Origin of the sequence: Sphingomonas sp. BK069 (assembly GCF_014193405.1) — a bacterium.
In the GTDB taxonomy this organism is placed as follows: Bacteria; Pseudomonadota; Alphaproteobacteria; order Sphingomonadales; family Sphingomonadaceae; genus Sphingomonas.
Genome location: NZ_JACHZH010000001.1, coordinates 1401521 through 1514607, shown reverse-complemented (window position 1 = coordinate 1514607; position 113087 = coordinate 1401521). Strand labels below are relative to the sequence as shown.

Sequence of the window (113087 nt, the reverse complement as noted above, 5' to 3'; positions counted from 1 at the left end):
CGGGATAGCTCACCGGTGCGATGCCGTGCGCCTTGAGCCAGTGTCGGCACTGGCCGAGCGCCTGGGGATGGCTCATCGCGCTGGACACCGCCGCGCGCGGGCCGAGGCCGATCAGCGCGTGCCGGATCGGCAGGAAATGCTCGCCGATGATCACCAGACCGGACTCGGGAAGCAGGAAGTGGATGTCGGCGACGCGGCCGTGGAGCGAGTTCTCGATCGGGATCAGGGCGCGCGCGGCGCGGCCGTGCTTCACCGCGTCGAGCGCGTCGTCGAAGCTGAAGCAGGGCAGCGGCAGCGCCTCAGGGAAGGCCTCGCACACCGCGACATGGCTGTTGGCGCCGGGTGCACCCTGGAAGGCGACGGCGTTCTCGGGCGCGCGCGCGGCGGCCTCGGTCAGGCGCTTGACGATCGGCAAAGCGGGGGCGGCGTAGCTGTCCATCTCGGTCCCGGCGCGTAGAAGAGCGCGGGCCGCCGCTCAAGCGCTTGCGGTGCGGTGGCGGCTTTTCTATGGATCGACCTAATTAGAGAGGGGCACACGGGCGACATGGACGATCGTAGCAACACGATTTTCGGCTGGGTCTTGGCGGGTGCCGGAGTCGCGCTGGGGCTGTCGATCGTCGGCAGCCAGGTCTTTCACGGCGAGCGCCCGGAGAAGATGGGCTACGCGATCGAGGGCGTCGAGGAGGCCGGCGGCGGTGGTGCCGCGGCCGAGGTGCCGATCGCGTCGCTGCTCGCCAGCGCTGATCCGGCCAAGGGCGCCGAGGTCTTCAAGAAGTGCGCCGCCTGCCACACGATCAACCAGGGTGGCGCCAACGGCATCGGCCCGAACCTGTACGCGACGCTGGGCGAGGGGATCGCGCAGGGGAAGGGCGGCTTCGCTTTCTCCGACGCACTCAAGTCGGTCGGCGGCACCTGGGACTTCGACAAGATGAACGCGTGGCTCACCAGCCCGCGCAAGTTCGCCAACGGCACCAAGATGACCTTCGCCGGCCTGGGCAACCCGCAAGATCGCGCCAACGTCATCGCCTATCTCAACCAGCAGGGCTCGAACCTGCCGCTGCCCGCCGCACCCGCGGCCGGTGCCGCGCCGGCGGCTGGCGACCAGGCGGTCGCCAACGTCACCGAGAGCGCCAAGGGCGACACCGCCGATCTGTCGAACACCGGCACGCCGGCGTCTGGCGCGCCCTCGGTCGATCCCGCGGCCAAGGAGAACAAGGCGCTCGGCGCCGAGCCTCCGGCCAAGCCGTGAGCCGGCCGGCGCGGCGGGACCGTCCCCGCCGCGCCGTCGCGCTTACCCCAGCGCGCTCCATTTCACGTCCGACTGGGCGTTGCCGACCACCGCCTCGACGAAGGCCATGGTGCGCACGCCGTCCTCCACGCCGGGATACCACATGGCCGGCGCCGCTCCGCGGATCGCTCCCGCGAAGCCGCGGTAGATGTTGGCGAACGCCTCGATATAGCCCTCCGGGTGGCCCGCCGGCGTGCGCGTCCGCGCGATCGCGCCCTCGCTCAGCGCGGGGCCGCCGGTGCGCAGCACTTCCACCGGCTTGTCGAGCCAGCGCAGCGTCAGCGTGTTGGGCTCCATCTGCGCCCAGTCGAGCCCGCCGAGTTCGCCGTGGACGCGGAGCCGCAGCCCGTTCTCGTCGCCGGCCGCGACCTGGCTGGCCTTGAGCACGCCGCGCGCGCCGCCGGCGAAGCGCAGCAGCACGCTCACGTCGTCGTCGAGGCGACGGCCCGGCACGTGCGTGGTGAGCTCGGCGCAGAGCGACTCGACCTTCAGCCCGGAAACGTGCTCGGCGAGCTGGAAGGCGTGGGTGCCGATGTCGCCGAGGCAGCCGCCCAGGCCGGCACGCGCCGGATCGGTGCGCCACTCGGCTTGCTTGTTGCCGTCGCGGTCGATCGCGCGCGCCAGCCAGCCCTGCGAATATTCCACCTGCACCAGCCGGATCGTGCCGAAGTCGCCGCGCTCGACACGCGCGCGTGCCTCCTCGACGAGAGGGTAGCCGCTGTAGGTGAAGGCGAGCGCGTAGTGGCGACCGCTGCGCTCCACCGCGGCGGCGATCGCCTTCGCTTCCTCAAGGTTGAGCGACATCGGCTTCTCGCAGATAACGTGGAAGCCGGCGTCGAGCGCGGCGATCGACATCGGCGCGTGGAGATGGTTCGGCGTCACGATCGCCACCGCCTCGACGCGCTCGGTCTCGGGCAGCGCTCGCTCGGCGGCGAGCAGGTCCTCGAAGGTGGCATAGACCCGCGTCGGATCGAGCCCGAGCGACTCGCCGCTGCGCGTGTTGCGCGCGGCGTCGCTGCTGAAGGCGCCCGCGACCAGCCGCCAGTCGCCGTCAACGCCGGCCGCCATACGATGGACAGCGCCGATGAAGGCGCCTTCGCCGCCGCCCAGCATCGCGAGCCGAAGTGCTTGTCGTTGCGCCATCGTTCATCTCTCCCGTCGCATTGTCCCGCGGTGACGCAGCGTCACCAAGCGGGTTGATCCCCGCTTGTTTAGCGCTAAACATACGACAAACAACCAATTGGAGAGAGTCGCGATGAAGCTGATCGCCGGACTAGCCGCTCTTCCGGTCGTCGCCGCCGCGGCGATCGCCCTCATGCCCGCGCCGCTGGCGGCGCAGGCCACTACGCCGCCGGCCTTCGCGGCCTGCAAGGCCTGCCATACCGTCGAGAAGGGTGGCCCCAATCGCATCGGGCCGAACCTCTACGGCGTGGTCGGCCGCCCCGCCGGCACTGCGCCCGGCTTCAACTATTCGGCCGCGCTCAAGGCGTCCAAGCTGACGTGGGACGAGAAGTCGCTGAGCGAGTTCATCGCCGCGCCGAGCAAGAAGGTGCCGGGCACGCGCATGCCGATCGGCATGGCCGACCCGACGAAGCGCGCCGCCGTCATCGCCTATCTCAAGACGCTCAAGTGAGCGGCGCGCCGGCGATGCGCGGGCCGGGGGTCTTCCTCGCCCAGTTCATGGGCGAGGCGCCCTTCGACACGCTCGACAGCGCCGCGCGCTGGATGGCGGACGCGGGTTATGCCGGCGTGCAGATCCCGACCTGGGACGCGCGCTGCATCGATCTCGAGCGCGCCGCCGAGAGCCAGACCTATGCCGACGAGCTGATCGGCCGCTGCCGCGAGGCGGGGGTGGAGATCACCGAGCTATCGACCCACCTCCAGGGCCAGCTCGTCGCGGTACATCCCGCCTATGACGAACTGTTCGACGGCTTCGCCCCGCCCGAGCTGCGCGGCAAGCCCGCCGAGCGTCAGAAATGGGCGGTCGAGCGCCTCCGCCTCGCCGCCAAGGCGAGCCGCCGGCTCGGGCTGAGCGCGCACGCGACCTTCTCGGGCGCATTCGTCTGGGGCTTCGTCTATCCCTGGCCGCAGCGCCCCGCGGGGCTGGTGGAAGAGGCCTTCGCCGAGCTGGGTCGGCGCTGGACCCCGATCCTCGACGCGTTCGAGGAGGAGGGCATCGATCTCTGCTTCGAGCTGCATCCCGGCGAGGACCTGCACGATGGCGTGACCTTCGAGCGCTTCCTCGACCAGGTCGGCGGCCACAAGCGCGCCAACATCCTCTACGATCCCAGCCACATGGTGCTGCAGGCGATGGACTATCTCCAGTTCATCGACATCTATCACGAGCGGATCAAGATGTTCCACGTCAAGGACGCGGAGCTCAACCCGACCGGCCGCGCGGGCGTGTACGGCAGCTATTCGGACTGGGTCGATCGTCCCGGTCGGTTCCGCTCGCTGGGCGACGGGCAGGTCGACTTCGGCGGCATCTTTTCCAAGCTGACCCAGTACGACTATTCAGGCTGGGCGGTGCTGGAGTGGGAATGCGCGCTCAAGCACCCGCAGGATGGCGCACGCGAGGGAGCGCCGTTCATCGAGGCGCACATGATCCGGCGTCCGGAACATGCCTTCGACGATTTCGCCGGCGGCAGCGATCCCAGCGCCAATCGCCGCCTGCTCGGCCTCGGCTGATCCCGCACAGCCACGATAACGACAGAGAGATAAGGGAGAGGACCGAGTGGATCAGGCAGGAGTGAACCGCAGCCGATTGTTCTGGCTCGGCGTGCTGGCACTGGCCACCGCCGCGATCAGCGCCTCGTTGCGCGCCGCGGTCGCCAGCAGCCTCAAGGCGGAGTGGATCGACCCCATCGCTCCTGTTCAGGCGGGTGAACTGATCGGTGCGGCCCTGGGTTCCGCGTTTCTCGGCTTCGCGATCACGGTGTTCGTCGTCAGCGCGCTGCTCGACAAGATCGGCGCCAAGCGCGTGCTGATCGGCTGCGGCATCTGCTTCCTGCTCGGCACCGGGCTGATCGTCGGCGCGGGACATCTCGCCACCGGCATGGCGGTCTACAACCTCGTCTGGTTCGGCATGCTGTTGAGCGGGATCGGCTGGGGCCTCGCTGAGGCCTCGATCAATCCGCTCACCGCGCGGCTCTACCCGGACGAGACGACGCACCGCCTGAACGTGCTTCACGCCTGGTATCCGGGCGGGCTGATCATCGGCGGCCTGGCCGGGGTGTTCCTCGCCAATGTGCTGCCGTGGCAGGCGATCATGGGCTCGGTGCTGATCCCCGCGGTCGGCGTGGTCGTGATCGCGGCCACCACCACCTTCCCGGCGCCCCCCGCGGAGGTGGAGGGCGCCGGTTTCGGCGAGATGATCGGCGAGGTGTTCCGCCGCCCTAGCTTCTTCGTGTGGTTCGGCGCGATGTTCCTCACTGCCTCGTCGGAGCTCGCTCCGGGCCAGTGGCTCGACGTCGCGCTCACCAACCGCGTCGGCATGCGCGGCATCCTGCTGCTGGTCTATGTCAGCGCGCTCATGTTCGTGTTCCGCCACTTCGCCGGGCGCTTGGCGAACCGCCTGTCGAACCCCGGTTTGCTGTGGATCTCTAGCCTGCTCGCGGGCATCGGCCTGTTCCTGCTGTCGCTGGCGCAGTCGCCGGTCGCGGCGATCCTGGCCTCGACCGTCTGGGGCCTCGGCGTCTGCGCAATGTGGCCGACGATGCTGGCCTCGGTCGCCGAGCGCTACCCGCGCGGCGGCGCCTGGGCGATCGGGCTGGTCGGCTCGGCCGGCGCGCTGGCGAGCTTCTTCGTGCTGCCGCTGCTGGGGGGCATGTTCGACGAGGCCAAGGTGGCGCTCGCCGGCGGGCCCGAGGCGTTCAAGCAGCTGACCGGCGCGGCGCTGCGTCAGGTCGAGGATGCGGCGGCGTCGCAGTCCTTCGCCAAGCTGGCCCTGTTCCCGGTGGTGCTGCTGTTCGTGTTCGGCGGCATCTGGCTGTCCGAGCGGCGCGCGCGCGGCGCCACGCTGGCGCGCGGCGACGCCGCGTGACGCCGACGCGCCGCTCGCTGATCGCCGCCGGGGCGGCGCTGCCGCTGGCGGCGTCCGCGGCGGCGGCGCAGCGCGGCGCGACCTCCAATGCGGCGCATTTCTCGCTCGGCTTCGCGCCGCACGAGGGCAGCTTCAAGAGCCGCGGCGGCCTGCTCGAGCAGATCGCCTTCGCCGCGGACCAGGGCTTCCGTGCCTGGGAGGACAATGAGGCGAGGGCCCGGCCGGTCGCGCAGCAGGAGGCGATGGCCAAGGCGCTGCAGCAGCGCGGCATGGCGATGGGCGTGTTCGTCGCGAGCATGCCGCGATGGTCGGAGTTCCGCCCGATCTTCGGCAGCGACGACGGCGCCGAGCGCGAGGCCTTCCTCGCCGACGTGCGCGCCTCGATCGAGATCGCGAAGCGCCTCAACACGCGGCGTGCCACCGTCGTCACCGGCTTCCTCGACCCGCGCGTGCCGGTGGAGATCCAGACCGCGCGCGTGATCGACCTGATGCGCCGCGCCGGCGACATCGTCGCGCCGCACGGGCTGGTCCTGGTGATGGAGCCGCTCAACACGCGGGTGAACCATCCCCACGTCTACATGCAGAGCTGGTCGGCCGGCTATGCCGTGGCGCGCGGCGTGAACAACTCAGGGATCAAGATCCTGGCGGACTGCTACCACGAGCAGATCCAGTCGGGGAACCTGATCAACTCGCTCGCCACCTGCTGGGACGAGATCGGGTACATCCAGTTCGGCGACAATCCCGGCCGCAACGAGCCGGGTACGGGCGAGATCAATTACGCCAACGTCGTCCGCTGGCTGCGTGACAAAAGCTACGCCGGCGTGATCGGCATGGAGCACGGCAATGCGCGCGAGGGGCGCGCGGGCGAGGAGCGGCTGATCGCCGCCTATCGCGCGATCGATCGGGTCGCAGGGGAGGAAGCATGACCAACACGAGCAGCGGCGCCCGCGCGGGCGCACGGAACGGAGAAACCAAGTGATCGACCGCAGAGACGCGCTCGCGGGCATCGTCGCGATGTTCGGCAGCCAACTCTTCGCCCCCATCGCACGCGCGGCCGGCGCTGCCTCGCAGCAGGCGTTCGGGGTGATCAACACCGGGCCGCCTACGGTGCAGGTGTTCACGCCGGCGCAGAAGGCGGTCATGACCGCGCTGAGCGATCGCGTGATCCCCGCCACCGACACGCCCGGCGCGATCGCCGCGGAGGTGCCGCAGTACATCGAGAAGCTGCTGGCCGATTGGTCCGAGCCGAGCGACCGCGTGCCGATCATCGCGGGTCTCGACGCGATCGAGGCGCGCAGCCGCGCCGACTATAAGAAGGGCGCCGCCGCGGTCACCCCGGCGCAGCAGGACGCGCTACTGACGCTGGCGATGAACGACACGATCTCGGGTGGGGCCGCCTTCTTCGAACCGTTCCGCCAGATGGTGATCGTGGGCTATTACACCTCCGAGATCGGCATCACGCAGGAGCGCGAGTACCTGCCGGTGCCCGGCCAGTATGACGGCGCCTTCCTCTACTCCAAGGTCAACAAGGTCTATTCCTCATGATGACGGATCGTCGCACGTTCCTGGCCGGCAGCGCCGGTCTCGCCGCCCTCGGTGTCGCGGGCGCGCTGCCCGCGTCGGCCGCGCAGCTCGGTAAGGTGGGTATCCAGCTCTACACCGTCCGCGAGCTGTTCCAAAAGGACCCGGTCGCCACCCTCGGGCAGATCGCCAAGATCGGCTATCGCGAGGTGGAGTACGGCGGCGGTGGCTATGACAGCATGGACCACGCCATGCTGCGCAAGACCATGGACCGGCTGGGCCTGACCTCGCCGTCGATCCACGTCGGCTACGACCTGCTGCTCAACAAATTCGACGACAGCGTGAAGATGGCCAAGACGCTGGGCGCCGACACGATCGTGCTGCCGTACATGACCGACGAGCATCGCACCGCCGCGGCCTGGGAAGCGGCGCTGCCGAACTTCAACAAGTTCGCGCGCGAGCTGGCGCAGAACGGGCTGGGCTTCGCCTATCACAACCACGATTTCGAATTCACCAACAAGCCCGACGGCGTCAGCCTGTACGACCGCTTCATCAAGGGCACCGATCCCAAGCTGGTGAAGGTCGAGATCGACCTCTACTGGGCCATCCACGCCGGCGAGGACGCGGCCGCGCTGATCAAGCGGATGGCGGGGCGGATCTACGCCTATCACGTCAAGGACCAGCGCCCCGACGGCAACATGACTTCGGTGGGGCTCGGCACGATCGACTTCGGCAAGCTGTTCAAGCTCAACACGATGGCCGGCGTGAAGCACTTCTACGTCGAGAACGACGAGTCGCCCGCGCCCTACATTCCCGACATCACCACCAGCTTCCAGACGCTGCGCAAGCTGCGCTTCTGACGACATTCATCCCGGGAGGGGATCATGGCAGCTACCAACAAATACGACGCGATCGTCATCGGCTCCGGTGTCAGCGGCGGCTTCGCCGCCAAGGAACTAACCGAGAAGGGCATGCGCGTCCTGATGCTCGACCGTGGGATCATGGTCGAGCATCAGACCGACTATACCTATGACGGCAAGCCCGCCTACGAGATCCCGGCGCGCGACATGATGCCGCCGGAGCTGGTGAAGAGCGATTATTTCATCACCACCCACGGCTATGTCTCGCCGAGCACGCAGAAATATTACAACAACGACCGGCTGAATCCCTACGCCTATGACGAGGGCAGCAAATTCTACTGGATTCGCCCCGCCGCGGTCGGCGGCAAGTCGCTGATCTGGGGCCGTTGGTGCTTCCGCTGGAGTCCGGCCGACTTCGAGGCGAACAAGAAGGAGAATGTCGGCGGCGACTGGCCGATCCGCTACGACGACGTGTCGCCGTGGTACGATTACGTCGAGAAGTATATCGGCGTCTCGGGCTCGCGCGAGAATCTGTCCTATCTGCCCGACAGCCAGTTCCAGCCGCCGATGCCGATGAACGTCGCGGAGAAGTGGTTCAAGCAGCGGCTCGAGGGTGCGTTCCCCGGGCGCAAGCTGATCAACACGCGCCTGTCGAACATGACCGAGGACAAGCCCGACCAGAACCGCAGCAAGTGCCAGGTCCGCAACCAGTGCGGTCGCGGCTGCTCGTTCGGCGCCTATTTCTCGACCCAGGCGGTGACGCTGCCGGCGGCGCGCGCCACCGGCCGCTTCACGCTGCGCTCGGACGCGGTGGTGACCAACCTCGAGTATGATCCGCAGCGCAAGCGCGTGACGGGCGTCCGCTTCGTCGACGCCAAGACCGGGCAGGCCGAGACGGTCAACGCCGACATCGTCTTCCTCTGCGCCTCGGCGATGGCCTCCACGCAGATCCTGATGAACTCGCGCGCACCGGGCAGCACCAAGAGCTACTTCGACAATAGTGGGACGCTCGGCCGCTACGTCATGGATCATATCTTCCGCGTCAACATCTCGGGCGAGATCCCGGGGATGCAGGAGTATATCGAGTTCGGCCGTCGCCCCGGCGGCGTCTACATCCCGCGCTTCCGCAACAACAACGGCGACGAGGGTCTCGGCTTCAAGCGCGGCTATGGCTACCAGGGCAGCGCGCGGCGCGACCCGGCCAAGCCGCAGGGCTTCGGCGCCGCGATGAAGCAGGGCATGCGCCAGTATGGCCCGTGGCAGTTCTCGATGGGCGCGTTCGGCGAGTGTCTGCCGTACGAGGACAACCACGTCTCGCTCCACGCCAGCAAGGTCGACCGCTTTGGCGTGCCGCTGATGCGCTTCGACGTGCGCTTCCGCGATAACGAGCTGAAGATGATGGCCGACGCGCGCGTGCAGGGCGAGGAGATGCTCAAGAAGGCGGGCCTCATGAACGTGCGCAGCAGCGAGGACGAGCACGTTCCCGGCGACGCCATCCACGAGATGGGCGGCGCGCGCATGGGTCGCGACCCGCGCGCGTCGGTGCTCAACGGCTTCAGCCAGGCACACGATGCGCCGAACCTGTTCGTCACCGACGGCGCGCAGATGGCATCGATCTCGTGCATCAACCCCTCGCTCACCTTCATGGCGCTGACCGCCCGCGCGGCGGATCACGCGGTGAGCGCCAAGAAGGCGGGGCTGATCTGACCACGAATCACCCCGCGCCCGGCGGCTGAGCCGATGCGGCGCCCGCCCGTGACCGGCCGCGCGCGATGAGCGAGCGGCGCGGCGAGCGCGGGGTCACGATGCGCGCCGTCGCGGCGCGTGCCGGCGTCTCGCCGATGACGGTGTCGAACGTCATCAACGGCGCCGGCCGCGCCGCCCCCGCGACGGTCGCCGCGGTGCGCGCCGCGATCGACGAGCTGGGCTACGTCCCCAACGTCAGCGCGCGGCTGCTCGCGCGCGCGCGCGCCACGACGGTGGGGCTGATCTACAGCGGCGCGCGCACGCCCTTCCTGGACGCGATCCTCACCGGCTCGCTGCGCGCCACCAACGCGCACGGGCTCCAGCTGCTGCTGCGTGAGGAGCAGCGGCTCACCCACGAGGCGGCGGAGGCGGCGGCGCGCGCGCTGGTGCGCGGCGGGGCGGACGCGCTGCTGCTGATCCCGCCTTTCGCCGAGCTGCTGAGCGAGGCGGGCGTCGTGGACGCGCTCGGCGTGCCCGCAGCCGCGATCGCGACCGGTGCGACGCTGCCAGGCACCGCCACCGTCAGGATCGACAATCGCGCGGCGATGCGGGCTTTGACGCGGCGCCTGATCGAGCGCGGCCATCGCCGCATCGCGCTCGTCTCGGGGCCGCCCAACCATTCCGACAGCGCCGACCGGATCCACGGTTATCACGACGCGCTCGCGGGCGCCGGGATCGCCGCGGACACGCGGCTATTGTTCGAGGGGCGCTTCGACCATGAGTCGGGCATCGCCGCGGGCTCTGCACTGCTGTCGCCCGCCGATCGTCCCAGCGCGATCATGTGCAGCAACGACGACATGGCAGCCGGGGTGATCGGCGAGGCGCACCGTCGCGGACTGCGGCTGCCGCGTGACCTGGCCGTGACCGGTTTCGACGACACGACGATGGCGTCGCTGATCTCGCCCGCGCTGACGACCGTGCGCCAGCCGATCCAACTGATGGCCTATCGCGCCGCCGAGATGCTGATTCGCACGGGCCGGCGCGGCGAGCTGGCCGAGGCTGAGGACGAGTTGGTCGACTATGAGCTGATCGAGCGCGAGTCGACCGCGGGCTGAGATGAGCGCCGGCGGCGCGACGCCCCGCCCCGAAGCGGCACTGTCGCGGCCGCTCCGAGGCGGGGAGAGGGCTCAGCCTTTCAGCTTGGCCGCGGTCTCGGCGATGCGCTTGCCCTGATAGCGCGCGCCGTCGAGATCGACCTGGCTCGGCTGGCGGCTGCCGTCGCCGTCGGCCAACGTCGAGGCGCCATAGGGGGTGCCGCCGTGCACTTCCTTGACGCCCATCTGACCCTGGTAGCCGTAGTCGAGACCGACGATCGTCATGCCGTGGTGGAGCAGGTTGGTAATGATCGAGAAGAGCGTGGTCTCCTGGCCGCCGTGCTGGCTAGCGGTCGAGGTGAAGGCGCCGCCGACCTTGCCGACCAGCGCGCCCTTCATCCACAGCCCGCCGGTGGTGTCCCAGAACGCCGCCATCTGGCTCGGCATGCGGCCGTAACGCGTCGGCGCGCCGACGATGATCGCGTCATAGCCGGCGAGCGCGTCGGAACCCTCGATCTCGGGGTGCGCAGTGTCGGTCTTGAAGCCGGCCGCGGCGACGATCTCGGCGGGGGCGGTCTCCGCCACGCGACGGATGTCGACCTCGGCGCCGCCCGCCCGCGCGCCTTCCGCGACCGCGTCGGCCATCTTCTCGATATGGCCGTAGGACGAATAATAAAGGACGAGGACCTTGGTCATGGCAGTGGCTCCTGGTGCGGATTAGGGCAGGGCGCGCGTCGGTAACGCGCTCGGGTACGATCAACCTAGGTAAGCGCAGGCCCCGACGGAACGCGCCCGATTGAAACGGATCGTTTCGGCCTCTACGCCGGTGACGATGCGGCTCCCCGATCTCGAGGCCTGGGCGATCTTCGCGGCGGTGGCCGAGCATCGCTCGTTCAGCGCGGCGGCGGACGCGATCGGGCTCAGCAAGGCGACGGTCTCCAAAGGCGTGTCGCGGCTGGAAGCGCAGCTGCAGGTGTCTCTGTTCCATCGCACCTCGCGCCGGCTCGCGCTGACCGAGGCCGGGCGCCCCCTAGCCGAGCATGCCGCACGGATCGTCGCGGAGGCGCATGCCGCCGAGGAGGCCGCGCGCGACGGCGCGCTCGCGCCGGCCGGACGCGTGCGGCTGGCGGCGCCGATGAGCTTCGGGCTCAAGCACGTCGCTCCTGCCGTGGCCGATTTCCTAGCGGCGCATCCCGCGATCGAGATCGAGCTCCACCTCGCCGACTCGCGCGTCGACATCGTCGCCGAGGGGTTCGACGTGGCGCTGCGGATCGCCGACCTGCCCGACAGTTCGCTGCGCGCGCGCCGGCTGTGCACGATCACGGCGCATGTCGTCGCGGCGCCTGGCTATCTCGCGACGCACGGCACGCCGACTCACCCGTCGCAGCTCGGCGAGCATCGGCTGCTGGGCTATACTAACCTGACCGGCCCGTGGCGCTTTCGCTCGCGCGACGGCGCCGAGGTGTCGGTGAAGGCGCAGGGACCGCTCGCGGCGAACAGCGGCGACGCGCTGGTGCCCGCACTGGAGGCGGGGCTGGGCATCGCGCGACTGCCGGGCTTCATCGTCGGCGCCGGGATCGCCGCGGGGCGGGTAGTGGAGATCATGCCGGACTGGGCGCCGGCGCCGATCGGCCTCCACCTTCTCACCCCGCCGAGCGCGCTTCGACCCGCGCGAGTCGAGGCGCTCATCGCCTTTCTCAGCGAACGGCTGCGCGACTGAGGGCGGCGACCGTCCGCCAGCCCCTCTTCCTTCCCCGGCGCAACTCGGCCATCGTGCCGGGAAACAAGGGGGAAACACGTATGAGACTGACCGTCCTGCCGCGCTTCGCCGCGGTCGCCATCGCGCTCGCCGGCGCGGGGCCGGCGAGCGCGGAGAGCGTCGTCGTCACCGCGGCGCGCATGCTCGACGTCGACAAGGGTGCGATCGTGTCCGACCCGGTGATCGTCGTCACCGACGGCCGCATCGCCGCGGTCGCCGCCGGCGGGGCGAGCCGCCCCGCGATCCCGGCGGACGCGCGCCGCGTCGATCTCGGCGACGTCACGCTCGTCCCCGGGCTGATCGACATGCATGTCCACCTCACCAGCCTGGCCGAGATCGGCGGGTATCAGACGCTCAAGTACACCGACAGCTTCTGGGGCGCGATCAGCGTCGCCAACGCCGCCAAGACGCTACGCGCGGGCTTCACCACCGTACGCAACGTCGGCGCGGGGGACTTTCAGGACATCGGCCTCAAGGAGGCGATCGACGGCGGTTGGGTGATCGGGCCGCGAATCGTGCCCGCGGGCTATGCCATCGGCGCGACCGGCGGGCATTGCGACGACAACGCGCTGCCGCCCTCCTACGACAAGAAGCTGCCCTCGGTGGTGAACTCGCCCGAGGAGGCACGCGCCAAGGTGCGGTGGCTGCACAAATATGGCGCCGAGGTGATCAAGATCTGCGCCACCGGCGGCGTCTTCTCGCTGGGCGACTCGGTCGGCGGGCAGCAGCTCAGCGAGGAGGAGATGCGCGCGATCGCGGACGAGGCGCACATGCTCCACCTCAAGGTGGCGGCGCACGCGCACGGCGACGATGGGATCAAGGCCGCGATCCGCGCCGGCATCGACACGATCGAGCACGTCAGCCTCGCCTCGGACGAGGCGATGAAGCTCGCGATCGAGCACAAGACCTGGTTCGACATGGATATCTACAACGACGATTATATCCTCGCTACCGGCACCAAGAACGGCACCGAGCAGGAAAGCCTCGACAAGGAGAAGGCGATCGGGCTCAAGCAGCGCCAGACCTTCCAGCGCGCCTTCCGCATGGGCGTGGCGATGACCTTCGGCACCGACGCGGGCGTCTATCCGCACGGCGACAATGCCAGGCAGTTCGCCAAGATGGTGCAATGGGGCATGACCCCGCTCGACGCGATCCGCGCGGCCACCACCAGCGCCGCACGCGCGCTCGGGCGCGAGGCCGACGTCGGGACGATCGCAGTCGGGCGTTTCGGCGACATGGTCGCGGTCCGCGGCGACCCGCTGCGCGACGTCACCGTGCTGGAGCACCCGGTCGCGGTGGTGAAGGGCGGCGTCGAGGTGAAGTGAAACCCTTCACTCTCCTCGCGCTTTCACCGCGCGAGGAGAGCGACATGGCCGAGCAGCACGACGATCACGATCGAATCGCCAAGGAGTTCAACGAGGCGGTCAATATGGCCCCGGCCGAGCTGGAGCGCTTCCTCGACAGCGACGACAGCAAGCGGGTCGGCTGGAAGGGCGACGACGGCAAAGGCGACGGCGAGAGCGTCGGGCATCGCTCCGGCCGACGCATCGTCGAACTCAAGCGCACCAAGAAGGCCGACCTCACCGACGATGATTACACGCACATGAAGACGGTGCTCGGCTACGTCCACCGCCACCTCGCGCAGGGCGGGCCGGCGAAGGACAAGGAGCACTCCGACTGGCGCTACTCGCTGATGAACTGGGGGCACGACCCGCTCAAGTGAGCGAGAGGGCGGGCGATTGACCGACGCGCCCGGCGCGCGTATAGGCGCCCCCGTCCGGGTGGAAGGCAACTTCTGCCCGGCAGCTTGAACATTGCTGGATGCATCAAGGGCCTGAGGCCGCCGTTACCGGCTGCCGCACGGTCCTTTTCGTATTCCAAGTCTTGTCAGGGCTCCAGCAAAGTAACCTCCAGATAAGGTGAAGGCTTCATGCCGACGATCAACCAGCTGGTCCGCAAGGGCCGCGAGCCGCAGAAGGCCAAGTCCAAGGTCCCTGCGATGGAGCAGAACCCGCAGAAGCGCGGCGTCTGCACCCGTGTCTATACCACGACCCCGAAGAAGCCGAACTCGGCGCTGCGCAAGGTGGCCAAGGTCCGCCTGACCAACCAGCGCGAGGTGATCAGCTACATTCCGGGCGAGGGCCACAACCTGCAGGAGCACTCGGTGGTGCTGATCCGCGGCGGCCGTGTGCGCGACCTTCCGGGCGTGCGCTACCACGTGCTGCGCGGCGTGCTCGACACACAGGGCGTCAAGGATCGCCGCCAGTCGCGCTCGAAGTACGGTGCGAAGCGGCCGAAGTAAGCCGCTCCCGTATTCTCACCAGCTGATTGAAAGGTAACATCACATGGCGCGTCGTCGTCGTCCCGAGAAGCGGGAAATCCTGCCTGATCCCGTGTACGGGGATGAGGTTCTCTCCAAGTTCATGAACTCGGTCATGCTCGACGGTAAGAAGTCGGTCGCCGAGGGCATCGTCTATTCGGCGCTCACCACCGTCGAGACCCGCGCCAAGCGCGAGCCGATCGGCGTGTTCCACGACGCGCTGAACAACATCAAGCCGGGCATCGAGGTCCGCAGCCGCCGCGTCGGCGGTGCGACCTACCAGGTTCCGGTCGAGGTGCGTCCCGAGCGCGCGCAGGCGCTGGCGATCCGCTGGCTGATCACCGCCGCGCGCGGCCGCAGCGAGAACACGATGTCGGCGCGCCTCTCGGGCGAGCTCCTCGACGCCTCGAACAACCGCGGCAACGCGGTGAAGAAGCGGGAGGACACGCACCGCATGGCCGAGGCCAACCGCGCCTTCTCGCACTATCGTTGGTAACACCGGCGGTGCGGACGCGGCCTGTCTTGGAAGCGTCTCAGAACTGACCTATATCGTGGGGAGCCGGCGGTACGCTGCGCTCCCCACATCGCTAAGGAAGCCCGATCATGGCCCGCAGCCATCCGCTCGAACTCTACCGCAACATCGGCATTATGGCGCACATCGACGCCGGCAAGACGACGACGACCGAGCGCATCCTCTATTACACCGGCAAGTCCTACAAGATCGGCGAGGTCCATGAGGGCACCGCGACGATGGACTGGATGGAGCAGGAGCAGGAGCGCGGGATCACGATCACGTCGGCGGCCACCACCTGCAAGTGGAAGGCCGAAGAGGGCAAGGGCCCCGAGCATCTGATCAACATCATCGACACCCCGGGCCACGTCGACTTCACTATCGAGGTGGAGCGCTCGCTTCGCGTGCTTGACGGCGCAGTCGCGTGCTTCGACGGCGTCGCCGGCGTGGAGCCGCAGTCGGAGACGGTGTGGCGCCAGGCCGACAAGTACGGTGTGCCGCGGATGTGCTTCGTCAACAAGCTCGACCGCACCGGCGCGGACTTCTATTTCTGCGTTCAGTCGATCATCGACCGTCTCGGCGCCAAGCCGGCGGTGCTGTACCTGCCGATCGGCATCGAGGGCGGCTTCAAGGGCCTCGTCGACCTAGTCGAGAATCGCGCGATCATCTGGCTCGAGGAGTCGCTCGGCGCGAAGTTCGAGTATCAGCCGATTCCTGACGACATGGCCGAGAAGGCAGCGAAGTATCGCAACGACCTGATCGAGCTTGCCGTCGAGCAGGACGACGACGCGATGGAGGCATATCTCGAGGGCAACGAGCCCGACGCCGCCACGCTCAAGAAGCTGATCCGCAAGGGCACGCTCAACATGGCGTTCGTGCCCGTGGTGTGCGGCTCGGCTTTCAAGAACAAGGGCGTCCAGCCGCTGCTCGACGCGGTGGTCGACTATCTTCCGAGCCCGCTCGACGTGCCGGCGATCAAGGGCGTCAAGCTGGACGGCGAGACTCCGGACGAGCGCCCCTCGTCGGACACCGCGCCCTTCTCGGCGCTGGCGTTCAAGATCATGAACGACCCGTTCGTCGGCTCGCTCACCTTCGCCCGCATCTACTCGGGCGTCCTCACCAAGGGCAGCTACCTGAACTCGGTGAAGGACAAGAAGGAGAAGATCGGTCGCATGCTCCTGATGCACGCGAACTCGCGTGAGGACATCGAGGAAGCGCGCGCGGGCGACATCGTCGCGCTGGCGGGCCTCAAGGAGACCACCACGGGCGACACGCTGTGCGATCCGGCCAATCCGATCATCCTGGAGCGCATGGAGTTCCCGGAGCCGGTGATCGAGCTGTCGGTGGAGCCGAAGACCAAGGCCGACCAGGAGAAGATGGGCGTCGCGCTCAACCGTCTGGCCGCCGAGGACCCCTCGTTCCGCGTCTCGACCGACCACGAGTCGGGCCAGACCATCATCAAGGGGATGGGCGAGCTTCACCTCGAGATCCTGGTCGACCGCATGAAGCGCGAGTTCAAGGTCGAGGCCAATGTCGGCGCGCCGCAGGTGGCATATCGCGAGTATCTCAAGAAGCCGGTCGACATCGACTACACGCACAAGAAGCAGTCGGGCGGCACCGGCCAGTTCGGTCGCGTGAAGGTGAAGCTGACGCCGGGCGAGCGCGGCGCGGGCATCATCTTCAAGGACGAGGTCAAGGGCGGTAACATTCCGAAGGAATATATCCCCGCGATCGAGAAGGGCTTCCGCGAGACCGCGGCGACCGGCTCGCTGGTCGGCTTCCCGATCATCGATTTCGAGATCACGCTGTACGACGGCGCGTATCACGACGTCGACTCGTCGGCGCTGGCGTTCGAGATCACTGCGCGCGGTGCGATGCGCGAGGCGGCGCAGAAGTCGGGCATCACGCTGCTCGAGCCGGTCATGAAGGTCGAGGTCGTCACCCCGGAGGATTATCTGGGCGACGTGATCGGCGACATGAACTCGCGGCGCGGCCAGATCCAGGGCACCGACACGCGTGGCAACGCGCAGGCGGTGACCGCGATGGTGCCGCTGGCGAACATGTTCGGCTACGTGAATTCGCTGCGCTCGTTCACCCAGGGGCGGGCGAGCTACTCGATGCAGTTCTCGCACTATGACGAGGTGCCGCAGAACGTCGCCGACGAGGTCAAGGCGAAGCTGGCCTAAGCCGGAAGCGGGAGGGTCAGGGTGACTTGGCCCACCTCGCCGAAGGGCCGGCCGGCGGGTCGGCGCCAGCCAAGCCCGTCCGACGCGCGATTTAGTCGCGCGTCGGCCCCGCCGGAAAACGGCCGGGATTTGCGCAACACGAATTGAGCCGCTATGGGGCCGCCTTCACGGCGAGTCCTGAGTGCGGCTCCAGTGGAAATCAGAAGGTAGGGAAACAATGGCTAAGGCTAAGTTTGAGCGGAACAAGCCGCACCTGAACATCGGCACCATCGGTCACGTCGACCATGGCAAGACCTCGCTGACCGCCGCCATCACCAAGGTGCTGGCGGAGAACGTCGCGGGCAACGCAGCGGTCGACTTCGCCAACATCGACAAGGCGCCGGAAGAGCGCGAGCGCGGCATCACCATCTCGACCGCGCACGTCGAGTATGAGACCGCCAACCGCCACTATGCGCACGTCGACTGCCCGGGTCACGCCGACTACGTCAAGAACATGATCACCGGCGCGGCCCAGATGGACGGCGCGATCCTGGTCGTGTCCGCCACCGACGGCCCGATGCCGCAGACCCGCGAGCACATCCTGCTCGCGCGCCAGGTCGGCGTGCCGGCGATGGTCGTGTTCATGAACAAGGTCGACCTGGTCGACGACGAGGAGATCCTCGAGCTCGTCGAGCTGGAAGTCCGCGAGCTGCTCAGCTCGTACGAGTTCCCGGGCGACGACATTCCGATCATCAAGGGCTCGGCCACCTGCGCGCTCTCGGGCTCGAACCAGAAGCTCGGGCCGGACGCGGTCATGGAGCTGATGAAGGCGGTCGACGAGTACATCCCGCAGCCGGAGCGTCCGCTCGACAAGCCGTTCATGATGCCGATCGAGGACGTGTTCTCGATCTCGGGTCGCGGCACCGTCGTGACCGGCCGCGTCGAGACCGGCATCATCAAGGTTGGTGAGGAAGTCGAGATCGTCGGCATCCATCCGGAGGTCCGCAAGACCACCGTCACCGGCGTCGAGATGTTCCGCAAGCTGCTCGACCAGGGTCAGGCCGGCGACAACGTCGGCGCGCTGATCCGCGGCGTCGCCCGCGACGAGGTCGAGCGCGGTCAGGTGCTCTGCAAGCCGGGCTCGATCAAGCCGCACACCGACTTCTCGTCGGAGGTGTACGTGCTGTCGAAGGACGAGGGTGGCCGTCACACGCCGTTCTTCGCGAACTACCGTCCGCAGTTCTACTTCCGCACCACGGACGTGACCGGCACCGTCGAGCTGCCCGAGGGCACCGAGATGGTCATGCCGGGCGACAACGTCGCGCTCGGCATCAAGCTGATCGCGCCGATCGCGATGGACGTCGGGCAGCGCTTCACCATCCGCGAGGGTGGCCGCACCGTGGGTGCGGGCGTGGTGAGCGCCATTTCGAAGTAAGCCGCATCGGGCCGGTCCGCCGGTCCGGTACGAGAGGTTCCGCCCGATGCGCCGAATGGTGCGTCGGGCGGTTGCCTTTTTATGGGAGCGCGGTTATGGCCGCGCCTTCGCTTTGGGTTCGAGAACAGCAAGAGGTGCTCTCGTCCCGTCAGCCCGGTCTCGGCCGGGATCTTGTGGCAGCGTAAAGCTAGCGTAGCAGGGCTTCGGTCTCGGCCGGAGTGACGGGGGAGAAAGTGCCCCGCTCTTTCGCATTGGTAGGGATCATGGACAGCAACATCCGCATTCGCCTCAAGGCGTTCGATCATCGCGTGCTCGATCAGGCGACCGGCGATATCGCCGACACCGCGCGCCGCACCGGCGCGCTCATCCGTGGCCCTATCCCGCTGCCGACGCGCATCGAGAAGTTCACGGTCAACCGCGGCCCGCACATCGACAAGAAGTCGCGCGAGCAGTTCGAGGTCCGCACCTACAAGCGCATGCTCGACATCGTGCAGCCGACGCCGCAGACGGTGGACGCGCTGATGAAGCTCGACCTCGCCGCCGGTGTCGACGTCGAGATCAAGCTGGCCTGATGCAGGCCGGCTTGCCTTTGGCCCCGGCGAAGGCCGGGGTCACTGTTGACTGCGTCAACAGGTTGGCGTAATTGGCCGGCTCCCGCGGTCGACGTGAGTCCCGCGGGTTTGTCGTTTCGTGGCGTATCGCGCGAGACGGACGAGCGCTCCGCCTTGGCGGACGCTCCGACGACCATGAGATACCGCTGGCCGCTCTCGGGTGGCCGGGTCAGCGTCTCCCGTCTGTTTCCCCTCGGGGAAGCGCCTAGCCCGGGACGGGGGCACGCTTCGCACATTCCGGGCTGACCGATCCGCGCCGCCAGGCGCGGGTCACAAGCACCGTGGGGATGGGCCTCGCGGTGCCTCTGTCAAGGAGCAAGGGATCATGCGTACTGGCGTGATCGCGAAGAAAATGGGGATGACCCGCCTGTTCCAGGACGACGGCCGCCACGTGCCGGTCACCGTCCTGCAGATCGAGGCGCTTCAGGTCGTCGCCCGTCGCGAGAAGGACCGTGACGGCTACACCGCCGTCCAGCTCGGCGCAGGTGTCGCCAAGAGCAAGAATGTCGCCAAGCCGCAGCGCGGCCACTTTGGCAAGGCCGAGGTGGAGCCCAAGGCGGTGGTGCACGAGTTCCGCGTGACTGAGGAGAACCTCCTCGACGTCGGCGCCGAGCTCGCGGCGGACCATTATGTCGCTGGCCAGCTGGTCGACATCCAGGGCCGTACCCAGGGCAAGGGGTTCGCCGGCGCGATGAAGCGCTGGAACTTCGGCGGTCTGCGCGCGACCCACGGCGTGTCGGTGTCGCACCGCTCGCACGGTTCGACCGGTAACCGCCAGGATCCCGGCCGCGTCTTCAAGAACAAGAAGATGGCGGGCCACATGGGTGACAAGAACCGCACCCAGCAGAACCTCGAGATCGTCGGCACCGACGTCGAGCGCGGCCTGATCTTCGTGAAGGGCTCGGTGCCCGGCTCGAAGGGCGGCTGGCTGTTCGTCAAGGACGCGGTCAAGCAGGATCGCCACGAGAGCGCGCCGTACCCGGCGTCGATCAAGTCGGCGGCCAACAACAACAGCGCGGCGAACACGCCGGCCGACACGTCGGCCGATGCCCCCGCGACCGACGGCCAGGAGGGCTGAACGTGAAGGTCAAGGTTTCCTCCTTCGCCGGCACCGACGCAGCGGACATCGAGCTCAACGACGAGGTCTTCGGCCTCGATCCGCGTGCCGACATCCTGCACCGCGTCGTGACCTGGCAGCTCGAGAAGCGTCGCGCCACCGCGCGTGGCACGCGCGAGCGCGCCGACGTCGCTCGCTCGGGCAAGAAGCTCGGTCGCCAGAAGGGCGGCGGTGTCGCCCGTCACGGTGATCGCCGCGCCCCGGTGTTCATCGGCGGCGGTAAGGCGCACGGCGCCCGCGTCCGCGACTTCAACCCCGGGCTCAACAAGAAGATTCGCGCGCTCGGTCTCAAGATGGCGCTCAGCAGCCATGCCAAGGCCGGCTCGCTGATCGTGCTGGACGCGTTCGAGGTGCAGAAGACGAAGGAGCTCAAGGGCCATTTCGCCACGCTCACCACGGGCAAGCGCACGCTGGTGATCGACGGCGAGGCGGGCGAGAGCTTCCGCGCCGGTCGCAACTTGCCGGGCGTGGACCTGCTCCCGGCGGTCGGCGCGAACGTCTACGACATCATCAAGGCAGACACGCTGGTGCTGACGCGCGCGGCGGTCGAGAAGCTGGAGGCGCGCTTCAATGGCTAAGCCGGCAGAGGCGATCGACAACCGTCACTACGACGTGATTGTCGCGCCGCACATCACCGAGAAGGCGACCCTGCTCTCCGAGCAGAACGCGGTGGTCTTCAAGGTCGCCAACAAGGCGACCAAGCCCCAGATCAAGGCGGCCGTGGAGGCGCTCTTCGGCGTCAGCGTCACGGGCGTGAACACGATCGTCCAGAAGGGCAAGACCAAGCGCTGGAAGGGTGCGCCCTACCGTCGCTCCGATGTCAAGAAGGCGATCGTCACGCTCCGCGAGGGCCAGTCGATCGACGTCACCGAGGGGGCCAAGTAAGATGGCACTCAAGCATTATAACCCGACGTCGCCGGCGCAGCGCGGCCTCGTCCTCGTCGACAAGTCGGCGCTGTACAAGGGCAAGCCCGTCAAGGCGCTGACCGAGGGCAAGCGCAAGACCGGCGGTCGCAACAACAAGGGCCATGTGACCTCGCGCGGCATCGCGGGCGGTCACAAACAGCGCTACCGCTACGTCGATTTCAAGCGGCGCAAGTGGGACGTCGAGGGCACGGTCGAGCGGCTCGAGTATGACCCGAACCGCACCGCCTTCATCGCGCTGGTCAAGTATCCCGACGAGGAGCTGGCCTATATCATCGCGCCGCAGCGGCTCGCGCCGGGCGACAAGGTGATCGCGGGCAAGAAGACCGACGTGAAGCCGGGCAATGCCATGGAGCTGGGCCAGATCCCGGTCGGCACCATCGTCCACAACGTGGAGATGAAGCCGGGCAAGGGCGGTCAGATCGCTCGTTCGGCCGGCACCTATGTGCAGGTCGTCGGTCGCGACCGCGGCATGGTCATCGTCCGCCTCAACTCGGGTGAGCAGCGCTACATCCATGGCGAGTGCATGGCGACGATCGGTGCGGTATCCAACCCCGACAACCAGAACCAGAACCTCGGCAAGGCTGGCCGCTCGCGCTGGATGGGCAAGCGCCCGCTGACGCGCGGCGTGGCCAAGAACCCGGTCGACCACCCGCACGGCGGTGGTGAAGGCCGGACCTCGGGCGGCCGTCACCCGGTCACGCCGTGGGGCAAGCCGACGAAGGGTGCGCGCACCCGCCACAACAAATCTACGGACAAGATGATCATCCGTAGCCGCCACGCGAGGAAGAAGTAATGGCTCGCTCTGTCTGGAAGGGCCCGTTCGTCGAACTGAGCCTGCTCAAGAAGGCCGAGGCCGCGCAGGACGCCGGCGGGCGCGCGCCGATCAAGACCTGGTCGCGCCGCTCCACCATCCTGCCGCAGTTCGTCGGTCTGACGTTCTCGGTCTACAACGGCCGCAAGTTCGTGCCCGTCTCGGTCAACGAGGACATGGTCGGCATGAAGCTCGGCGAGTTCGCGCCCACCCGGTTCTTCCCGGGTCACGCGGCTGACAAGAAGGGCAAGCGCTGATGAGCAAGCCTGCATCCCCCCGCAAGGTCGGCGAGAAGGAAGCCCTCTCGGTCGGCACGCAGATCCGCGGCTCGGCGCAGAAGCTGGGCCTGGTGGCGGCGCTGATCCGCGGCCGCTCGGCGGCCGACGCGATGAACATCCTTGCCTTTTCCAAGAAGTCGATGGCGGTCGACGCGCGCAAGGTGCTGGCCTCGGCCATCGCCAACGCCGAGAACAACCACAACCTCGACGTCGACGCGCTCGTCGTCGCCGAGGCGTCGGTCGGCAAGTCGATCACCATGAAGCGGTTCGCCACGCGCGGCCGCGGCAAGTCCACCCGCATCCTCAAGCCGTTCTCGCGGCTGCGGATCGTCGTGCGCGAGCAGGAAGAAGCCTAATGGGTCACAAGAGCAATCCCATCGGTCTGCGCCTGCAGATCAACCGTACCTGGGACAGCCGCTGGTACGCCGAGGGCGACGATTATCGTCGCCTGCTGCTGGAGGATCTCAAGATCCGTCAGTACATCATCAAGACGCTGCCGCAGGCGGCGATCTCGAAGGTGGTGATCGATCGTCCCGCCAAGCTGTGCCGCATCTCGGTCTTCGCCGCACGCCCCGGCGTGATCATCGGCAAGAAGGGCTCGGACATCGAGAAGCTGCGCAAGACGCTCGGCGCGATGACCAGCTCGGACGTGTCGCTGAACATCGTCGAGATCCGCAAGCCCGAGGTCGACGCCAAGCTCGTCGCGCAGGGCATCGCGGATCAGCTCGAGCGTCGTATCGCCTTCCGCCGCGCGATGAAGCGCGCGGTGCAGTCGGCGATGCGCCTCGGTGCGGACGGCATCAAGGTCTATTGCGGCGGCCGCCTTGGCGGCGCCGAGATCGCGCGCTCGGAGAGCTATCGCGAGGGCCGGGTGCCGCTGCACACGCTGCGCGCCAACATCGACTATGCCGAGGCCGAGGCGCACACCGCCTATGGCGTCTGCGGCGTCAAGGTATGGGTGTTCAAGGGCGAGATCCTCGGGCACGACCCGATGGCGACCGATCGCCTCATGATGGAGGCCCAGACCTCCGGCGTGCGCCCTGCGCGCGATGACCGCCGCTAAGGAATAAGGCAATGCTGCAACCGAAGCGCACCAAGTTCCGCAAGGCGTTCAAGGGCCGTATCCACGGCGACGCCAAGGGCGGCACCTCGCTGAACTTTGGCTCCTATGGCCTCAAGGCGATGGAGCCGGATCGTATCACCGCGCGTCAGATCGAGGCGGCCCGCCGCGCGATCACGCGCCACATCAAGCGCCAGGGGCGTCTGTGGATCCGCGTGTTCCCGGACGTGCCGGTGTCGAGCAAGCCCGCCGAAGTCCGCATGGGCTCAGGCAAGGGTTCGCCCGAGTTCTGGGCGGCGCGCGTCAAGCCGGGCCGGATCCTGTTCGAGCTCGACGGCGTCGAGGGGCCGCTCGCCGCGGAGGCGTTCGAGCGCGCCGCGATGAAGCTGCCGATCAAGACCAAGGTCGTGGCGCGTCTCGGCGACACCTCGCACCTGGGAGGCGAGTAAGATGGCAAATACCACCGACTTCACCGGCCAGAGCGACGACCAGCTCGCCGAGAGCCTGGGCAACCTGAAGCGCGAGCAGTTCAATCTGCGCTTCCAGGCGGCGACCAGCCAGCTCGAGAAGCCGAGCCGCGTGCGTGAGGTCCGCAAGGACATCGCCCGCATCAAGACCCTTCAGGCGCAGCGCAATGCTGCGGCTGCGGCCAAGTAAGAGGACGACGCACATGCCGAAGCGCGTGCTGACCGGAGTGATCGTCTCCGACAAGGGCGAGAAGACGGTGATCGTCAACGTGGAGCGCAAGGTGAAGCACCCGCTCTACGGCAAGATCATCCGCCGCTCGAAGAAGTACCACGCCCATGACGAGGCGAACGAGTATAAGCAGGGCGAGACCGTGCGCATCGAAGAGACCGCGCCGATCTCCAAGCTGAAGACCTGGAAGGTCGTCGACCGCGTGAACACGCATGTCGCGCCCGAGCGGGTCGACGTCGACGCGTAAGCGTCGCTGAGCGCGCCCGCCGGCGTTTCGGGAAGGGTCCGCGGCCTGGCCGCGGAGACCAGCCGAGCGTGGCGGGAAGACGTGGGGGCAGGGCACTTGCCTTTCGCCCGCGGAGCGGCTAACCGGCCGCTCCCCTCGGTACGGCCATGCGCCTGCCGGGGGTCGTTTTTTTAGGCGGGGCTGGGTCGGAATCCACCCCAAGGCGAGAAGGAAGCGGATCGATGATCCAGATGCAGTCCAATCTCGACGTCGCTGACAATAGCGGCGCGAAGCGGGTGCAGTGCATCAAGGTGCTTGGCGGGTCCAAGCGCCGCACGGCCGGCGTCGGCGACATCATCGTCGTCAGCGTCAAGGAAGCGCAGCCGCGTGGCCGCGTGAAGAAGGGTGACGTTCACCGCGCGGTGATCGTGCGTACCGCCAAGGACATTCGCCGCGCCGACGGCTCGGTGATCCGGTTCGACGGCAATGCCGCGGTGCTGGTCAACAAGAACGAGGAGCCGATCGGCACCCGTATCTTCGGCCCGGTCGTGCGCGAGCTACGCGGCAAGAAGCACATGAAGATTATCAGCCTCGCGCCGGAGGTGCTGTAATGGCCGCCGCGAAGATCAAGAAGGGCGATCAGGTCGTCGTCCTTTCCGGCAAGGACAAGGGCAAGACCGGCACGGTCACCCAGTCGATGCCGAAGGATAGCAAGGTGATCGTCGGCGGCGTCAACGTCGCTACCCGTCACCGCAAGCCGACGCAGGCGAACCCGCAGGGCGGGCTCGAGCGCATCGAGGCGCCGCTGCACGTGTCGAAGGTGGCGCACGTCACCGCCGACGGCAAGCCGACGCGCGTCCGTTTCGAGACGCAGGATGGCAAGAAGGTCCGCGTCGCGGTGAAGACCGGGGAGAAGATCGATGGCTGACGCCTACAAGCCCCGCATGAAGGCGATCTACGAGGATCGCATCGTCGCGGCGATGACCGAGAAGTTCGGCTACAAGAACGTCAACGAGATCCCGCGGATCGACAAGATCGTGCTCAACATGGGCGTCGGCGAGGCGACCCAGGACAAGAAGCGTGTCGACCAGGCCGCGTCGGAGATGGAGCTGATCGCCGGTCAGAAGCCGGTCGTCACCAAGGCGAAGAAGTCGATCGCGCAGTTCAAGCTGCGCGAGGGCATGCCGATCGGCGTGAAGGTCACCCTTCGCCGCGAGCGCATGTACGAGTTCCTCGACCGCTTCATCACCATCGCGCTACCGCGCGTCCGCGACTTCCGCGGGCTGAACCCGAAGAGCTTCGACGGCCGCGGCAACTACGCCTGCGGCATCAAGGAGCAGATCGTGTTCCCGGAGATCAACTATGACCGCATCGACAAGGTGCGCGGCATGGACGTGATCGTGACCACGACCGCGAAGACCGACGACGAGGCGCGCGAGCTGCTCCGCCTGTTCGGCTTCCCGTTCCCGATCGAGGACGAAACGACCGACGCGAAGAAGGCGGCATGACCGTCTCGCTGGTCTGATAAAGAGAGCTTAAGTCCATGGCGAAACTGAGTTCCGTGAACAAGAACGAGCGTCGCAAGAAGCTGGTGGCGCAATATGCGCCCAAGCTGGCGAAGCTGAAGGCAACCGCGAACGACCAGTCGCTCGACGAGACCGAGCGTCTCATCGCGCGGCTGAAGATGGCGGAGCTGCCCCGCAACGCCAATCCGACGCGTATCCGCAACCGCTGCGCGCTGACCGGTCGTCCGCGTGCTTACTACCGCAAGTTCGGGCTTGCCCGTGTGATGCTGCGCGATCTGGCCAACAAGGGCCTGATCCCGGGTCTCACCAAGTCGAGCTGGTAAGGACGTACGATGGCAGTGACCGATCCCCTGGGTGACCTGCTCACCCGCATCCGCAACGGCCAGCGCGCGCGCAAGGACAGCGTGCTGTCGCCCGCGTCGAAGCTGCGCGTCCGCGTGCTCGACGTGCTCCAGCGCGAGGGCTACATCCGCGGCTATTCCGAGGAGGAGCTCGCGCTCGGCAAGGGCGCGTCCACCAAGGGCGTCCGCATCGAGCTCAAGTATTTCGAGGGCCAGCCCGCGATCAAGCATGTCGCGCGCGTCTCGAAGCCGGGCCGTCGCATCTATTCCGGCGCCACCGAGCTGCCGCGCGTGATGAACGGCCTGGGCATCACCATCGTGTCAACGCCGAAGGGCGTTCTGTCGGACGCCGAGGCGCGCGAGCAGAACGTCGGCGGCGAAGTGCTGGCGGAGGTGTTCTGATGAGCCGCATCGGCAAGAAGGCGGTCCCGATCCCGTCGGGCGTCACCGCCACCCGCCACGGCAACGAGCTGTCGGTCAAGGGCCCCAAGGGCACCCTGACGATGCCGCTGTCGGACCTGATCAGCTACGACGTGCAGGGTGACTCGATCGGCGTGCAGCCGGCCAACGACACCAAGCGCGCGCGCGCCTTCTGGGGCATGCAGCGGACGCTGGTGCAGAACCTCGTCACCGGCGTGACCGAGGGCTTCACCAAGAAGCTGCTGATCACCGGCGTCGGCTACCGCGCCGCGGCGCAGGGCCGCAACCTGCGCCTGCAGCTCGGCTACAGCCATGACGTCAACATCGAGGTGCCCGAGGGCATCGAGGTGAAGACGCCGGACGCGACCACCGTCGAGATCAGCGGTGCGGACAAGCAGCGCGTCGGCCAGCTGGCCGCCGAGATCCGCCGCTGGCGTAAGCCCGAGCCGTACAAGGGCAAGGGCATCAAGTACGACGGCGAGTATATCTTCCGTAAGGAAGGGAAGAAGAAGTGACCAAGGGTCTTTCGCTTTTCGACAAGCGGCGTCGCCGCAACCGCACCGCGCTGCGCGCGCGGGCTGGCACGCGTCCGCGCCTGTCGGTGCATCGCTCGGGCAAGCACATCTACGCCCAGGTCATCGACGACGCCAACGGCCACACCGTGGCTTCGGCCTCGACGCTGGCCGGGCACGAGGGCAAGACCGCGACCGTCGCGGCCGCGACCGAGGTGGGCAAGCGCGTCGCCGAGGCGGCGAAGGCCGCCGGTGTCACGCAGGTCGTGTTCGACCGTGGTGGCTTCCTCTTTCACGGCCGGGTGAAGGCGCTGGCCGAGGCCGCGCGCGAAGCCGGACTGGAGTTCTAAGACATGGCTGACGAGAACCAGCAGACGCAGGCGCCCGAGGCCGAGGCCCAGGCGGCACCGGTGCAGTCCGCGCCGCAGGACAATGGCCCGCCGCGCGGCGCGCGCGGCGGCCGTGGCGGCGGCGGTGGTCGCGGCGGAAACGATCGTGGGGGGCGCGGAGGCCGTGACGGCAACCGTGGGCGTCGCGACGACCGTCGCAACAACGACGACGGCGGTGAGGAGCTGATCGAGAAGCTCGTCCACATCAATCGCGTCTCGAAGACGGTAAAGGGCGGCAAGCGCTTCGGCTTCGCGGCGCTGGTCGTGGTGGGCGACGGCAAGGGCCGCGTCGGCTTCGGCCACGGCAAGGCGCGCGAGGTCCCCGAGGCGATCTCCAAGGCAACCGCCGCGGCGAAGAAGAAGATGGTCCGCGTGCCGCTGAAGGAAGGCCGCACGCTGCACCACGACGGCAACGGCCACTTCGGCGCGGGTCGCGTGACGCTGCGCTCGGCGCCGCAGGGCACCGGCATCATCGCCGGCGGTCCGATGCGCGCGGTGTTCGAGAGCCTCGGCGTCGCCGACGTGGTGACCAAGTCGGTCGGGACCTCGAACCCGTACAACATGATCCGTGCGACCTTCGAGGCGCTGAACACGCAGACCTCGCCGAAGGCGGTGGCGCAGCGTCGCGGCAAGAAGATCGCCGACCTGCTCGGCCGCGCGCACGGCGCGGACGCGGCGACCGCCGAGGCGGATGCCGCGGCAGTGGTGGAGTGAGCGACATGGCGACCATCAAGGTGAAGCAGACCGGCTCGCCGATCCGGCGGACCAAGGACCAGCGCGCGACGCTCATCGGCCTGGGCCTCAACAAGATGCACCGCGTCGCGGAGCTGCAGGACAGCCCCGAGGTGCGCGGCATGATCCGCAAGGTGCAGCACATGGTCGAGGTGGTGGAGGGCTGAGCCTTTCTCACCTGACTAGTGACAAGACGAGGGAAGGGGGCTAACCGGCCCCCTTCCTGTTTTTCAGCGCGACAGAAGCGAAAGCGAGTGCAAATCATGAAGCTCAACGAACTCAGCGACAACCAGGGCGCCCGCCACCGCAAGATCCGCGTCGGCCGCGGTATCGGCTCGGGTAAGGGCAAGACCGGTGGCCGCGGCGTCAAGGGACAGAAGAGCCGCGAGGGTGTCAGCATCGCGGGCTTCGAGGGCGGCCAGATGCCGCTCCACATGCGGCTGCCGAAGCGCGGCTTCAACAACATCTTCGCCAAGGACTATGCCACGGTGAACCTCGGCGAGATCCAGAAGGCGATCGAGTCGGGCAAGCTGACCGGCACCGACCTGGACCATGCCGCGCTCAAGGCGGCCGGCCTCGCGCGCGGCGGTAAGGACGGCGTGCGGCTGCTCGGCAAGGGCGAGCTGACCACGAAGCTCAATTTCACGGTCGCTGGCGTGTCGGCGTCGGCGCGCGAGGCGGTCGAGAAGCTCGGCGGCTCGGTTACTGTGCCCGAGATCGTCCCCGCTGCGGACAAGCACAAGGCCAAGCACCGCACCGCGCAGGCCGCGCGCAAGCAGGCGCAGACGCAGGCGTAAGCCGCTCCCGACGCTCTCCCGGCGCCTCGGGCTTGACCCGGGATCCATGTCGCCGCACGCGCAACGCTTGTTGTGGCGCGCGGCACCATGATCCCCGGAGCGGGCCCGGGGTGACGAATTGAGCGAGCGTCGCAGATGCTCGCGCCGCGCGTGATCCGGTCAGACCGGGTTAGACATGGCGCCTGATGCGCCTATATGAGCGGCGGGGCGGTACAAACGCATCCCGCCGTTCTTCGTTTCCAGGATACACCGATACGATGGCATCCGCAGCCGACCAGATGGCGCAGAGCATCAGCCTCGCGAAATTCGCGCAGGCGACCGACCTTAAGAAAAGGCTGTGGTTCACGATCGGTGCGCTGATCGTCTTCCGGCTGCTGAGCTACGTGCCGCTGCCCGGGATCGACCCCACCCAGCTCGGCGTACTCGCCGAGCGGATGAAGGGCGGCGTGCTCGACTTCTTCAACACCTTCTCGGGCGGATCGCTGTCGCGCGCGTCGCTGATCGCGCTGGGCGTGATGCCGTACATCACCGCCTCGATCGTGGTGCAGCTCGCCACCTCGCTGAGCCCGCAGCTCGCCGCGATCAAGAAGGAAGGCGAGTCCGGGCGGAAGAAGCTCAATCAATACACCCGCTACGGCACCGTCGCGCTGACCGCGGTGCAGGGCTATTTCATCGCGCGCGGGCTCGAGGCCGGCGGGGCGGTGATCGAGCCAGGCATGGTGTTCCGCGTCGGCGCGGTGATCTCGCTGATTGGCGGCACGATGTTCCTGATGTGGCTGGGCGAGCAGATCACCAGCCGCGGCATCGGCAACGGCGTCTCGCTGATCATCATGGCGGGCATCGTCGCGCACCTGCCGACCACCCTGGTCAACCTGCTCGAGGGCGGGCGCTCGGGGTCGATGAACCCGATCTCGGTGGTGCTGATCATCGCCGTGGTGGCGGGCCTGATCCTGCTGATCTGCTTCATGGAGCGTGCGCAGCGCCGCATCCTGATCCAATATCCCAAGCGCCAGACGCAGCGCGGCATGCAGGCTGATCGCAGCCACCTGCCGCTCAAGATCAACACCGCGGGCGTGATCCCACCGATCTTCGCCTCGTCGCTGCTGCTGCTGCCGCTGACAATTACGCAGTTCGCGGGCAACCGGGTCTCGGGCGAAAGCCGTTTCGGCGACATCCTGATCGGCCTGAACCAGTATCTCCAGCACGGCTCGCCGGTGTACATGGCGCTCTACGCCGCCGGCATCATCTTCTTCTCGTTCTTCTACACCGCGGTGGTCTTCAACCCGGAGGAGACGGCGGAGAACCTCAAGCGCTACGGCGGCTTCATCCCGGGCATCCGTCCGGGCAAGAACACCGAGAGCTATTTCGATTATGTGCTGACCCGCATCACGGTGATCGGCGCTGCCTATCTGACGTTCATCTGCGTCGTCCCCGAGTATCTGGTGTCGGCGCTGTCGATCCCCTTCTATCTCGGCGGCACCAGCCTGCTGATCGTGGTCAACGTGACGATGGACACCGTCACCCAGATCCAGTCGCACCTGCTGGCGCATCAGTATGGCGACCTGATCAAGAAGGCGAAACTGAAGGGCGCGCGCCGCCGCTGATCGCGGGGCGCGGGACGACGCGACAGGGAGGCGTTATCTCGTGAACATCATTCTGCTGGGGCCGCCGGGGGCGGGCAAGGGCACCCAGGCGCAGCGGCTGGTCGAGGAGCGCGACATGGTCCAGCTCTCCACCGGCGACATGCTGCGCGCCGCGGTCAAGGCGGGCACGCCGGTAGGGCTCCAGGCCAAGGCGGTGATGGAGGCGGGCGAGCTCGTCTCGGACGCGATCGTCTCGGCGCTGATCGGCGAGCGGATGGACGCTGGCACCGGCAGCGGCGCGATCTTCGACGGCTACCCGCGCACTGCGGCACAGGCCGACGCGCTCGACCTGCTGCTGACCGAGCGCGGCCAGACCCTCGACCATGTCATCGAGCTCGAAGTGGACGAGGATGCGCTGGTCGAGCGGATCGTCGGCCGCTTTACCTGCGCGGTGTGCGGCACCGGCTATCATGACACGTTCAAGCGCCCGAAGGTCGAGGACGTATGCGACGTCTGCGGCGCGAGCGAGTTCAAGCGCCGCCCCGACGACAATGAGCAGACGGTGCGGACTCGCATGGCCGAGTATCGCGCCAAGACCGCGCCGATCATCCCGATCTACGAGTCGCGCGGGCTGGTGCGCCGCGTCGACGGCATGGCCGAGATCGGCCAGGTCACCGCCGCGATCGAGTCGATCCTCGGCGATCGCTGAGCGGTCGCGGCGGGGCGGCGGGACGACGCACGGCGAGAACGATCGCCGCGCTGCCCGCCAGGATCGCTGCCACCATGCCGCCAAGTGCAAGCAGCCCCGCCGGGGTCACCTCCACCGCGGCGCGCGCGCGCAGATGCGACGTCTCGAACGAGGCGTAGGCGCGTTGTAGGTCCTCCATGTCGGGCGAACGCGCGGGGGCGGCGCTAGATGCGTCCGCGGCCGCGGGTCGGGCTCGGCGCGGGGATCGCGACCGATACGGGCGCAGTTTCACAGACATGACGGAAAGTTCATGCGCCTGCCACGCTGCGGAAGCGGTGCGCGGGGTAGAGCAGGGGCACGGGCGGCGGTGGTCGCCGTCCGATCGCCGAAGACAATACGGAACTCGTCACCTTCTCTCCCGGTGGTGACGAGGCCGGCGGAGGGTTCCCTGTCCTCCGCCGGCTCTTCGCGCGCTCGGGATCAGTTCGGTCGCTTCCTCACCGACGGTCGCTCGCCCGCGATCGGCGCCTTCTAGTCAGATGCCCTCCTAGTGCGCTGTCGGTCTTCGTCATTCCCGCGAAGGCGGGGATCCATAAACGCTGACGGTCCGGCCCTCTCTCGAAGGTTGGCGCGTCTGGATCCCCGCCTTCGCGGGGATGACGGAAGAGGGTGCGGGCGTACGACCTAAGTGGTGGTAGCGCGGGCGTGGAGAGCGCGCGGGAAGCCACCATAGCGTGCCCCCCGCTCTGAGCCTATGGCTCTGGCCCTCTCCTCCGCGATGCGCCACACCGGGCGCATGGACGCCCTGACCCTCTTCGGCCTGTTCGCCGTTTCCTTCATGCTTCTGTGCTATATAATGGAGGAGCGCGCGCCGTACTGGACTTTGCTGTTCGCCTTGGGATGCCTGATGGGCTCCGCGTACGGCTTCCTCCAGGGCGCGTGGCCGTTCGGGCTGGTCGAGCTCGCCTGGTTCGTTGTGGCGCTGCGAAAATGGGTCGCGCTGCGGCGATCGGCGTGCCGCGACTCGGAACCGCTTGCTTGACAGTGCGTTCCCGCGCGCTTATCCGCCCTTCCTTCCAACCTCTCACTCGTCGGCGTCGCACTCGTGCGCACGTCGCGTTTCCTGCGTTCGGCGGGGAGCGACTCGGGCCAGCGGGGGCGCGGAAGGCAATGCGTTGAGATGGGATGCGTGCAGCCATGCCGCGCCCCGTGGAGCACAGGAGACATATAGCACATGGCACGTATCGCGGGTGTTAACATCCCGACCAACAAGCGCGTGGTGATCGCGCTGACCTACATCCACGGCATCGGACCGGCCAAGGCCAAGGAGCTGACCGAGAAGCTGAACATCACGCCGGAGCGGCGCGTGCAGGACCTGACCGATCAGGAAGTGCTGCAGATCCGCGAGGCGATCGATGCCGGCTACACGGTCGAGGGTGATCTTCGTCGCGAGACCGCGATGAACATCAAGCGCCTGATGGATCTCGCCTGCTACCGCGGCCTGCGCCACCGCAAGGGCCTGCCGGTCCGCGGCCAGCGCACGCACACCAACGCGCGCACCCGCAAGGGCAAGGCGAAGCCGATCGCGGGTAAGAAGAAGTAAGAAAATCGTCCGGGGACGATTTTCACTTCTTCTCCGCCGGAGGCAGGCGCGAGGCGGACAGCCTCCCGGCTTCCGTATTGGAATCTAAGGTCAGGAACACCACATGGCTCAGGCACCGCAGCGCATTCGCCGGCGCGAACGCAAGAACATCACCGCGGGCGTCGCTCACGTGAACGCCAGCTTCAACAACACCATGATCACCATCACCGACGCGCAGGGCAACGCCATCAGCTGGTCGTCCGCGGGCATGATGGGGTTCAAGGGCAGCCGCAAGTCGACCCCGTACGCGGCGCAGGTCGCAGCCGAGGACGCGGGCAAGAAGGCCGCCGAGCACGGCGTCCGCACGCTCGAGGTCGAGGTCAAGGGGCCGGGTTCGGGCCGCGAGTCGGCGCTGCGTGCGCTGCAGGCGGTCGGTTTCCAGATCACGTCGATCCGCGACGTGACCTCGATCCCGCACAATGGCGTGCGTCCGTCGAAGCGGCGTCGCGTCTGATCTGATGTTCTTCGCGTGGCCGCTGACGAGCGGCTGCGTCCATTACCCGGTCGGCGCCCGCCAGCGCCGGCCCAACCCCAGGGGACGAGAGCTTGTCTGTCAACGCAAAGAACTGGCAAGAACTGAAGAAGCCCAACCAGCTCGAGAAGAAGAGCGGTGACGGCAAGCGCAAGGCGACCTTCGTCGCCGAGCCGCTGGAGCGTGGCTTCGGGCTGACGCTGGGCAACGCGCTGCGGCGCGTGCTGCTCTCCTCGCTGCAGGGTGCCGCGGTGACCTCGATCAAGATCGAGAACGTGCTGCACGAGTTCAGCTCGCTCGCGGGCGTGCGCGAGGACGTCACCGACATCGTCCTCAACGTCAAGCAGATCGCGATCCGCATGCAGGGTGAGGGGCCGAAGCGCCTCCAGCTCTCCGCGACCGGCCCGTCCGAGGTCAAGGCGGGCGACATCGCGGTGTCGGGCGACATCGAGGTGATGAACCCCGAGCTGGTGATCTGCCACCTCGACGAGGGCGCGACGCTCAACATGGAGCTCACCGCCGACGTCGGAAAGGGCTATGTCGCCGCCGTCAACAATCGGCCGGCCGATGCGCCGATCGGTCTTATCCCGGTCGACGCGCTCTACTCGCCGGTGCGCCAGGTGTCGTACAAGGTCGACCCGACCCGCGTCGGGCAGGACCTCGATTATGACAAGCTGACGCTGACGATCGAGACCGACGGCACCGTCACTCCCGAGGACGCGGTGGGCTATGCCGGCCGCATCCTGCAGGACCAGCTGGCGCTGTTCGTTCACTTCGACGATTCCTCGGTCACGCGCTCGGCCCCGGTCGGCGTCGCGGCGCCGGCGGCGTCGGGCGGCGAGGTCGCGAGCGACACCGCGCAGATCAACCGCTACCTGCTCAAGAAGGTCGACGAGCTCGAACTCTCGGTCCGCTCGGCCAACTGCCTCAAGAACGACAATATCATCTATATCGGTGATCTCGTCGGGAAGACCGAGGCGGAGATGCTGCGGACCCCGAACTTCGGGCGCAAGTCGCTCAACGAGATCAAGGAAGTGCTCTCCTCGATGGGGCTGCGGCTGGGCATGGAAATCCCCGGCTGGCCGCCCGAGAACATCGAGGAAGTCGCCAAGAAGCTCGAGCAGGAGATCATGGGCTGATCCGCACGCGCGTAGCGTAAGCTATGCGCGAGACGGACAGTCCCGGCCGGCGGGTGCCGCGTCCGGCACCCGACCGACGCCGCGGCTGAGCCGCGGCGCCATCCGGTCTCCTATACTATAGAGGCTCCCGCGGGAGCGACGTGACGACGGTGGGCTCAAACGTCCCCACCAGGCCCGGGGTACCTGAGGGCACCCATCGAAGCGCTACTTCGATGGGACCCGTTCACGGCCCCCTGACGAACGAAAGGAAAGACCCATGCGTCATAGAGTTGGCGGTCGTAAGCTGCAGCGGACCTCGGCCCATCGCCAGGCACTGTTCCGCAACATGTCGGCCGCGCTGATCAAGCACGAGCAGATCACCACCACGGTCGCCAAGGCGAAGGAGCTGCGCCCGTACATCGAGAAGCTGATCACGCTCGGCAAGAAGGGTGGTCTCAGCAACCGTCGTCTCGCCCACGCGCGGCTGCTCGACGACGCCCAGCTGGTGAAGCTGTTCGACGTGCTCGCGCCGCGCTACGCGTCGCGCAACGGCGGCTACACCCGCATCATCAAGGCGGGCATCCGCGCCTCGGACGCGTCGCCGATGGCGATCATCGAGTTCGTCGACCGCGACGTCGCCGCCAAGGGCCAGGACTCGGGCCCGGTGACGACCGACGAGGACTTCGACGTCGCCGCCTGATCCAGGCGCGCCGCGAGGCTGACAGCAGGGCCGTCCCGGGATGCCGGGGCGGCCCTTCTGCTATGCGGCGGCGACGCGGTCTTCCCTTTTGGCGCGACGCGGGATAGCCGCCGGGCCATGACCGAGCTCGCCAAGACCTTCGACCCCGCCGCGATCGAGCGCCGCTGGTACACGCACTGGGAAGACAAGGGCCTGTTCCGCCCCGAGCGCCCCAACGCCGAGCCCTGGACGATCGTCAACCCGCCGCCCAACGTGACGGGCTCACTCCACATCGGCCACGCGCTCGACAACACGCTGCAGGACATCCTGACGCGCCATGCCCGGCTCAAGGGCAAGGACGCGCTCTGGGTGGTCGGCACCGACCATGCCGGCATCGCCACGCAGATGGTGGTCGAGCGCCAGATGGGTGCCAAGGGCGAGAAGCGCACCGACCTGTCGCGCGAGGCATTCGTCGCGCGCGTGTGGGAGTGGAAGGCGGAGAGCGGCGGCGAGATCACGCGCCAGCTGCGCCGGCTCGGCTGCTCGATGGACTGGGCGAACGAGCGCTTCACCATGGACGAGGGCTTCTCGCGCGCGGTGCTCAAGGTGTTCGTCGAGCTGCACCGCCAGGGGCTGCTCTACCGCGACAAGCGGCTGGTCAACTGGGACCCCGGCCTCGGCACCGCGATCAGCGACCTCGAGGTCGAGACGCGCGAGGTGCGCGGCAGCTTCTGGCGGCTGCGCTACCCGCTCGCCGACGGGTCGGGATCGATCGAGGTGGCGACGACGCGGCCCGAGACGATGCTCGCCGACATGGCGGTGGCGGTGCATCCCGAGGACGCGCGCTACACCGCCTTGGTGGGCAAGCAGGTGCGGCTGCCGATCACCGGGCGGCTGATCCCGATCGTCGCCGACGAGCACGCCGACCCGGCGCTCGGCTCGGGCGCGGTGAAGATCACCCCAGGGCACGACTTCAACGACTTCGAGGTCGGCCGCCGCGCCGGGATTGAGGCGCGCGACATGCTCAACATGCTCGATGCCACGGCGCGCGTGGTGCAGACCGCGGACGGGCTGATCCCGGCTGAGTTCCTCGGCCTGCCCGGCAACGACGCCAAGGCCGAGCAGGACGCGCGCCGGCTGGTCGTCGCGCAGCTCAAGGAGGCGGGCGTGCTGATCCCGCACGTCGACAAGGAAGGGGTCGCGCACGACGCCGAGCCGCGCGTGATCCAGACGCCGTTCGGCGATCGCTCGGGCGCGGTGATCGAGCCGTGGCTGACCGACCAATGGTATGTCGACGCCGCCACCTTGGCCAAGCCGGCGATCGAGGCGGTGCGCTCGGGCGCGATCAAGCTGGTGCCGAAGTCGTGGGAGAAGACCTTCTTCAACTGGATGGAGAACATCCAGCCGTGGTGCGTGTCGCGCCAGCTCTGGTGGGGGCACCGGATCCCGGCGTGGTTCGACGCCGACGGCCGCGCCTATGTCGCCGAGACCGAGGAGGAGGCACGGGCCGAGGCGGGCGCGGACGTGGCGCTGACGCGCGACCCCGACGTGCTCGACACTTGGTTCTCCAGCGCGCTCTGGCCGTTCGCGACGATGGGCTGGCCCGACGCCGCGGACCGCACGCTCGGCGGCCGCTACCCCAATGACGTGCTCGTCTCGGGCTTCGACATCCTGTTCTTCTGGGACGCGCGGATGATGATGCAGGGCATGCACTTCATGGGCGAGGTGCCGTTCCGCACGCTCTACCTGCACGGCCTGGTGCGCGCCGCCGACGGCGCCAAGATGTCCAAGTCCAAGGGCAACACGGTCGACCCGCTCGGGCTGATCGACCGCTACGGCGCCGACGCGCTGCGCTTCTTCATGGCCGCGATGGAGAGCCAGGGGCGCGACATCAAGATGGATGAGAAGCGCGTCGAGGGCTATCGCAACTTCGCGACCAAGCTGTGGAACGCAAGCCGCTTCGCCCAGGCCAACGGGATCGGCGGCTCGACCACGCTGGAGCCCCCGCTCGCGAGCCTTTCGGTGAACAAGTGGATCCTCGCCGAGACAGTGGCGACGGTGCAGGCGGTCGACCTCGCGCTCGCCGACTATCGCTTCGACGCCGCCGCCAACGCGATCTACCAGTTCGTGTGGAGCCGCTTCTGCGACTGGTATCTGGAGCTGATCAAAGGACAGATCGACGAGGAGACCAAGGCGGTCGCGGGCTGGGTGCTCGACCAGATCCTGGTGCTGCTCCACCCGTTCATGCCCTTCATCACCGAGGAGCTGTGGCACGCGCTGGCACCGCGCGAGCACGAGCTGATCGTCGCGCGCTGGCCGATGGCCGACGCGCGCGCGCTCGACCCGGCCGCGACACAAGAGGTCGAGCGACTGATCGAGCTGGTCGAGGGGGTGCGCGGCGCGCGCGCCGAGCTCAACGTGCCGCCGGGCACGCGCATCGCGCTCCACACCGGGGCGGGCAGCGTGCCGGCGACGATCGCCCCGTACGTCGAGCGGCTCGCGCGCGTCACGCTGACGCCGGGCGAGGCGAGCGGCGCGCGCGCGCCGATCCTCTGGGGGGCGGAGACGTTCGCGTTGGCGCTGGAGGGCGTGATCGACCTCGAGGCGGAGCGCCAGCGGCTCCAGAAGTCGCTGGCGGCGGCCGAGAAGGAGCGCGACTCGCTGGCGGGGCGGCTCGGCAACGCGAGCTTCGTCGAGCGCGCCAAGCCCGAGGCGGTGGAGAAGGCGCGCGCCGACCACGCCGAGAAAGCGGCGGACGCAGAGCGCTTCGCCGCGGCGCTGGCGCGGCTGGGGTGAGGGGCGGGGCAGTCCGCTCCTACCCCTTCCCACTGTCATCCCCTCGGCCGCCCCTACTACCGTCATCCCCGCCACCGCCCCTACCGCCGTCATCCCCGCGGAGACGGGGATCCAGACGCTCTGACCTCGCGACCTCATCACGAGCGTTGGCGTGTATGGATCCCTGCCTTCGCAGGGATGACGGGGAGGCGGAGACGTCTGCTTTCCCAACAATCTACCGTCATCCCGGCCTTGAGCGGGGATTCATGATCCCGCGTGAGCAACGCTCCGAGCGTGCGCGGCGACGTGGATCCCGGATCAAGTCCGGGATGACGGTGTGAATGGCCGCAGTCGGCCACCCGCCCCCGCGCGCCTTGCATTCCACGCCTACTTCCTCTAACAGCCGCCGCACGTTCCACCGTTGAACGCGATCGACATGCGCCCATGTGGTGCCCGCTGGCCGGCGAGGTTTCGCCCGCCGGCGCTTTTGCGTTTGGCGGCGGATGGGAAGGAAACACGATGTTCGATAGCCTCAGCGATCGTCTCGGCGGCGTCTTCGACCGGTTGCGTGGCCGCGGCGCGCTGACCGAGGCCGACGTGCGCGCCGCGATGCGCGAGGTGCGCGTCGCGCTGCTCGAGGCCGACGTCGCGCTGCCGGTGGCGCGCGCCTTCGTCGACGAGGTCACCGAGGAAGCGGTCGGCCAGAACGTGCTGCGCTCGGTCACGCCGGGGCAGCAGGTCGTCAAGATCGTCAACGACGCGCTGGTGCGGATGCTCGGCGGCGACGATCCCGCCGCGGCCGAGCTCCAGCTCAACGTCGCCCCGCCCGCGGTGGTGATGATGGTCGGCCTGCAGGGCTCGGGCAAGACCACGACCACCGCCAAGATCGCCAAGCGCCTGTCGAGCAGCTCGATGACCGGGCGCTCGGCCAAGAAGGTGTTGATGGCGTCGCTCGACGTCAATCGCCCCGCCGCGCAGGAGCAGCTCGCCACGCTCGGCACGCAGGTCGAGGTGGCGACGCTGCCGATCGTCGCGGGCCAGCAGCCGGTCGAGATCGCGCGGCGCGCGCTCCAGGCCGCCAAGCTGCAGGGCTTCGACGTGCTGATGCTCGACACCGCCGGCCGACTCCACGTCGACCAGGCGCTGATGGACGAGATGAAGGCGGTCGCGGAGGTGGCGGCGCCGCAGGAGATCCTGCTCGTCGTCGACTCGCTGACCGGTCAGGACGCGGTCAACGTCGCGCAGAACTTCTCCGAGCAGGTGCCGCTCACCGGCGTGGTGCTCACCCGCATGGACGGCGACGCGCGCGGCGGCGCCGCACTGTCGATGCGCGCGGTCACGGGCAAGCCGATCAAGTTCGCCGGCGTCGGCGAGAAGCTCGACGCGCTCGAGGCGTTCCACGCGTCGCGCGTCGCAGGCCGCATCCTCGGCATGGGCGACGTGGTCAGCCTGGTCGAGCGTGCCGCCGAGTCGATCCAGCAGGAAGACGCCGAGCGCATGGCGAGCCGGCTCGCCAAGGGTCAGTTCGACATGAACGATCTGCGCGGCCAGCTCGCGCAGATGAAGCGCATGGGCGGATTGGGCGCGCTCGCTGGCATGCTGCCGGGCATGAAGAAGGCGCAGGCAGCGATGGACTCGGTGCCGGGCAGCGACAAGATGCTGGTGCACCTCGACGCGATGATCGGCTCGATGACCGCCAAGGAGCGCGCCAAGCCCGAGCTGATCAACGCCAAGCGCAAGATCCGCATCGCCAAGGGCTCGGGGACGACCGTGCAGGAGGTCAACAAGCTCCTCAAGATGCATCTCGAGATGTCGACCGCCATGAAGAAGATCAAGAAGATGGGCGGGCTCAAGGGCATGATGGCGATGCTCGGCAAGGGCGGCCTCGGCGGCCTCGGCAATGCGATCGGCGGCGCCGACATGGGCGACATGATGGGCAAGCTTGGCGGGCCGGGCGGTGGTCCGGGGCTTCCCGGGCTGCCCGGCGGCGGTCTGCCCGGCAACATCCCCGGCGGCCTGCCGCCCGGGTTCCGGTTCAAGAAGTAACGATGCGCGTCGCCGCGGCGGCGCGGACGTGACGACATTTACCTAGACGATCCCGGCGCAGGCCGGGGCACAGACACACAGAAGGAAGACGAACACCATGGCACTCAGCATTCGCCTGTCGCGCGGCGGCTCGAAGAAGCGTCCTTACTACCGCATCGTCGTCGCCGACGCGCGCAGCCCGCGCGATGGCAAGTTCATCGAGAAGATCGGCAACTACAACCCGCTGCTCGGCAAGGACGACGAGAAGCGCATCGTGCTCGACGCCGAGCGCGCCAAGCACTGGCTGGGCGTCGGCGCGCAGCCGACCGACCGCGTTGCCCGCTTCCTCGACACCGCTGGCGTGAAGGAGCGCGCCGCGCGCAGCAACCCCAAGAAGGGCGAGCCGGGCGAGAAGGCCAAGGAGCGCGCCGAGGAGCGTGCCGAGAAGCTGAAGGCGCAGCAGGAGGCCGCCGCGGCCCCGGCCGAGGCCGAGGCGGCGAGCGCCGAGTAAGCCGGCCGGGAAATCGATCGTCCGCTCGTGCGTTACTTGCCGCTCCATCGAGAGCCGAGAGGAATGCACGATGACGATCGACCCCGACCCGCGCACCGCGCCCGACGACAATGACGATTCGACCACCCCGGACGCCACCAACCAGGGCGTCTCGAGCCAGCAGCCCGCCGAAGGGGACGACGACGCCCCCGCCGGCGGCGCCGGCTCGCCCGACCAAGCCTGACCCGGTGCCGGTCGACCCCGACGCGGTGGTGCTCGCCGCCGTGGCGGGGGCGCACGGCATCGCCGGCGAGGTGCGCCTGAAGGTGTTCGCCGAGGCACTCGAGGCGCATCGCACGTTCAACGGCGGTGCGCTCACGCTGGTGAAGCTGCGCGACGGCACGATCGCGCGCTTCGCCGAGGTGACCGACCGCACCGCCGCGGAGCAGCTTCGCGGCACCTTGCTCACCGTCGCGCGCGCGGACCTGCCGCCGCTCGGCGAGGGCGAATATTACCACGCCGACCTGCTCGGTCTCGCCGCGGTGTCGACCGCGGGCGAGCCGGTCGGGCGCGTTGTCGCCGTGGAGAATTTCGGGGCGGGCGACGTGATCGAGATCGAGCGCGACGGCGGCAAGCGCTTCATGGTGCCGATCAACGCGGTGCCCGAGTGGGACCGCGAGCGGCTGGTGGTGGAGGCCGGCTTCGTGGAGTGAGGGGGACGCGCTGTCTTCCTGCCTTCTCTCAACCGTCATCCTGAACTTGTTTCAGGATCCACCGTCCCCCGAGCGCCTCGGCGGCTAAGTATGCCACACGGTGGATCCCGAAACGAGTTCGGGATGACGGAAGGTTGCAGGCCGGATCGCTCCTGATCGCGCGGTGCTCCTGCGCAAGCAGGAGCCCAGAGCCACGGACGCTGCGCCTACCCACCTGGGTTCCTGCGTGCGCAGGAACACCGCTCACCGCCGCAGCGGGCGCTGCTCCGCCAGCAGGTTGCGGATCGTCGTCGCCGCGACGCCGGCCTCGCCCATGGCATGGCTGATCTGGTCGAGCCCCTTGACCACATCTCCCGCCGCGAACAGCCCCGGCACGCTGGTGCGCTGGTGATCGTCGACCTCGAGACAGCCGTCCTCGCTCGCGCGCGCGCCCGCCTCGATCGCGAGATGCGAGCGGATGCGTGAGCCCAGCGCTGGGTAGACGCTGTCGAACGCCATCCGCCCGCGCGCGGTGTCCAGCGCGAGTTGGTCACCCTCGATCGCATAGCCGCCGCACGGGCCGTCGACGCGTACCACCCCCGCGTCGTCGAGCGCGTCCGCACAGGCCGAGTCGAGCAGATGTTCCGCCTCGGGCGCGATGAGTGTGATGTCGCGGGTGAAGCCGCGCAGGAACAGCGCCTCGCGCATGCCGCGATCGCCGGTGCCGATCACCGCGACCCGCTTGTCGGTGATCTCATAGCCGTCGCACACCGGGCAATAGCGCAGCAGCCCGCGCGCCAGCGCCGGGTCGTGCACTTCGGGGAGCAGCCCGTGCGGGCGGTGGTTCACCACCCCGGTTGCCAGCAGCACGGTGCGTGCGCGATGCGTGCCGTGATCGGTGGTGGCGACGAAGCCGTCGCCGTCTTGCGCCAGCCCGGTGACCTTCACCGGCTCGCGCCGCGCGCCGTATTTCTCTGCCTGTGTGAGCATCAGTCGCAGCAACTCGGTGCCCGCGATGCCGTCGGGATAGCCGGCGTGGTTGTGCGTGCACGGGATCATCGCGGCACGGCTCGACCCCGAGTCGAACAGTCGGATCGAGAGATGATAGCGCGCCAGGTAGATCGCCGCGGTGAGCCCGGCGGGTCCGGCGCCGATGATGAGGCAGTCGTCCATCTTGCTGTCGTTCCCGCGTGTATATACATCCCGTGCATACGGGAGATCGGCGATGGTTAACGAATATCGCGCCAAGGTGTTCAAGTCCGGCAATTCGGTCGCCTTGCGCCTGCCCAAGGCGCTGGGGCTGAAGGAGGGCGACGACGTCACGCTGGTGCCGCATCGCGACGGCTCGTGCAGCGTATGGCGCGACGATCAGGCGGCGGCGGTGCTGGATGGCCTTTACGGCGCCTTCTCGCCCGGCTTCATGGCGGAGGGGCGCGGCGAGACCGAGCAGGACGAGCGTGACTGGCGCGCGCCCGCACGCGACACCGCCGCCTGACGCATGTACCTTCTGGACACTAACGTCTGCATCGACTTCGCGCTCGCCCGGAGCGCGCAGCTGCGCGCCCGGATTCGCGCGCAGAACGGCCGCAACCTCGGCCTATCGGCGATCACGCTGGCGGAACTCCGCTACGGCGCCAGCCGTCCCAGCGTGGATGCCGCGGACGAGGCGCGGCTCGACATCTTCGTCGGGGTGCTCGGCGTGCACGATTTCGACCGCGCCGCGGCGGAGCGCTACGGTGGCCTTGCGGCGTCGACGCCGCCGCGCCGCCACAGCTTCGACCTGCTGATCGCGGCGCACGCGCTGTCGCTCAACGCGACCCTCGTCACCAACAACGAGCGCGACTTCGCCGGCATCCCCGGCCTCGCCGTCGAGAACTGGACCCGATGACCTTCCGCGCCACCATCCTGACGCTCTACCCCGAGATGTTCCCCGGCCCGCTCGGCACGTCGCTCGCGGGCCGCGCGCTGCGCGAGGGGCGGTGGAGCTGCGACCCGGTCAACATCCGCGACTTCACCGAGGACCGCCACCGCACCGTCGACGACACGCCGGCCGGGGGCGGGGCGGGCATGGTGCTGCGCGCCGACATCGTCGCTCGCGCCGTCGACGCGCACGCCGACGGTCGCCCGCTGGTCGCGCTCACGCCGCGCGGTGCACCGCTGACGCAGCGGCGCGTCCGCGACCTCGCCGCGGGATCGGGGGCGGTGCTGCTGTGCGGTCGATTTGAGGGCTTCGACGAGCGCTTGTTCGAAGCGCGCGCGATCGAGCAGCTGTCGATCGGCGACTATATCCTCTCGGGCGGTGAGATGGCCGCGCTGGTGCTGCTGGACGCTTGCGTTCGGCTGCTCCCGGGGGTAATGGGCGCGGCTTCGAGCGGGGACGAGGAGAGCTTCGAGAGGGGCCTCCTCGAGTATCCGCATTATACCCGACCTGTCGAATGGGAAGGGCGCACGATCCCCGAGGTGCTGCGATCGGGGGATCATGCGAGGATCGCGGCGTGGCGTCAGTCACAGGCCGAGATCGACACACGGCTACGGCGGCCGGACCTGTGGGAGCGTCACGAGGGCGCTCGGGTCGGCTCGCCCTCTGGCGCGCGGCACGGAAGTAAGGATTGACGCGATGAACCTGATCCAGACGCTCGAGGCCGAGCAGATCGCCAAGTTCCACGAGAGCAAGAAGCTCCCCGAATTCCGCCCCGGCGACACGCTGAAGGTCGGCGTGAAGGTGGTCGAGGGCGAGCGCACCCGCGTCCAGAACTTCGAGGGCGTGTGCATCGCGCGCTCGAACAAGGGCATGGGCTCGTCGTTCACCGTCCGCAAGATCAGCTTCGGCGAGGGCGTGGAGCGTGTTTTCCCGCTTTACTCGCCCAACGTCGATTCGATCGAGGTGGTGCGCAAGGGCGCGGTGCGTCGCGCCAAGCTCTATTATCTGCGTGGCCGCACCGGTAAGTCCGCGCGTATCGCCGAGCGCCGCGACAACCGCCCGCAGGCGCAGGCCGCCGAGTAAGCGACACCCGATCCCCTACCGGAATGCGAGGGGCGCGGTGGGAGACCACCGCGCCCCTTTTGTCGTTTGGGTGGGTGCGGCGGGCGTCGCACTGCCGGTTTGCCATAGCCGCCGTCATCCTGAGCTCGTCTCAGGATCGACCCGTCCGCGCGCACCACCGGCACTTGGGTGCGCGGCACAGTGGATCCTGAGACAAGCTCAGGATGACGCCAGTGGGATAGGATTTGCCTTACGTCTCTAGGCGTTCGCTGGGGTGGTGCGCTTGTAGTGACGGAGCGCCCGCGTGGTAGACGCTCGCGTCGGCGTCGGCATCGGCATCGGCGTTCCACCCGGCAAAGAGCTCCCCACCACGACAGCAAGGGTGACGCTTTACCTCGCCGTCTCGCGCCGCGATAAGGGCGGCGCGCCCGTTCCCGGGTCGCGATCCCGGAGGAATGGATGCGTTCATGGTTGGCGGTGGTGGCGCTCGCGACGGTAGCAACAGGGGCGCTCGTGGCTGACGCCGCGCAGGCGCAGGCCGGCGCGACCAGACCCGCGCCGCAGCGGCTCACGCTCGAGCGCATCTTCGCCGCGCCCGACCTCGGCGGCCAGCAGCCGCGCTCGCTCAAGCTCTCGCCCGACGGGCGGCTGCTCACCTTCCTGCGCCCGCGCGCCGACGACCGCTTTCGCCTCGACCTGTGGGCGCGCGACACCGCCACCGGGCAGGAGCGGATGCTGGTCGACAGCACGCGCGTCGGCAGCGGCGCGGCGCTGTCCGAGGCGGAGAAGATGCAGCGCGAGCGCGCGCGCATCGGCGCGCTGACCGGGATCATCCGCTACGACTGGTCGCCTGACGGTCGCCAATTGCTCGTCCCCGCCGACGGCGACCTGTATGTTGCCGGGCTGGACGGCGTCACGCGGCGGCTCACCGAGGTGAGGGGCGGCGTGCTCAACGGCGAGGTCTCGCCGCGCGGCGGCTTCGTCAGCTACGTGCGCGCCCAGAACCTGTGGCTCCAGCCGCTCAGCGGAGGCGCCGCGCGCGCGCTCACGCAGGGCGGCGGGGGCACGGTCCATTTCGGCGAGGCCGAGTTCGTCGCGCAGGAGGAGATGGACCGCCGCACCGGTTACTGGTGGAGCCCCGACGATCGCTATATCGCGGTCGAGCGGTTCGACGAGGCGCCGGTGCAGGTCTTCACCCGCGCCGCGATCGGCGCCGCCGGGACCGAGATCTACCAGCAGCGCTATCCCGCCGCAGGCACGCCCAACGTCGCGGTCGAGCTCCACGTGATGCGCGCCGACGGCAAGGGGCAGGTGAAGGTCGACCTCGGCACCGACCCCGATATCTATCTGGCGCGGGTCGATTGGCTACCCGACGGCTCGGCGCTGCTCGTCCAGCGCGAGAACCGCGCGCAGACCCGGCTGGACGTGCTCCGCGTCGACCCCGCCACGGGCAAAGCGAGCCCCCTGTTCAGCGAGACCGCCGCGCCGCGCAGCTGGATCAACCTCACCGACAGCTACCGAGCGCTCGCCGACGGCGGCCTCTTGTGGCGTTCCGAGCGCGATGGCTACGGCCATCTCTGGCTGCTGCGCGGTGGGCAGTGGACCCAGCTGACCAAGGGGCCGTGGGTGGTCACCGGCCTCGTCGCGGTCGACGAGGCCGCGGGCAAGGTCTATTTCATGGCCAACAAGGACGACGTGCTCGAGCAGCAGCTCTACGTCGTCCCGCTCGCCGGCGGCACGCCCGAGCGGCTGACCGAGCGCGGCTGGCAGAACAGCGTCACCGCGGACGGCACGGCGCAGCGCTTCCTCGTCACCCGCTCCAACCCCAACCAGCCGCCGCAAGTCTATCTCGCCGACGCCGCGGGCAAGCGGCTCGCCTGGGTCAACGAGAACCGGGTCGAGGGCGACCACCCGTATGCGCCCTATCTCGCCGCGCACCGGCCGGTGACGTTCGGCACGATCAGAGCGGAGGACGGCACCGATCTGCATTGGCAGATGGTCACGCCCAAGCTGGAGCCGGGCAAGCGCTACCCTGTTTTCTTCCAGCATTACGGCGGCCCGGGGCCGCAGAACGTCGCGCGTGACTGGAAGAACCCGCTGATCCAGCACATCGTCGACCGCGGCTGGATCTACTTCGAGCTCGACAATCGCGGCTCGGCCAATCGCGGGGTCAAGTTCGAGAGCGCGATCTGGCACGCTATGGGGACGGTGGAGGTCGCCGACCAGCGCGCCGGCGCGACTTATCTGACAACGCTCGGCTACGTCGACCCGAAGCGGATCGCGACCTACGGCTGGTCGTACGGCGGCTATATGTCGCTCAAGATGATCGAGGCCGATCCCGCCCTCTACGCCGCCGCGATCTCGGGCGCGCCGGTGACCGACTGGCACCTCTACGACTCGCATTACACCGAGCGCTACATGGGCGATCCGCGCTCCGACGCCGCCGCCTATGACGCCTCGCGCGCGGTGCGTGATCCCAAGCGCATCACCACGCCGCTGCTGTTGCTGCACGGCATGGCCGACGACAACGTCTTCCTCGACAACAGCACCAAGGTGGCGGCGGCGCTGCAGGCGGCGGACATGCCGTTCGACCTGATGTTCTATCCCGGCAAGACCCACTCGGCGGTGCGCGACATCCACGTCTGGACCACGATCGAGCGCTTCCTCGACGCGCACGTCGGCAGCGGGCCCAAGTAAAGCTTGCTGTCGCACGCGCGGCGGGCGCATTAGTGCCGCCGCGGGGTAGACATGCGCGCACCGAGCGCGCCGGGAAGGACGTAAGATGGGCTATCGGGTGGTAGTGGCGGGGGCCACGGGCAATGTCGGGCGCGAGATGGTCAACATCCTCGCCGAGCGCGAGTTTCCCGCCGACGAGATCGCGGTGCTGGCGTCGTCGCGCTCGGTCGGCGACCAGATCGAGTACGGCGACACCGGCCGTATGCTCACCGTCAAGAACATCGAGCATTTCGATCCGACCGGCTGGGACATGGCATTGTTCGCGATCGGCAGCGAGGCGACCGCGGTCTATGCGCCCAAGTTCGCCGCGGCGGGCTGCACCGTGATCGACAATTCGTCGCTCTACCGCATGGATCCGGACGTGCCGCTGATCGTGCCTGAGGTGAATGCCGCGGCGATTGACGGCTATCGTGCCAAGAACATCATCGCCAACCCCAATTGCTCGACCGCGCAGATGGTGGTGGCGCTCAAGCCGCTGCACGACGCCGCGACGATCAAGCGCGTGGTGGTGGCGACCTATCAGTCGGTCTCGGGCGCGGGCAAGATCGGCATGGACGAGCTGTTCGAGCAGAGCCGCAACATCTTCGTCGGCGATCCCGCCGAGCCGAAGAAGTTTACCAAGCAGATTGCCTTCAACGTGATCCCGCACATCGACAGCTTCCTCGACGACGGCTCCACCAAGGAAGAGTGGAAGATGGTGGTCGAGACCAAGAAGATCCTCGACACCAAGATCAAGGTGGTCGCGACCTGCGTGCGCGTGCCGGTGTTCGTCGGCCATTCCGAGGCGCTCAACATTGAGTTCGAGAACGAGCTGTCGGCCGAGGACGCGCAGCGTATCCTGCGCGAGGCGCCCGGCGTGATGCTGGTCGATAAGCGCGAGGACGGCGGCTACGTCACCCCGATCGAGAGCGCGGGTGACGACGCCACTTACGTGAGCCGCGTGCGCGAGGACCCGACCGTGGAGAACGGGCTGGCCTTGTGGTGCGTCAGCGACAACCTGCGCAAGGGGGCGGCGCTCAACGCGGTGCAGATCGCCGAGCTGCTCGGCCGCCGCCATCTCAAGAAGGCGGACGAGACCGACGACGCCGCCTTCGACGCGGTGTTCGCCGAGGAGGAGTGAGCAGAGCACTGCTCCTGTCCCGTTCGGGCTGAGGAGAGTTTGAGCTCGTCGAAGCCTCGTCTCGAAGCACAGCCGCGACGGTCGTGGCTGTGCTTCGAGACGGCACTTCGGCTTCGCTCAGTGCTTCCAGCACAAACGGAGGATCGAAGAGTGCCACGTCATCCGTGTTCCTGCACACGCAGGCACCCAGCGCCACGTACGTCGCGCTCGCCGCCCTTAGCTCCTGCGTCCTTAGGAGCACGCAGCTCTTCAATAGCCCGTGTACCGCCCTGGCCGGTGCCACGCGATCAGGATGCCGCTGATCGCCGCCGCGGAAAGCGCCGACCACGCCACGCGCTCCACCGGCAGCGCCACCAGCGACACCAGCAGGATCACCGCGTCGATGGCGATCTGCGTGCGTCCCGCGTTCCAGCCGCGGCGCTGCTGGAGCCATAGCGTCACCACGCCCGTCCCGCCGATCCCGGCATGGTGCCGCGCCAGCGCTAGCGCGCCGAAGCCGATGACCGACCCGCCCGCCAGGGCGGCGAAGGCGGGATCGATATACGCGATGCTGAGCCCGTAGCGCGTCACCGTGCCGAGCCCCGCCACCCCGATCCCGACCAGCGCGGTGCGGAGCGTGAAGCGCCGCCCCATGGCGCGCCAAGCCAGCCAGAAGAACGGCAGGTTGAGCAGGGTGAACAGCACCCCGCTCGGTAGCGGCACCGCATAGGAGAGCAGCAGCGCCACGCCCGCGATCCCGCCTGTGACTAGCCCGGCGGCGTGGAGCAGCGCGAGGCCGAGGACGACGAGGATACAGCCGAGCGCGAGCGCATAGGCGTCCTCGATCGCGCTGTGCGGCAGGGAAGGCGGGCGAGTCACCAGCGCGCTCTGCCAGCGTCACCGGCCGGCGTCGAGTGCTGCGCTGCAACATGGGTCACGCGTTTACCTGGCGCGCTCGCCACGTTAGGTCGCTTCGTCTGGGCAGCGGGAGCGGCGGGATGGCGCGCGAAATGACCGGTGGGTGCCAGTGCGGCAGCGTACGCTATGCCGTGCTGGTCGAGGACGACCATGCCTATCTGTGCCACTGCCGGATGTGCCAGCGCGCGACCGGCGGCGTCTTCGCCGCGCTCAAGCAGGTCTCGCGCGCCGCGCTGCGCTGGACCACGCGCGAGCCCGATCGCCGTGCCTCGTCGCCAATCGCGCAGCGCGGTTTCTGCCGCGACTGCGGTACGCCGCTGACCTATGAAGGGAAAAGCGACGAGCAGCTCGACCTCACCGTTGGCAGCTTCGACGACGCTGACCGCCTGCGCCCGACCGGCCATTTCGGCGTCGAGAGCCGCCACGCTGCCTGGCGGGATACCAGCGGCCTGCCTGACAAACGCACCGACGAGCTCCCGCATATCGTCGGCAAATGGATGGAAACGAGTGGCAAGCTCCCCGACTGAGACACGCTTCTTCGACAGTTTCGATGGCACGCCGATCGCCTGGCGCGAGCTCGGCGAGGGCCGCCCGCTGGTGCTGATCCACGGCTATTTCTCGGACGCACGCACCAACTGGCTGCGCTACGGCCACGCCGCCGCAATCGCCGCGCGCGGCGTGCGCGTCATCATGCCCGACCTGCGCGCGCACGGCGAGAGCGGCAAGCCGCACGATCCGGCCGCTTACCCGCCCGACGCGCTGGCGCTCGACGGCGAGGCGCTGGTGCGCCACCTCGGGCTGACCGACTATGACCTCGGCGGCTACTCGCTCGGCGCGCGCACCGTGGTGCGGATGCTGGCGCGCGGCGCGACGCCGCGGCGTGTCGTGCTCGCCGGCATGGGGCGGGAGGGGATCGTCGGCGCCGAGCGCCGCGCTGACCATTTCCGCAACATCCTCACACGACTCGGCCAGCACGAGCGCGGCAGCCCGGAGTGGCTCGCCGAGGCCTTCCTCAAGACCACCGGCGGCGACCCGGTGGCGCTGCTCGGCGTGATCGACACCTTCGCGAGCACGCCGGCGGCGGTGCTGGCGACGCTCGAGCGGCCGACCTTGGTGCTCAGCGGGATGGACGATCACGACAACGGCTCGGCCGCGGCGCTCGCCGACGCGCTGCCGAACGCACGCTACGCCGAGGTGCCGGGCAACCACATGAGCGCGGTGACCAAGCCCGAGCTGGGCGAGGCGATTGCGGCATTCGTCGCGGACTAGATCCTCCCCGCTCGCGGGGAGATGGCAGCGCGCCAGCGCTGACGGACGGGTGGGGCCGTACACCCAGCGGTCCCTATGCGGAGGTCCCCCTCCACCAGCCTTCGGCTGGTCCCCGTCCCCGCAGGCGGGGAGGATCTGATTGGCCTAGCTCTTCAGCTTCCAGCCGCGCTTGAGCAGCACGTAGCATAGCACCCCCAGCGCGACATCGATCGCGAGGATAACCACGCTGCCCACTGCCACGGGCGAGTCGGCGCTGCCGAGGAAGCCGTAGCGAAACCCCGAGATCACGTAGAAGAACGGGTTGACGTGGCTGAACGCGCGGAACGCAGGCGCGAGATGGTCGACCGAGTAGAAGGTACCCGACAGCAGCGTCAGCGGCGCGATCAGGAAGTTGGTCACCGCCGCGGCATGGTCGAACTTGTCCGCCCAGATCGAGGTGAGCACGCCCGCGAACGACAGGAACATCGCGCCGAGCAGCCCGAACCACAGTACCGCCAGCGGGTGGTGCGGCGTCACGTGCACCCCGGGCCACAGCGCCATCGCCAGCCACACCGCACAGCCGACGCAGAAGGCGCGCGTCACCGCGGCGCCGACGAGTGCCGCGAGCAGCTCGCTGGTGGAGAGCGGTGGCTGCAGATAGTCGACGATATTGCCCTGGATCTTGCCGACCAGCAGCGAGAAGCTCGCGTTGGCGAAGGCGTTGTTGAGCATCCCCATCACGATCAGTCCGGGCGCGATGAAGTCGGCGAAGGCGACCGGCGCGCCGCCGACGTTGACCGGGCTGCGTGCGCCGTTGGCGACGGTGAAGATGACGAGGAACATCAGCGTCGTCACCGCCGGCGCCCACACCGTCTGGAGCTGCACCTTGAAGAAACGGCGCACCTCCTTCACATAGAGGGTTCGCAGGCCGCCCCAATTGACGTTCCGGATCACCGGTTCGCCGGGGGCGTGCCTGATGGCTGACGGAATATGTCCGGTGGGAGGCTGGCTGCTCATCGCCTGTGCGGGTAACCGCTGCGGCGCGCGCCCGCAACCGGAACGCTAGAGGAAGACAAGCATGTCCTGGACCGACGAGCGGATCGATACGCTGAAGACGATGTGGGAGGCGGGCCAGACCGCCAGCCAGATCGCCGAGGCGCTCGGCGGCGTCAGTCGCAACGCGGTGATCGGCAAGGCGCATCGCCTCGGCCTCCAGTCGCGCCCGTCGCCGGTGACGACGAAGGAGGAGGCGCGCGCCGCCGAGTCGGCGCCGGCTGCCGCTCCTGTCGCTGCCGCGCCCGCGCCGAAGCCGACTCCCGCCCCGGTCCGCACCGCGGCGCCTGCGCCCGCGCCCGCCGCGCGGCCTGCGCCGCCGCCGTTCGCGACCGACTCGACTCCGGAAGCAGCGCCGGCGGCCAGCGACGTCGACGACGAGGCCGATGAGGTGCCCAGCGCGCCCCCGGTCAAGCGCGAGCCGGTGTTGCGCTCGGTCGGTCCGGGCGGCTTCGTGCGTCAGGCGCCCGGTGAGCAGCAGCCGCCGATCGCGCCGGCCCCGCCGCGCCGGCTGGTGCCCGCGCGCACCGCGCCCGAGTTTGCCAACAAGACCTCGCTGCTCGATCTCAATGACAAGATCTGCAAGTGGCCGCTCGGCCACCCCGGCGAGCCCGATTTCCACTTCTGCGGCGACAAGGTGAACCCGGGCTTCCCTTATTGCGTCGAGCATTGCGGCCATGCCTATCAGGCGCAGCTGCCGCGCCGCGATCGTCGCGCGCCGCCGCTGCCGTTCGGCGGCCCCCGCATGCGCTGAGGGTGAGCGCCGTTACATAAAGCTGTTGTACCCCGGCAAAGGCCGGGGCCCAGTTGGGGCCGTCGGGGTATGTCTCACCCGCGCCGGCCGACTGGGCCCCGGCCTTTGCCGCGGAACGAAAAGAGAGGGGCGGGCGCTCGTCCGCCCCCGCCCCGTCACCTCAGAAGCGGAACGCCGCGGTGGCGCGCAGGCTATGCCAGCGGAACTTCTCGTCCGAGCGGCGGAAGTCGGTGCCCTCGACCGTGCCGCCGTTGCCGGCGTTGGTGAAGGGCGTGCCCGCCGGGCCGGCGGCGCGGACGCGATAGTCGTCGTCCTGGTACTGGTGGTAGACATATTCGAGCCCGACCGAGAAATGGTCGCCGAAGCGCTGCTCGATGCCGCCGCCGCCCTGGAAGCCGAACTGGTCCTGCCGCCCGCGCGCGGTGAAGCTGTTTGTGCTCTGGCTCGACGAGAACTCGCTGTCGATCCGCGCCAGCGACGGGCCGAACGTGCCGTAGAACAACGTCGAGTCGTTGGGCGTGTAGCCGGCGCGCGCGCGCACCGCGGCCTCCCAGTTGACCTGGCGGTACATCACGTAATTCGCCGGAGTGGTCGAGAAGCCCGAGGTGCTGTCGTTGATGTGAGTCCGCCCGAACTCGCCGACGACGCCGTAGACGATCGGTCCGCTCTGCTGGTCGTAGCCGACCCGCCCGTAATAGCTCCAGCCGTCACGATCCTTCGCGCACCCCGGGCCACCGTTGCGCGGACCCTGCGCGGCGCGCGCGCGTCCGCCGCAGAAGCCCGGCGAGAAGGCGTTCGCGCCCGTGCCGGTCAGCACCGTGTCGCCGAAGCGGCCGTCGAGGTTGCGGTCGAACTCGAGGCGCGCGGCGCCATCGTTGGGCTGCACGTCATAGCCGCCGGCGGCGCCGACATAGATGCCGGAGAAGCCGCTGCTGACCGACGGATCGCCATCGTCCTGCGCCATCGCGGGGACAGCCGTCAACGACACCGCGATCGCGGCGGCGGTCAAATACGCTCTCATGTAGGTCACTCCCTGATCGAACGATCCGCGAACGAGCCTCGTTCAGGTTGTGTTGCGTGAGGAATCATTGCCGTGGCAACCGACCTTGCCGAGCTTGGGTCGGGCGGCGTGGATCGTTATATGACGGTCATGGCCGATCTGTTCGCTTCCCCCACCGCCGGCACCCCCGCCTATGACGCCTCGTCGATCGAGGTGCTCGAGGGCTTGGAGCCGGTGCGCCGCCGGCCCGGCATGTACGTCGGCGGCACCGACGAGCGCGCGATGCATCACCTCGCCGCCGAGGTGCTCGACAATGCGATGGACGAGGCGGTGGCGGGACACGCCACGCGGATCGAGATCACGCTGGAGCCGGGCAACCGCTTGACCATCGTCGACAACGGCCGCGGCATGCCGGTGGACCCGCATCCCAAGTTTCCGGACAAGTCGGCGCTCGAGGTGATCCTCTCGATGCTGCACTCGGGCGGCAAGTTCGCCGGCAAGGCCTATGCCACCTCGGGCGGCCTGCATGGCGTCGGCGTCTCGGTGGTGAATGCGCTGTCGAGCGACACCGTGGTCGAGGTCGCGCGTGACCGCCAGTTGTACCGCCAGCGCTTCAGCAAGGGGCAGACGCTCGGCCCGCTCGAGACGGTCGGCGCCGCGCCCAACCGCCGCGGCACGTCGGTGGCCTTCACGCCCGACACCGAGATCTTCGGCCCCGAGCTGCTGTTCAAGCCGGCGCGGCTGTACAAGCTGGCGCGCTCCAAGGCGTACCTGTTCGCCGGCGTCGAGATACGGTGGCACTGCGCGTCCGAGCTGATCACGGATGGAGACCGCGCAAGCGGTATTCCTGAGGAAGCGGTGTTCCAGTTTCCCGGAGGCCTGTCGGACCATCTGCGCGAGCAGATCGCCGGGCGCGAATGCGCCACCGCCGATTTCTTCGCCGGCCAGCAGGACTTCCCCGACCAGCAGGGCAAGGTCGAGTGGGCGGTCGCCTGGCCGCTGTGGAGCGAAGGCAGCTACAGCTGGTATTGCAACACCATCCCCACACCCGACGGCGGCACGCACGAGCAGGGGCTGCGTCAGGCGCTGGTGCGCGGGTTGCGTCAGTTCGGCGACCTCGTCGGCAACAAGCGCGCCAAGGACCTCACCGCGGACGACGTGATGGTCGGCAGCGAGCTGATGCTCAGCGTCTTCATCCGCGAGCCGCAGTTCCAGTCACAGACCAAGGATCGGCTCACCTCGCCCGAGGCGGCGGGGCTGGTCGAGAAGGCGATGCGCGACCATTTCGACCATTGGCTCGGCCACAATATGGAGCGCGGCAAGGCGCTGCTCGGTTATGTGCTGGAGCGGATGGACGAGCGGCTGCGGCGCAAGGCCGAGCGCGACGTCAAGCGCAAGACCGCGACCTCGGCGCGCAAGATCCGGCTCCCGGGCAAGCTCACCGACTGCGCCTCCGACAGCTCGGAGGGTACCGAACTGTTCATCGTCGAGGGCGATTCGGCGGGCGGCTCGGCCAAGCAGGCGCGCGACCGCAAGACCCAGGCGATCCTGCCGATCCGCGGCAAGATCCTCAACGTCGCCTCCGCCACCTCGGCCAAGATCCTGGCCAACCAGGAGATCGCCGACCTCGTTCAGGCGCTCGGCTGCGGCACCCGCAAGGACTGCCGTCCCGAGCAGCTTCGCTACGAGAAGATCGTCATCATGACCGACGCCGACGTCGACGGCGCGCATATCGCGACGCTGCTGATGACCTTCTTCTTCCAGGAGATGCCCGAGCTGGTGCGGCAGGGGCATCTGCACCTCGCACAGCCGCCGCTCTATCGCCTGACGGTCGGCGCCAAGTCGCTCTACGCGCGCGACGACGCCCACCGCGCCGAGCTGGAGCGCACCGTCTTCCGCGGCAAGAAGGTGGAGGTGGCGCGCTTCAAGGGCCTGGGCGAGATGAACCCGAGCCAGTTGCGCGAGACGACGATGGACCCGGCCAAACGCAGCATGATCCGCATCACGCTGCCACAGGAATATGAGGAGCGCGCCGGCGTGAAGGACCTGGTCGACCGGCTGATGGGGACCAATCCCGCGCACCGCTTCGCCTTCATCCAGGAGAACGCGGCCCGCCTCGACGAGGAGGCGATCGACGCGTGACCCGGCATCCACGACGCGAATGGTGGCTGGCGATCGCGCTGGCGGCGCTGGCGGGCTATGTCGACGCGATCGGCTTCCTGCGGCTCAACGGCCTGTTCGTCTCCTTCATGAGCGGCAACTCGACCCGGCTGGCGGTGGCGCTGGCGGGCGGCTCGCCGCTGGCGCTCACCGCGGCGTCGCTGATCCTCGCCTTCGTCGCGGGCGTGGTCGTCGGCGCCACCGCGGGCGCGGCGCTGGGGCGCTGGCGCCGGCCGGGCGTGATCGTACTCGCCGCGGTGCCGCTCGCGGTGGCGGCGGCGCTGCCCGAGTTCGGCCCGCTCGGCGGCCTTGGCACGGTGCTGCTGGCGTTGGCGATGGGCGGACTCAACACCGTCTTCCAGCGCGACGGCGAGGTCAGCGTCGGGGTGACCTATATGACAGGCGCCTTGGTCAAGCTCGGCCAGCATCTCGCGGGCGCGCTGATGGGCGACGGCGCGCGCTGGGACTGGCTGCCGTACCTGCTGCTGTGGTCGGGGCTGGTTGCGGGCGCTTTCCTCGGCACGGCCGACTATGCCGCGCCCGATAACGCCGCGCTGTGGCGCGCGACAGGCGCGGCACTCGGCATCGCACTGCTCGCCGCGGCGACGACGACGGCGGGAGGCCGTGTGCCGCGCGAGTGAGACCGGGGGGGGCGATGCCGGGGGGTATGGGGATGCGAGAGGGAATTGCCCGCGAGCGATCGTCGTTCAGCGTCACACAGCGACGCCATCCTGAACTTGTTTCAGGATCTACGGTCCCGCAAGCGCATCGACCTCTGGAGGTGGGGCGCGGTGGAACCCATAACGAGTTCGGGATGACGTCGACTGGGAGATGGGGCGGGCGCCACTCCTGCGACGAGCGGTCCGTGGCATGATCGACCTCGCCCGCACCGCCGATATCGACCTGGCCGGCCTCATAATACGCCCCTCGCTCCGCCTCGTCGCGCTGGGCGATCAGGAGGAACTGCTCGAGCCGCGCGTCATGCAGGTCCTGGTCGTGCTGACCCGCGCGGGCGGCGCGGTGGTGTCGCGCGACGAGCTGGTGGCGCAATGCTGGGATGGGCGTATCGTCGGCGACGACGCGATCAATCGCGTCGTCGGGCGACTGCGCCGCCTCGGCGAAGGGATCGCCGCGGGCCGTTTTCGCATCGAGACGATTGCGCGGGTCGGCTATCGCCTGATCGTCGTCGAGGCAAGCGCTTCGCCGGCGCCGCCCTCCAGCGCCGAAGACCGGGCGGCTTCCGCGGCCGAGAGTACCAAGCGCGCTGCTATCCCCATCGTGCCACGTCGTGCGCTGATCGCCGGGCTGGGTGTCGCGGGCGCTACCGCAGCCGGCGGCGCCTGGTGGTGGCACCGTGACCGCGCCGCACCGCGAACGCCCGAGGTCGCCGCGCTCGTCGCTCAGGCGCGCGACTCGCAGCGCCAGGCGGACCGCCAGGGCCTCTGGCAGGCGATCGGACTATTCCGCCGCGCCGTGCTGCTCGCCCCTGACGACGCCGATGCCTGGGGGCAACTCGCGCTGTGCTGCGCGGTGGCGGCGCGGATCGCGACCGCGGCGGACCGCGCCGCCTTCGCCGAGCGGGCGCTCGCGGCCGAGCGGCGCGCCGAAGCGATCGATCCTGGAAACGCCTATGCCGCGCTGGCGCGGATGCGGCGGGCGCCGCTGCTCGGCAATTGGCGCGCGCAGGAGCAGGTCACCGTCCGCGCGGCGCGCGAGCATCCCGAGGACGACGTGATCGCCGACGCGCTCGGCCGTATGCTGCAGATGGTCGGGCGGATGCGCGAATCGATCGACCATTTCACGCGCGCGCTCACCGTCGGCGGACCGTCGCCGATCGCGATGTACCAGCGCGTCGTCTCGCTGTGGAGCGTCGACCGGCTGGAGGAGGCCGACCGCGCGATGGAGGAGGCCTTTGCGCTCTACCCGCTCCACTACGCCGTGTGGTTCACGCGCGCCTTCCTGCTCGCCTACACCGGCCGGGGCGCGGAGGCGCTTCGCATGATCGAGGACTCGGACCACCGGCCCAGCACCGTCGACGACGCGAGCTTCGCGCTGACCGCGGGACTAGCGCGCGCGCTGGCGACCCGCGCCCCAAGCGACGTCGACGCGACTGCCGCTGGATATGTCGAGGCGGCGCACCGCGGTAGCGGTCATGCCGAGAACGCGATCCAGTTCCTCAGCGCGGCGGGGCGGCTCGACCAGGCTTTCGCGATCGCCGAGGGCTATTTCCTACGCCGCGGCTTCGCGGTGGACACGCTGCGCTTCTCGCGCCGGCAAGGCACCTATACCGCGCCCGATCAGCGCGTGAGCTGGTTCCTGTTCGCGCCGCCGTGCGCAGCGATGCGTCGCGACCCGCGCTTCGGGACGCTGGCCGGGGCGATGGGACTGACGCGCTACTGGCGCGAGACCGGCACCCGGCCCGATGATCGCGCGGTGGCGCTGGGCTGAGCGGTCACCTGCGTGAACGAGGCGACCGCCACGTCCTCGCTTGCACCCTGTCGCTCGACGTTGTGTGCGCTCATCAGCGCGCCGCCAGTGCGGTGGCATCGCGCTCGGCCATCGCGATCCGCAGCGGCGACGAGCGCCGCGCTGCGTCGGCGACGGTGGCGGCGACGCAGGCGCGGCGGTCCCTGGTGAGCGGCTCATGCTCGCACAGCCGCGCGGCAGCACGCTCCACCCGCGCGAGCATCGCGGCGCGGCCGGCGCCGGTCCGCTCGTCGAGGTCGCGCGCGACGATGTGGTAGCTGCCGTCGCCCACGCGCCAGCTCTGCGCGACAGCGACCGAGGCGAGCGGCATGGAGGCGGCGAGGACGAGGAGGATAATCGAGCGCATGGCGAGTCTCCGGCGGTGCGACGGGGATCGTCGCTGGGTCGGAGACTCGTCGATTGCCGCCGTCCGGTCGCGGCGGTGGAGCCGATATCAGGCCGATCGTTCGCCGATGATCGGCGAAGCAGGGCCGTTCAGCGCAAGGCGGACCACCGGAGCAGGGTCACGCCCCGCCCGTCACATCCGCAGCCCGGCTTCCTGTTCGCGCGGCCGCGCCAGGATCGCGCGCGCGTCGCCGGGGGTGCGCGCCTCGCCGTGCGGCCCGCCCGCGGCGGCGATCACGCGGTCGAGCAGTTCGAGCCCCTCGGGCCAGCGCCCCAGCCCGCTCGCGGCGTTGATGTGACCGCAGGCGCCATAATCGATGAAGTGGCTGCCCCAGTCGACGGCGAGGCTATGCGCGCGCTCAAGCGTGACCCAGGGATCGTCGCTCGACGCGACCACGATCGAGGGGAAGGGCAGCGGCTCTTTCGGAGACGGCGCGAAGGGGGCGAGCTCGGGGGCGACACCGGCGCGGTCGACGTCGGCGGGTGCCACCAGCAGCGCGCCCGCGACCGGCCAGCCATAGGGCTGTGGGCTCAGCGAGGCCCACCATGCTACCGCGACGCAGCCGAGGCTGTGCGCGACCAGGATCACCGGCGCGCGCGCGCTCGCCACCGCCTGGTCGATCTTGGTGACCCAGGCATTGCGATGCGGCCGATCCCACATGCCCAGTTCGACCCGGGCAGTGTCGGGGCGGCTCTTCTCCCACAATGTCTGCCAGTGCGACGGCCCGGATCCGCCCAGCCCCGGGACAGTCAGAACGGTCGGCTGCACCGACAGATCGAACGCGGAATGTCCCATGACATACCTCCAGTTGGTGAGGCCGCGGCGATCGGTCTAGGGGTCGGCACGGCCGCGGCCTCTGTCCTCTAGCTATTGCCTACTAAATCGATCGGCAATCCTGCGCCGCAGCATTTGACGCGAGCGGAGGCGCGCGAGCGACGAGCGGTTGCGGCGCCGCCGTTGCGGCGCGATAGGGCGGCATGCCCAAGCAGCGCGTGGACCAGATGCTCGTCGACCGCGGCCTCGCCGAGTCGCGCACGCGCGCGCAGGCGTTGGTGATGGCGGGGCTGGTGTTCGCCGGCGAGCGCAAGGTCGACAAGCCGGGGCAGGCGCTCGCGGACGACGTCGCGCTGGAGGTGCGCGGGCGCGATCATCCCTGGGTGTCGCGCGGCGGGATCAAGCTGGCGCATGGGCTCGATCACTTCGGCTGGGACGTGACCGGCGCGGTGGCGATCGACGTCGGCAGCTCGACCGGCGGCTTCACCGACGTGCTGCTCAGCCGCGGCGCGGCGCGCGTCTACGCGGTCGACAGTGGTACCAACCAGCTCGCCTGGAAGCTGCGCCAGGATCCGCGCGTCGCCGTCCACGAGCAGACCAGCGCGCGGCTGCTCACCGCCGCGCACGTGCCCGAGCCGGTCGACCTGGTGGTGTGCGACGCGAGCTTCATCGGTCTGGCCAAGGTGCTCGAGGTGCCGCTCGGCTTCGTTCGCCCCGGCGGGCGCGTGCTGGCGCTGATCAAGCCGCAGTTCGAGGCGGGGCGCGCCGAGGTGGGCAAGGGCGGGGTGGTGCGCGACCCCGCCGTTCACGCGCGGGTCTGCGCCGAGGTCGTGGCGTGGCTGGAGCAGGGCGGCTGGCAGGTCTTGGGCGTGGTCGAGAGCCCGATCACCGGGCCCGAGGGCAATGTGGAGTTCCTCGTTGCCGCGGCGCGCGCGTGAATTTGGGAAAAGTACCATTTACCTGACGGTGGCGTTGCGGCAGCAGTACCGGGACGGGCCGATCGGGAGACGAAGGTGGGGGGTGTCGCTTCCAAGGAGCAGTTGCGGATGTCGTTCCTGCGCTGGGCGGCGGTGGCGGTGCCCGGCGTGCTGCTGCTCGGCTTCCTGTCGGGGCGGACGGTGCCGTCGGGCGACGCCAACGGCTGGTATCGCGCGCTGGCCAAGCCCGAGCTGACGCCGCCGGGCTGGCTGTTCCCGGTCGCCTGGTCGCTGCTGTACGTGATGATGGGCGTCGCGCTCGCGCTGGTGCTGAGCGCGCGTGGCGCGCGACTGCGCTGGCTCGCGGTCGCGCTGTTCGCCGCGCAGCTTGTCGGTAACCTGCTGTGGACACCGCTGTTCTTCGGCGCCCACCAGGTCTCGGCGGCGTTCCTGCTGATCGTCGCGATCCTGGGGCTGACGATCCTCACCACGTTCGTCTTCGCGCAGGTGCGCCGTCGCGCCGCGTGGCTGCTCGTCCCGTATATGATGTGGCTGGGTTTCGCGGGTACGCTCAACTGGCGTATCGATCAGCTCAACCCCGACGCGGAACGGCTTGTGTCGCCGGCCGCGGCGTCCCAGATGGTCGGTTAAGCGCCTCTACAGGAAAATGATCTATGCAGTCCGAGAACCATCTGTTCGGCGACCTCGCCAAGCTCTTCAACGGCGCGGCGGGCACGCTCGCCGGGGTCGGGCGCGAGGCCGAGGCCAATGCGCGCGCCCGCGCGCGCGAGTGGATCGGTGGTCTCGATTTCGTCGCACGCGACGAGTTCGAGGTGGTGAAGGCGATGGCGGCCGCGGCGCGTGACGAGAATGAGGCGCTGCGCGCACGGATCGAGACGCTCGAGGCGGCACTGGCCGCCAAGTCCGGCGTCTGATCGCGCCGCGCCAGGGAAGGGGGCCGCGTGCCAAGCGATAAGTTACTGATGCTCGACGAGGCCGACGACGACAATGCGGGCGAGGCGCCGCTCGACATGCTCGAGGCCTATTTCCTCGCGCACGGTTGGCCGTGCGAGCGCGGCGAGGACGAGATCACCGCGTCGATCAAGGGCAGCTGGACCGAATATGAGCTGCGCGCGCTGTGGCGCGAGGAGGACGGTGTCCTCCAGCTGCTCGCCTTTCCCGACGTCAAGGTGGCGGAGGGCCGACGCGCGCCGGTCTACGAGGTGCTCGCGCTCGTCAACGAGCAGCTGTGGATGGGGCATTTCGAGATCTGGTCGAGCAGCGGCATCCTGCTCTACCGCAACGCCACCGCGATCGAGGCCGAGGACGGCGAGGCCACCATGGCGCTGAGCACTGCCGAGTTGCTGGTGGAATCCGCCATCGATGAGTGCGAGCGCTTCTACCCGGTGTTCCAGTTCGTGCTGTGGGGCGGCAAGTCGCCGAGCGAGGCGATCGCGGCGGCGATGGTCGAGACGGCCGGCGAGGCCTGACGCGCGATGCGGCTGTGGATGATCGGCTGCGGCAACATGGCCTCGGCGATGCTGCGGCGCTGGCTGGCGAGCGGCGTGGTCGCGGCCAAGGACGTCGACGTCGTCAACCGCCAGCATCGCGTGCTGCCCGTCGGTGTGCGCCAGGCGCGCGACCTGCCCGACGCGCCGCCGCCCGACGCGGTGATCCTCGGCATCAAGCCGCAGCAGCTCGACGCCGTGGCCGCGGTGCATCGCGCCCGCGTCGCGGCGGCGCCGCTGCTCATCTCGATGCTCGCGGGCGCCGATCCGGCGCGGCTGGCGGCGGCCTTCCCTGGCCCGGTGCCGGTGCAGACGATGCCCAACCTGCCGGTCGAGCTCGGCCGCGGCGTCGTCGCGGTGCACGCGCCCGACGCGCCGGCGTCGGCGCGTGCGGTGGTGGACCGGCTGCTCGCGCCGCTGGGCCTGGTCGAGTGGTTCGACGACGCGGCGCGCTTCGCCGCCGCCGGCGCGCTGTCGGGCACCGGACCCGCCTTCCTCTTCCGCTTCATCGACGCGCTGACCGCGGGCGGGGTCGCGACCGGACTGTCGCGCGAGGAGGCCGAAGCGGTGGCGCTCGCGACCGTCGACGGCGCGGCGGCGATGGCCTCGGCGAGCGAGCGCAGCCCGGCCGCGCTGGCCGACGCGGTGGCGAGCCCCGGTGGCATGACCCGCGCCGGGCTCGACGTGCTCGATCGCGAGCGCGCCTTGGCGGCACTGCTGGAGCAGACGCTGTGCGCGGTGGCGCGGCGCGGCGCGGAGATGGCGGCGGGGCGGTAGGGATCGGTGACAGCTAGAGCGGCAGCGCGGTCGTCGACTTGATCTCCTGCATGGCGAATGAGGAGCTGACGTCGTGCAGCGGCGCGACCTTGATCAGCTTGCGATAGATACGGTCATAGTCAGCGATGTCGCGCGCGACGACCTTGAGCAGGTAATCGACCTCACCGCTCATCCGGTAGAATTCCACCACCTCGGGGATCCGCGCGACGCCCTCGGCGAAGGTCTGCAGCCACTCGTCGCTGTGCTGCGTCGTTCGCACCGCGACGAAGACCGTGACGTCGAGCCCAAGCGAGGCACGGTCGAGCAGCGCGACTCGCGACCGGATCAGCCCCACTCGCTCGAGTCGCTTCACCCGCTTCCAGCACGGCGTGGGAGAGAGGCTCACCCGCTCGGCGAGATCGGCGATCGAGATCGTCGCATCTTCCTGCAGCAGTGCGAGCAGGCGCCGATCGGTGGGATCGAGAATGACATTCTCCGTCATACCCCGATCATAGCACGAACTTCTCCTGTCGACCCTGAATAATAGGTGCAAGAGACACGTTCTCACCTGTGAACGGGGCTATGCTCTCTCGCGTAGGCAGGAGGCGTGTTATGCTCAACCGGATGTTCGTCGATCACCCGCGCGCGGTGGGAGAGAGCTACATCGCGCACGCGCAGGTCGCCGCGCGCTTCGGCCTCACCTTGATGGGCGCGGGCGCGGCCTGCCTGATCCACGCGCTGATACCAGGGCTGTTCCGTTCCACCGGGAGCCGCGCCGTGGAGCGCTTATGTGAGGAGATGGCGGCGCGGCGCCGCGCCGGCTGAGTCATATGTCATGCTACGCGACGGGCGGGAGCCAGAAGTTAGCCGCGCCCGCGTCGGGCGCTCAGTGGCCGTAGCGTTTGATACCCCGACGGCGGAGCTTCTGACGATGGCGCCGGCGCAGTATAACGATCGCCGTCGGCACGGCGACCAGCAGGGCCGCTCCAATGATCGCATAAGCGACGAGTTCGCGAGTGACGTCGATCATGGCGGGCCTGTGACATAGCCGATCGCGGCTGTCATCCCGCGAAAACGCTTGAAGATAGACTGCTACCCGGATTGGCGGGCGAGTCACCGCTTTCCGCTATCCCGGTTTTTCGCGTATGGTTGATCAGCGTCATGCACGGGAGAAGCCATGTTCACTCTCCTCATCCTTGGAGCGCCGCTGATGACCAATGTGCCCGATCAGCAGGCGCAGGGTCGCTCGCGACTGGCGCCGCCGGGCGCGCACCGCCGGCTCGCGGGAGCCGCACCGGCGGCGAGCTGTGGCGGCGCCGAGCTCGTCGGCAAGAAGTGGACCGAGGAAATGCGCGCGCCGCTGCTGAGCGGTGGCCATCGTGAGGTGCGGCTGCTCCGCGTCGGTCAGCCACGTACGATGGATCTGCGCGAGGACCGGCTCAACGTGATCCTCGACTCGGCGGGACAGGTGATCGAGATCACCTGCGGCTGATCGATCGCTGCTTTGTCGTGGCAAGCTGATTAACCCCCACGTGGGCACGATCATTGCGCCGCGCCGCTCTCCCGAGAATTAAAAGGAAAGTTTCAGCTGGCTGCACTTTATTGCAAGGCTGACATTCTTCGCCTTGTCAGTTTCTCTCCCCATAGTTAACCTCGATCTCGCTCGAGCAACAATGTGCGTCCGACCGATCAGGGAGCGGCGGCGACGACAACGGCGGCACCACCGCCGCGCGCTCGTGCATCCCCGGCCGGCCGACCTTCACCGGGAGTGAGACAGGCATGGCATCGAAGCTCAACATCGCGTCGCGGACCGCCGGGCAGCGGATCGACCAGGGTACCTACGGCCCCGGCGACATGGCCGCGCTCGCGCCCGCGCGTGCCGCTGCCGTCGGGCAGCGCGCGACGACGGGTCCGCTCGACGCCGCCGCGCTGAGCGCTCAGCCGCACATCGCTCCCGCCGCCGCGGCGACGGCCGCCGGGCCGATCCCCGCCTTCGATCTCTCGACGGGCAAGGCCGTCACCACCGCCTTCAAGCTCTACGCGATCGACGTCGCCGATCCGCTCGCGAAGGACCAGTGGCATCTCCAGCGTCTCGGCGACCTGCAGACGGTGTGGAAGGATTACACCGGCAAGGACGTGACCGTCGGCGTCTACGATTCCGGGGTGCAGTACGCGCATTGGGATCTGGACGGGAACTACGACGCCTCCAAGCAGGTGGTCGTCGACGGCAAGGTCTACGACGGCGACTACCGCCCCGCCTCGGGCCCGCATGGCACGTCGGTCGCTGGGCTGATCGCGGCCGAGCGCAACGGCGCCGGCGGTGTGGGCGTCGCCTACGGCGCCCACGTCACCGGCGTGAACATCTTCGACCCCTATTCGGAGGACGACTCGAAGGAGGGGATCTTCGTCAACGGGGTCGACCTCACGAAGTTCTTCGAGGCAGTGAAACAGTCGGCCCGGTACGACGTCACCAATCACAGCTGGGGCGGGCTCGACTATGTCACCACCGCCGCCGCGCGGACCACCGCTGGCTCCTTCGCCAACGGCATGGTCACCGCCCTCAGCTACGGCTCGGCCGAGGGGCGCGGTGGGCTCGGCACGGTCCATGTCGCCGCTGCGGGCAACGACGTGATCGACGGCCAGGCCGACAGCTGGAAGAGCGACCGCCACATCGTCACCGTCGTTTCGTATCGCGAGGTGGACGGCAGCTCGTCGCAATATGTCGACAGCGGTGCGCACCTGCTCGTGTCGGCGCCGTCGAACGACTACGCCGAGCTCGGCGGCACCGGCCAGGTGACCACCGACCTGCTCGGCCGCGACGGCTACAACACGATCGCCAAACCGGGCGGTGCCGAGGACTACACCGACTCATTCGGCGGCACCTCAGGCGCCACCCCGGTGGTGAGCGGCGTCGTCAGCCTGATCCTCGACGCCAACAGCGAGCTCGGCTGGCGCGACGTCAAGGACATCCTCGCCGCCTCGGCCAAGCTGCCGGTCGCATTCGACACCGGCCAGACCGCGGCGACCTCGACGATCAGCGGGCTGACCTATGTGCTTAACAACCGCCAGTTCCAGCTCAACGGCGACGATGCCGGCTGGAACGGTGGCGCGATGCACTACAGCAACGATTACGGCTACGGCGCTGTCGACGCCTACAACGCGGTGCGGCTCGCCGAAGTGTGGTCACTGTTCGGCGCGGCCAAGACCAGCGACAATGAGGTGAGCGCCACCACCGGCACGATCCGCGTTGGCAAGACCTCGGTCGCCACCAAGGCTGACACCGCGCTCACGCAGTTCCACGATTTCGTCGGCACGCCGACCAGCTTCCAGTTCCGCGTGACCCAGGACGTCGACGTCGAGCACCTCGACCTCACGCTCAACTTCGCCACGCAGCTCGGCGACGGCACCTCGCTGCTCAACACCAGCGCGGTCGGGCTCAAGATCAAGCTGATCGCGCCCGACGGTACCGAGGGCTATATCGACCTGAGCGACACCAACGCCACTACCGTCACCGGCACGTCGCAGACCTTTACCTTCGGCCTCAGCGGCTTCCGCGGCGTCGACACGCTCGGCACCTGGACCTTCCAGTTCGAGCAGACCGCGGGCGTGTTCGGCGCCTATGACGCCAACCGCACCACGGTGAACACGCTCAAGCTTGACCTGTACGGCGCCGCACCGGGCACCGGTGACGTCTACACCTACACCAATGAGTTCTTCACCATGGCGGCGATCGCGGGCGAGGGCGGCCGCCGGACGCTGATCGACAGCGACGGCGGCACCGACTGGATCAACGCTGCCGCGATCGCCAGCGACGTGACGATCTCGCTCAAGCAGGGCGGCGTGACCAGCTTCGGCGGCACCAGGGCCTTCACCATCGGCACCGGCACGCAGATCGAGAATGCGGTCAGCGGCGACGGCAATGATACGCTGCTCGGCAACGGCCTGGCGAACGAGCTGCACGGCATGCGCGGCAACGACAGCCTGTTCGGCGACGCGGGCAGCGACGTGCTGTTCGGCGGATGGGGCGACGATCGGCTCGACGGCGGTTCCGGCGCCGACGTCCTGCGCGGCGAGCAGGGCAACGACACCTATATCGTCGACAACCGGGGCGACGTCGTCATCGAGGACCCGAACCAGGGCACCGACACCGTCTACGCCGCGATCGACTACACGCTCGGCTCGCACGTGGAGAAGCTGTACCTCACCGGCGCCGCCCGATCGGGCACGGGCAACGGCCTCGACAACGACCTGTACGGTACCGGCGGCGACGACTCGCTCTACGGCCTCGACGGCAACGACCTGCTGCGCGGCTGGGAGGGCAACGACCGGCTCTACGGCGGCAGCGGCAACGACACGCTGTTCGCCGGCGCCGGCGCCGACCGGCTCGACGGCGGCAAGGGCAACGATGTGCTGCGCGGCGAGGCAGGCAATGACACCTATGTCGTCGACAGCCGCGGCGACCAGGTGATCGAACTCAGCGGCGACGGCATCGACACCGTGCTCGCCTCGGTCGACTATCGCCTGGCCGCCAACGTCGAGGATCTGACGCTCAGCGGCAGCGCCTATAGCGGCACCGGCAACGCGCTGAACAACGTCATCCGCGGCAGCGCCGGTGCCAATGCGCTGAGCGGGGAGGCCGGCAACGACACGCTGATCGGCGGCGCTGGCGACGACATCCTCACCGGCGGAAGCGGCAGTGACCGCTTCGTCTTCGCCGACGGCTTCGGCAAGGACACGATCCGCGACTTCGGCCGCGGCGACACGATCGATCTCGCCGCCTACACGCTCGACGGCGCGCCGATCGTGACTGACGTCGGCAGCGACACGCTGATCGACCTCGGTGACGGCAACACGATCCTGCTGAAGGGCGTTCAGCCGGGGCAGCTGAGCTTCACCGGCGACGCCTTCGGCTACCTCGGCTGAGCATGGCAGGGCCGGGCGCCGTTGGCGCGCCCGGCCCGCTCAGGCGCCCGGCCCGCTCAGGCGAGCGTCCACGGATCCACGCGCGCGGCGCGGATCCAGCGCGTCGCCAGCCATTTCGCACCCTGGGTGACCGGGAGCCCGGCGTGTCGCGTCGCCGGGTCGGGCCGTCCGTCGGCGCGCGTGTTGGCGAACAACAAGGCGTCACCCCCGCGCGGCGTGATCGTGAGGTCCACCTCGGGGAAATGCGTCTCTCCCCCGCCGAATCCCTGGTTGAGGTAGAGCAGGACGGTGACGATCCGCTGGTTGCTGGCGCCCTGGATCGTGTCGAGATGCGGGCGATATTCCTGGCCGGGCTGATAGCGCAGCACCGTCAGCGGCTCGCCCTGATCGACGCTGGTACCGCTGATCGCCGCGATACGCGCGTTGATCGCGCGAACGACGAGATCCTCGCGCGTCGGCCCGATCGCCCCGCCGTCCGAGGTGCGGATCGGATGCGCTACCCAGGCCCCCGTCCGCGGATCGATCACGCGCGCGGGCTCGAGCAGCGCCGCGCCGACGCCGGCGAGATGCGCGCACTCGGCGGGCGTGAGCAGCGCGGGAAAGCGGACGATCCGCGGCGCCGCGCTCAACGGTTCCGGGGCGGGCAGGCGGGTCGGCAGCCCGGAGCGGTCGAGCGCCATCGCGTCCACCAGCGCGAGCTGCGCGGCGGCGACGGGATCGTTCGCCGCCGCAACGTGGAGCAGCGCGAGCGCGGGCGGCCAGTCGGCGGCCGCGCCGCTGCCGTTGGCGGTAAGGGCGATCTCGGCGAGCGCGGCGTCGACATGCCCGATCTCCGCCGCGCGCCGCAGCCAGACGCGAGCGGCGGCAAGGTCGCGCCGCAGCGGGGTGCCGCGCAGCAGCCAGACCGCGAGCAGCATCGCGGCATCGGCATCGCCGCCGCGGGCGGCCTCCGCCAGCAGCTCGGCCGCGGCGACGACCTGCCCCGATGCCGCGAGCCGCTCTGCCTCGTTCACCGCCATCTGCCGCTCCATGCCGAATGAAAAAGGGGCCGGGCAGATGCCCGACCCCTCTCCCCTAACACGCTGATCAGCGGATCAGAACTTCGCGGTGATGCCCATGTAGAAGAAGCGACCGCGATTGTCGTAGATGGCCGACGTCGTGCCGATGTTCGACACACCGACGCCGGTCAGGCCGTACGGCGGATCGACGTCGCCGACGTTCGTCACGCCGCCGTAGAAGTTGAACATGTCGCTGACGTCGAGACCGAAGCGGACGTCGTTGTAGGTGACGCTCGGATACTTCTGGATCGGCGCGTAATCCAGGTTCTGCGGCGGCAGGCCGTTGACCCCGTTATAGTCCTCCCAAGTGTTCAGGTACATCTTGTCGATCCAGCGCAGCGAGTGGCCGATCGTAAAGTTGCCGAACTTCAGGTTGGTGCTGATGTTGAAGCGGTCCGACGGGCTGCCCAACTCGTCGGTGATGACGTCCTTGAAGTTGGGGCGCGACGGATCGGTGTAATCGTCGCGCTGGATCGCGTGGGTCCACACGCCCTCGATCGAAGCGCGCACGAAGCCGAAATCGTGGTTATACGCGATCTGCGTGTCGATACCGCGTGCGCGCAGCTGTGCGTAGTTGCGCGGCGCATCCTGGTACGAGCCTTCCAGGATCTGATAGGGCTGCTCTCCGGCCGGCCCACCGTCGGCGCCCGCGCGCTGGAACAATGCGCAGAACTGATTGTCGAGCGACGGCGCATCATAGCAGGCGTTGAGCGCCTGCTGCACCGACGGCGACGTGATCACGTTCTCAACCTTGATGTCGTAATAGTCGACCGACACCGACAGACCCGGGACGAAGCTGGGCTGGAACACGCCGCCCAGCGTCAGTGACTTCGACGTCTCGGCCTCGAGGTTGCGATTGCCCCCGCTGCTGATCTCGAGCGACTGCGTATACACGTAGTCGTAGCTGGTCGGGATACCGGCCGCGGCGCAATTGGCGGCGCGGTTCGCCGAGCCCGTGCCGATGTTGCGCAGCGAGCAGGGATCCGACGGCGCCGGCGTGAAGTTCTGCCCGGCCGCGGCGTAAGCCTCGCCGAGATAGGGCGAACGCACCGACTTGGCATAGCCACCGCGCAGCTGCAGGTCGCTGAACGGACGCCAGACCGCCTGACCGTTCCAGGCGACGACGGTGCCCACCGAGCCCTTGTAGTCCGCGACGCGCGCCGCGCCGGAAAGGGTCAGCTCCTTGATCAGGAAGATATCCTTGAGCAGCGGCACCGACAGCTCGCCGAACGCCTCCTTCACCTCGAACGAGGGTGCACGGAAGCTCGGGATGGCGTTGTAGAAGTTGTAGCCCGCCTGGGTCAGGGGATCGAGGTCGTAGGTCAGCGTCTCGCGGCGATACTCGGCGCCGACCGAGAAGCCGACCGGGCCGCCCGGCAGTTCGAACAGCTGACTCAGGTCACCGGCGACGAAGCCGTTGGCGACGAACTGCGTCGCCTTGCCCGAAGCGGTGGTGGGCGCGATCAGGTAGGCGCGCGCGGCGTCGCTGACCGAACCCTGGCCGAATGGGTTGAGCGGCACGCAGGCGGCGATGTCTGCGGCGAGCCGCGCCGGATCACCGCCGATGTCCTCGCCCGCGTAGGCGGGATCGACCTGCGACCGGCAGACGACCTGGCCGGCGGCGTTGCGCGTCGAGTCGAGCGCCAGGAGGAAGCGCTGCGTGTTCACGTTGCCCGTGATCACGCTGTTTTCCTTGTGCTGGCCGTAGTTCGCCGACACTTCATAGTGCCAGTCGTCGTTGAAGTCGCCGCGCACGCCGACCACCGCGCGATAGGTGTCGCGGTTGAGCCGCTCGTCGCGCGTGCCGAGATCCACCCAGTTGCGACGCAGCGAGAAGCGATAGGTGCCCGCCGCGATCTGCGCCAGTGCGGCAGCCTGGTTGGCGGCCGCGTTGGCGCCGGTGAAGGCCGCACCCGTGTTGGGGTTCACGCCCGAGTTGACCGCGGCGGCCAGCTGCGCCGCGATGGTCGTGCGCGCGTTCGCGTTGAGATAAGGGTTGTCCAGCCGGACGCCCTCGCGGTTGGTGCCCGCCGTGCCGGCATTCGAGTAGGAGCGATCCGCGAAGCCGCTGTCGATGCCGTCACCCAGCGTGGTGCCCTGCGAGAAGAACGGGCCGCTCTGCGAGCCGAACGCCTCGGTGCGGACGTACTTGGCCTCGAAGAAGGGCACGAAGGCCGGCGACACCTCGAAATGGCCGAGGACGTTGACGACGTAGCGCTTCAGGTCGGGCGAGAGGACGACCAGGTTGCCCTCACGGCTGGTCGTGCCGTTGCCGCCGACGAAGTTGCCGTTCGGCGCGAGGCCGACGCGGGTACCGGTCTGCGACGCGAGCGAGCCGTCGGGCTGGAACAGATAGGAGCAGGTGAACGAGCCGCCGATCGAGTCGGTGCCGCACGGCGCCGTGCCCGCGCCGTAGCGGAAGCCGAGCTGGCCGCCGAGCGAGATCGTCGCGCCGCGCAGGTCACGATAGAAGGTGCGGTCCGGCGTGCCGTCCGAGGGTGCGCTCGCCGGGTCGGTATCGGTGACGATGAAGGCGTCGTTCTGGCGCAGATTGCGGCGGCCAGACGCGTAATAGTCCTGCTGGTGCGCGAACTCGGCGTTGATCGCGATGTTGCCGCGCCCGTCGGCAAAGTTCTTGCCCGCGAGGACCGAGACATACTGGTTCCCAGCATCGCCGTAGGTGCTGATGCCGTTCTGGCCGTGCAGCTGCAGGCCGTCGAAATTGTCCTTGAGGACGAAGTTGACGACGCCGGCGATCGCGTCCGATCCGTAGACCGACGACACGCCGCCGGTGACGATGTCGATCCGCTCCACCAGGTCGGTCGGGATGGTGTTAATATCGACGGCGTTGCCGTTGTTGATGATGTCGGCCGTGACCTGCCGCCGACCGTTGGTCAGCACCAGCGTGCGCGAGCGGCCGAGGTTACGCAGATCGAGGAAGTTGAGGCCACGCGTGCCGAGCCCCGAGGTCGAGTTCTGCGAGCCGAGCGTCGGATTGAGCTGCGGCAACTGGTTGAGCGTGTCGCCGATCGAGATGCGGCCGGTCTCGAAGATATCCTGCGCGGTCACCGTGGTGATCGGGATGGGCGAGTCGTCGTTCGGGCGGCGGATGCGCGAGCCGGTGACGACGACGTCCTCGGCACCGACCTCGGTCGTGCCCGGCGCAGTGGCGTCTTGCTCCTGGGTCGGCGACCCCGCCTGCGCGAACGCCACACCCGGCAGTGCCAGGGCAGCGCTCGCGATCGCGGTGGCGCATAGGAAACGCGACATTTTCATGAGGGAACCCCTTTTTCTTTGATTGGGGTCACTCAAAACGGTGAGGCGGGAAGAAACAAGCCCGGTAGCGCTACTGCCACATGTCGGTAATAAATTTGCAAAACGATGTGACATTCTTACAACTGCGCGACACGAGTGCGCAGCGGGTTAGCCCAGCATGAACGAACCGCTCACACCCGCTGCCTCCGCCGAGGGCGCCACCCAGAGCCGGAAGGCGCCGGGCTCGACCGTCCGCTTCAGGTCGCGGCCGACGAACAGCAGGTCGTCACGCCGGAGCGCGAAGCTGACCGTCTTTCGCTCGCCCGGTGCCAGCGCCACCCGCTGGAAGGCTTTCAATTCGCGGATCGGGCGGGTGACGCTGGCGGCAACGTCGTGGACGTAGAGCTGCACGACCTCCTCGGCGGCATGGCGTCCGCGGTTCGCCACCGTCGCGCGCACGGTCAGCGTGCCGCCGGGAGCGAGCCGGTCGCCACTCAGCGACAGGTCCGAGTAAGCGACGTCGCCGTAGGTCAGGCCGTGGCCGAAGGGGAAGAGCGCGCTCTGCTCGAATTCGCGGTAATGCGCCTTGAACGGCTGGAGCGGCCCCGGCGGGTTCGGGCGCCCGGTCGACTTGTGCGCGTAATAATAGGGGGACTGACCGGTCGCGCGCGGGAAGGACACGGGTAGCCGCGCCGAGGGCGCCACGGCGCCGAACAGCATGTCGGCGATCGCCGGCCCGTCCTGCGAGCCTAGGAACCAGGTCACCGCGATCGCGCGCGCGCCGAGCACCGCGGTGTCGAGCGCGAGCGCGCGCCCGGTGCGCAGTAGCACCACCACCGGCGTCCCGGTCACGGCGACGGCGCGTGCCAGCGCGAGCTGCGGCTCGGGCACCACCACCGCCGAGCGCGACTGCGCCTCGCCAGACATGTCCTGCGCCTCGCCGACCGCGAGCACGACGATGTCGGCGGCACGTGCGGCTGCCACCGCCGCCGCGATCCCGCCGGGCAGCGGCGCATGGATCGCCGACCCCGGCGTGACGCTCACCTGCGCCGCGTCCGCGACCATGCTGCGCACCGCCGTGGCGAGGTCGGTCGCGCCGGCGTCGGTGCCGTAGACGTTCCAGGGGCCGATCAGGTCGTGCTGCCCGGAGACGAACGGCCCGATCAGCGCGATGCGCTTGCCGGCGCGTGGCAGCGGCAGCAGCTGGTCGTCGTTCTTGAGAAGGACAATCGAGCGCGCCCCGGCCTCGCGCGCCAGCGCCAGCGTGGCGGGCATGCGCACCTCGGCGCGTTCGCGTGCCGGATCGATGCGGCGGAACGGGTCGTCGAACAGCCCCAGTGTCACCTTGAGCGCGAGCACGCGCCGCACCGCCTGGTCGAGCCGCGCCGCCGGCACCTCGCCCTTGGCGACGAGGTCGGGCAGGTGCTTGAGGTAGAAGCCGCTCTGCATCGACATGTCGACGCCGGCCAGGAAGGCCAGCCTGGTCGCCTCGCGCGCGTCGGCGGCGAGGCCGTGCGCGATCAGCTCCTCGTCGCCGGTATAGTCGGAGACGACCAGACCGCCGAACCCCCATTCGCGCCGCAGCACGTCGGTGAGCAGCCAGTCGTTGGCGGTGGCGGGGACGCCCGATATCTCGTTGAACGAGGCCATCACCGTGGGCGCGCCCGCGGCCAGCGCCGCCTCGAACGGCGGAAAATAGATCTCGCGCAGCGTCCGCTCCGAGACGTCGACGCTGTTATAGTCGAGCCCGCCCTCGCCGGCGCCATAAGCGACGAAATGCTTGGCGCAGGCCGCCACCGCGCGCGGGTCGGCGAGCCCGTTCTCGCCCTGGAAGCCGCGCACCCGCGCCGCCGCCATCAGCCGCCCCAGCAGCACGTCCTCGCCCGCGCCCTCGACGCCGCGGCCCCAGCGCGCGTCGCGCGCGATGTCGACCATGGGCGCGAAGGTCCAGTCGATCCCCGACGCCGCCGCCTCGGCGCCCGCGGCGCGCGCGGTGCGGCGCGCCAGCTCGGGGTCGAAGCTCGCCGCCTCCGCCAGCGGCACCGGGAAGACGGTGCGGAAGCCGTGAATGATGTCGGCCGCGAACAGCAGCGGGATCTTGAGCCGCGACTGCGTCATGGCCGCGCGCTGCATCCGCTGCACCATCACCGCGCCATTGCCGTTGAACACCCCGGTGAGCCGGCCGCGCCGCACGTCGCGCAGCTGTCCCTCGAAGCTGGCGCCCGCGCCCGCGGGGTTGAGCGCGGTCGCAGCGCCACCCGCCCAGGCTGCGGCCATCAGGGTGAGCTGGCCCGCTTTCTCCTCCACCGTCATGCGTGCGACGAGCGACTCGACGGCCGCGGGCAACGGTGCGGCTGACGGCTGCGCGAGCAGCGCGCGCGCCGGGCTGGCAGCCCAGGCGAGCGTCGCGCCCGCGCCCATCAGCCAGGCGCGGCGCGAGGGCCGTGATGCGTCCTGGGTCATGTCCTCTCCCTCGTTAGCGGCAGGATTGATCGTCTCTATTGTTACGTGTAAACGGTTACATCAAGGACGGCAATGCGCGTGGTGTGCGCCGTCGCGGGAGAGGACGTCCAGGCGGCGTATGCCGAACGCAACGATCCGTGACGTCGCTCGCGAGGCGCAGGTGTCGGTCGCCTCGGTGTCGCGCGCGCTCAATGGGCATGAGCGGGTCCGGCCCGAGCTGCGCGCGCGCGTGCAGGAGGTGGCGGCGCGGCTCGGCTATGTGCCGCACGCCGGCGCGCGCAGTCTCAGCCTGGCGAGAACGTCGGCGATCGGCGTGGTGCTGCCCGACCTTCACGGCGAGTTCTTCTCCGAGCTGCTGCGCGGCATGGATCGCGAGGTGGCGGCGCAGAAGCTCGCGCTGCTGCTGACGGTGCTGCAGGACGGGCGCGGGCTCAACACGCTGGCGGCGCTGCGCGGTCAGGTCGACGGGCTGGTGGTGATGGCGCCGCAGCTCGGCGCGGCGGAGCTGCGCGCGCAGCTGCCCGCGGGGCTGCCGGCGGTGTTCCTCAACTGCGTGCCCGGGCTCGTCGGCGCGGCGCTGCGGGTCGACAATGCCGCGGGCGCGGCGGCGATGGTGGACCATCTCGTCGCCGCGGGCGCGCGTGCGATCGCGCATGTCGCCGGCCCGGTCGGCAACGTCGATGCCGAGGAGCGCCGCGCCGGCGCAATAGCCGCGGCCGAGCGCGCCGGCGTCGTGCTGACAGTGATCCAGGGCGACTTCACCGAGGCGAGCGGCGCCGCCGCGGCGGCACAGGTGGCGTGCGGCGCGATCCGGGCCGACGCGCTGTTCGCCGCCAACGACGCGATGGCGATCGGCGCACTGGTGGCGCTGAAGGGGCGCGGGATCGCGGTGCCGGGCCAGGTGCGCGTCGCCGGCTTCGACGACATTCCGCTGGCGCGGCTGGTGACGCCGGCGCTGACGACGATGCGGGTCGACATCGCGGCGCTGGGCGCGCGCGCGGTGGAGCTGCTGGCGCGGCGGATCGTCGCGCCGGCTGAGGGGTTGGTGGAGGTCGGCCCGGCCGACGCGGAGGCGATCGTCCCGCGTCTGGTGGTGCGCGACACGACAACAGAAACGGACAGGGAGACACAGTCATGATCAAGGGATCGAACCGGCGCAGGATGATGCGCACGGCATGGGCACGCGCGACCGCGCTCGGCGCCATCGGGGCGCTCGGCGCCACGCTGGCCACCACGTGGAGCGCGCCCGCGGCGGCGCAGGTGGGGCAGGCGTCGCTGCGCGGCGTCATCCGCTCGACCCCCGACAATCCCGTCACCGAGTTGACGATCGTCGAGGTCGCAACCAATTACCGCCGCTCCACCGTCGTCGGGCCGGACGGCAGCTACAATTTCGCCTCGCTGCGCGCCGGCGCCTACCGGCTCGAGATCCGCACCAAGGCGGGTGTGCGCAACTCGGACCAGTTCACCCTTAGGGTCGGGCAGAACGCCGGGCTTGACCTCGATCTCTCCACCCCCGCCGCGACCGCGCCGGCGCCGGCCGCGGGAGCGGACGCGAACGGCAACGCGCCCCAGCAGGGCGCGACGGGTGACGCCGCCACCGAGGAGCAGGGCGGGGCGACGCCGCAGGGCGAGCCGGGCGACATCATCGTCACCGGCAGCCGGCTGCGCTCGCTCTCGGGCGGCCAGGTCGGCATCAACGTGACCCAGCGGCTGATCGAGCAGCTGCCGCAGAACAGCCGCAACTTCCTCGCCTTCGCCGATCTGGCGCCCGGCGTCCGCTTCATCGAGAGCGCCGACGGCAGCTCGCGCATCCAGGGCGGCGCGCAGGGCAGCAACTCGGTCAACGTCTTCATCGACGGCGTCAGCCAGAAGGACTACGTGCTGCGCGGCGGCCTCACCGGGCAGGACAGCTCGCCGGGCAACCCGTTTCCGCAGCTCGCCATCGGCGAGTATCAGGTGCTGTCGTCCAACTATAAGGCCGAGTTCGACCAGGTCGGCTCGGTCGCGATCGTCGCCGGTACCAAGTCGGGCACCAACGAGTTCCACGGCGACGGCTTCTTCGACTATACCAACCAGAACCTGCGCGATCGCCGCCCGACCGAGATCTTCCCCAACACGATCGACAAGGTCGCCTCGACCGACAAGCAATATGGCGTCGCGCTGGGCGGCCCGATCGTCAAGGACGTGGCGCACTTCTTCGTCAGCTACGAGGGCAAGCGCCGCGAGATCCCGGTCGACATCCTTCCCGGCAACGGCATCGCGGTGAGCAGCCTGCCGGCGCAGTATCAGGATCTGTTCGGCTCCTTCAACTCGACCTTCAAGCAGGACCTGTATTTCGGCAAGATCGACCTGACGCCGACCGACAAGGACCTGTTCGAGCTCACCGGCAAGTACCGCAACGAGTCGGGCTATCAGATCAGCAACGGCATCGCCGCTTTCTCCACCGCGACCCTGACCAAGGTCGAGGAGATCCGTGCGATGGGCCGGTGGCAACACAGCGAGGAGAAGTGGGTCAACGACCTGCGCGTCTCCTACGAGGACGTCAGCTGGTCGCCGCAGCCTGCCACGAACGGCATCAGCCAGCAGTTCCGCGCCACCTCGCGCACGCCGACGGGGGTGAGCACCTTCAACCTGTTCCGCGACGGCGCCGGGCTGAGCCTGCAGGACAAGGGCCAGACCGGCTGGACGGTGCAGGACGATTTCACCTGGACCGGCTTCGAGGGCCACACGATCAAGGTCGGCGCCAAGGCCAAGTGGGTGAAGCTCAACTCGCTCGAGCAGAACCTGATCAACCCGCTCTACTCGTACGACACGACGCTGCCGACCGGGAGCGGTTTCAACAACACGATCCCGTACAGCCTCGAGTTCGGCGCCAACGGCTCGCTGGGTGACCCGCGCATCCGCTCGAACAATTTCCAGTTCGGCGCCTACATCCAGGATGACTGGGACGTCACCGATCGGCTGACGCTCAACCTCGGCGTCCGCTGGGACTATGAGCGCACCCCGGCGTTCCTCAACTACGTCACCTCGGCGGAGGATCTCGCCGCGGTGTCGTCGGCGAACTACCCGAACCTCAACAACGCCGATTACAACATCAACGACTATATCTCGACCGGGAACAACCGGAAGGCGTTCAAGGGCGCGTGGCAGCCGCGCGTCGGCTTCACCTACCGGCTCGACGAGCAGGGCCGCTTCACCGTGTTCGGCGGCTATGGCCGGTCCTACGACCGTAACCAGTTCGACTTCCTGCAGCAGGAGCTGTCGAACGGTCGTTTCCAGCGCCGCCAGTTCCTCTTCCAGGGTGCCGACACGATCAACCCGTGCACGCCGAGCGCGACCTGTATCCCGTGGAACGACGCCTATCTCACGGAGGCGGGCCGGCAGCAGCTGGCTGGGAACGGCGTGCCGGGCGGACGCGAGTTCCGCTTCATCAAAAACGACCTGAAGATCCCCTACTCGGACCAGTTCAGCCTCGGCATCCGCGGCCGCTTCAACCCGGTCGAGCTCGAGCTGGGCTATACGCGGATCGTCAGCAAGGACGGCTTCGTCTACCTGCTCGGTACGCGCCGCCCCGACGGCTCCTTCTTCGCGCCGTCGCCCACCACCGGCGCACCGCAGGGCCCCGATGTGTCGTTCGCGCCGTCGGGCTATGGCGCGATCATCATCGGCGACAACGGGCTCGAGACCAAGGCGGACTCAGCCTATGTCAAGCTGACGAAGGCCTATTCGGCGGCGTCGCCGTGGAGCCTCGACGCGACCTACACCTTCACCGCGGCGACCGACAACCGGCCCAACAACGATCAGGCGGCCTACTTCCTGCTCGATTTCCCCAGCGCCTCGGATTACCCGATGCTGCGCTCGGGCGTGGTGCCGCGCCACCGCTTCGTGATCGCGGGTAGCGCCGATACGCCGATCGGCGTGACGCTCTCGGCCAAGTTCCAGATCGAGTCGCCGCTTTTCCAGCGCGCCCTGCTCGACACGGCGACGCCCTATGAGCGCCGGATCGTCGGCTCCGAGGTGTTCGGGCTCGGCGATCGCTGGGGTCGGCGCCAGCTCGACCTCGCCTTCACCAAATACGTGCCGCTGGGCTTCCTCAGCGACCAGACGCGCGTGCGCCTGCGCGTCGACATCCTCAACGCGATGAACGACCGGAACTATGTCGATTTTAACAACGATCCCACCGACACCACGCGCACCGCGGCCTCGCCGAGCATCTATCGCGAGAACTCGACGTACAGCATCGGCGGCAATCCGCCGCGCACGGTGAAACTCTCGGCCGGGTTCAGTTTCTGACCCACCAAGCGGCGGACGGCCTGCGCGGGGCCGTCCGCCGCGCTCTACTCGCAGGAGGTGCATGATCCTCGACCGACGTGACATGCTGCGCGCCGCCGCGCTGGGCGGCGCGGCCCTCGCCGGGGGATGTACCGCCCCGGCACCGCGCGTCCCACGGCTCGCTTTCCCCGGCGTGCTGCCCGAGCTGGGCACCACCCCCGCCTCCGCGAGCGACCCGCTGATGGACGACATCCAGAAGCGCACCGTGAGCTTCTTCTGGAACACCACCGACCAGGTGATGGGGCTCGCGCCCGATCGCTGGCCGACCCCGAGCTTCGCCTCGATCGCCGCGGTCGGCTTCGCGCTGACCACTTACCCGATCGCGGTCACGCGCGGCTGGATCACGCGCCCGGCGGCGGCGGAGCGGACGCTCACCACCCTGCGCTTCTTCGCCGAGGCGCCGCAGGGGCCGGGCGACGACACCAGCGGCTACAAGGGCTTCTTCTACCACTTCCTCGGCACCACCAAGGGCCATCGCTTCGCGCGCTGCGAGCTGTCGACGATCGACACCGCGCTGCTGCTCGGCGGCGTGCTGTTCGCGCAGACCTGGTTCGACGATCCCACCGACGCGCGCGAGAAGCAGATCCGTGACCTCGCCGACCAGATCTACCGCGCGGTCGAGTGGGACTGGATCACGCCGCGTGCGCCCTTCGTGGCGATGGGCTGGCATCCCGAGAGTGGCTTCATCGGCTCGGACTGGAACATCTACAACGAGAGCCTGATCCTCTACGTGCTCGCGCTCGGCTCGCCGACGCACGCGCTGCCGCCGACGACCTGGGCGGAGTGGACCGATCGCTTCGATCCCTCGTGGGACGAGAAGTACGACAATCCCTTCACCGCCTTCCCGCCGCTGTTCGGCCACCAATACAGTCAGGTATGGCTAGACTTTCGCGGCGTGCGCGACGCTTACTCGATCCGCCGCGGGCTCGACTATTTCGAGAACAGCCGGCGCGCGACCTATGCGCAACGGCGCTATTGCATCAACAATCCGCCGGGCTGGCGCGGCTATGACGAGAACGTCTGGGGCCTCACCGCGTGCGACGGACCGGGCGACTTCGTCCGCGAGATCGACGGGCGCAACCGCGAGTTCTTCTCCTACTCGGCGCGCGGTCCCGGCGACCGCGACGACGGCACGATCGCGCCGACCGCGGCGCTCGGCTCGATCGCCTTCGCGCCCGAGATCGTGCTGCCCGCCGCGCGCGAGATGTACCAGCGCTACGGCACCGCGATCTACGGCCAGTACGGCTTCTTCGACAGTTTCAACCCGACGCTGACGTTGCCGAATGTACCGCTCAAGCACGGCAAGGTGGTGCCAGGCATCGGCTGGGTAGCGAGCGACTATCTCGGCATCGACCAGGGGCCGATCGCCTGCATGATCGAGAACTGGCGCAGCGGGCTGATCTGGAAGACGATGCAGCGCAACCCGTACGTGCGCGCCGGGCTGGAGCGCGCCGGCTTCAAAGGTGGGTGGATGGGGAACTGAGGGTGGGATCAGGGGCGGGGGCCGGCTTGGTTGGTCGCGTCGCTCGTGAGATCGCGCGCTTCCGCTCCGTTCGTGCTGAGGAGGCACTGAGCGAAGTCGAAGTGCCGTCTCGAAGCACCGCCACGCCGGACGTTCGGAGGTGCTTCGAGACGAGGATTCGACGAGCTCAGCCTCTCCTCAGCACGAACGGGGCGTGGGGATCAGCCTGGCCGAAGACGGGAGATGCGCGGTGCGCCCTACTCACATTCCCCCAAACGCCCCGATCTCCGCCACCGTCAGCTGTGACGCCGGCAGTGCCACCGCGTCGAAGGTCACGCGCAGGTAACGTGCCCGGCGCGGCGTGAATGCCACGCGCTGCGTCGACAGCGCATAGGCGATGTTGCCGAACTCGCCGCTGGCCGCGGGCTGCCAGGTCGTGCCGTCCGCGCTGGTCTCGCAACGATAGCCGCGCGGCGGCGCAGTATCCTTCGCCACGGTGCGCGAGGGCGTGAGGCTGAAGCCGGTCAACGTCAGCGCCGCGGCGAGATCGATCGTCACGCTCGCGGGCGCGGCGGAGGAGGGGGCGGGGACGGTCCAGCGCGTCGCCGCGTCGCCGTCGATCAGCGCCTCGGCACCGGCGCCGCTCGCCGCGACGATGCGCCACTTGTCTTTGGCGAGCACGGTCGGGTCGGACGAGCGCACCGGCGCCACCGCGACCGGCGCAACCTGGCGGAACAGCGCGATCTCGCTGATCGCGGGGCAGGCGGGCGCCTCGACCACGCGCAGCCGCAGCCGCCGCGCCTCGCTTACCCGCGGCAGGCGGATGATCCGCTGCGCGCCGATGCACTCATGCTCCGCGACCGTGCGCCACGCGCCGCCCTCCTCCAGGTCGACCGCGAAGCGGGTCACGCGCACGCCGCGCGGCAGATGCTCGCGCAGCCGGATCACGTCGAACGCGCGGCCCGGCGGCAGGTCGAGCGTGAGCGTCGGCGTCGTGATCGCGTCGGGCGTCGACCAATAGGTGTCGCGCCGCCCGTCGAGCACGCGCGCCGCGGCGAAGGCCGGCCCGCGCTCGGCGCTGGCGTGCGCGACCGCGCCGCGCGCGAGATCGGTCGCATAGGTCGCCGCCTGCGCGTCGCCGAAGCTCTTGAGCACCGCGACATCATGGTCGTGCAGCCGGCCGCGCCGGTCCGGCGGCAGGTTGAGGTTGAGGTTGGTGCCGCGCCCGACCGACTCGTCGTACAGCCGCAGCAGCCGCGCCGGGTCCTTGACCTTGGCGTCCTCGTCGGCGTGGTAGAACCAGCCCGGGCGGATCGAGACGTCGGTCTCGGCCGGCCACCACAAAGGCGCGCCGCGCACGCCCGAGTTGCCCTCGCTCTGCACGTAGGGGTGGTTGGGCATGGTCGGCCAGCACGGGTCGCCCGCGACGCCGTCCTCGTTGCCGACCCAGCGCACGTCGGCGCCGAGCGGGTCGAAGGTGCACGCCATCGGCTGATGCTGGTGGACCAGCGCCACGATCGACGGCCAGTTGTAATAGCGCGGCGCGTCGATCTTCCGCGCCTCCCGCGCGCCGCCGTAATAGCCGTCGCCGCCGTTTGCACCGTCGAACCAGAACTCGAACAGCTCGCCGTAATTGGTGCAGAGTTCGACCACCTGCTGGCGGAAATAGTCGACGTAGCCTAGACGGCCGTACTCCGGATGGTTGCGATCCCAGGGCGAGAGATAGAGGCCGAAAGCGAGTCCGGCGCGCCGGGTCGCCTGCTCCATCTCGCGCACGATGTCGCCCTTGCCCTGCTTGTAGGGGCTGTTGCGGATGCAATGCTCGGTGAGCTGGGTGGGCCACAGGCAGAAGCCGTCGTGATGCTTGGCGGTGAGAATGATGCCGCGCATGCCGCCCGCCTTGGCCGCGGCGACGATCTGGTCGGCGGAGAATTCGCTGGGGTTGAACAACGCCGGGCTCTCGTCGCCGTAGCCCCATTCGCGGTCGGTGAAGGTGTTGATCGAGAAATGGACGAAGGCATATTGCTCGCGCGCGTGCCAGGCGAGCTGACGCCGCGACGGCGTCGCGCCCCAGGGCTTCGGCGCGGCGGTGCGCTGCGCGGCGGCGGGCAGTGCGGCGGTGGCGGCGCTGGCGGCGAGCAGCGAGCGGCGGGTGAGGTCGGTCATGGGTGGCTCCAGTCGGGGCGCGATAGCAGAGGATAGCACCACCCCGGCGAACGCCGGGGTTCAGTTGGGCAAGGTCGCCGCATCTCGCGCGCGACCCGAAAGTGAGCCGGGGTGGTCGCGAGACCTTTGAAAAACCTTCCGTCATCCCGGACTTGTTCCGGGAACCACCGTCCCGCGAACTTACCGCCCTTCGCCTTCGCAGAAGCGTTGATCCCGGAACAAGTCCGGGATGACGGAAGTGCGAGAGCGTTGCGCGGCTCTTGCAAAGGGTCCGCCTTCGCCGCGGCAATAGGAAGCGAGAAAGTCGCGCTCACCCCGGCACCCGCCCGAACGACGGCGGGCGATCCGCCATCGCGCGGCCGAAGCCGGGCACCGGCGTCGCGCTCATCGTGAAGCGCAGCGTGCCTCCCCTGACCAGCTCGGCGTGGCTGATCCAGCTCTTCGTCCAGGGCCGCCCGTTCCACGTCACCGCGGCGACATAGGGCGTGTCGGCGCGGTTGCCCGGCGCCTCGATCACCAGCCGCTTGCCATCACCGACGCGCAGCGTCGCGCGCTCGAACAGGGGCGAGCCGAACACATAGGCCGCCTCGACCGGGTCGACCGGGTAGAAGCCCAGCGCCGAGAACACGAACCAGGCGCTCATCTGCCCGCAATCGTCGTTACCGATCACGCCCTTGGGCGCGTTCTGGTACATCTCGACGCACAGTCGCCGCACCATCGCCTGCGTCTTCCACGGCGCGCCGACATAGGCGTAGAGATAGGGCGCGTGCTGGTCGGGCTCGTTGCCGTGCGCGTACTGGCCGACCAGCCCGGCGATATCGGGCGGCGCGTTGGCGGGCAGCGTCGAGGGGGCGGTGAACAGCGCGTCCAGCTTCGCCTCGAACGCGCGGTCGCCGCCGATGTGGCGGATCAGCCCATAGACGTCGTGCTGGTTGAGGAAGGTCGCCTGCCAGCCGTTCGCCTCGGTATAGTCGCGCCACCACGGCTTGGGCATGTGGCCGAGCTGGATCGGGTCATAGTCCTTCCACCAGCTGCCGTCGGCGAAGCGCGGGCGCGCGAAGCCGATGGCGGGGTCGATGACGTTGCGCCAGTTGCCCGAGCGCTTGGCCAGCCGCTCGGCGTCCGCGCTCTGTCCCGCGGCGCGCGCGAGGTGCGACGAGGCCCAGTCGTCATAGGCATATTCCTGCGTGCGGCTGACGCTCTCGAACCAGACGTCGGCGGGGACATAGCCCTTGGCGTCGTACAGGTCGCGACCCTTGCTGTTGTCGAGGTCGGGCGCGGTGAAATCGAACGAGCGTTTGCGGATCGCCGGCCAGGCGGCGGCATAGTCGGCGGGGATCCCCTTGGCCTGCGCCTCGGCGAGCACCGACACGCCGTGCCAGCCCATCATCGTCCCGGTCTCGACGCCCTGGAGCGGCCAGACGAGCGGGCCGTAGGGGCTCTGCTGCGTCTGACGGACGAGGTCGCGCACCAGCGCCCCGGCCTGATCGGGCGCGACGAGCGTCAGCAGCGGGTGGAGCGCGCGATACGTGTCCCACAGCGAGTAGGTCGAGAAAGCGCGCTCGCCCGCCGGGACGCGCTGCGGCCGGCGATCGAGTCCGATGTAGCGGCCGTCGACGTCGGAGAAGAGTGTCGGCGCGACCATCGCGTGGTACAAGGCCGAGGCCATGATGACGCGCTGGTCGGCGCTGCCGCCCTCCACCGCGATCGCGCCGAGCTGGTCGGCCCAGCGGCGTGCGGCGGCGCGGCGGACCGCGTCGAAGTCCCAGCCGCGCGCCTCGGCGGCGAGGTTGGCCCGCGCCCCCGCGACGTCGACCGCGGAGATGCCGCAGCGCGCCAGCAGCGGCGCGCCCCCGGCCTCGTCGAAGTGGAGCACCGCCTTGACGCGCTTGCCCCGCACGCCGCTGGCGCCGGCGGGCTGCTCCTTGTCCTCATCGCCGTAGAAGGTCACGCGGTCGGGCCGGCGCGACAGCTGGAGTGCGAAGTGAATGCGCCGTCCCTTGGCCCAGCGATGGACGCGGCGGCTGCCAGTCAGCGTGCCCTCGGCGTCGAGCGCGAGCGAGGCCTCGTCGATCAGCGGTTTGGCGTCGCTCTTGTCGAGCACGAGGTGCGACAGGTCGACCAGCACATGCGCCGCGCCCCCGGGGAAGGTGTAGCGGTGCCAGCCGGTGCGCTCGGTCACGGTGAGTTCGGCGAGCACGCCGCTCTCGAGCTTCACGCGGTAATAGCCGGGCTCGGCAAGCTCGTCGGAGTAGCGCTGGCGATAGCCAGCGTCGGGATCGGCGAGCGGGCCGGGCGTGAGCTTCACCTCGCCGCGTGTCGGCACCAGCAGCACGTCGAGCATGTCGCCGATGCCCGTGCCCGAGAGGTGGGTGTGGCTGAACCCCATGATCGAGCCGTCGCCGTGGTGGTAGCCCGAGCAGGTGTCCCAGCGCTCGACGTCGGTGTCGGGCGAGAGCTGCACCATGCCGAAGGGGAGCGTCGCTCCGGGATAGGTGTGGCCGTCGCCGCCCGTGCCGACGAAGAGGTTGGGGGCGGTGCGCTGCCTTCGCGCCGCGGCGGCGAGCGGAAGCGGGGCGGCGAGCGCGGTGCTCGCGGCGGTGGCGAGCAGCGCGCGACGGCTGAGCTGGAGGCGGTGAGGGCGCGGCGCTTCGTTTCTCACCTCGCCCGTACCCCGGCGAAGGCCGGGGTCCAGCTGCGTAGGCCGTAGTGACTCTTGCGCAGCGTTTTCCAACTGAGCCCCGGCCTCCGCCGGGGCACCGGTGACGGCAGCGAGCGTCCCGACCTCGTCCCGCTCCATTACAGCGCTCCCGCGAGCAGCGCGGGCTGCGTCGCGGCCAGCCGCACGATCAGCTCGCCGAACAGACCGTTGGCCCAGGCGAACCAGTGGCGCGTCCACGTGTTCGGATCGTCCTGGTCGAAGCTCTCGTGGATGAAGCCCGTGCCCGCGTCGGTGTCGCGGATCGTCCTGAGGCAGGCGCGGATCACCGCCGGATCGTTGGCCGATAGCGCGCGCACGATCAGCGACATCGGCCAGATCTGCCGCAGTCCCGCGTGCGGACCCCCGATACCCTCGCCGGCGCGACCGCGGAAGAAATAGGGGTTCACGTCGCTCCACGCCGCCGCCTCGGTGCGGCGCCACAGCGCGTCGTCCGGAGCGACACAGCCGAGGTAGGAGAGCCCCGACAGCGACGGCACGTTGGCGTCGTCCATGAAATAGGCATTGCCGTAGCCGTCGACCTCATAGGCCCAGACCTCGCGGCCGTCGCGCAGCTTCATCGTGCCGTAAGCGCGCAGCGCCGCGCCGACCTCGTCCGCCAGCGCGCTTGCCTCCTGCGCCAGCGCCGCATCCTTCTTGGCCTCGTTCGCCACCGTCGCCAGACCGCGCAGCGCGCTCACCGCGAACAGGTTGGACGGGATCAGGAAGGGATATTGGCACGCGTCATCGGAGGGGCGGAAGCCCGAGGCGATCAGCCCGACCGGCTTGATCGGATTGCCGTAGCCGCGCGAGGGCAACGTCTCGGTGTTGCGGTCGGACACGCGCAGGAAGCGGTACGGCCCCGGCCCGTCCTTGCGCTGCTGCTCGCGGAAGGTGCGGATGCTGGTGCGCGCGCCCTCCGCCCAGGTCGTGTCGAACGGGCGCGCGTCGCCGGTCGCGTGCCAATATTGCAGCGCCACCCGCATCGGATAGCAGAGCGAGTCGATCTCCCACTTGCGCTCGGCCACGCCCAGCTTGAGCTCGGTGACGTCCTTGAGCGACCATTCCAGCTGCGTCTTGGCCCTGGGGTCCTCAAGAAAGGCGTTCGCATACGGGTCGATCAGGATGCAGCGCGCCTGCCGCGCGATCAGCCCGCGGAACAGCTCGCCCAGCCGCGGGTCGGCCTTAGCGAGATGGACGTAGGGCGCCACCTGCGCCGAGCTGTCGCGCAGCCACATCGCGTCGATGTCGCCGGTGATCACGAACGTGTCGGCGCGGCCGTCGACCGTTCCCAGCCGCACCGTCGTGTCGAGCGTGTTCGGGTAGCAGTTGCCGAACATCCAGCGCAGCTTGGGATCGCCGATCTTGGTCGAGACGCGCTGCATCTCCTGCTCTACCGCGCGGCTGGTGAAGCGGCGCTCGCCGAGCGGCGGGCGCTTGCTGGCGAAGGCCGCGGGGGTGGCGGCACGCGCGGCCGCGGAAGCGGCGGCCAGGGCCGCGGCGGCGCCCACGAAGGTGCGGCGGTCGATCGTCATGCTATGTCTTCTCCTAGGTCGTCATCCCGGACATGGTCCGAGATCCACCGTGCCGCGCGCGTCGCGATCGCGAGGTGCGCTGCGAGGTAGGCCCCGGGACGGATCCGGGGCGACGAGGTGGTAAGGCGAGGCGCCCTCACTTCGGCAGGTCTTTGTCCTCGCCCGTTAGAGTCACGGCGACCCAGCTTCCCTCTCCATCGCCCGGCTGACCGCCGCCGACCCAGACGCGATAGGCGCCCGGCGGCACGTGGCGGCGGCCGTCACGCTCGACCACGCTGAGGAGGCGCGGGTCGAGCGTGAGCCGCGCGGTGCCGCTCTTGCCCGGCCGGAGCGCGATGCGCTGGAAGCCGGCAAGCTGGCGCTGGAGTACCGGTGCCGTGAAGCTCCCACCCTTGGTGGCTGGCGGCACGACATAGGCCTGCACCACCTCCTCGCCGGCGCGCTGGCCCTGGTTCGTCACGCGCACGGTGAGCGTCAGCGGCGCTCCCGCAGCGAGCGTGGCTGGCGCGCTGACTCGATCATAGCCGAAGCGGGTGTAGCTCAGCCCGTGGCCGAAGCCCCAGAGCGGTGCGCCGGTGAAATAGCGGTAGGTCCGGTCCTTCATGCCATAATCGACGAAGGCGGGCAGGTCGGTTGTCGCCTTGTAGAAGGTCACCGGCAGCCGGCCCGACGGGTTGGTCGCACCTGAGAGCACGTCCGCCAGCGCGGTGCCGCCCGCCTCGCCGGGGTACCATAGCGCCACGATCGAGTCCGCCACCGCGGGATCGACCGCGACCGCGCTGCCGCTGGCGAGCACCAGCACGATCGGCTTGCCCGTCGCCTTCAGCGCGGCGAGCAGCCGCTGCTGCGGCGCTGGCAGCGCGATGTCGGTACGGTCACCACCGACGAAGCCAGGTACCTGCACCTGGAGCGCCTCGCCCTCGAGGTCGGGCGAGAGCCCGCCGACCACCACCGCCATGTCGGCGCCGCGCGCGGCGGCGACCGCCTCGTCCAGCAGCGCGTCGGCGGGGGGCAGCCACAGCAGGCGGAAGCTGTCGTCCTCGCTGCGATGGTCGAGCGTGAGCTCGAGCGGCTGCGCGCTGCCATCGCTGTCGTAATCGATCTCGACGCGGCCCTTGGGCAGCGCACCGTCGTGGAGCACGCGCCCGCCGATCGTCAGCCGCGCGCTGTCATGCGTGGTGCAGTTCTTCCAGCATTGCGTCTGGTCGAGCACCAGCCGGTAGCGCCCCGCCGCCGGCGGCTGGAGCGCGCCGATCCAGCGCGCGACATAGCCGGTCACCGGCAGCTCGGGCGAAGGGGCGGCGCGGTTGAGGTCGAGGTCGATCGTGCGCGCCGCGGCGGGGGCGACGGTGCGCTCGCCCGCGGTGTAGCTAACGGTCAGCCCCTTGAGCGCGGTCTCGGGCAGCACCACCGGCGCGCCGTCCGCCAGCACCGAGCCCTGCGCGTAGGTCGCGCCCGGGAAGCGCGCGCGCACGCCCTGTAGTGGCGTCACCGGGCGCGCGGCGGTGCCGTGGTAGTTGCCCTGGAGGACGCCGAGATCGTCCGCGTTGGCGCCGATCACCGCCACCTTGGTACCCGGCGCGAGCGGCAGCCGATCGCCGTCGTTCTTGAGCAACACGATCGCCTTGCGCGCCGCCTCCAGCGCGATCGCGTGGTGCGCGGGCGTGCCCACTTCGCTGGCTGCGATCTTCGACCAGGGACTGGTCGCGCCGAACGCGATGCCGAGCGCGCGACGCGCCTCGAGCGAGCGGATCAGCGCGCGGTCGACCTCCTGCTCGCTCACCAGCCCGCGCTTCACCGCCTCGGGCAGCGCGCCATAGGTGTTGCCGCAGTTGAGATCGTCACCGCCGCGCACCGACACCGCGGCCGCCTCGGCGGCATCGAGCCGGTAATGGTGGAAGAGATGGACGTTGGCGACCGCGTCGCAGTCGGAGACGGTGAAGCCGGTGAAGCCCCAGTCGCGCCGCAGCCGGTCGTTGAGCAAAGGCGAGGAGGCGCAGGCGGGCACGCCGTGGATGGAGTTGTAGGCGCACATCAGCGAGCGCGCCTTGCCCTCGGTGATCGCGAGCCGGAACGCGGGGGTATAGGTCGCCTCCAGGTCCTGCGGGCTCGGGTCGACGTCGAAGCCGTCGCGCCCGGCCTCGGGGCCGCTGTGCACCGCGAAATGCTTCGGGGTGGCGATCACCTTGGGATAGAGCGGGTTCGGCCCCTGCAGCCCGGTGATGAAGGCGACGCCCAACTTCCCCGTGAGATACGGGTCCTCGCCATAGGTCTCCTGCCCCCGGCCCCAGCGCGGGTCGCGGAAGATGTTGATGTTGGGGGACCAGATCGTCAGCCCCTCATAGATGCGGCGGTCGGCGTCGACCGGTCGCGCGTTGAAGCGCGCGCGCGCCTCGGTCGCGACCACGTCGCCGATGCGGTGAACCAGGTCGGTGTCCCAGGTCGCGGCCATGCCGATCGCCTGCGGGAAGACGGTGGCGTAGCCGTTGCGCGCCACGCCGTGCAGCCCTTCGTTCCACCAGTCATAGGCGGGCAGCTTGGCCTTGGCGTCGGCCGGCGCGGTGCTCTGCAACTGCGCCGCTTTCTCCTCGATCGTCATCGTCGCGACGGTCGCGGCCACCGGGTCGGCGGCCTGCGCGAGTAACAGCCAGATCAATGCTTTCCTCCCAGCGAGCGCAGCACCAGCGCGCGCTTCAACGCGGTCGGCGATGCTGCGGACTCGATCGTGACGGTGCGGCTCTCGCCGGGCAAGAGGTCGAAGCCGTCGTCGGACGGTTGCGCCGCGGTGGCGCCGAAGTCGAGCATCACCGCCTTCGCCAGCTTCTGCGCGGTGACGGTGACGCTGCGCCCGTCCCAGCGCGCGCTGAGACCGGGATCGGGCCAGCGCATCGCCTTGGGTAGCACGCGCTCGATCACGCGGCGGCTCACCACTGCGTCGCCGATGATGAGCTCGGCAACCGCATAGCTCGCCTCGGCGGGCGCGGCGGCGAACAGCTCGGCGTCGGCGATCGAGGCCACCTCCGCGGCGGCGAGCGGCGCGAGCGTGAGGTCGCCGCCGCGCTCGCCCAACGCGCCGCCGTCGGTGGCGAAGGCGCGCACACGCCAGCGCGCCGCGATCGGCTGGGTCGCGTCGGACACGACGGCGATACGCAGCTTTCCGTCGCGATGCTCGGCGACGATCGCCTGCGGCGCGAAGAAGCGACGCGCGGCATAATGGAGCAGCTTCCACCGCCCCGAATGATCGATGCTCGCCCAGGAGATCGCGGGCCAGACGTCGTTGAGCTGCCAGTAGAGCGAGCCCATGTTGGTCGGGCGGCAGGCGCGGTGATGCAGCGCGGCCAGCTCGATCGCCTGCATCTGGTTGACCTGCGTGAGATAAACGAATTCGGCGAAGTCGCGCGGCTCGCCGAGGCGCTCGCGCAGGTAGAACATCAGCCGCTCGTTGCCTTCGCCGGCGAGGAACTTCTGGTGCGCGCGCATCACCGGCGCATCGGGGGTGAGTTTGAGCGTGCCCGCGAAGTCCTTGATCGTGGCGAGGTCGGGTGCGCCCTGGAAGCCGTACTCGCTCATGAAGCGCGGGCAGCTGTCGAGATAGTTCTCGACCGGCTTGGAGCCCGACCACACGTCCCAGAAGTGGCGGTCGCCGGCGGCATCAGTGTCGACCGGGCCCTCGTAACCGGTCGAGGGTGAGCCCGGCCAGTACGGGACCGCCGGGTCATAGTCGCGCACCGCGTCGCGCAGCACGCGGTCGAACAGCACCGCCATGCCGGTGCCGATCCGCTCCTGCTCGTCGGCGCCGACCCGCTTCTTGAACGCCTTGCGATCGGACCAATTCTCCCAGCCCGACAGCACCTCGTTGCCGCCCGCCCACAGCACGATCGAGGGGTGGCCCGAGAGGCGCGCGACCTGTTCCTCGGCCTCGACGCGGACGTTCTCGCGGAACGCCGCGTCGGGCGGGGTGACCGAGCCGCCGAACATGAAGTCCGACCAGATCATCAGCCCCAGCTCGTCGGCGACGTCGAAGAAGGAGTCGGGCAGATAATGGCCGCCGCCCCAGATCCGCAGCATGTTCATGTTGACCGCCTTCGCGTCGCGCAGCAGCCCGCGCATCGTCTCAGTGGTGACGCGCGACGGGAAGCTGTCGAACGGGATCACGTTCGCGCCCTTGGCGAAGATCGGGATGCCGTTGACGCGGAAGCCGAAGGCGCCGTCGCCGCGGATCAGCTCGACGGTGCGCAGGCCGATGCGGCGCTCGGCGCTGTCGCTGGCGGTGCCGCCCTCGACCAGAGCGCCGGCGACGCGGTACAGCGGCTGCGCGCCATAGCCGACCGGCTGCCAGCGCTGCGGCGACGCGATCGCGAGCGGCACGGTGACGCGGTTGAGCCCGGGGGCGAGCGAGACATTCTGCTCGGCGGTGACGGCCTTGCCGTCGGGGCCCGTTACCTGCGCGCGCAGGGTCGCGGTGCGCGCGCGGTCGGCGATCACCTCGAACTTGGCGGCGAGCCGCGCCTCCTGGTCGTTGAGCGCGACCTGCTCGACCACCATCCGGTCGAGCCGCGCCTCGTCCCACGCCTCGAGCCGCACGTCCTGCCACACGCCGACGTTGACGATGCGCGGACCCCAGTCCCAGCTGTAATGGTACTTGGGCTTGCGGATGTAGGGCGAGGTCTGCTTGCCCTTGGGCTCGTCGCCGAACGCGGAGTCATACTCGCCCGGCAGCGGGTTCGCCTCCGCCAGCACCATCGGCTGGAGCTTTCTGATCGGCGAGGCGAAGGCGATCGTGACCTCGTTGCGCCCGACCCTCAGCCATTTCTTGGCGTCGACCCGCCAGCGGCGGTGCGCGTTGTCCGCGGTGAGCCCGACCTGACCGTTGATCGAGACGGTCGCGAACGTGTCGAGCCCGTCGAACACGAGGTCGAGATGGTCGCGCTGGAGCATCGCGGGCGTGACGTCGAGCACGCGCTGATACTGCCAGGCGGTCAGCCCGGCCCATTGGATCGCCGCCTCGTTGGTGCGCAGGAACGGGTCGGGCACCTGCCGCGTCGCGATCAGGTCCTGCTGGACGCTGCCCGGCACCGTCGCGGCGAACCACTGGGCGGCGCGGGGATGCGCCCTGGCCGCGGCGGCGTCGGCGGGGTCGATCCGCACGCGCCAGCCGGTGTCGAGCGGGGTAACGGCCTTGGGGGCGGCGGCCGCGGCGCCGGCGACGAACAGGAGCGGCAGGCAGAGCAGGGCGGTACGACGCATCAACGACGGTCCGTGAGGCTGACCCGCTCGACCGCGTACAGCGGCTCGGTGAGCGGGGAGGTGAACTGGAAGCAGAGGTCGCGGTCGCCGTCCATCACCGGCAGCGTGCCGGTGAAGCGCTGCCGCTGCGGCGCACTCGCGGGATCGGGCAGCGGCAAGCTCGCGACGATCACGGGGCGGGGCGCGTCGGGCACGGGCTTGCCGTCCTTCATCGCGGGGCAGCCCAGCATCACCAGCAGCTCGCCGTGGGGAGTCACGTTAAAATGGCGACGCACCTTGTCGACGTCGTGCGCCAGCCCGTGGTTGCGCGCCAGTCGCGCGACCTCGATGGTGAAGCCACCCGCCACGTCGAGCGGCGCCGCGGGATAGACGCTGCACAGGTTGAAGATGTTGATGTCAAAAGTCGGCGTGTTGGCGGTGGCGTCGGTGGTGAGCGGCACCCGCAGCCCGCGCGTCTCGCCGGGGCATGCGGCCATCTCGCCCGACACGCGCGTGAGCAGCGCCTTGCGTCCCGTGTCGAACGCGCGCGGCGCGGCGAGCGCGGTGCCGGCGGCGTCGAACGGTGCGGCGCGCACCGTTTGCCCGAGCGCGAGCGACAGCGGTGCGGCGTAGCGACGAGACTTGAGCGTCGGCGCCGAGCCGTCGAGCGTGTAGCGGATCGTCCCCTGCGGCGCGTCCTGCGCGAGCGTGAGGCTCACCCGCTTCCCGCGCAACGCGTCGCCGCGCGTGCCCGCGAGCCGGAAGTCGACCGCGGCGCTGGAGTCCGCCACCTCGACCCCGCCGCGCTTCCAGCGAGCGACCTGCGGCTGCAGCCGCGTCAGGAAGCCGGCGAAGTCGCGCGGCCGCTCGATCCAGCTGTTCTCCGCCAGCGCGGCGAGGCGCGGGAAGATCGAGTGCTGATACTGATAGGGCGTGACGAGATACTCGCTCCATAGGTTCATCTGCGCGCCGAGCACGTGGCCCGCCTTGGCCGGGTCGAGCCCCTTGGGCATCGGGTCATAGGCGTAGGTGTCGGCGAGCGTCTGCACCTGGATCGGGCCGGGCGGCTCGTCGGCGCGGTGGCTCTGGAGATAGTTGATGTACATCGTCGGCGCGGGCGAGAGCACGACGTCGTGGTTCTGGTTCGCGGCGTCGATGGCGCCCTTCTCGCCGCGCCACGACATCACCGAGGCCGACGGGGGCAGGCCGCCCTCCAGGATCTCGTCCCAGCCGATCAGCCGCCGACCCTTGCTCGACAGATAGGTGCCGAGCTCGTCGATCAGCCAGCTCTGCAGCGCGTTCTCGTCCTTGAGGTGGAGCGCCTTGATCTGCGCCTGGACGGCGGGGCTGCGCTCCCACTGGTCCTTCACCGCCTCGTCGCCGCCGAGGTGGACGTAGGTGCCGGGGAACACGTCGATCAGCTCGTCGAGCACCTGCTTGACAAAGGCGACGCCCTCGGGCCCGGGGTTGAGCAGATAGGGGAAGATGCCCCAGCCGTTGCCCGTCTCGGGCCGGTCGCCGAGCACGCCCAACTCGGGATAGGCCGCGACCAGCGCCTGGGCGTGGCCGGGAAGGTCGATCTCGGGGACGATCGTGATGCCGCGGTCGGCGGCGTAGCGTACCAGGCCGCGCAGCTCGTCCTGCGTGTAGAAGCCGCCGTAGCGCTGCATCGGCGCCGCGCCACCGGTGGAGGGCGGGGTGCGCCACGCGCCGACCTCGGTGAGCTTCGGATAGCGCTTCACCTCGAAGCGCCAGCCCTGGTCGTCGCTGAGATGGAGGTGGAGCGTGTTGAGCTTCACCGCGGCCATCTGGTCGACGATCCGCTCGATCTCGGGCAGCGGGAGGAAGTGCCGGGCGGTGTCCAGCATGAGCCCGCGCCAGGCGAAGCGCGGTGAATCCTCGATCGTCACCGCGGGCACGCGGACGGGCTGGCCGAAACGCGCGTCAGGGCTGAGCAATTGCACCAATGTCATCGCACCGTGGACGAAGCCCGGCGCGGCCGAGGCGGCGACGCGGACGCCGTCGCGCGCGACGGTGAGGCGATAGGCCTCATCGCCCTTGATCGAGGGATCGGCGACGAAGCGGATCCGCGCGCTCGTGGCCTCGACGGGCGCGAGTGCGATGCCGCGCGCGGTGCGGACATGATCGATCAGCAGCCTGGCCGCGGTCTCGGCCAGCGGCGTTTCCGTGGCCACGCCAGTGCCGGCGGCGACGGTCAGCGTGCCGGTTCCGCGCGTGAGCGACTGCGGCATGGGAAGCAGCTTGGGTACGTCACCGCCGCGCTGCGCCGTCGCCGGTGTCGCGATCACCAATGCCGCCCCGATCGAGGCCCCCAGCGTGCTGCGGATCATGCCCACCCCTTGGTTACGTTTTGGTATTAAGAGGTATCATGACCGATGCGCCGCCAGGCGTCCATGCCTCGGCCATAAAAAGAAAGGGCTGTGGCTTGGGGGATGCATGACTTCGTGGGGAGAGGCGGAGCCGTATGAAGAGCGGAGCCGCCCTCGCTTACTGTCACCCCGGCGAACGCCGGGGTCCAGTTGAGCGACGTTGGTGGCTCCCACCCCGGCTTCCCCAACTGGGCCCCGGCTTTCACCAGGGCGACAGGTATGGCAGCCCACTTTACATCCGGAAGGTGACACTTCCCACGAAGGTACGGCCGTTCTTGTAGAAGGCCGACGGGCGGTCGCGCGTGCCGCTATATTGCAGGTAAGTCTCGTCGAGCAGGTTCTGCGCGTTGACGGTCAGCGAGATGTTCGGCGTCAGCGCGAGCGAGGCCGAGGCGTCGAGCTGGTTGTAGGGCGCCACCATCTCGAACGAGTTCAGGCGGCCGATCGCGCGGAAGTAGGACGAGCGGTAATTGTAGCTGACGCGCGCCTGGAAGGGTCCCTTCTCGAAATAAGGGATGACGTTGACCGTGTGCTTCGAAAGATAGGGCAGGTTCAGCTCGCCGTCCACGCCCGGGATCACCGAGGTCGAGCTGTCCTGATAGGCATAGTTCGCCTGGATGCCGAAGCCATTCCAGATCTCCGCCTGGCCGTTGACCAGCACGCCGTTCACCTTCGCCTTGCCCGCGTTGATCGGGCTGGAGAGGCGATAAGTGTTGATCACCCGGCCCTCGAGCGAGTTGTAGAAGCTCTGGTTGTTGAGCGTCGTCGACAGGATGTAGTTGCCGATCTCGCGGCGATACAGCTCCAGCGACAGCAGCGCGCCCGCGCGCGGGTAGAATTCCGCGGTCACCTCATAGTTGGTCGACTCATAGGGCTTCAGGTTCGGGTTGCCGCCGCCCGCGTCGAAGGTGACGTCGTTCTGCGTGATCGATGCCGCGAGGTCCTGATAGCGCGGACGCGAGATCACCTTGGCCACCGCGCCGCGCACGATGACCTGCGGATTGATCTCATAGGCGACGTTGAGCGCGGGAAGGAACTTCAGATAGTCGGTCGAGGTGCTGGTCGGCACCGGGATCGGGTTGGGGTTGTCCAGGGTCGGCAGCGACAGCGCATAGTAAGACACGTCGCGCGTGTAGACGAGCCGCCCGCCGAGGTTGCCGCGCAGGCCGCCCTGGTCGAAATTGACCTGGACGTAGCTGGCGGCGGTGCGCTCCTCGACGCGGGTCGAACCGCCGACCTTGGTGAACAGCGGCGTGTTGATGCTGTTCGCCAGGATGTCGATCACCGCCTCGCGCGGCAGGTTGAGATATTGGGTCGCGGAGCCCGAGCCGCCAGAGCCGTCGAAGATGCCGTCCGGCGTGGTCAGCGTGGTGACGCCCAGCTCGGAGCCTAGCTTCGAGGTCGTCAGATAGGTGTTGATGCCGCGTGCGTCGATCTTGTTGACGTGGTCGGTGATCCGCGCGCCGATCAGCACCTGCTTGAAGAAGCCGTCGCCGAGCGGGACGGTCGCGTCGAAGCCGCCGAAGATGTCGCGATCGGTCGTGACGCTATAGTCGAGGCCGCCGATCTGCGCTGCGTTCAGCTGCGTGCCGTTGACGTTGTAGGGCACGCCCTCGATCGTGACCGGATTGTTCTGCGGGTTGGTGAAGTAATTGGCCGGGTTGGTCAGGTCGCCGGTATAGTTCACCTCGGCGGTGGTGGGGCTGATTGCGTAGCTGAACGGCAGCTTGGTCTGCACGTTGAACAGATATTCCGGGTTGCGCCCGCCGGTCGCCTTGCTCCACCCGCCGAGGAACGTCACCTTCGCGCCGTCGTCGCCTTCCCAGTCGGCGAAGAAATTGAGGTTGTCGGTCTTCAGCTTGGTCGCTCGCACCAGCGTGTCGACCTGCGCGTTGCGCTGGCTGGTCGCCGCGCCGAAACTGGCCTCGGTCACCAGACCGTTCGAGACGGTCGCCGATTGCAGGTCCGCGCCGCTCCACGCGCCCGGGATGGTGTACATCGCCTGGCTATAATTGTTGTAATTGCCGTTGATGTGCAGGCCGTTCAGGGTCAGCGTCAGGTTGCTCGCCGGGCGGTACTGCACCGTGCCCGAGACGCTGGTGCGCTCGCGCTGCTGCTGGAAATAGGCGTAGTTGATGCCGAACGGCGAGGCGGCCTTGTACAGGTCGGAGATGGTGCCGCCGCTGACCGTCGCGTTGGGGTTCTTCAGGCTGAGCGCGCCTGTGGCGCTGTCGCGATTGACGAACGGGCTGCTGTACGTGCCGTCGGCGTTGGGAACGCTGTTGTCATAGCCGAAGAACTCGACGCCCGCGCGGACCAGCTGCTGCTTGTCATAGGTGGCGGCGACGAGGAAGCCGAAGGTCTCGTCTTTGTTCTTCCAGCTGTACAGCCCCGAGCCGCGGACGCTGCCCTTGTCCGAACGGTCATTGTAGGTGTAGCCGCCCGAGCCGAACAGCGAATTGGCCTCCAGCTCCAACGGCCGACGCGTGCGCACGATCACCGTGCCGCCGAGGCTGCCGTCCTCGAGCCGCGCCTCGGGCGACTTGTAGACCTCGAGCCGGTCGACCAGCTCGGGTGCGAGCAGCGAATAGTTGAAGGTGCGGCTGGACGGGTCGTTGTCGTTGCCGCCCCAGTCGGCCGAGGCGAGCGCGTGGCCGTCGAGCAGCATGCGGTTGAGCGCCGGATCGGTGCCGAGGATCGCGACTTTCTCGCCCTCGCCGAAGCGGCGGTCGATCGACACGCCGGGGATGTGCGCGAGCGATTCGGCGACGTTGCGATCGGGAAACTTGCCGATGTCCTCGGCCGAGATCGCGTCCACCACCGCGTTGGCGCTGCGCTTGACTTCGATCGCCTGCCGGAGGCTGCGCGCATAGCCGGTGACGACGACGTCCTCGCCGGTGGCGTCGCTCGACGGATCAACCGCCGGGGCGGCCTCGCTCGGCGGTGTGGTCGAGGGCGGGGTCTGCTGCGCCTGCGCGGTGCCAGCGAGGCCGGTCAGCGCGGTCGAGAGTAGGACCAATTGCCGCATACGCATCGTCATATTCTCCCCTTTGGGCGATCCGGCCCTGACCGCTCGCCCGATGTGAAAAGCCGTATTCGCCCCGCGACCGCGCGTCGGGTTGATCCCGCTCTGCGATTTCAACATGGTATAACCAAAGTATACCAATCAAGCGACAAAAAATTGCACTTTGGTTACGTGTCGTGCACGTTCCAGTAAGTGGCGGACGGGGTTGGGTTTCCCGATCCGGCCGTGATGGCCGGGTGGCGTGCTCGGGCCGGCACTAAGTGGTTCTATCGATGGGATCGCGGCGATTGTGGCGGTGGACCGGTTCCGGTACGCTGCGATGATCCGGCGACGATCGGCGGGCAGGGGAGAAGAGAATGGGGTTCGCCGAAGAGATCGGAAAGTTCCGGCGGGGCAATGCGGCGCCACTCTACCTCCAGCTACAACAGGTGATCCGCGACGGGATCGGCGGCGGCAAGCTCCAGCAGGGCGACGCCATCCCGGCCGAGCGCGATCTCGCGGTTGAATATGACGTGTCGCGCATCACGGTGCGCAAGGCGATCGGCGGCCTGGTCGAGGAGGGATTGCTCACCCGGCGGCGCGGCGCGGGCACCTTCGTCGCGGGGCGCGTCGAGAAGAGCTTCTCCAAACTCTCGTCCTTCACCGAGGACATGGCAGCGCGCGGCAAGACCGCGTCGAGCCAGTGGATCCTGCGTGCCGCTGGGACGGTGAGCCCCGAGGAGTCGATGGCGCTCGGCCTGTCGCCCGGCGCGGCGGTGTACCGCTTCCACCGGCTGCGCAGTGCCGACGACGAGCCGATGGCGCTCGAGCTCTCCACCATCGCGGGCTATTGCCTGCCCTCGGCCGAGGCGGTGGGTGACTCTCTTTACACCGCGCTACAGGCGGCGGGCAGCCGGCCGGCGCGCGCGCTGCAGCGGTTGCGCGCGGTGCCGTTCGGGGGCGAGCACGCGCGCATGCTGGGTGTCGAGTCGGGCCATGCGGGTCTGCTGATCGAGCGGCGCGGCTTCCTGCGCGACGGGCGCGCGGTGGAGTTCACCCGCTCTTACTATCGCGGCGACGCGTACGACTTCGTGGCCGAACTCTCCGATCTCTGATGCGGCGGCGTGACTTGCTGCGCGGTACCGCCGCGCTCGCGACGGTCGCGGGCGCGCCGCTCGCTGCGGCGCCGGCCGCGCGCCGTTCTGCCGGCGACGGGCTGCCGATGCCCGCGCCCGTTGACGCGTTGCCGCCGCCCGCCTTCGTCGGCGATCCCACGCGGGTGCGGCTCGAGCGCGGCTGGCTGTTCCACGAGGGCGACATCGCGCCGCCGCGGCTCGACACGCACAATGCCACCTACCTCAGCGTCAAGGCGGGCAACGCGCAGGGCGCGGCGGCGATCGACTATGACGATTCCGACTGGCAGCGCGTCCGCCTGCCGCACGATTGGGCGTCGGCGCAGCCGTTCGTCGCAAGCGCCAATGTCGCGCAGGGCTATCGTCCACGCGGGATCGGCTGGTACCGCCGCCACTTCGCGCTCGACGTGAGCGACCGCGGGCAGCGGATCGAGCTCCACTTCGACGGCATCGCCACCAACGCGACGATATGGGTCAACGGCAGCGTCGTGGCGCACCAATGGTCGGGCTACACCAGCGTCTACGTCGACCTGACCCCGTTCGCGCGCTTCGGCGAGGAGCTCAACACCGTCGCGATTCGCGTCGACGCCGAGGCGATGGAGGGCTGGTGGTACGAGGGGGCAGGTCTCTACCGCCATGCCTGGCTGGTGCGCCGGCCGCCGGTCTCGATCGCGAGCGACGGCGTCCATTGCGACCCGCGCCGCGGCGCGGACGGCGCGTGGCACGTGCCGGTGGCGGTGACGCTCACCAGCGTCGCGCGCGACGATCGCGCGGTGCGGGTCGAGGCACGGCTGCTCGATCCAAACGGGCGCGAGGTCGCGCGCGGCGATACCGAGGCGACCGTCGCCGCGCTTGACGAGGCGGAGGCGCGCGTGTCGCTCGCGGCCGGCGCGCCGCTGTTTTGGTCGGTCGAGCGGCCGACGCTCTACACCGTCGTCACGCGCGTCACGGGCGAGGGTATCGCCGACGAGCGCCGTACCCGGATCGGCTTCCGCACCGCGCGCTTCGACGCGAACGAAGGCTTCTTCCTCAACGACCGGCCGGTAAAGCTCAAGGGCGTCTGCCTCCACCAGGACCATGCCGGCGTCGGCGTCGCCGTGCCCGACTCGCTGCATCGCTGGCGGCTCGAACGCCTGAAAGCGATCGGCTGCAACGCGATCCGCTGCTCGCATAACGCGCCTGCCGCCGAGTTCCTCGACCTGTGCGACGAGATGGGCTTCCTCGTCATGGACGAGAACCGCCAGTTCAACCCCGCGCCCGATTATATGGCGCAGCTACAATGGCTGGTGCGGCGCGACCGCAATCATCCCTCGGTGATCCTCTGGTCGGTGTTCAACGAGGAACCGATGCAGGGCACTCCCGCGGGCGTCGAGATGGTGCGGCGGATGGCGCATGCGGTTCGCGCGCTCGACGACGCACGCCCGGTCACCGCGGCGATGAACGGCGCTTTCTTCGAGCCCGCCAGCGTGTCGAGCGTCGTCGACGTCACCGGCTTCAATTATTATCAGGGCGACTATGACCGCTTCCACCAGCTCTTCCCGACCCGCGCGCTGACCAGCTCGGAGGACACCAGCGCGTTCGAGACTCGCGGCGCCTTCGCCAGCGACCCCGCGCGCCATGTCATCTCTTCCTACGACGACGAGGCGGCGAGCTGGGGCGGGACGCACCGCGCGACCTGGCGTGCGATCGCGGAGCGGCGCTTCGTCGCGGGCGGCTTTACCTGGACCGGGTTCGACTATCACGGCGAGCCGACGCCTTATGCCTGGCCGACGATATCGAGCTTCTTCGGAATCATGGATCTCTGCGGCTTTCCCAAGACCGCCTATGACGTGCACCGCGCGCACTGGGTCGACGATGCCGCGGTGGTGTCGATCGCGCCGCACTGGACCTGGCCGGGGCGCGAGGCGCAATCCGTCCGCGTGCTGGTGATGAGCAACGCCGAGGAGGTGACGCTGACGCTCAACGGCCGCGCGCTCGGCACGCAGCGAGTCGACCGGATCATGGGCAACGAGTGGCAGGTGCCGTACGCGCCCGGCCGGATCGAGGCGGTGGCGCGGCGCGACGGGCGCGAGGTGGCGAGGGCGGCGCACGAGACGGCGGGCGCCGCGGTGGCGCTGCGGCTCACCCCGGCGCGGCGCGTGATGCTGGGCGACGGCGAGGACGCGCTGCCGGTGACGGTCGACGCGATCGACTCGCGGGGGCGCCACGTGCCCACCGCCAACCTCCCGGTGCGCTTCGGCGTCGGCGGTGCCGAGATCATCGGCCTGGGCAACGGCGATCCCAACAGCCACGAACCCGAGCAGGGTGACGGGCGCAGCCTGTTCAACGGGCTGGCGCAGGTGATCGTGCGCGCCGCGGCGAGAGGCGGTGCGGTGACCCTGACCGCCACGTCGCCGGGGCTTCGAAGCGCGCGCGCGACGATCGACCGGCGCGCGATGGCGTCCCCGGCCAATTGGCCCGAGCAGCGTCGCGCCCAGCCGCTGGCCGAGTGGCGCCGCTCGCCCGCGTCGCGCGAGCGCCCCGCCGCGAACGCCGCGCCGCCCGACGGCGACAACAACAGCTGGGCGTTCGTCCGCTCCGGCGCGCTGGTGCCTGGCGAGGCGGGCGCGGACTGGCATGCGTGGCGCACAGTGGTGCGGCCGTGGCGGCGGGTCGGCGCCGAGGGCGGGATCATCCGCTTCGATTCGGTGGCGGGAAGCGCCGAGCTGTTCGTCGACGGTCAAGCGATCGCGAGCAAGCGCGACGCGACGCCGGGTCGCTTGGAGGCGCGGGTGCCGGCAGGGTCCGGCGAGCGGGTCGTGTTGCTGCTGGTCAAGGGCGCGGCGCGGGCGGGGATCGCCGGCGAGGTGACGCTCGGCGCGAACTGATTGGCCACTTGGGCTCCACCTCTCCGACAGGGATCGTTGCCCGTTTGACGCGGCGCCTCCCGCCATCGTCATTACGGCCTTGAGCCGGTACCCATGGCTCCGCGAGAGCAACGCCTCCAGCGCTCGCGGCGCAGTGGATCCCGAGTTAAGCGCGAAATGACGAGAAATTCGTGGTTATCCGTCGGTGCGGCCATCCCGAACAGCGGTCTAACGGTCGGGACGATACCGTCTCGCACCACCGCCGCCGCGCCGCACCTCAGCTGCGATAATCCGCGTTGATCGAGATGTAACCGTGCGTCAGGTCGCAGGTCCACACCGTGGCGCGACCCTCGCCGAGCCCGAGATCGACCCCGATCTCGACTTCTTGCCCTTTGAGATGCGCCGCGACCGGCGCCTCGTCATAGCCCTCCACCGCGAGGCCGTCGCGCGCCACCTGGGTGGCGCCGAAGCGGATCGACAGCCGGTCGCGCTCGGCCGGCTCGCCCGCCTTGCCCACCGCCATGACGACGCGGCCCCAGTTGGCGTCCTCGCCCGCGATCGCGGTCTTCACCAGCGGCGAGTTGGCGATCGACAGCGCGACTCGGTGCGCCGAGGTGTCGCTCTCGGCGCCCTCGACCGTCACCTCGATCAGCTTGGTCGCGCCCTCGCCGTCGCGCACCACCAGCAACGCGAGCTGGCGGCAGACGTCGGCGAGCGCGGTGCGGAAGGCGTCGGCGCCCGGGCTGTCGTCGTCGGCCAGCGGCGTGTTGCCCGCCGCACCGGTAGCGAAGGCGAGCACCGTGTCGCTGGTCGAGGTATCGCCATCGACGGTAATGCACGAGAAGGTGCGCGCGTTCGCCGCGGCGAGCGCCGCCTGGAGGAACGGCGCCTCCAGGGCGGCGTCGGTGAAGACGAAGCCGAGCATCGTCGCCATGTCGGGCGCGATCATGCCCGATCCCTTGATGATCGCCGCGATCGTCACAGTGCGCCCGTCGACCACCGCAGTCGCGCTCGCACCCTTGGGATAGGTGTCGGTGGTGCCAATCGTCTCGGCGGCGGCGCGCCAGCCCGCCTCGGGCGCGGCGAAGGCGGCGGCGACGCCCGCCTGCGCCTTGTCGATCGGCAGCGGGACGCCGATCACGCCGGTGGAGGCGACGAACACGTCGGACGGCTGACAGCCGAGCTGCGCGGCCGCCTGCGCGGCGATCGCCTCCACCGCGGCACGCCCGCGATGCCCGGTGAAGGCGTTCGAGTTTCCGGCATTGACCACCAGCGCGCGAGCATGGCCGAGCACCAGCGCGGCGCGGCACCATTCTACCTCCGGCGAGGGGCATTTGGAGCGGGTCAGCACACCGGCGACGGTGGTCCCGGGAGCGAGCTCGGCCAGCGTGAGGTCGGTGCGGTCCCACGACTTGTAGTGCGCGCGCGCGACCCGGAGCGTCACCCCAGCGACGCTCGCCATATCGGGGAAGGTAGTGGCAAGCGGGGAAATGGACGTCGACATGGCGTCCTCTTAGGCGCGGCGGGAGAGCACGCAAAGGGGCGCCATGGTGGAGCATCGCGATGAGCGCGGCGCGCGGTCGGGCTGGATCGCCAATGCGCGAGGCAGTCGTCTCGCTGCCGCGACATATTGGGCCATGATGGGCGCCGCCGCGCTCCCCGCCGCGCCGCTCGGCAACGGTCAGCGGCCCTCTGCGAAGCGATGCGCCATGTGCCACGGCGTCGGGGCGCGGGGCGATGGGCCGCTGGCGCGCAGGAGCCATCCGTCCACGCCCGACCGGCGATGGCGGCTTTCAAGAAGCGCTGGCCGCCTATCCCGGCGTCATCATGGCCTCGATCATCTTGCAGCCGGACGGTGATCTGATACCGCGGACCCTGCGGGAAACCGGCCTCCGGGTGCCGCCGCACAGCTGGACGGCGCGCGACTTCCGGGACATCGATGCCTATATGAAAAGGGGTCATCGACGTCGCGCATGCCCGCGATGGGCGGCTCGAGCGCTGACAAATTGATGGTTTACCGCACGCCCGCCCGGTGGACGGGCGGTTCGTCTCGTCTTATGTCCAGCGGCGTGAACCTGTTGCTGCTCCTCTCGGCCCTGCTCTCCGCGCTGACCGGCGTGGGGGCTAGCGCGCGTCAGGCACAGCCGGCGCAGGCGGTGGCGCAGCAGGCGCGTGCCGTCGCGATCGTCTCCGCGGCGCGACGCGTTGCGGTGCGCCCGGGGCAGGTGCTCGCCGCGCTGATCGCGAGCGCCGCCGCGCCGCGCGTCGCGATGCTCACGCTCGCGCCGCGCGAGCCGATCTTCGCGGGCCGCCGGCGCGTCTAGCGCCGCGCCGCGTCCGTTCTCCCTCTATCAGATCAGCGTGCGCGCGTCGGGGAACGGCGCCGCAGCGCGCTCCCCATACAGGACCAGGCCCATGTTCGGCGGCATTGCCAAGACCCTCTTCGGTTCGTCCAACGACCGCTACGTCAAGTCGCTCAACCCGATCCTCGCCAAGATCGCGTCGTTCGAGCCGACGTTGCAGGCGATGGACGACGACACGCTCGCGCAGCAGACCGTCCGCTTTCGCGAGCGGCTGGCGAACGGCGAGACGCTCGACCAGCTGCTGCCCGAGGCCTTCGCGACGGTGCGCGAGGCGGCCAAGCGCGTGCTCGGCCAGCGCCACTATGACGTGCAGATGATCGGCGGCATCGTGCTCCACCGCGGCGAGATCGCCGAGATGCGCACTGGCGAGGGCAAGACGCTCGTTGCCACGCTCGCCACCTATCTCAACGCGCTGCCGGGCGACGGCGTCCACGTCATCACCGTCAACGACTATCTCGCCAGCCGCGACGCCGACTGGATGGGTCGCGTGTACCGCTTCCTCGGGCTCACCACGGGCGTGATCGTGCCCAACCTCACCGACGAGGAACGCCGTGCCGCCTACGCCGCGGACATCACCTACGGCACGAACAACGAGTTCGGCTTCGATTACCTCCGCGACAACATGAAATATGAGCGCCAGCAGATGGTGCAGCGCGCCTTCGCGATGGCGATCGTCGACGAGGTCGACTCGGTGCTGATCGACGAGGCGCGCACGCCGCTGATCATCTCGGGGCCGACCGACGACAAGTCCGAGCTGTACATCAGCGTCGACGCGATCGTGAAGCAGCTCGTTCCCGACGATTACGAGAAGGACGAGAAGCAGAAGACGATCGTGCTGACCGAGGACGGCACCGAACGCGCCGAGCGCATGCTTGAGGCCGCCGGGCTGCTTCAGGGCGCCAATCTGTACGACTTCGAGAACACCCAGGTGGTGCACCACCTCAACCAGGCGCTGCGCGCGAACGTCATGTTCAAGCGCGACACCGACTACATCGTCAAGGACGGCAAGGTCGTCATCATCGACGAGTTCACCGGGCGCATGATGGACGGTCGCCGCTGGTCGGACGGGCTGCACCAGGCGGTCGAGGCCAAGGAGGGCGTGCAGATCGAGCCCGAGAACCAGACCATGGCCTCGATCACCTTCCAGAACTATTTCCGCATGTATCCCAAGCTGGCGGGCATGACCGGCACCGCCGCGACCGAGGCGGCCGAGTTCTACGACATCTACAAGATGAACGTCGTCACCATTCCGACCAACAAGCCGGTGCACCGCGTCGACGAAGAGGACGAGTTCTACAAGGACACGCAGGACAAGTTCCGCGCGATCGCCAAGAAGATCCGCGAGCACTCGGAGAAGGGCCAGCCGGTGCTGGTCGGCACGGTCTCGATCGAGAAGTCTGAGCTGCTCAGCGAGTTCCTGCGGCAGGAGGGGGTCGACCACTCCGTCCTCAACGCGCGCTACCATGAGCGCGAGGCGCATATCGTGGCGCAGGCGGGCCGGCTCGGCGCGGTGACGATCGCCACCAACATGGCGGGCCGTGGCACCGACATCCAGCTCGGCGGCAACCTCGAGATGCGCGTCGAGGACGAGCTGGCGGGCATGCCCGAGGGCCCCGACCGCGAGGCCGCGATCGAGCAGATCCGCGCCGAGATCGCGGCCGAGAAGCAGAAGGTGCTGGAGGCGGGCGGGCTGTTCGTGCTCGCCACCGAGCGGCACGAGAGCCGCCGCATCGACAACCAGCTGCGCGGCCGCTCGGGGCGCCAGGGCGATCCCGGCCTGAGCCGCTTCTACCTCTCGCTCGACGACGACCTGCTCCGCATCTTCGGGCCGGACACGCTGTTCGCCAAGATGATGCGCAGCAACATCGCCGACGGCGAGGCGATCGGCAGCAAGTGGCTGACCAAGGCGATCGAGACCGCGCAGAAGAAGGTCGAGGCGCGCAACTACGACATCCGCAAGCAGGTCGTCGAATATGACGACGTGATGAACGACCAGCGCAAGGTGATCTACGAGCAGCGCGCCGACATCATGGACGCCGAGACCGTCGGCGAGGTGGTGAGCGACATGCGCGCCGAGACGGTCAACGCGATCGTCGGCGAGTCCTGTCCGCCCAACTCCTATCCCGAGCAGTGGGATATCGAGGGGATGAAGGCGCGGCTCGCCGACATCCTCAACCTCGAGCCGCCGATCGACGAGTGGCTCAAGGAGGACGCGATCGACCCCGAGATCGTCACCGAGCGCGTCCAGGCCGAGGCCGACGCCGCGGTGGCGAGCAAGTCGGCCGATCTCGAGCCCGAGACCTGGACCCAGGTCGAGAAGTCGATCTTGTTGCAGAACCTCGACCATCACTGGAAGGAGCATCTCGCCACGCTCGACGCGCTGCGCCAGGTGGTGCACCTGCGCGCCTATGCGCAGAAGACGCCGATCAACGAGTATAAGCAGGAGGCGTTCAACCTCTTCCAGCGCATGCTCGACGCGATCCGCGAGGACGTGACGAAGACGATCGCGCACGCCCAGTTCCGCATGCAGGAGCCGCCGCCGCTGCCCGAGCTGCCCGACTTCATCACCACCCACTTCGATCCGTTCACCGGGGAGGACAATTCGAACGACATCGATGCCGGCACGCTCGGGCTCGTGACGACGCAGCTGCCGCCGCTCCAGATTCCGCAGCCGACCGCCGCCGATCTCGGCGAGGATCCGGCGAGCTGGGAAGGGCAGGTCAGCCGCAACGCGCCGTGCCCGTGCGGGTCGGGGCGCAAGTACAAGCACTGCCACGGCGCGGCGTGACGATCGGGCTCCCGCGGCGGCGGGGGCTCAAACTTTCGCTGACACCGTTGTTGAACATGTAAAACATTCTGCCTCGACAGCGTCATGCGTGCGCCGTATCGACGTGGCCTCACGCCGCAGCGAAGGTGACTCATGCCCCAGGCCAGCAAGGTACTCGACCGTGTCCTCGTGCTCGAGATGGTGCGGGTCACCGAGGCGGCCGCGATCGCTGCCTCGACGCTGACCGGCCGCGGCGACGAGAAGGCCGCCGACGCCGCGGCGGTGGAGGCGATGCGCGCCGCGCTGAACGAACTCGACATGGACGGCACCGTCGTGATCGGCGAGGGCGAGCGCGACGAGGCGCCGATGCTCTACATCGGCGAGAAGGTCGGGACGGGCCAGGGACCTGCGATCGACATCGCGCTCGACCCGCTCGAGGGCACCACCATCTGCGCCAAGTCGGGGCCGAACAGCCTCGCGGTGCTCGCCATCGCCGAGGCGGGCGGGCTGCTCAACGCGCCCGATGTCTATATGGACAAGCTTGCGGTCGGTCCCGGCCTGCCAGCCGGCGTCATCGACCTGGATCGCACGCCCAGCCAGAACATCGAGGCCATCGCCGCCGCCAAGGGCGTGCGGCCGCAGGACATCGTCGCCTGCGTGCTCGACCGCCCGCGGCACGAGGCGCTGATCGCCGAGCTTCGTGCACTCGGCTGCGGCGTGGTGCTGATCGGTGACGGCGACGTCGCGGGGGTGATCGCCACCAGCGACCCGGACACGACGATCGACGTCTATATGGGATCGGGCGGCGCGCCCGAGGGCGTGCTCGCCTGCGCCGCGCTGCGCTGCGTCGGGGGCCAGTTCAAGGGCCGGCTGCTGTTCCGCAACGATGACGAGCGCGCGCGCGCGCGCCAGTGGGGGATCGAGGACCTCGACCGCCAATATGATCTCAAGGAGCTGGCGAAAGGTGATTGCATCTTCGCCGCGACCGGCGTGACCGACGGCTCGCTGCTGGAGGGCGTCAAGCGCCGCCGCGACAAGATGACGACCGAGAGCGTGGTGATGCGCGCCTCGTCGGGCACGGTGCGCTGGGTCAAGGGCGAGCACCGAATCGAGCGCTGACGCGGTGGCGGGCGCGGCGTCTTGGCTGGCGGTGGCGCTGGCGAGCCTCGCGCTGTTCCTGCGCGGCGGCACGCGCCACTATGGCTGGCTCTACCGCCCCGGCGGGGACTTGCGCCGCCGCCGCTTCCTGCTGCGGGCGCTGCGTCCGACGCTCCACTTCGCGCTGGTGACGCTGGTGGCGCTCGCCGCGCTGGGGCGGCTCGACACGTTGGCGGCGCTGCCGTCCGAGTTCGCGCCGTCCCGTGTCGGCGCGATCGATCTGGCGGGCGGGACGATGCCGCTCGACCTGCTCGCCTGGTCGACGCTCGGCGGGCTGGCGGTCGGCGGCGTGATCGCCGGCCTGGTCGAGCGCTGGCGCGGGCGATCGGTGACTCTCGGCGACGTCGAGTCGGTGCTGCCGAGCACGCGCGGCGAGCTCGGCTGGGGCGCGCTCCTGTCGGTCACCGCGGGCGTGACCGAGGAGTTGTTCTTCCGACTTTTGCTGCCGCTGCTTCTGGTGCTCTGCGGCTTCTCGGGCGCCGCCGCCTTCGCGCTGGCCTGCGTCCTGTTCGGGGCGGCGCATCGCTACCAGGGCGCAGCAGGCATGATCGCGACCGCGCTGGTCGGGGCGGTGCTGTCGCTCGCCTATCTGCTGAGCGGCTCGCTCGCGGCGGCGGTGCTGCTCCACGTCGCGATCGATCTCAACGCGCTGGTGGTGCGGCCGGTGCTGTCGGGTCGGGTGCGGTGAGGCGCGGGCTTCGAGACGGCACTTCGACGAGCTCCGTGCCTCCTCAGCCCGAACGGGTGCGAAGAGGCACCGTCATGCTACCGTTCGCGCTGACGAGAGGCTGAGCCTGTCGAAGCCTCGTCTCGAAGCGCTGGCCGGACCGCCCCCGCTCAGCTCTTCAGCCGCCAGCCGGTGTGGAAGATCGTCACCACCGCCGCCAGGCAGAGCGCGCCGAAACCCGCCGTGACCGCCACGCAGGCGAGCACGTCGACGTCGCTGATGCCGAAGAAGGTCCAGCGGAAGCCGTTGATCAGATAGGCGATCGGGTTGAACAAACTGACCGTCCGCCACGGCTCGGGCAGCACCGACAGCGAGTAGAAGGCGCCGCCCAGGAAGGTCAGCGGCGTGATCACCAGCAGCGGGATGATCTGGAGCTGCTCGAAGCCATTGGCCCAGATGCCGAGGCAGAAGCCGAACAGCGAGAAGCTCGCCGCCACCAGCAGAAGATAGCCGAGCATCAGCAGCGGGTGCGCGACGTGAAGGTCGACGAACAGGTGCGCGGTGGCGAAAATGACGAGGCCGATCACCATCGACTTGGTCGCGGCCGCCCCGACATAGCCGATCACCGTCTCCACCGCCGAGAGCGGCGCGGAGAGCAGCTCATAGATCGTGCCGGTGAACTTGGGCATGTAGATGCCGAGGCTGGCGTTGAAGACGCTCTCCGAGAAGATCGTCAGCAGCATCAGCCCGGGGACGATGAAGGCGCCATAGGGCACGTCGCCGATGCTCCTCATCTGCGACCCGATCGCCGAGCCGAAGACGATGAAGTACAAGGTGGTGGTGATCACCGGCGTGGCGAGGCTGGTCCAGATCGTGCGCCCGAAGCGCGCCATCTCGAAGCGATAGATGGCCCAGATGCCATGCAGGTTCATGCGCGCTGCCCCACCAGGTCGACGAAGATGTCCTCGAGGCTCGACTTGCGCGTCTCCAGGTCCTTGAAGGCGATATGCTGCTGTGCCACCGCGGCGAGCAGCTCGGGGATGCCGGTGCTCTCCGCCTTGGCGTCGAAGACGTAGCGCAGCGTGCGCCCGTCATGCTCCAGCGTCGGCGACCAGCGCGCGAGCGCCTCGGGCACCGCCGCGAGCGGCTCGACCAGCGTGAGATCCATTTGGCGCTTGCCGAGCTTGGCCATCAGCGCGTCCTTCTCCTCGACCAGCAGCAACTCGCCGCGCGAGATCACGCCGACTCGGTCGGCCATCTCCTCGGCCTCCTCGATGTAGTGGGTGGTGAGGATGATCGTCGCGCCCTGCTCGCGTAGGCGGTGGACCAGTTTCCACATGTCGCGCCGTAGCGCGACGTCGACCCCGGCGGTGGGCTCGTCGAGGAACAGGATCTCGGGCTCGTGCGCCAGCGCCTTGGCGATCAGCACGCGGCGCTTCATCCCGCCGGAGAGATCCTTGATCTTGGCGTGGCGCTTCTCCCACAGCGAGAGGTCGCGCAGCACCTGTTCGATATAGTCAGAATGGCCCGAGCGGCCGAACAGTCGGCGCGAGAAGGTGACGGTGGCGAGCACGCTCTCGAACTGATCGGTGGCGAGCTCCTGCGGCACCAGACCGATCGCCCGACGCGCCGCTTTGTAGTCGCGCACCACGTCGTGGCCGGCGACGGTGACGCTGCCGGAGGAAGGCGTAACGATGCCGCAGATGATGCTGATGAGCGTGGTCTTGCCCGCGCCATTGGGGCCGAGCAGCGCGACGATCTCGCCGCGGTTGACGCTGAGGTCGACGGTCTTGAGCGCGGTGGGACCGTCCTTGTAGGTCTTGGACACGCCGGCGACGGTCAGGATCGGTTCCGGCATGTCGTCTCCCTGCTTCTCGCGTCAGTTAGGGAGCGTGGCAGGGGGCGGCAAGCTCGGAAACACGGTGTTTCGGGATGGGCGTGTGGAGCGAGGGGGTGAGACGGTTGCGGAGCGCTGCACGCTCGCCCCGTTCGTCATCCCCGCGAAGGCGGGGATCCAGACGCGTGGACCCGCGAAGGGGTCGGAACGTCAGCGTGTATAGATCCCCGCCTCCGCGGGGATGACGGTGGAAAGGGGCTAATCGGGCGATTAGGAACCGAAACCTACGACACCCGCGCCTTGGCGATCGCCTCCTTCAGCCGCTCGATCGGCAGCGCGCCCGACAGCAGCTCGTCGCCCACCACCCAGCTCGGCGTGCCGGTGATGCCGAGCTTCTGCGCGAGCTCCAAATTGGCGCGGATCGTCGCGTCGGCGTCGGCGGGTAGCCTGGCGAGGTCCACCCCGGTCGCCTTCGCCGCCGTGGCGATCGTCGCCGCGCTCACCGGCCCGGCGGCGTAGAGTGCATCGTGGAACGGCTTGAACCGCCCCTGTGCCGCCGCTGCCAGCGCCGCGCGGGCCGCCAGCCGGCTGCTGTCGGCGAGCACGGGCAGTTCCTTGAACACCACCCGCAGGTTTTTGTCCTCGGCGACGAGCTGTTCGATCGTCGCCAGGCTGGCGCGGCAGAAGCCGCAATTATAATCGTAATACTCGACCAGTGTGACGTCGCCCTTGGGATTGCCGATCCAGGCGCCGCCGTAGGGCTCCTCGATCGCACCGCGCGACGCGGCGATCGCGCGCGAGGCGTCCTTCGCCTGCAAGCGCTCGATCGCCTGAGGGATGATCTCGGGGTTGGCGAGGACATAGTCGCGCACCACGCGCTCGATGCGGACACGGTCGCCGTCGGCGAGCGGGGCAGGGGCAACGCGCCCGGCTAGCCACATACCACCCGCGCCGAAGAGTGCGCCCAGCATCACCATGCCGAGCAGCCACAGTCTGTTCACCGCCGCTTCTTCCTGTTCTTGTCGAGGCCGTTCTGCGAGGTCATGGCGATGTCCTGCGCGCGGATCCAGTCGGGCGTGTTCTTGGGCAGCCCGGCCATGGCATAGCGGGCGCGGTCGGCGGCGGTGCGGTCGTCGCCCATCATGCTGGCGCGCTCGGCGCTGGCGAGCGCGGCGCGCGGCTCGTCGCCGGTGAGCTCGTAGACGGTGCCGAGCTGGAACCAGGCGAAGGGGTTCTCGTCGTCGCGCCCCACCGCCGTCTTGAGGATGCGCTTGGCCTCGTCGTAGTTCCCCGGGTCCTCGGTCGCGATCAGCGCGTGGCCGTAGGTGGTGGCGATCAGCGGATCGGATCGCGAACCCTCGGTGGCGCGGCGCAGCGGCTCGATCGCCTGTTTGGGCTTGCCCGCCTCGAGCAGGATCTGCCCCATGATCTCCTGGAAATACGGGTCGTTGGGCTCCTTGGCGACGAGCGCCTCGGCCTCGGCGTCGGCTTTGTCGGGGTAGCCGGCGCGGTGATAGGCATAGGCGCGCGCGTAATGCGCGTAGACCGTCTGGTCGCTGTCAGGATATTTCTGGAGCGCCTGTGCGGGCGGCAGCAGATAGCCGTCGAGCTTGGCACGGATGCGCTTGAACCGCTCCTCCATCGCCGGATCGAGTGGTTTCCTCCACGCCGCCGAATTCTGCAGGTCCGCGGTCATCGTCTGGATGCGCGTGCCCGACAAGGGGTGCGACTGCATGAACGGATCGATGTTCTTGGTGCCGTAGCGGAATTCCTGCTGCTGGAGCTTCTTGAAGAACTCCAGCATGCCGCGCCCGGTGATCCCGGCGGTGTTGAGGTAGCGCACCGCCGAGGCGTCGGCGGTGGCCTCCTGCACGCGACTGAAGGCGAGATACTTGCCCATCGCCGCCTGCTGCCCGGCGGAGAGGATGCCCGCACCCGCCTCGCCGCCGCCCGCCGCCATCGCGGCCAGCCCGAGCACCATCGAGAGCAGGTAGATGCCCATCGCGGGGCGTTGGCCCTCGCCGGCGTTGACGACATGGCCGTCGGCAATGTGGCCGAGCTCGTGCGCGATTACGCCCTGTACCTGGTTGGCCGTGTCGGCCGCCTGGATCAGTCCCGAGTGGACGTAGACGGTCTGGCCGCCGACGACGAAGGCGTTGATCGAATCGTCGTTGATCAGCGCGATCTGTACGTCGCGCGGGCGCAGCCCGGCGGCGGTGACGAGCGGCGCCGACATGTCGCGCAGCAGCGCCTCGGTCTCGGCGTCACGCAGGATCGACTGGGCGTGCGCTGGCTGGGCCAGCAGGAGGATTGCGGTCGCCGCGGCGGCGATGCGGCGGCGCCAGCGTCGGACGGAGCCGCTGGAGCTACGCGCCCACGCCCACCTGCCGTCCTCCCGGCCTTGTTCCGAGATCCACCGCGCCGCCTTTTCTCCAGTCAGTGAAGGTGCGGATGGGTGCGCCCCTGAACACGTCCGGGGTGACGGGGCAGACCAAGCGCGCGACTCAAACAGTCGCGCCGTGCGGGCGAGCGTTCGAGGCAAACCGCGCCTGCGTCCGTGACCCTGGACTCCCGCGATCGCAGGAGCACGGCGGTCGTCGCCGGGAGAGATCACGGCGCCGCTTTCCTCATGATCGTCCGGGAGCGTCGGCGCGGCGAATGGCATCGATGGGGGCATGCGCCGGGCGTCTTGCCGCGGTTCCACTGAACCGCGGCTGAAGCCCGGCGCACGATGTCAGGCGCCGAAGGTACGCTGCCACCAGCCGCGGCGCGGCGTCGCCTCGCCGTCGGCGGGCGCGGCTTCCGCCTCGGCGTCGCGCTCCGCCGTCGCCTCCGCCTCCGGTTCGGCCGCGGTCGGCGCCTCGGCGACCGGCGCAGCATCGGCCTTCTTGCGGCGCGTGCGCTTCGGCTTGGCCGGCGCCTCGGGCTCGACCGCCTCGGGCTCGTCCCTCTCGGGGGCGGGCAGGCCGTCGTTGACCGGGCCGGCGTCGGCCGCCTCGGCGATCGGCTCGACCGCCTTCTTGCGGCGCGTGCGCTTGGGTTTGGCGGGTGCCTCCTCCGTGGCGGGCGCGGGCGCCGGCGTCTCCGCCTCGGGCTCCTCGGCCTCGACCTCGGGCTCGGTCACCGCCGCGGTCGCGGCGCGCGCGCGGGGGCGACGGCGGGTCTTGGGGACCGGCGCGGGCTCGGGCTCGGGTGCAGCGACCGTCTCGGGCTCAGCCTCGGCTTCGGCTTCTTCGACCGGCTCGACCGGTGCCTCGGCCGGCGCGGCGGCCTCCTCGACCCGGTCACCGTCGCGGCGGCGGTTGCGACGGCCGCGGCGACGGCGGCGACCGCCCTCGCGCTCGCCCGTCTCAGCCGGCGCCTCGGCATCGGCCTCGACGGCCTCCTCGTCCTCGACCGGGTCCGCGGCGTCGACGAGCTCCTCCTCGTCCTCGCCCTCGGCCTCGCCGGCCTCGACATCACTCTCGCTCTCGCCCTCGGGACGGGTGCGACCGCGGCGGCCACGGCGGCGCCGGCGACGGCGGTTGCCACGCCCGCCCTCATCGTCGCCCTGGTCGGCGCGCGCGCGCGGCTCGGCGGCGGTCTCCTCGACCTCCTCGTTTTCGAACTCCTCCTCGACCTCGTCCTCGATCAGGTCGTCCTCGATCTCGACGATCGGGCGGTCGAACTTGGGCGCGTGCGCGGGCGGCGGGCCGTTGGCCTCGACCGACATGCGTGCGCCTTCCTGCTCCTCGTCGG

Annotated in this window: 107 protein-coding genes (2 of these 107 running past the window's edge); 79 read left to right on the top strand and 28 right to left on the bottom strand. The window is 69.1% G+C overall.

Going from position 1 to position 113087, the window contains the following annotated elements:
* A protein-coding gene (locus FHY02_RS07340) for a prephenate dehydratase (protein WP_183921130.1) crosses the window boundary here: on the bottom strand, positions 1-439 show its beginning. 458 nt of this gene lie to the left of the window's left edge; only the first 439 of its 897 coding nucleotides appear in the window; it begins with the start codon at positions 437-439; its stop codon lies off the left edge, out of view.
* Positions 440-544: 105 nt separating this feature from the next.
* On the opposite strand from FHY02_RS07340, the gene FHY02_RS07335 reads away from it, so the two are divergent.
* Positions 545-1249, top strand: coding sequence for a cytochrome c family protein (locus FHY02_RS07335; RefSeq protein ID WP_183921129.1), 705 nt, complete (start codon positions 545-547; stop codon positions 1247-1249).
* A gap of 42 nt (positions 1250-1291) precedes the next feature.
* On the opposite strand, the gene FHY02_RS07330 is transcribed toward FHY02_RS07335, so the two are convergent.
* Complete coding sequence (locus FHY02_RS07330; RefSeq protein ID WP_183921128.1) at positions 1292-2431, bottom strand: Gfo/Idh/MocA family protein; 1140 nt, start codon at positions 2429-2431, stop codon at positions 1292-1294.
* A gap of 112 nt (positions 2432-2543) precedes the next feature.
* Between FHY02_RS07330 and FHY02_RS07325 the strand changes: the two genes are divergently transcribed.
* The 8 genes from FHY02_RS07325 (at position 2544) to FHY02_RS07290 (ending at position 10512) form a co-directional block, all read left to right on the top strand.
* Complete coding sequence (locus FHY02_RS07325) at positions 2544-2921, top strand: cytochrome c family protein (RefSeq protein ID WP_183921127.1); 378 nt, start codon at positions 2544-2546, stop codon at positions 2919-2921.
* 14 nt (positions 2922-2935) lie between these two features.
* Positions 2936-3976, top strand: coding sequence for a sugar phosphate isomerase/epimerase (locus tag FHY02_RS07320; protein ID WP_183921497.1), 1041 nt, complete (start codon positions 2936-2938; stop codon positions 3974-3976).
* A 46-nt stretch (positions 3977-4022) separates the two neighbouring features.
* Entirely contained in the window at positions 4023-5330 is a 1308-nt protein-coding gene (locus FHY02_RS07315; protein ID WP_183921126.1) for a sugar MFS transporter, read from the top strand.
* Positions 5327-6256 carry a TIM barrel protein gene (locus tag FHY02_RS07310; RefSeq protein WP_183921125.1) on the top strand — a complete coding sequence of 310 codons (930 nt, stop codon included), beginning with the start codon at positions 5327-5329 and terminating at the stop codon, positions 6254-6256. The genes FHY02_RS07315 and FHY02_RS07310 overlap by 4 nt, the downstream gene beginning before the upstream one ends.
* Before the next feature lie 49 nt (positions 6257-6305).
* The gene (locus FHY02_RS07305; RefSeq protein ID WP_183921124.1) at positions 6306-6875 is read left to right on the top strand and encodes a gluconate 2-dehydrogenase subunit 3 family protein; all 570 of its coding nucleotides are present in this window, start codon (positions 6306-6308) and stop codon (positions 6873-6875) included.
* Positions 6872-7711 carry a sugar phosphate isomerase/epimerase gene (locus FHY02_RS07300; protein ID WP_183921123.1) on the top strand — a complete coding sequence of 280 codons (840 nt, stop codon included), beginning with the start codon at positions 6872-6874 and terminating at the stop codon, positions 7709-7711. Before FHY02_RS07305 ends, FHY02_RS07300 begins: the two co-directional genes overlap by 4 nt.
* Positions 7712-7735: 24 nt before the next feature.
* Positions 7736-9418, top strand: coding sequence for a GMC family oxidoreductase (locus FHY02_RS07295; RefSeq protein ID WP_183921122.1), 1683 nt, complete (start codon positions 7736-7738; stop codon positions 9416-9418).
* Between the two features lie 65 nt (positions 9419-9483).
* Entirely contained in the window at positions 9484-10512 is a 1029-nt protein-coding gene (locus FHY02_RS07290) for a LacI family DNA-binding transcriptional regulator (RefSeq protein WP_183921121.1), read from the top strand.
* Positions 10513-10584: 72 nt separating this feature from the next.
* On the opposite strand, the gene wrbA is transcribed toward FHY02_RS07290, so the two are convergent.
* The gene (wrbA, locus tag FHY02_RS07285) at positions 10585-11187 is read right to left on the bottom strand and encodes an NAD(P)H:quinone oxidoreductase (RefSeq protein WP_183921120.1); all 603 of its coding nucleotides are present in this window, start codon (positions 11185-11187) and stop codon (positions 10585-10587) included.
* Between the two features lie 136 nt (positions 11188-11323).
* Between wrbA and FHY02_RS07280 the strand changes: the two genes are divergently transcribed.
* The 30 genes from FHY02_RS07280 to FHY02_RS07135 all read left to right on the top strand — a co-directional run bounded on the left by FHY02_RS07280 (position 11324) and on the right by FHY02_RS07135 (position 31416).
* Positions 11324-12211, top strand: a complete 888-nt coding sequence (locus FHY02_RS07280; RefSeq protein WP_183921119.1) for a LysR family transcriptional regulator — start codon at positions 11324-11326, stop codon at positions 12209-12211.
* Between the two features lie 80 nt (positions 12212-12291).
* The gene (locus tag FHY02_RS07275) at positions 12292-13575 is read left to right on the top strand and encodes an amidohydrolase family protein (protein ID WP_183921118.1); all 1284 of its coding nucleotides are present in this window, start codon (positions 12292-12294) and stop codon (positions 13573-13575) included.
* 44 nt (positions 13576-13619) lie between these two features.
* On the top strand, positions 13620-13973 hold the full coding sequence (locus FHY02_RS07270; RefSeq protein ID WP_183921117.1) for a DUF3140 domain-containing protein: 354 nt from the start codon (positions 13620-13622) through the stop codon (positions 13971-13973).
* Between the two features lie 207 nt (positions 13974-14180).
* A complete protein-coding gene (gene rpsL / locus FHY02_RS07265; protein ID WP_029936467.1) occupies positions 14181-14552 on the top strand; it encodes a 30S ribosomal protein S12 in 372 nt (123 codons plus the stop codon).
* Between the two features lie 43 nt (positions 14553-14595).
* Positions 14596-15066 (top strand): 30S ribosomal protein S7, encoded by a 471-nt coding sequence (gene rpsG, locus FHY02_RS07260; protein WP_132909132.1) that lies wholly within the window; start codon positions 14596-14598, stop codon positions 15064-15066.
* A gap of 107 nt (positions 15067-15173) precedes the next feature.
* Positions 15174-17267 (top strand): elongation factor G, encoded by a 2094-nt coding sequence (gene fusA, locus FHY02_RS07255; RefSeq protein WP_183921116.1) that lies wholly within the window; start codon positions 15174-15176, stop codon positions 17265-17267.
* 217 nt (positions 17268-17484) lie between these two features.
* Positions 17485-18681 carry an elongation factor Tu gene (gene tuf, locus FHY02_RS07250; protein ID WP_132909134.1) on the top strand — a complete coding sequence of 399 codons (1197 nt, stop codon included), beginning with the start codon at positions 17485-17487 and terminating at the stop codon, positions 18679-18681.
* A 263-nt stretch (positions 18682-18944) separates the two neighbouring features.
* Positions 18945-19253, top strand: coding sequence for a 30S ribosomal protein S10 (rpsJ, locus tag FHY02_RS07245; protein ID WP_007406109.1), 309 nt, complete (start codon positions 18945-18947; stop codon positions 19251-19253).
* Between the two features lie 364 nt (positions 19254-19617).
* Positions 19618-20370 (top strand): 50S ribosomal protein L3, encoded by a 753-nt coding sequence (gene rplC / locus FHY02_RS07240; protein ID WP_183921115.1) that lies wholly within the window; start codon positions 19618-19620, stop codon positions 20368-20370.
* A gap of 2 nt (positions 20371-20372) precedes the next feature.
* Complete coding sequence (gene rplD / locus FHY02_RS07235) at positions 20373-20987, top strand: 50S ribosomal protein L4 (RefSeq protein WP_132909136.1); 615 nt, start codon at positions 20373-20375, stop codon at positions 20985-20987.
* The gene (locus FHY02_RS07230; protein WP_132909137.1) at positions 20980-21294 is read left to right on the top strand and encodes a 50S ribosomal protein L23; all 315 of its coding nucleotides are present in this window, start codon (positions 20980-20982) and stop codon (positions 21292-21294) included. The genes rplD and FHY02_RS07230 overlap by 8 nt, the downstream gene beginning before the upstream one ends.
* A 1-nt stretch (position 21295) precedes the next feature.
* Positions 21296-22129 carry a 50S ribosomal protein L2 gene (gene rplB, locus FHY02_RS07225; RefSeq protein ID WP_183921114.1) on the top strand — a complete coding sequence of 278 codons (834 nt, stop codon included), beginning with the start codon at positions 21296-21298 and terminating at the stop codon, positions 22127-22129.
* The gene (gene rpsS / locus FHY02_RS07220; RefSeq protein WP_132909139.1) at positions 22129-22404 is read left to right on the top strand and encodes a 30S ribosomal protein S19; all 276 of its coding nucleotides are present in this window, start codon (positions 22129-22131) and stop codon (positions 22402-22404) included. The genes rplB and rpsS overlap by 1 nt, the downstream gene beginning before the upstream one ends.
* Positions 22404-22781 (top strand): 50S ribosomal protein L22, encoded by a 378-nt coding sequence (gene rplV / locus FHY02_RS07215; RefSeq protein WP_132909140.1) that lies wholly within the window; start codon positions 22404-22406, stop codon positions 22779-22781. Before rpsS ends, rplV begins: the two co-directional genes overlap by 1 nt.
* Complete coding sequence (gene rpsC, locus FHY02_RS07210; protein ID WP_183921113.1) at positions 22781-23488, top strand: 30S ribosomal protein S3; 708 nt, start codon at positions 22781-22783, stop codon at positions 23486-23488. Before rplV ends, rpsC begins: the two co-directional genes overlap by 1 nt.
* An 11-nt stretch (positions 23489-23499) precedes the next feature.
* Complete coding sequence (rplP, locus tag FHY02_RS07205; protein ID WP_022687059.1) at positions 23500-23934, top strand: 50S ribosomal protein L16; 435 nt, start codon at positions 23500-23502, stop codon at positions 23932-23934.
* A gap of 1 nt (position 23935) precedes the next feature.
* On the top strand, positions 23936-24142 hold the full coding sequence (gene rpmC, locus FHY02_RS07200; RefSeq protein ID WP_183921112.1) for a 50S ribosomal protein L29: 207 nt from the start codon (positions 23936-23938) through the stop codon (positions 24140-24142).
* A 13-nt stretch (positions 24143-24155) separates the two neighbouring features.
* Complete coding sequence (gene rpsQ / locus FHY02_RS07195) at positions 24156-24428, top strand: 30S ribosomal protein S17 (RefSeq protein WP_132909143.1); 273 nt, start codon at positions 24156-24158, stop codon at positions 24426-24428.
* Between the two features lie 221 nt (positions 24429-24649).
* Positions 24650-25018 carry a 50S ribosomal protein L14 gene (gene rplN / locus FHY02_RS07190; protein WP_022687056.1) on the top strand — a complete coding sequence of 123 codons (369 nt, stop codon included), beginning with the start codon at positions 24650-24652 and terminating at the stop codon, positions 25016-25018.
* Positions 25018-25335 (top strand): 50S ribosomal protein L24, encoded by a 318-nt coding sequence (gene rplX, locus FHY02_RS07185; protein ID WP_183921111.1) that lies wholly within the window; start codon positions 25018-25020, stop codon positions 25333-25335. Before rplN ends, rplX begins: the two co-directional genes overlap by 1 nt.
* Positions 25328-25915: a 50S ribosomal protein L5 gene (rplE, locus tag FHY02_RS07180; RefSeq protein WP_183921110.1), complete on the top strand. Its 588-nt coding sequence runs from the start codon at positions 25328-25330 to the stop codon at positions 25913-25915. The genes rplX and rplE overlap by 8 nt, the downstream gene beginning before the upstream one ends.
* Positions 25916-25950: 35 nt before the next feature.
* Positions 25951-26256, top strand: coding sequence for a 30S ribosomal protein S14 (rpsN, locus tag FHY02_RS07175; RefSeq protein WP_183921109.1), 306 nt, complete (start codon positions 25951-25953; stop codon positions 26254-26256).
* 9 nt (positions 26257-26265) lie between these two features.
* Complete coding sequence (rpsH, locus tag FHY02_RS07170; RefSeq protein WP_132909147.1) at positions 26266-26676, top strand: 30S ribosomal protein S8; 411 nt, start codon at positions 26266-26268, stop codon at positions 26674-26676.
* Positions 26676-27209: a 50S ribosomal protein L6 gene (gene rplF, locus FHY02_RS07165; protein ID WP_183921108.1), complete on the top strand. Its 534-nt coding sequence runs from the start codon at positions 26676-26678 to the stop codon at positions 27207-27209. Before rpsH ends, rplF begins: the two co-directional genes overlap by 1 nt.
* On the top strand, positions 27206-27556 hold the full coding sequence (gene rplR, locus FHY02_RS07160) for a 50S ribosomal protein L18 (protein ID WP_132909149.1): 351 nt from the start codon (positions 27206-27208) through the stop codon (positions 27554-27556). Before rplF ends, rplR begins: the two co-directional genes overlap by 4 nt.
* A gap of 3 nt (positions 27557-27559) precedes the next feature.
* A complete protein-coding gene (gene rpsE / locus FHY02_RS07155) occupies positions 27560-28309 on the top strand; it encodes a 30S ribosomal protein S5 (protein ID WP_260158584.1) in 750 nt (249 codons plus the stop codon).
* A 5-nt stretch (positions 28310-28314) separates the two neighbouring features.
* A complete protein-coding gene (gene rpmD / locus FHY02_RS07150) occupies positions 28315-28494 on the top strand; it encodes a 50S ribosomal protein L30 (protein ID WP_183921107.1) in 180 nt (59 codons plus the stop codon).
* A gap of 96 nt (positions 28495-28590) precedes the next feature.
* On the top strand, positions 28591-29124 hold the full coding sequence (gene rplO / locus FHY02_RS07145; RefSeq protein ID WP_132909152.1) for a 50S ribosomal protein L15: 534 nt from the start codon (positions 28591-28593) through the stop codon (positions 29122-29124).
* A gap of 257 nt (positions 29125-29381) precedes the next feature.
* The gene (gene secY / locus FHY02_RS07140) at positions 29382-30728 is read left to right on the top strand and encodes a preprotein translocase subunit SecY (RefSeq protein WP_183921106.1); all 1347 of its coding nucleotides are present in this window, start codon (positions 29382-29384) and stop codon (positions 30726-30728) included.
* 40 nt (positions 30729-30768) lie between these two features.
* Positions 30769-31416, top strand: coding sequence for an adenylate kinase (locus FHY02_RS07135; RefSeq protein WP_183921105.1), 648 nt, complete (start codon positions 30769-30771; stop codon positions 31414-31416).
* Here the strand turns inward: FHY02_RS07135 and FHY02_RS07130 are convergent.
* The gene (locus FHY02_RS07130) at positions 31379-31594 is read right to left on the bottom strand and encodes a hypothetical protein (protein WP_183921104.1); all 216 of its coding nucleotides are present in this window, start codon (positions 31592-31594) and stop codon (positions 31379-31381) included. The genes FHY02_RS07135 and FHY02_RS07130 overlap by 38 nt on opposite strands.
* 597 nt (positions 31595-32191) lie before the next feature.
* Between FHY02_RS07130 and FHY02_RS07125 the strand changes: the two genes are divergently transcribed.
* The 10 genes from FHY02_RS07125 (at position 32192) to rimM (ending at position 41309) form a co-directional block, all read left to right on the top strand.
* Complete coding sequence (locus FHY02_RS07125) at positions 32192-32437, top strand: hypothetical protein (protein ID WP_183921103.1); 246 nt, start codon at positions 32192-32194, stop codon at positions 32435-32437.
* 192 nt (positions 32438-32629) lie between these two features.
* Positions 32630-32998: a 30S ribosomal protein S13 gene (rpsM, locus tag FHY02_RS07120; protein WP_132909157.1), complete on the top strand. Its 369-nt coding sequence runs from the start codon at positions 32630-32632 to the stop codon at positions 32996-32998.
* 103 nt (positions 32999-33101) lie between these two features.
* On the top strand, positions 33102-33491 hold the full coding sequence (gene rpsK, locus FHY02_RS07115; RefSeq protein ID WP_019516037.1) for a 30S ribosomal protein S11: 390 nt from the start codon (positions 33102-33104) through the stop codon (positions 33489-33491).
* A gap of 92 nt (positions 33492-33583) precedes the next feature.
* Positions 33584-34648: a DNA-directed RNA polymerase subunit alpha gene (locus tag FHY02_RS07110; RefSeq protein WP_183921102.1), complete on the top strand. Its 1065-nt coding sequence runs from the start codon at positions 33584-33586 to the stop codon at positions 34646-34648.
* A 256-nt stretch (positions 34649-34904) separates the two neighbouring features.
* Positions 34905-35327, top strand: coding sequence for a 50S ribosomal protein L17 (gene rplQ, locus FHY02_RS07105; protein ID WP_132909159.1), 423 nt, complete (start codon positions 34905-34907; stop codon positions 35325-35327).
* A gap of 117 nt (positions 35328-35444) precedes the next feature.
* Positions 35445-38102: a valine--tRNA ligase gene (locus FHY02_RS07100; RefSeq protein ID WP_183921101.1), complete on the top strand. Its 2658-nt coding sequence runs from the start codon at positions 35445-35447 to the stop codon at positions 38100-38102.
* A gap of 498 nt (positions 38103-38600) precedes the next feature.
* Positions 38601-40127 (top strand): signal recognition particle protein, encoded by a 1527-nt coding sequence (gene ffh, locus FHY02_RS07095; protein WP_183921100.1) that lies wholly within the window; start codon positions 38601-38603, stop codon positions 40125-40127.
* Positions 40128-40224: 97 nt separating this feature from the next.
* Complete coding sequence (rpsP, locus tag FHY02_RS07090; protein ID WP_183921099.1) at positions 40225-40617, top strand: 30S ribosomal protein S16; 393 nt, start codon at positions 40225-40227, stop codon at positions 40615-40617.
* Positions 40618-40687: 70 nt separating this feature from the next.
* On the top strand, positions 40688-40840 hold the full coding sequence (locus tag FHY02_RS07085) for a hypothetical protein (RefSeq protein ID WP_183921098.1): 153 nt from the start codon (positions 40688-40690) through the stop codon (positions 40838-40840).
* 4 nt (positions 40841-40844) lie between these two features.
* On the top strand, positions 40845-41309 hold the full coding sequence (rimM, locus tag FHY02_RS07080; protein ID WP_183921525.1) for a ribosome maturation factor RimM: 465 nt from the start codon (positions 40845-40847) through the stop codon (positions 41307-41309).
* A gap of 243 nt (positions 41310-41552) precedes the next feature.
* Here rimM and FHY02_RS07075 read toward each other — a convergent pair whose 3' ends face one another.
* Positions 41553-42461: an NAD(P)/FAD-dependent oxidoreductase gene (locus FHY02_RS07075; RefSeq protein ID WP_183921097.1), complete on the bottom strand. Its 909-nt coding sequence runs from the start codon at positions 42459-42461 to the stop codon at positions 41553-41555.
* Positions 42462-42513: 52 nt separating this feature from the next.
* Between FHY02_RS07075 and FHY02_RS07070 the strand changes: the two genes are divergently transcribed.
* From FHY02_RS07070 to FHY02_RS07045, 6 genes are all read left to right on the top strand, one after another.
* On the top strand, positions 42514-42783 hold the full coding sequence (locus FHY02_RS07070; protein WP_183921096.1) for an antitoxin: 270 nt from the start codon (positions 42514-42516) through the stop codon (positions 42781-42783).
* 3 nt (positions 42784-42786) lie between these two features.
* Positions 42787-43176, top strand: coding sequence for a type II toxin-antitoxin system VapC family toxin (locus FHY02_RS07065; protein ID WP_183921095.1), 390 nt, complete (start codon positions 42787-42789; stop codon positions 43174-43176).
* Positions 43173-43901 (top strand): tRNA (guanosine(37)-N1)-methyltransferase TrmD, encoded by a 729-nt coding sequence (gene trmD / locus FHY02_RS07060; RefSeq protein WP_183921094.1) that lies wholly within the window; start codon positions 43173-43175, stop codon positions 43899-43901. Before FHY02_RS07065 ends, trmD begins: the two co-directional genes overlap by 4 nt.
* A 4-nt stretch (positions 43902-43905) precedes the next feature.
* The gene (gene rplS / locus FHY02_RS07055; RefSeq protein WP_132910575.1) at positions 43906-44292 is read left to right on the top strand and encodes a 50S ribosomal protein L19; all 387 of its coding nucleotides are present in this window, start codon (positions 43906-43908) and stop codon (positions 44290-44292) included.
* Between the two features lie 438 nt (positions 44293-44730).
* The gene (locus tag FHY02_RS07050) at positions 44731-46968 is read left to right on the top strand and encodes a S9 family peptidase (protein WP_183921093.1); all 2238 of its coding nucleotides are present in this window, start codon (positions 44731-44733) and stop codon (positions 46966-46968) included.
* A gap of 85 nt (positions 46969-47053) precedes the next feature.
* Positions 47054-48127 (top strand): aspartate-semialdehyde dehydrogenase, encoded by a 1074-nt coding sequence (locus FHY02_RS07045; RefSeq protein ID WP_183921092.1) that lies wholly within the window; start codon positions 47054-47056, stop codon positions 48125-48127.
* A 249-nt stretch (positions 48128-48376) separates the two neighbouring features.
* Here the strand turns inward: FHY02_RS07045 and FHY02_RS07040 are convergent, their stop codons facing one another.
* Positions 48377-48985 (bottom strand): YitT family protein, encoded by a 609-nt coding sequence (locus FHY02_RS07040; RefSeq protein WP_132910578.1) that lies wholly within the window; start codon positions 48983-48985, stop codon positions 48377-48379.
* 119 nt (positions 48986-49104) lie between these two features.
* Here FHY02_RS07040 and FHY02_RS22900 point away from each other — a divergent pair, with 119 nt between their 5' ends.
* Together FHY02_RS22900 and FHY02_RS07030 are read left to right on the top strand one after the other, a co-directional pair.
* Positions 49105-49551 carry a GFA family protein gene (locus tag FHY02_RS22900; RefSeq protein ID WP_183921091.1) on the top strand — a complete coding sequence of 149 codons (447 nt, stop codon included), beginning with the start codon at positions 49105-49107 and terminating at the stop codon, positions 49549-49551.
* A complete protein-coding gene (locus FHY02_RS07030; RefSeq protein ID WP_183921090.1) occupies positions 49532-50293 on the top strand; it encodes an alpha/beta fold hydrolase in 762 nt (253 codons plus the stop codon). The genes FHY02_RS22900 and FHY02_RS07030 overlap by 20 nt, the downstream gene beginning before the upstream one ends.
* Positions 50294-50437: 144 nt before the next feature.
* Here the strand turns inward: FHY02_RS07030 and FHY02_RS07025 are convergent, their stop codons facing one another.
* On the bottom strand, positions 50438-51289 hold the full coding sequence (locus tag FHY02_RS07025; protein ID WP_183921089.1) for an ABC transporter permease: 852 nt from the start codon (positions 51287-51289) through the stop codon (positions 50438-50440).
* Between the two features lie 61 nt (positions 51290-51350).
* Here FHY02_RS07025 and FHY02_RS07020 point away from each other — a divergent pair, with 61 nt between their 5' ends.
* A complete protein-coding gene (locus FHY02_RS07020) occupies positions 51351-52079 on the top strand; it encodes a GcrA family cell cycle regulator (RefSeq protein WP_183921088.1) in 729 nt (242 codons plus the stop codon).
* A 160-nt stretch (positions 52080-52239) separates the two neighbouring features.
* Here the strand turns inward: FHY02_RS07020 and FHY02_RS07015 are convergent, their stop codons facing one another.
* A complete protein-coding gene (locus tag FHY02_RS07015) occupies positions 52240-53100 on the bottom strand; it encodes an outer membrane protein (RefSeq protein ID WP_183921087.1) in 861 nt (286 codons plus the stop codon).
* Between the two features lie 120 nt (positions 53101-53220).
* Between FHY02_RS07015 and parE the strand changes: the two genes are divergently transcribed.
* The 3 genes from parE (at position 53221) to FHY02_RS07000 (ending at position 57687) form a co-directional block, all read left to right on the top strand.
* Complete coding sequence (gene parE / locus FHY02_RS07010) at positions 53221-55221, top strand: DNA topoisomerase IV subunit B (protein ID WP_183921495.1); 2001 nt, start codon at positions 53221-53223, stop codon at positions 55219-55221.
* Entirely contained in the window at positions 55218-55880 is a 663-nt protein-coding gene (locus FHY02_RS07005; RefSeq protein WP_183921086.1) for a YoaK family protein, read from the top strand. Before parE ends, FHY02_RS07005 begins: the two co-directional genes overlap by 4 nt.
* 229 nt (positions 55881-56109) lie before the next feature.
* Complete coding sequence (locus FHY02_RS07000; protein ID WP_183921085.1) at positions 56110-57687, top strand: winged helix-turn-helix domain-containing protein; 1578 nt, start codon at positions 56110-56112, stop codon at positions 57685-57687.
* 73 nt (positions 57688-57760) lie between these two features.
* Here the strand turns inward: FHY02_RS07000 and FHY02_RS06995 are convergent, their stop codons facing one another.
* A complete protein-coding gene (locus FHY02_RS06995) occupies positions 57761-58072 on the bottom strand; it encodes a UrcA family protein (RefSeq protein WP_183921084.1) in 312 nt (103 codons plus the stop codon).
* 171 nt (positions 58073-58243) lie between these two features.
* Positions 58244-58906: an alpha/beta hydrolase gene (locus FHY02_RS06990; RefSeq protein WP_183921083.1), complete on the bottom strand. Its 663-nt coding sequence runs from the start codon at positions 58904-58906 to the stop codon at positions 58244-58246.
* Between the two features lie 182 nt (positions 58907-59088).
* Here FHY02_RS06990 and FHY02_RS06985 point away from each other — a divergent pair, with 182 nt between their 5' ends.
* The 5 genes from FHY02_RS06985 to FHY02_RS06965 all read left to right on the top strand — a co-directional run bounded on the left by FHY02_RS06985 (position 59089) and on the right by FHY02_RS06965 (position 62087).
* Complete coding sequence (locus tag FHY02_RS06985; protein WP_183921082.1) at positions 59089-59823, top strand: TlyA family RNA methyltransferase; 735 nt, start codon at positions 59089-59091, stop codon at positions 59821-59823.
* A 108-nt stretch (positions 59824-59931) separates the two neighbouring features.
* The gene (locus FHY02_RS06980; RefSeq protein ID WP_183921081.1) at positions 59932-60453 is read left to right on the top strand and encodes a TspO/MBR family protein; all 522 of its coding nucleotides are present in this window, start codon (positions 59932-59934) and stop codon (positions 60451-60453) included.
* A gap of 23 nt (positions 60454-60476) precedes the next feature.
* On the top strand, positions 60477-60737 hold the full coding sequence (locus FHY02_RS06975) for an accessory factor UbiK family protein (RefSeq protein WP_183921080.1): 261 nt from the start codon (positions 60477-60479) through the stop codon (positions 60735-60737).
* A 48-nt stretch (positions 60738-60785) separates the two neighbouring features.
* Positions 60786-61292 (top strand): YbjN domain-containing protein, encoded by a 507-nt coding sequence (locus tag FHY02_RS06970; RefSeq protein ID WP_183921079.1) that lies wholly within the window; start codon positions 60786-60788, stop codon positions 61290-61292.
* A gap of 6 nt (positions 61293-61298) precedes the next feature.
* Complete coding sequence (locus tag FHY02_RS06965) at positions 61299-62087, top strand: pyrroline-5-carboxylate reductase (RefSeq protein ID WP_183921078.1); 789 nt, start codon at positions 61299-61301, stop codon at positions 62085-62087.
* Between the two features lie 13 nt (positions 62088-62100).
* Here the strand turns inward: FHY02_RS06965 and FHY02_RS06960 are convergent, their stop codons facing one another.
* Positions 62101-62568 (bottom strand): Lrp/AsnC family transcriptional regulator, encoded by a 468-nt coding sequence (locus FHY02_RS06960; protein ID WP_221189935.1) that lies wholly within the window; start codon positions 62566-62568, stop codon positions 62101-62103.
* A 110-nt stretch (positions 62569-62678) separates the two neighbouring features.
* Here FHY02_RS06960 and FHY02_RS06955 point away from each other — a divergent pair, with 110 nt between their 5' ends.
* A complete protein-coding gene (locus FHY02_RS06955) occupies positions 62679-62891 on the top strand; it encodes a DUF6356 family protein (protein WP_183921077.1) in 213 nt (70 codons plus the stop codon).
* A 61-nt stretch (positions 62892-62952) separates the two neighbouring features.
* Here the strand turns inward: FHY02_RS06955 and FHY02_RS06950 are convergent, their stop codons facing one another.
* Positions 62953-63096 carry a hypothetical protein gene (locus tag FHY02_RS06950; protein ID WP_183921076.1) on the bottom strand — a complete coding sequence of 48 codons (144 nt, stop codon included), beginning with the start codon at positions 63094-63096 and terminating at the stop codon, positions 62953-62955.
* 147 nt (positions 63097-63243) lie between these two features.
* On the opposite strand from FHY02_RS06950, the gene FHY02_RS06945 reads away from it, so the two are divergent.
* Positions 63244-63558, top strand: a complete 315-nt coding sequence (locus FHY02_RS06945; RefSeq protein WP_260172666.1) for an I78 family peptidase inhibitor — start codon at positions 63244-63246, stop codon at positions 63556-63558.
* A 287-nt stretch (positions 63559-63845) separates the two neighbouring features.
* A complete protein-coding gene (locus FHY02_RS06940) occupies positions 63846-66989 on the top strand; it encodes a S8 family serine peptidase (protein ID WP_183921075.1) in 3144 nt (1047 codons plus the stop codon).
* 56 nt (positions 66990-67045) lie between these two features.
* On the opposite strand, the gene FHY02_RS06935 is transcribed toward FHY02_RS06940, so the two are convergent.
* From FHY02_RS06935 to FHY02_RS06925, 3 genes are all read right to left on the bottom strand, one after another.
* On the bottom strand, positions 67046-68020 hold the full coding sequence (locus tag FHY02_RS06935) for a 2OG-Fe(II) oxygenase (protein WP_260172665.1): 975 nt from the start codon (positions 68018-68020) through the stop codon (positions 67046-67048).
* 63 nt (positions 68021-68083) lie between these two features.
* On the bottom strand, positions 68084-71323 hold the full coding sequence (locus FHY02_RS06930) for a TonB-dependent receptor domain-containing protein (protein WP_183921074.1): 3240 nt from the start codon (positions 71321-71323) through the stop codon (positions 68084-68086).
* A gap of 147 nt (positions 71324-71470) precedes the next feature.
* Positions 71471-73765 carry a glycoside hydrolase family 3 N-terminal domain-containing protein gene (locus FHY02_RS06925; protein WP_183921073.1) on the bottom strand — a complete coding sequence of 765 codons (2295 nt, stop codon included), beginning with the start codon at positions 73763-73765 and terminating at the stop codon, positions 71471-71473.
* 118 nt (positions 73766-73883) lie between these two features.
* Between FHY02_RS06925 and FHY02_RS06920 the strand changes: the two genes are divergently transcribed.
* The 3 genes from FHY02_RS06920 to FHY02_RS06910 all read left to right on the top strand — a co-directional run bounded on the left by FHY02_RS06920 (position 73884) and on the right by FHY02_RS06910 (position 79580).
* Positions 73884-74903: a LacI family DNA-binding transcriptional regulator gene (locus tag FHY02_RS06920; protein WP_183921072.1), complete on the top strand. Its 1020-nt coding sequence runs from the start codon at positions 73884-73886 to the stop codon at positions 74901-74903.
* On the top strand, positions 74900-78058 hold the full coding sequence (locus tag FHY02_RS06915; protein WP_260172664.1) for a TonB-dependent receptor domain-containing protein: 3159 nt from the start codon (positions 74900-74902) through the stop codon (positions 78056-78058). Before FHY02_RS06920 ends, FHY02_RS06915 begins: the two co-directional genes overlap by 4 nt.
* Positions 78059-78122: 64 nt before the next feature.
* Positions 78123-79580, top strand: a complete 1458-nt coding sequence (locus tag FHY02_RS06910) for a glucoamylase family protein (protein WP_311721307.1) — start codon at positions 78123-78125, stop codon at positions 79578-79580.
* A gap of 240 nt (positions 79581-79820) precedes the next feature.
* Here the strand turns inward: FHY02_RS06910 and FHY02_RS06905 are convergent, their stop codons facing one another.
* The 7 genes from FHY02_RS06905 to FHY02_RS06875 all read right to left on the bottom strand — a co-directional run bounded on the left by FHY02_RS06905 (position 79821) and on the right by FHY02_RS06875 (position 96602).
* A complete protein-coding gene (locus FHY02_RS06905; protein WP_183921070.1) occupies positions 79821-81725 on the bottom strand; it encodes an alpha-L-fucosidase in 1905 nt (634 codons plus the stop codon).
* A gap of 310 nt (positions 81726-82035) precedes the next feature.
* Entirely contained in the window at positions 82036-84387 is a 2352-nt protein-coding gene (locus FHY02_RS06900) for a GH92 family glycosyl hydrolase (RefSeq protein ID WP_311731789.1), read from the bottom strand.
* 137 nt (positions 84388-84524) lie between these two features.
* A complete protein-coding gene (locus FHY02_RS06895) occupies positions 84525-85958 on the bottom strand; it encodes a glycoside hydrolase family 125 protein (RefSeq protein ID WP_183921068.1) in 1434 nt (477 codons plus the stop codon).
* 136 nt (positions 85959-86094) lie between these two features.
* The gene (locus FHY02_RS06890; RefSeq protein WP_311731788.1) at positions 86095-88614 is read right to left on the bottom strand and encodes a glycoside hydrolase family 3 C-terminal domain-containing protein; all 2520 of its coding nucleotides are present in this window, start codon (positions 88612-88614) and stop codon (positions 86095-86097) included.
* Complete coding sequence (locus tag FHY02_RS06885; RefSeq protein ID WP_183921067.1) at positions 88611-91205, bottom strand: glycoside hydrolase family 2 protein; 2595 nt, start codon at positions 91203-91205, stop codon at positions 88611-88613. The genes FHY02_RS06890 and FHY02_RS06885 overlap by 4 nt, the downstream gene beginning before the upstream one ends.
* The gene (locus FHY02_RS06880) at positions 91205-93535 is read right to left on the bottom strand and encodes a family 20 glycosylhydrolase (protein ID WP_183921066.1); all 2331 of its coding nucleotides are present in this window, start codon (positions 93533-93535) and stop codon (positions 91205-91207) included. Before FHY02_RS06880 ends, FHY02_RS06885 begins: the two co-directional genes overlap by 1 nt.
* Before the next feature lie 271 nt (positions 93536-93806).
* Complete coding sequence (locus tag FHY02_RS06875; RefSeq protein WP_260158553.1) at positions 93807-96602, bottom strand: TonB-dependent receptor; 2796 nt, start codon at positions 96600-96602, stop codon at positions 93807-93809.
* Positions 96603-96955: 353 nt separating this feature from the next.
* On the opposite strand from FHY02_RS06875, the gene FHY02_RS06870 reads away from it, so the two are divergent.
* Together FHY02_RS06870 and galA are read left to right on the top strand one after the other, a co-directional pair.
* Positions 96956-97693 carry a GntR family transcriptional regulator gene (locus tag FHY02_RS06870; RefSeq protein ID WP_183921065.1) on the top strand — a complete coding sequence of 246 codons (738 nt, stop codon included), beginning with the start codon at positions 96956-96958 and terminating at the stop codon, positions 97691-97693.
* Positions 97693-100578 carry a beta-galactosidase GalA gene (gene galA / locus FHY02_RS06865; RefSeq protein ID WP_183921064.1) on the top strand — a complete coding sequence of 962 codons (2886 nt, stop codon included), beginning with the start codon at positions 97693-97695 and terminating at the stop codon, positions 100576-100578. The genes FHY02_RS06870 and galA overlap by 1 nt, the downstream gene beginning before the upstream one ends.
* A 256-nt stretch (positions 100579-100834) precedes the next feature.
* On the opposite strand, the gene argJ is transcribed toward galA, so the two are convergent.
* Positions 100835-102061 (bottom strand): bifunctional glutamate N-acetyltransferase/amino-acid acetyltransferase ArgJ, encoded by a 1227-nt coding sequence (gene argJ / locus FHY02_RS06860; RefSeq protein WP_183921063.1) that lies wholly within the window; start codon positions 102059-102061, stop codon positions 100835-100837.
* Positions 102062-102294: 233 nt separating this feature from the next.
* On the opposite strand from argJ, the gene FHY02_RS06855 reads away from it, so the two are divergent.
* The 5 genes from FHY02_RS06855 to FHY02_RS23280 all read left to right on the top strand — a co-directional run bounded on the left by FHY02_RS06855 (position 102295) and on the right by FHY02_RS23280 (position 107533).
* Positions 102295-102567, top strand: a complete 273-nt coding sequence (locus tag FHY02_RS06855) for a hypothetical protein (protein ID WP_221189934.1) — start codon at positions 102295-102297, stop codon at positions 102565-102567.
* A 59-nt stretch (positions 102568-102626) separates the two neighbouring features.
* Positions 102627-102881 (top strand): hypothetical protein, encoded by a 255-nt coding sequence (locus FHY02_RS06850; RefSeq protein ID WP_183921062.1) that lies wholly within the window; start codon positions 102627-102629, stop codon positions 102879-102881.
* Between the two features lie 91 nt (positions 102882-102972).
* Complete coding sequence (secA, locus tag FHY02_RS06845) at positions 102973-105708, top strand: preprotein translocase subunit SecA (RefSeq protein WP_183921061.1); 2736 nt, start codon at positions 102973-102975, stop codon at positions 105706-105708.
* A 132-nt stretch (positions 105709-105840) separates the two neighbouring features.
* Complete coding sequence (gene glpX, locus FHY02_RS06840) at positions 105841-106806, top strand: class II fructose-bisphosphatase (protein ID WP_183921060.1); 966 nt, start codon at positions 105841-105843, stop codon at positions 106804-106806.
* Between the two features lie 4 nt (positions 106807-106810).
* The gene (locus tag FHY02_RS23280; RefSeq protein WP_183921059.1) at positions 106811-107533 is read left to right on the top strand and encodes a CPBP family intramembrane glutamic endopeptidase; all 723 of its coding nucleotides are present in this window, start codon (positions 106811-106813) and stop codon (positions 107531-107533) included.
* A gap of 149 nt (positions 107534-107682) precedes the next feature.
* Here the strand turns inward: FHY02_RS23280 and FHY02_RS06830 are convergent, their stop codons facing one another.
* From FHY02_RS06830 to FHY02_RS06810, 5 genes are all read right to left on the bottom strand, one after another.
* Positions 107683-108444 carry an ABC transporter permease gene (locus FHY02_RS06830; protein WP_183921058.1) on the bottom strand — a complete coding sequence of 254 codons (762 nt, stop codon included), beginning with the start codon at positions 108442-108444 and terminating at the stop codon, positions 107683-107685.
* Entirely contained in the window at positions 108441-109370 is a 930-nt protein-coding gene (locus FHY02_RS06825; RefSeq protein ID WP_183921057.1) for an ABC transporter ATP-binding protein, read from the bottom strand. The genes FHY02_RS06830 and FHY02_RS06825 overlap by 4 nt, the downstream gene beginning before the upstream one ends.
* 263 nt (positions 109371-109633) lie before the next feature.
* Entirely contained in the window at positions 109634-110350 is a 717-nt protein-coding gene (locus tag FHY02_RS06820; protein WP_311721264.1) for a DsbA family protein, read from the bottom strand.
* Positions 110347-111681 carry a M48 family metalloprotease gene (locus FHY02_RS06815; RefSeq protein ID WP_311731804.1) on the bottom strand — a complete coding sequence of 445 codons (1335 nt, stop codon included), beginning with the start codon at positions 111679-111681 and terminating at the stop codon, positions 110347-110349. The genes FHY02_RS06820 and FHY02_RS06815 overlap by 4 nt, the downstream gene beginning before the upstream one ends.
* 402 nt (positions 111682-112083) lie before the next feature.
* Positions 112084-113087: the 3' portion of a ribonuclease E/G gene (locus tag FHY02_RS06810; RefSeq protein WP_183921487.1), read on the bottom strand. Its footprint extends 1687 nt past the window's final position; only the last 1004 of its 2691 coding nucleotides appear in the window; its start codon lies beyond the right edge, outside the window — the gene reads right to left on this strand; the stop codon is at positions 112084-112086.

Bases quoted from the DNA above. Each gene is read 5' to 3' on its own strand.
- rpsN (WP_183921109.1), top strand. From the start codon at position 25,951: ATGGCGAAACTGAGTTCCGTGAACAAGAACGAGCGTCGCAAGAAGCTG.
- FHY02_RS07300 (WP_183921123.1), top strand. From the start codon at position 6,872: ATGATGACGGATCGTCGCACGTTCCTGGCCGGCAGCGCCGGTCTCGCC.
- FHY02_RS07290 (WP_183921121.1), top strand. From the start codon at position 9,484: ATGAGCGAGCGGCGCGGCGAGCGCGGGGTCACGATGCGCGCCGTCGCG.
- rpsC (WP_183921113.1), top strand. From the start codon at position 22,781: ATGGGTCACAAGAGCAATCCCATCGGTCTGCGCCTGCAGATCAACCGT.
- rpsL (WP_029936467.1), top strand. From the start codon at position 14,181: ATGCCGACGATCAACCAGCTGGTCCGCAAGGGCCGCGAGCCGCAGAAG.
- FHY02_RS07270 (WP_183921117.1), top strand. From the start codon at position 13,620: ATGGCCGAGCAGCACGACGATCACGATCGAATCGCCAAGGAGTTCAAC.
- FHY02_RS07100 (WP_183921101.1), top strand. From the start codon at position 35,445: ATGACCGAGCTCGCCAAGACCTTCGACCCCGCCGCGATCGAGCGCCGC.
- glpX (WP_183921060.1), top strand. From the start codon at position 105,841: ATGCCCCAGGCCAGCAAGGTACTCGACCGTGTCCTCGTGCTCGAGATG.
- FHY02_RS06945 (WP_260172666.1), top strand. From the start codon at position 63,244: ATGTTCACTCTCCTCATCCTTGGAGCGCCGCTGATGACCAATGTGCCC.
- FHY02_RS07075 (WP_183921097.1), bottom strand. From the start codon at position 42,461: ATGGACGACTGCCTCATCATCGGCGCCGGACCCGCCGGGCTCACCGCG.
- FHY02_RS07325 (WP_183921127.1), top strand. From the start codon at position 2,544: ATGAAGCTGATCGCCGGACTAGCCGCTCTTCCGGTCGTCGCCGCCGCG.
- FHY02_RS06875 (WP_260158553.1), bottom strand. From the start codon at position 96,602: ATGCGGCAATTGGTCCTACTCTCGACCGCGCTGACCGGCCTCGCTGGC.
- rplB (WP_183921114.1), top strand. From the start codon at position 21,296: ATGGCACTCAAGCATTATAACCCGACGTCGCCGGCGCAGCGCGGCCTC.
- secY (WP_183921106.1), top strand. From the start codon at position 29,382: ATGGCATCCGCAGCCGACCAGATGGCGCAGAGCATCAGCCTCGCGAAA.
- FHY02_RS06930 (WP_183921074.1), bottom strand. From the start codon at position 71,323: ATGAAAATGTCGCGTTTCCTATGCGCCACCGCGATCGCGAGCGCTGCC.
- FHY02_RS07320 (WP_183921497.1), top strand. From the start codon at position 2,936: ATGCGCGGGCCGGGGGTCTTCCTCGCCCAGTTCATGGGCGAGGCGCCC.
- FHY02_RS06935 (WP_260172665.1), bottom strand. From the start codon at position 68,020: ATGGAGCGGCAGATGGCGGTGAACGAGGCAGAGCGGCTCGCGGCATCG.
- FHY02_RS06955 (WP_183921077.1), top strand. From the start codon at position 62,679: ATGCTCAACCGGATGTTCGTCGATCACCCGCGCGCGGTGGGAGAGAGC.
- FHY02_RS06950 (WP_183921076.1), bottom strand. From the start codon at position 63,096: ATGATCGACGTCACTCGCGAACTCGTCGCTTATGCGATCATTGGAGCG.
- FHY02_RS06965 (WP_183921078.1), top strand. From the start codon at position 61,299: ATGCGGCTGTGGATGATCGGCTGCGGCAACATGGCCTCGGCGATGCTG.
- FHY02_RS06985 (WP_183921082.1), top strand. From the start codon at position 59,089: ATGCCCAAGCAGCGCGTGGACCAGATGCTCGTCGACCGCGGCCTCGCC.
- FHY02_RS06970 (WP_183921079.1), top strand. From the start codon at position 60,786: ATGCTCGACGAGGCCGACGACGACAATGCGGGCGAGGCGCCGCTCGAC.
- rplE (WP_183921110.1), top strand. From the start codon at position 25,328: ATGGCTGACGCCTACAAGCCCCGCATGAAGGCGATCTACGAGGATCGC.
- FHY02_RS07085 (WP_183921098.1), top strand. From the start codon at position 40,688: ATGACGATCGACCCCGACCCGCGCACCGCGCCCGACGACAATGACGAT.
- rplQ (WP_132909159.1), top strand. From the start codon at position 34,905: ATGCGTCATAGAGTTGGCGGTCGTAAGCTGCAGCGGACCTCGGCCCAT.
- rpsE (WP_260158584.1), top strand. From the start codon at position 27,560: ATGGCTGACGAGAACCAGCAGACGCAGGCGCCCGAGGCCGAGGCCCAG.
- parE (WP_183921495.1), top strand. From the start codon at position 53,221: ATGACGGTCATGGCCGATCTGTTCGCTTCCCCCACCGCCGGCACCCCC.
- wrbA (WP_183921120.1), bottom strand. From the start codon at position 11,187: ATGACCAAGGTCCTCGTCCTTTATTATTCGTCCTACGGCCATATCGAG.
- rpsP (WP_183921099.1), top strand. From the start codon at position 40,225: ATGGCACTCAGCATTCGCCTGTCGCGCGGCGGCTCGAAGAAGCGTCCT.
- FHY02_RS06960 (WP_221189935.1), bottom strand. From the start codon at position 62,568: ATGACGGAGAATGTCATTCTCGATCCCACCGATCGGCGCCTGCTCGCA.
- FHY02_RS07330 (WP_183921128.1), bottom strand. From the start codon at position 2,431: ATGGCGCAACGACAAGCACTTCGGCTCGCGATGCTGGGCGGCGGCGAA.
- FHY02_RS06975 (WP_183921080.1), top strand. From the start codon at position 60,477: ATGCAGTCCGAGAACCATCTGTTCGGCGACCTCGCCAAGCTCTTCAAC.
- rpsH (WP_132909147.1), top strand. From the start codon at position 26,266: ATGGCAGTGACCGATCCCCTGGGTGACCTGCTCACCCGCATCCGCAAC.
- rpsK (WP_019516037.1), top strand. From the start codon at position 33,102: ATGGCTCAGGCACCGCAGCGCATTCGCCGGCGCGAACGCAAGAACATC.
- FHY02_RS07025 (WP_183921089.1), bottom strand. From the start codon at position 51,289: ATGAGCAGCCAGCCTCCCACCGGACATATTCCGTCAGCCATCAGGCAC.
- FHY02_RS07295 (WP_183921122.1), top strand. From the start codon at position 7,736: ATGGCAGCTACCAACAAATACGACGCGATCGTCATCGGCTCCGGTGTC.
- FHY02_RS07230 (WP_132909137.1), top strand. From the start codon at position 20,980: ATGGCTAAGCCGGCAGAGGCGATCGACAACCGTCACTACGACGTGATT.
- FHY02_RS06920 (WP_183921072.1), top strand. From the start codon at position 73,884: ATGCCGAACGCAACGATCCGTGACGTCGCTCGCGAGGCGCAGGTGTCG.
- rpmD (WP_183921107.1), top strand. From the start codon at position 28,315: ATGGCGACCATCAAGGTGAAGCAGACCGGCTCGCCGATCCGGCGGACC.
- FHY02_RS07130 (WP_183921104.1), bottom strand. From the start codon at position 31,594: ATGGAGGACCTACAACGCGCCTACGCCTCGTTCGAGACGTCGCATCTG.
- tuf (WP_132909134.1), top strand. From the start codon at position 17,485: ATGGCTAAGGCTAAGTTTGAGCGGAACAAGCCGCACCTGAACATCGGC.
- rplX (WP_183921111.1), top strand. From the start codon at position 25,018: ATGGCCGCCGCGAAGATCAAGAAGGGCGATCAGGTCGTCGTCCTTTCC.
- FHY02_RS06940 (WP_183921075.1), top strand. From the start codon at position 63,846: ATGGCATCGAAGCTCAACATCGCGTCGCGGACCGCCGGGCAGCGGATC.
- rpsM (WP_132909157.1), top strand. From the start codon at position 32,630: ATGGCACGTATCGCGGGTGTTAACATCCCGACCAACAAGCGCGTGGTG.
- rplO (WP_132909152.1), top strand. From the start codon at position 28,591: ATGAAGCTCAACGAACTCAGCGACAACCAGGGCGCCCGCCACCGCAAG.
- FHY02_RS07000 (WP_183921085.1), top strand. From the start codon at position 56,110: ATGATCGACCTCGCCCGCACCGCCGATATCGACCTGGCCGGCCTCATA.
- FHY02_RS06980 (WP_183921081.1), top strand. From the start codon at position 59,932: ATGTCGTTCCTGCGCTGGGCGGCGGTGGCGGTGCCCGGCGTGCTGCTG.
- rpsJ (WP_007406109.1), top strand. From the start codon at position 18,945: ATGGACAGCAACATCCGCATTCGCCTCAAGGCGTTCGATCATCGCGTG.
- FHY02_RS07065 (WP_183921095.1), top strand. From the start codon at position 42,787: ATGTACCTTCTGGACACTAACGTCTGCATCGACTTCGCGCTCGCCCGG.
- FHY02_RS06870 (WP_183921065.1), top strand. From the start codon at position 96,956: ATGGGGTTCGCCGAAGAGATCGGAAAGTTCCGGCGGGGCAATGCGGCG.
- FHY02_RS07050 (WP_183921093.1), top strand. From the start codon at position 44,731: ATGCGTTCATGGTTGGCGGTGGTGGCGCTCGCGACGGTAGCAACAGGG.
- rplP (WP_022687059.1), top strand. From the start codon at position 23,500: ATGCTGCAACCGAAGCGCACCAAGTTCCGCAAGGCGTTCAAGGGCCGT.
- rplF (WP_183921108.1), top strand. From the start codon at position 26,676: ATGAGCCGCATCGGCAAGAAGGCGGTCCCGATCCCGTCGGGCGTCACC.
- ffh (WP_183921100.1), top strand. From the start codon at position 38,601: ATGTTCGATAGCCTCAGCGATCGTCTCGGCGGCGTCTTCGACCGGTTG.
- FHY02_RS06915 (WP_260172664.1), top strand. From the start codon at position 74,900: ATGATCAAGGGATCGAACCGGCGCAGGATGATGCGCACGGCATGGGCA.
- rpsG (WP_132909132.1), top strand. From the start codon at position 14,596: ATGGCGCGTCGTCGTCGTCCCGAGAAGCGGGAAATCCTGCCTGATCCC.
- FHY02_RS07015 (WP_183921087.1), bottom strand. From the start codon at position 53,100: ATGAGAGCGTATTTGACCGCCGCCGCGATCGCGGTGTCGTTGACGGCT.
- FHY02_RS06905 (WP_183921070.1), bottom strand. From the start codon at position 81,725: ATGACCGACCTCACCCGCCGCTCGCTGCTCGCCGCCAGCGCCGCCACC.
- rplV (WP_132909140.1), top strand. From the start codon at position 22,404: ATGAGCAAGCCTGCATCCCCCCGCAAGGTCGGCGAGAAGGAAGCCCTC.
- FHY02_RS07335 (WP_183921129.1), top strand. From the start codon at position 545: ATGGACGATCGTAGCAACACGATTTTCGGCTGGGTCTTGGCGGGTGCC.
- rpsQ (WP_132909143.1), top strand. From the start codon at position 24,156: ATGCCGAAGCGCGTGCTGACCGGAGTGATCGTCTCCGACAAGGGCGAG.
- FHY02_RS06880 (WP_183921066.1), bottom strand. From the start codon at position 93,535: ATGATCCGCAGCACGCTGGGGGCCTCGATCGGGGCGGCATTGGTGATC.
- FHY02_RS06925 (WP_183921073.1), bottom strand. From the start codon at position 73,765: ATGACCCAGGACGCATCACGGCCCTCGCGCCGCGCCTGGCTGATGGGC.
- FHY02_RS06855 (WP_221189934.1), top strand. From the start codon at position 102,295: ATGGGCCGCTGGCGCGCAGGAGCCATCCGTCCACGCCCGACCGGCGAT.
- FHY02_RS07275 (WP_183921118.1), top strand. From the start codon at position 12,292: ATGAGACTGACCGTCCTGCCGCGCTTCGCCGCGGTCGCCATCGCGCTC.
- FHY02_RS07045 (WP_183921092.1), top strand. From the start codon at position 47,054: ATGGGCTATCGGGTGGTAGTGGCGGGGGCCACGGGCAATGTCGGGCGC.
- FHY02_RS06825 (WP_183921057.1), bottom strand. From the start codon at position 109,370: ATGCCGGAACCGATCCTGACCGTCGCCGGCGTGTCCAAGACCTACAAG.
- galA (WP_183921064.1), top strand. From the start codon at position 97,693: ATGCGGCGGCGTGACTTGCTGCGCGGTACCGCCGCGCTCGCGACGGTC.
- FHY02_RS07070 (WP_183921096.1), top strand. From the start codon at position 42,514: ATGGTTAACGAATATCGCGCCAAGGTGTTCAAGTCCGGCAATTCGGTC.
- FHY02_RS06995 (WP_183921084.1), bottom strand. From the start codon at position 58,072: ATGCGCTCGATTATCCTCCTCGTCCTCGCCGCCTCCATGCCGCTCGCC.
- rpmC (WP_183921112.1), top strand. From the start codon at position 23,936: ATGGCAAATACCACCGACTTCACCGGCCAGAGCGACGACCAGCTCGCC.
- FHY02_RS06885 (WP_183921067.1), bottom strand. From the start codon at position 91,205: ATGCGTCGTACCGCCCTGCTCTGCCTGCCGCTCCTGTTCGTCGCCGGC.
- FHY02_RS07280 (WP_183921119.1), top strand. From the start codon at position 11,324: ATGCGGCTCCCCGATCTCGAGGCCTGGGCGATCTTCGCGGCGGTGGCC.
- rplN (WP_022687056.1), top strand. From the start codon at position 24,650: ATGATCCAGATGCAGTCCAATCTCGACGTCGCTGACAATAGCGGCGCG.
- FHY02_RS06990 (WP_183921083.1), bottom strand. From the start codon at position 58,906: ATGGGACATTCCGCGTTCGATCTGTCGGTGCAGCCGACCGTTCTGACT.
- trmD (WP_183921094.1), top strand. From the start codon at position 43,173: ATGACCTTCCGCGCCACCATCCTGACGCTCTACCCCGAGATGTTCCCC.
- FHY02_RS07125 (WP_183921103.1), top strand. From the start codon at position 32,192: ATGGACGCCCTGACCCTCTTCGGCCTGTTCGCCGTTTCCTTCATGCTT.
- FHY02_RS07020 (WP_183921088.1), top strand. From the start codon at position 51,351: ATGTCCTGGACCGACGAGCGGATCGATACGCTGAAGACGATGTGGGAG.
- rpsS (WP_132909139.1), top strand. From the start codon at position 22,129: ATGGCTCGCTCTGTCTGGAAGGGCCCGTTCGTCGAACTGAGCCTGCTC.
- secA (WP_183921061.1), top strand. From the start codon at position 102,973: ATGTTCGGCGGCATTGCCAAGACCCTCTTCGGTTCGTCCAACGACCGC.
- FHY02_RS22900 (WP_183921091.1), top strand. From the start codon at position 49,105: ATGGCGCGCGAAATGACCGGTGGGTGCCAGTGCGGCAGCGTACGCTAT.
- FHY02_RS06830 (WP_183921058.1), bottom strand. From the start codon at position 108,444: ATGAACCTGCATGGCATCTGGGCCATCTATCGCTTCGAGATGGCGCGC.
- fusA (WP_183921116.1), top strand. From the start codon at position 15,174: ATGGCCCGCAGCCATCCGCTCGAACTCTACCGCAACATCGGCATTATG.
- FHY02_RS06895 (WP_183921068.1), bottom strand. From the start codon at position 85,958: ATGACGATCGACCGCCGCACCTTCGTGGGCGCCGCCGCGGCCCTGGCC.
- argJ (WP_183921063.1), bottom strand. From the start codon at position 102,061: ATGTCGACGTCCATTTCCCCGCTTGCCACTACCTTCCCCGATATGGCG.
- rplS (WP_132910575.1), top strand. From the start codon at position 43,906: ATGAACCTGATCCAGACGCTCGAGGCCGAGCAGATCGCCAAGTTCCAC.
- rplC (WP_183921115.1), top strand. From the start codon at position 19,618: ATGCGTACTGGCGTGATCGCGAAGAAAATGGGGATGACCCGCCTGTTC.